Source organism: Pseudomonas sp. BR20, from assembly GCF_050780135.1.
Lineage (GTDB): Bacteria > Pseudomonadota > Gammaproteobacteria > Pseudomonadales > Pseudomonadaceae > Aquipseudomonas.
Genome location: NZ_CP172012.1, coordinates 4,705,783 through 4,817,131, shown reverse-complemented (window position 1 = coordinate 4,817,131; position 111,349 = coordinate 4,705,783). Strand labels below are relative to the sequence as shown.

111 protein-coding genes, 4 tRNA genes, 1 pseudogene and 1 riboswitch (1 of these 117 cut by a window edge) are annotated in these 111,349 nt (G+C 59.5%); of the genes and pseudogenes, 61 read left to right on the top strand and 55 right to left on the bottom strand.

The genetic code is table 11. From position 1 onward, the window contains the following. The 10 genes from ACHPFG_RS22105 to ACHPFG_RS22060 form a co-directional block, all read left to right on the top strand. On the top strand, positions 1-440 hold the 3' portion of the coding sequence (locus ACHPFG_RS22105) for an MBL fold metallo-hydrolase (RefSeq protein WP_431700432.1). 439 nt of this gene lie to the left of the window's left edge; 440 of the gene's 879 nt are visible here — the last part of the coding sequence; the start codon falls outside the window, past its left edge; its stop codon occupies positions 438-440. A 52-nt stretch (positions 441-492) separates the two neighbouring features. Next, positions 493-2,163 (top strand): TIGR01244 family sulfur transferase, encoded by a 1,671-nt coding sequence (locus ACHPFG_RS22100; RefSeq protein WP_431700431.1) that lies wholly within the window; start codon positions 493-495, stop codon positions 2,161-2,163. Positions 2,164-2,191: 28 nt separating this feature from the next. Beyond that, a complete protein-coding gene (locus ACHPFG_RS22095; RefSeq protein WP_431700430.1) occupies positions 2,192-2,995 on the top strand; it encodes a sulfite exporter TauE/SafE family protein in 804 nt (267 codons plus the stop codon). Positions 2,996-3,182: 187 nt separating this feature from the next. Continuing rightward, the gene (locus tag ACHPFG_RS22090) at positions 3,183-3,338 is read left to right on the top strand and encodes a hypothetical protein (protein ID WP_178116744.1); all 156 of its coding nucleotides are present in this window, start codon (positions 3,183-3,185) and stop codon (positions 3,336-3,338) included. After that, positions 3,323-3,424 carry a hypothetical protein gene (locus ACHPFG_RS22085; RefSeq protein ID WP_431700429.1) on the top strand — a complete coding sequence of 34 codons (102 nt, stop codon included), beginning with the start codon at positions 3,323-3,325 and terminating at the stop codon, positions 3,422-3,424. The genes ACHPFG_RS22090 and ACHPFG_RS22085 overlap by 16 nt, the downstream gene beginning before the upstream one ends. 13 nt (positions 3,425-3,437) lie before the next feature. Continuing rightward, positions 3,438-3,626, top strand: coding sequence for a YgaP family membrane protein (locus tag ACHPFG_RS22080; protein ID WP_145336439.1), 189 nt, complete (start codon positions 3,438-3,440; stop codon positions 3,624-3,626). A 486-nt stretch (positions 3,627-4,112) separates the two neighbouring features. Beyond that, entirely contained in the window at positions 4,113-5,216 is a 1,104-nt protein-coding gene (gene wecB / locus ACHPFG_RS22075) for a non-hydrolyzing UDP-N-acetylglucosamine 2-epimerase (RefSeq protein ID WP_431700428.1), read from the top strand. Beyond that, positions 5,213-6,319 (top strand): glycosyl transferase, encoded by a 1,107-nt coding sequence (locus ACHPFG_RS22070; RefSeq protein ID WP_431700427.1) that lies wholly within the window; start codon positions 5,213-5,215, stop codon positions 6,317-6,319. Before wecB ends, ACHPFG_RS22070 begins: the two co-directional genes overlap by 4 nt. Then, positions 6,297-7,208, top strand: coding sequence for a glycosyltransferase family 2 protein (locus tag ACHPFG_RS22065; RefSeq protein ID WP_431700426.1), 912 nt, complete (start codon positions 6,297-6,299; stop codon positions 7,206-7,208). Before ACHPFG_RS22070 ends, ACHPFG_RS22065 begins: the two co-directional genes overlap by 23 nt. After that, positions 7,201-8,070 carry an NAD-dependent epimerase/dehydratase family protein gene (locus tag ACHPFG_RS22060; RefSeq protein ID WP_431700425.1) on the top strand — a complete coding sequence of 290 codons (870 nt, stop codon included), beginning with the start codon at positions 7,201-7,203 and terminating at the stop codon, positions 8,068-8,070. Before ACHPFG_RS22065 ends, ACHPFG_RS22060 begins: the two co-directional genes overlap by 8 nt. Here the strand turns inward: ACHPFG_RS22060 and ACHPFG_RS22055 are convergent, their stop codons facing one another. The 7 genes and pseudogenes from ACHPFG_RS22055 to ACHPFG_RS22025 form a co-directional block, all read right to left on the bottom strand. Further along, positions 8,071-10,128 carry a glycosyltransferase gene (locus ACHPFG_RS22055; protein WP_431700424.1) on the bottom strand — a complete coding sequence of 686 codons (2,058 nt, stop codon included), beginning with the start codon at positions 10,126-10,128 and terminating at the stop codon, positions 8,071-8,073. 13 nt (positions 10,129-10,141) lie between these two features. Next, positions 10,142-11,119, bottom strand: a complete 978-nt coding sequence (locus ACHPFG_RS22050) for a class I SAM-dependent methyltransferase (RefSeq protein WP_431700423.1) — start codon at positions 11,117-11,119, stop codon at positions 10,142-10,144. Positions 11,120-11,138: 19 nt separating this feature from the next. Beyond that, complete coding sequence (locus tag ACHPFG_RS22045; protein ID WP_431700422.1) at positions 11,139-13,295, bottom strand: glycosyltransferase; 2,157 nt, start codon at positions 13,293-13,295, stop codon at positions 11,139-11,141. Positions 13,296-13,306: 11 nt separating this feature from the next. Next, positions 13,307-14,011: a 2OG-Fe(II) oxygenase family protein gene (locus ACHPFG_RS22040; RefSeq protein ID WP_431700421.1), complete on the bottom strand. Its 705-nt coding sequence runs from the start codon at positions 14,009-14,011 to the stop codon at positions 13,307-13,309. A 433-nt stretch (positions 14,012-14,444) separates the two neighbouring features. Further along, positions 14,445-15,326: pseudogene (locus tag ACHPFG_RS22035) on the bottom strand (polysaccharide pyruvyl transferase family protein); the annotation flags it as partial. Then, positions 15,323-16,591, bottom strand: a complete 1,269-nt coding sequence (locus tag ACHPFG_RS22030; protein WP_431700420.1) for an ABC transporter ATP-binding protein — start codon at positions 16,589-16,591, stop codon at positions 15,323-15,325. The gene ACHPFG_RS22030 and the pseudogene ACHPFG_RS22035, both read right to left, overlap by 4 nt. Further along, the gene (locus ACHPFG_RS22025; protein ID WP_431700419.1) at positions 16,581-17,396 is read right to left on the bottom strand and encodes an ABC transporter permease; all 816 of its coding nucleotides are present in this window, start codon (positions 17,394-17,396) and stop codon (positions 16,581-16,583) included. The genes ACHPFG_RS22030 and ACHPFG_RS22025 overlap by 11 nt, the downstream gene beginning before the upstream one ends. A gap of 259 nt (positions 17,397-17,655) precedes the next feature. Here ACHPFG_RS22025 and ACHPFG_RS22020 point away from each other — a divergent pair, with 259 nt between their 5' ends. After that, complete coding sequence (locus ACHPFG_RS22020) at positions 17,656-18,114, top strand: Hsp20 family protein (protein WP_053130927.1); 459 nt, start codon at positions 17,656-17,658, stop codon at positions 18,112-18,114. A 53-nt stretch (positions 18,115-18,167) separates the two neighbouring features. On the opposite strand, the gene ACHPFG_RS22015 is transcribed toward ACHPFG_RS22020, so the two are convergent. From ACHPFG_RS22015 to ACHPFG_RS22005, 3 genes are all read right to left on the bottom strand, one after another. Next, positions 18,168-19,445 carry a cation:dicarboxylate symporter family transporter gene (locus ACHPFG_RS22015; RefSeq protein ID WP_431700418.1) on the bottom strand — a complete coding sequence of 426 codons (1,278 nt, stop codon included), beginning with the start codon at positions 19,443-19,445 and terminating at the stop codon, positions 18,168-18,170. Between the two features lie 95 nt (positions 19,446-19,540). Further along, complete coding sequence (locus ACHPFG_RS22010; protein WP_431700417.1) at positions 19,541-20,749, bottom strand: pyridoxal phosphate-dependent aminotransferase; 1,209 nt, start codon at positions 20,747-20,749, stop codon at positions 19,541-19,543. A gap of 11 nt (positions 20,750-20,760) precedes the next feature. Further along, positions 20,761-21,423, bottom strand: coding sequence for an RraA family protein (locus ACHPFG_RS22005; protein ID WP_131699846.1), 663 nt, complete (start codon positions 21,421-21,423; stop codon positions 20,761-20,763). A 122-nt stretch (positions 21,424-21,545) separates the two neighbouring features. Here ACHPFG_RS22005 and ACHPFG_RS22000 point away from each other — a divergent pair, with 122 nt between their 5' ends. Continuing rightward, the gene (locus ACHPFG_RS22000; protein ID WP_431700416.1) at positions 21,546-22,442 is read left to right on the top strand and encodes a LysR family transcriptional regulator; all 897 of its coding nucleotides are present in this window, start codon (positions 21,546-21,548) and stop codon (positions 22,440-22,442) included. Between the two features lie 64 nt (positions 22,443-22,506). Next, positions 22,507-23,562 (top strand): NAD(P)-dependent oxidoreductase, encoded by a 1,056-nt coding sequence (locus ACHPFG_RS21995; protein ID WP_431700415.1) that lies wholly within the window; start codon positions 22,507-22,509, stop codon positions 23,560-23,562. Here ACHPFG_RS21995 and ACHPFG_RS21990 read toward each other — a convergent pair. Continuing rightward, entirely contained in the window at positions 23,559-24,233 is a 675-nt protein-coding gene (locus ACHPFG_RS21990) for a TetR/AcrR family transcriptional regulator (protein WP_431700414.1), read from the bottom strand. The two genes, ACHPFG_RS21995 and ACHPFG_RS21990, sit on opposite strands and share 4 nt — an antisense overlap. 122 nt (positions 24,234-24,355) lie before the next feature. Here ACHPFG_RS21990 and ACHPFG_RS21985 point away from each other — a divergent pair, with 122 nt between their 5' ends. From ACHPFG_RS21985 to ACHPFG_RS21970, 4 genes are all read left to right on the top strand, one after another. Continuing rightward, positions 24,356-25,567: an MFS transporter gene (locus ACHPFG_RS21985; protein ID WP_431700413.1), complete on the top strand. Its 1,212-nt coding sequence runs from the start codon at positions 24,356-24,358 to the stop codon at positions 25,565-25,567. Positions 25,568-25,628: 61 nt separating this feature from the next. Further along, positions 25,629-26,063 (top strand): hypothetical protein, encoded by a 435-nt coding sequence (locus ACHPFG_RS21980; protein WP_131699841.1) that lies wholly within the window; start codon positions 25,629-25,631, stop codon positions 26,061-26,063. Beyond that, on the top strand, positions 26,060-27,535 hold the full coding sequence (locus ACHPFG_RS21975; protein ID WP_431700412.1) for an RAD55 family ATPase: 1,476 nt from the start codon (positions 26,060-26,062) through the stop codon (positions 27,533-27,535). Before ACHPFG_RS21980 ends, ACHPFG_RS21975 begins: the two co-directional genes overlap by 4 nt. Before the next feature lie 8 nt (positions 27,536-27,543). Further along, on the top strand, positions 27,544-28,563 hold the full coding sequence (locus tag ACHPFG_RS21970; protein WP_431700411.1) for an ATP-binding protein: 1,020 nt from the start codon (positions 27,544-27,546) through the stop codon (positions 28,561-28,563). On the opposite strand, the gene ACHPFG_RS21965 is transcribed toward ACHPFG_RS21970, so the two are convergent. Beyond that, the gene (locus tag ACHPFG_RS21965) at positions 28,560-29,621 is read right to left on the bottom strand and encodes an SDR family oxidoreductase (RefSeq protein ID WP_431700410.1); all 1,062 of its coding nucleotides are present in this window, start codon (positions 29,619-29,621) and stop codon (positions 28,560-28,562) included. The two genes, ACHPFG_RS21970 and ACHPFG_RS21965, sit on opposite strands and share 4 nt — an antisense overlap. A 156-nt stretch (positions 29,622-29,777) precedes the next feature. Between ACHPFG_RS21965 and ACHPFG_RS21960 the strand changes: the two genes are divergently transcribed. Next, a complete protein-coding gene (locus ACHPFG_RS21960; protein WP_431700409.1) occupies positions 29,778-30,575 on the top strand; it encodes a DNA/RNA non-specific endonuclease in 798 nt (265 codons plus the stop codon). A 9-nt stretch (positions 30,576-30,584) separates the two neighbouring features. Here the strand turns inward: ACHPFG_RS21960 and ACHPFG_RS21955 are convergent, their stop codons facing one another. The 4 genes from ACHPFG_RS21955 to ACHPFG_RS21940 all read right to left on the bottom strand — a co-directional run bounded on the left by ACHPFG_RS21955 (position 30,585) and on the right by ACHPFG_RS21940 (position 33,275). Next, positions 30,585-30,764 carry a DUF1289 domain-containing protein gene (locus ACHPFG_RS21955; RefSeq protein WP_053130903.1) on the bottom strand — a complete coding sequence of 60 codons (180 nt, stop codon included), beginning with the start codon at positions 30,762-30,764 and terminating at the stop codon, positions 30,585-30,587. Between the two features lie 33 nt (positions 30,765-30,797). Then, the gene (dmeF, locus tag ACHPFG_RS21950; protein WP_431700408.1) at positions 30,798-31,709 is read right to left on the bottom strand and encodes a CDF family Co(II)/Ni(II) efflux transporter DmeF; all 912 of its coding nucleotides are present in this window, start codon (positions 31,707-31,709) and stop codon (positions 30,798-30,800) included. After that, positions 31,706-31,981: a metal/formaldehyde-sensitive transcriptional repressor gene (locus ACHPFG_RS21945; RefSeq protein ID WP_032885919.1), complete on the bottom strand. Its 276-nt coding sequence runs from the start codon at positions 31,979-31,981 to the stop codon at positions 31,706-31,708. Before ACHPFG_RS21945 ends, dmeF begins: the two co-directional genes overlap by 4 nt. Positions 31,982-32,057: 76 nt before the next feature. Next, positions 32,058-33,275, bottom strand: coding sequence for an MFS transporter (locus ACHPFG_RS21940; protein WP_431700407.1), 1,218 nt, complete (start codon positions 33,273-33,275; stop codon positions 32,058-32,060). 243 nt (positions 33,276-33,518) lie between these two features. Between ACHPFG_RS21940 and ACHPFG_RS21935 the strand changes: the two genes are divergently transcribed. After that, complete coding sequence (locus ACHPFG_RS21935; protein WP_431700406.1) at positions 33,519-34,730, top strand: YeeE/YedE family protein; 1,212 nt, start codon at positions 33,519-33,521, stop codon at positions 34,728-34,730. A 1-nt stretch (position 34,731) separates the two neighbouring features. On the opposite strand, the gene ACHPFG_RS21930 is transcribed toward ACHPFG_RS21935, so the two are convergent. From ACHPFG_RS21930 to ACHPFG_RS21910, 5 genes are all read right to left on the bottom strand, one after another. Then, complete coding sequence (locus tag ACHPFG_RS21930) at positions 34,732-34,893, bottom strand: DUF2986 domain-containing protein (protein WP_081744378.1); 162 nt, start codon at positions 34,891-34,893, stop codon at positions 34,732-34,734. Between the two features lie 80 nt (positions 34,894-34,973). After that, positions 34,974-36,200 (bottom strand): MFS transporter, encoded by a 1,227-nt coding sequence (locus ACHPFG_RS21925; RefSeq protein WP_431700405.1) that lies wholly within the window; start codon positions 36,198-36,200, stop codon positions 34,974-34,976. Between the two features lie 211 nt (positions 36,201-36,411). Next, a complete protein-coding gene (locus ACHPFG_RS21920) occupies positions 36,412-36,930 on the bottom strand; it encodes a DUF2569 domain-containing protein (RefSeq protein ID WP_431700404.1) in 519 nt (172 codons plus the stop codon). Between the two features lie 80 nt (positions 36,931-37,010). Continuing rightward, positions 37,011-38,051 carry an alpha/beta hydrolase family protein gene (locus ACHPFG_RS21915; RefSeq protein WP_431700403.1) on the bottom strand — a complete coding sequence of 347 codons (1,041 nt, stop codon included), beginning with the start codon at positions 38,049-38,051 and terminating at the stop codon, positions 37,011-37,013. Between the two features lie 94 nt (positions 38,052-38,145). Further along, on the bottom strand, positions 38,146-40,167 hold the full coding sequence (locus ACHPFG_RS21910; protein WP_431700402.1) for a methyl-accepting chemotaxis protein: 2,022 nt from the start codon (positions 40,165-40,167) through the stop codon (positions 38,146-38,148). A 625-nt stretch (positions 40,168-40,792) separates the two neighbouring features. On the opposite strand from ACHPFG_RS21910, the gene ACHPFG_RS21905 reads away from it, so the two are divergent. From ACHPFG_RS21905 to ACHPFG_RS21890, 4 genes are read left to right on the top strand one after another with little or no spacing between them, the layout of a single operon-like run. Next, positions 40,793-42,382: an SAVED domain-containing protein gene (locus tag ACHPFG_RS21905; protein WP_431700401.1), complete on the top strand. Its 1,590-nt coding sequence runs from the start codon at positions 40,793-40,795 to the stop codon at positions 42,380-42,382. A 22-nt stretch (positions 42,383-42,404) separates the two neighbouring features. Beyond that, positions 42,405-43,679, top strand: a complete 1,275-nt coding sequence (locus ACHPFG_RS21900; RefSeq protein WP_431700400.1) for a hypothetical protein — start codon at positions 42,405-42,407, stop codon at positions 43,677-43,679. A 14-nt stretch (positions 43,680-43,693) separates the two neighbouring features. Further along, positions 43,694-45,373, top strand: a complete 1,680-nt coding sequence (locus ACHPFG_RS21895; RefSeq protein ID WP_431700399.1) for a HesA/MoeB/ThiF family protein — start codon at positions 43,694-43,696, stop codon at positions 45,371-45,373. Next, a complete protein-coding gene (locus ACHPFG_RS21890; RefSeq protein WP_431700398.1) occupies positions 45,370-45,870 on the top strand; it encodes a Mov34/MPN/PAD-1 family protein in 501 nt (166 codons plus the stop codon). The genes ACHPFG_RS21895 and ACHPFG_RS21890 overlap by 4 nt, the downstream gene beginning before the upstream one ends. A gap of 71 nt (positions 45,871-45,941) precedes the next feature. On the opposite strand, the gene ACHPFG_RS21885 is transcribed toward ACHPFG_RS21890, so the two are convergent. Beyond that, on the bottom strand, positions 45,942-46,499 hold the full coding sequence (locus ACHPFG_RS21885) for a 3'-5' exonuclease (RefSeq protein ID WP_431700397.1): 558 nt from the start codon (positions 46,497-46,499) through the stop codon (positions 45,942-45,944). 1,061 nt (positions 46,500-47,560) lie between these two features. Between ACHPFG_RS21885 and ACHPFG_RS21880 the strand changes: the two genes are divergently transcribed. Next, entirely contained in the window at positions 47,561-47,896 is a 336-nt protein-coding gene (locus tag ACHPFG_RS21880) for a GrlR family regulatory protein (protein WP_431700396.1), read from the top strand. Positions 47,897-47,970: 74 nt separating this feature from the next. Here the strand turns inward: ACHPFG_RS21880 and ACHPFG_RS21875 are convergent, their stop codons facing one another. From ACHPFG_RS21875 to ACHPFG_RS21860, 4 genes are all read right to left on the bottom strand, one after another. Beyond that, entirely contained in the window at positions 47,971-49,161 is a 1,191-nt protein-coding gene (locus ACHPFG_RS21875; protein ID WP_431703509.1) for an ATP-binding protein, read from the bottom strand. Between the two features lie 883 nt (positions 49,162-50,044). Next, positions 50,045-50,524, bottom strand: coding sequence for a YbaK/prolyl-tRNA synthetase associated domain-containing protein (locus tag ACHPFG_RS21870; protein ID WP_027603983.1), 480 nt, complete (start codon positions 50,522-50,524; stop codon positions 50,045-50,047). Positions 50,525-50,540: 16 nt separating this feature from the next. Next, positions 50,541-51,299 (bottom strand): sulfite exporter TauE/SafE family protein, encoded by a 759-nt coding sequence (locus ACHPFG_RS21865; RefSeq protein ID WP_431700395.1) that lies wholly within the window; start codon positions 51,297-51,299, stop codon positions 50,541-50,543. Between the two features lie 4 nt (positions 51,300-51,303). After that, the gene (locus ACHPFG_RS21860) at positions 51,304-52,389 is read right to left on the bottom strand and encodes a TauD/TfdA family dioxygenase (RefSeq protein WP_131699808.1); all 1,086 of its coding nucleotides are present in this window, start codon (positions 52,387-52,389) and stop codon (positions 51,304-51,306) included. A 109-nt stretch (positions 52,390-52,498) separates the two neighbouring features. Between ACHPFG_RS21860 and ACHPFG_RS21855 the strand changes: the two genes are divergently transcribed. Continuing rightward, a complete protein-coding gene (locus ACHPFG_RS21855; RefSeq protein ID WP_431700394.1) occupies positions 52,499-53,431 on the top strand; it encodes a LysR substrate-binding domain-containing protein in 933 nt (310 codons plus the stop codon). Positions 53,432-53,721: 290 nt separating this feature from the next. Here the strand turns inward: ACHPFG_RS21855 and ACHPFG_RS21850 are convergent, their stop codons facing one another. Next, a complete protein-coding gene (locus ACHPFG_RS21850; RefSeq protein WP_431700393.1) occupies positions 53,722-55,377 on the bottom strand; it encodes a methyl-accepting chemotaxis protein in 1,656 nt (551 codons plus the stop codon). A gap of 301 nt (positions 55,378-55,678) precedes the next feature. Here ACHPFG_RS21850 and ACHPFG_RS21845 point away from each other — a divergent pair, with 301 nt between their 5' ends. Continuing rightward, positions 55,679-56,218 carry an AAA family ATPase gene (locus ACHPFG_RS21845; protein ID WP_431700392.1) on the top strand — a complete coding sequence of 180 codons (540 nt, stop codon included), beginning with the start codon at positions 55,679-55,681 and terminating at the stop codon, positions 56,216-56,218. 151 nt (positions 56,219-56,369) lie between these two features. Here ACHPFG_RS21845 and ACHPFG_RS21840 read toward each other — a convergent pair whose 3' ends face one another. After that, positions 56,370-56,714, bottom strand: a complete 345-nt coding sequence (locus ACHPFG_RS21840) for a DUF6124 family protein (RefSeq protein ID WP_431700391.1) — start codon at positions 56,712-56,714, stop codon at positions 56,370-56,372. A gap of 444 nt (positions 56,715-57,158) precedes the next feature. Continuing rightward, complete coding sequence (locus tag ACHPFG_RS21835) at positions 57,159-58,094, bottom strand: alpha/beta fold hydrolase (RefSeq protein WP_431700390.1); 936 nt, start codon at positions 58,092-58,094, stop codon at positions 57,159-57,161. A gap of 96 nt (positions 58,095-58,190) precedes the next feature. Between ACHPFG_RS21835 and ACHPFG_RS21830 the strand changes: the two genes are divergently transcribed. Beyond that, positions 58,191-58,772 (top strand): CGNR zinc finger domain-containing protein, encoded by a 582-nt coding sequence (locus ACHPFG_RS21830; protein WP_431700389.1) that lies wholly within the window; start codon positions 58,191-58,193, stop codon positions 58,770-58,772. A gap of 95 nt (positions 58,773-58,867) precedes the next feature. Then, complete coding sequence (gene msrA, locus ACHPFG_RS21825; RefSeq protein ID WP_431700388.1) at positions 58,868-59,374, top strand: peptide-methionine (S)-S-oxide reductase MsrA; 507 nt, start codon at positions 58,868-58,870, stop codon at positions 59,372-59,374. A 63-nt stretch (positions 59,375-59,437) separates the two neighbouring features. Here the strand turns inward: msrA and ACHPFG_RS21820 are convergent, their stop codons facing one another. After that, positions 59,438-59,941, bottom strand: a complete 504-nt coding sequence (locus ACHPFG_RS21820; RefSeq protein ID WP_431703508.1) for a septation protein IspZ — start codon at positions 59,939-59,941, stop codon at positions 59,438-59,440. Positions 59,942-60,036: 95 nt separating this feature from the next. After that, entirely contained in the window at positions 60,037-60,543 is a 507-nt protein-coding gene (locus ACHPFG_RS21815; protein WP_431700387.1) for a hypothetical protein, read from the bottom strand. A gap of 351 nt (positions 60,544-60,894) precedes the next feature. Between ACHPFG_RS21815 and ACHPFG_RS21810 the strand changes: the two genes are divergently transcribed. Next, positions 60,895-61,284, top strand: a complete 390-nt coding sequence (locus ACHPFG_RS21810) for an addiction module antidote protein (protein WP_431700386.1) — start codon at positions 60,895-60,897, stop codon at positions 61,282-61,284. Between the two features lie 125 nt (positions 61,285-61,409). On the opposite strand, the gene gudD is transcribed toward ACHPFG_RS21810, so the two are convergent. Together gudD and ACHPFG_RS21800 are read right to left on the bottom strand one after the other, a co-directional pair. Then, positions 61,410-62,735 carry a glucarate dehydratase gene (gene gudD, locus ACHPFG_RS21805; RefSeq protein ID WP_431700385.1) on the bottom strand — a complete coding sequence of 442 codons (1,326 nt, stop codon included), beginning with the start codon at positions 62,733-62,735 and terminating at the stop codon, positions 61,410-61,412. A 19-nt stretch (positions 62,736-62,754) separates the two neighbouring features. Beyond that, positions 62,755-64,116 (bottom strand): MFS transporter, encoded by a 1,362-nt coding sequence (locus ACHPFG_RS21800; RefSeq protein ID WP_431700384.1) that lies wholly within the window; start codon positions 64,114-64,116, stop codon positions 62,755-62,757. A gap of 425 nt (positions 64,117-64,541) precedes the next feature. Between ACHPFG_RS21800 and ACHPFG_RS21795 the strand changes: the two genes are divergently transcribed. The 5 genes from ACHPFG_RS21795 (at position 64,542) to ACHPFG_RS21775 (ending at position 69,573) form a co-directional block, all read left to right on the top strand. After that, entirely contained in the window at positions 64,542-65,252 is a 711-nt protein-coding gene (locus ACHPFG_RS21795; RefSeq protein WP_431700383.1) for a FadR/GntR family transcriptional regulator, read from the top strand. A gap of 13 nt (positions 65,253-65,265) precedes the next feature. After that, positions 65,266-65,961 carry a tRNA (adenine(22)-N(1))-methyltransferase gene (locus tag ACHPFG_RS21790; RefSeq protein WP_431700382.1) on the top strand — a complete coding sequence of 232 codons (696 nt, stop codon included), beginning with the start codon at positions 65,266-65,268 and terminating at the stop codon, positions 65,959-65,961. Positions 65,962-66,251: 290 nt separating this feature from the next. Beyond that, complete coding sequence (locus ACHPFG_RS21785) at positions 66,252-66,797, top strand: ATP phosphoribosyltransferase regulatory subunit (protein ID WP_431703507.1); 546 nt, start codon at positions 66,252-66,254, stop codon at positions 66,795-66,797. 90 nt (positions 66,798-66,887) lie between these two features. Next, positions 66,888-67,178: a DUF3144 domain-containing protein gene (locus tag ACHPFG_RS21780; protein WP_431700381.1), complete on the top strand. Its 291-nt coding sequence runs from the start codon at positions 66,888-66,890 to the stop codon at positions 67,176-67,178. A 337-nt stretch (positions 67,179-67,515) separates the two neighbouring features. Then, the gene (locus ACHPFG_RS21775; protein WP_431700380.1) at positions 67,516-69,573 is read left to right on the top strand and encodes a methyl-accepting chemotaxis protein; all 2,058 of its coding nucleotides are present in this window, start codon (positions 67,516-67,518) and stop codon (positions 69,571-69,573) included. 60 nt (positions 69,574-69,633) lie between these two features. Here the strand turns inward: ACHPFG_RS21775 and ACHPFG_RS21770 are convergent, their stop codons facing one another. Continuing rightward, positions 69,634-70,755, bottom strand: a complete 1,122-nt coding sequence (locus ACHPFG_RS21770; protein ID WP_431700379.1) for a lactonase family protein — start codon at positions 70,753-70,755, stop codon at positions 69,634-69,636. A 125-nt stretch (positions 70,756-70,880) separates the two neighbouring features. Here ACHPFG_RS21770 and ACHPFG_RS21765 point away from each other — a divergent pair, with 125 nt between their 5' ends. The 3 genes from ACHPFG_RS21765 (at position 70,881) to ACHPFG_RS21755 (ending at position 74,306) form a co-directional block, all read left to right on the top strand. Further along, positions 70,881-71,783, top strand: coding sequence for a hypothetical protein (locus tag ACHPFG_RS21765; protein ID WP_431700378.1), 903 nt, complete (start codon positions 70,881-70,883; stop codon positions 71,781-71,783). A gap of 121 nt (positions 71,784-71,904) precedes the next feature. Beyond that, positions 71,905-72,411, top strand: a complete 507-nt coding sequence (locus ACHPFG_RS21760; RefSeq protein ID WP_431700377.1) for an REP-associated tyrosine transposase — start codon at positions 71,905-71,907, stop codon at positions 72,409-72,411. A gap of 152 nt (positions 72,412-72,563) precedes the next feature. Then, on the top strand, positions 72,564-74,306 hold the full coding sequence (locus ACHPFG_RS21755; protein WP_431700376.1) for an OPT family oligopeptide transporter: 1,743 nt from the start codon (positions 72,564-72,566) through the stop codon (positions 74,304-74,306). 71 nt (positions 74,307-74,377) lie between these two features. On the opposite strand, the gene ACHPFG_RS21750 is transcribed toward ACHPFG_RS21755, so the two are convergent. From ACHPFG_RS21750 to ACHPFG_RS21720, 7 genes are all read right to left on the bottom strand, one after another. Further along, positions 74,378-75,004 carry a glutathione S-transferase family protein gene (locus ACHPFG_RS21750; RefSeq protein ID WP_431700375.1) on the bottom strand — a complete coding sequence of 209 codons (627 nt, stop codon included), beginning with the start codon at positions 75,002-75,004 and terminating at the stop codon, positions 74,378-74,380. A gap of 99 nt (positions 75,005-75,103) precedes the next feature. Beyond that, positions 75,104-76,360, bottom strand: a complete 1,257-nt coding sequence (locus ACHPFG_RS21745) for a hypothetical protein (RefSeq protein WP_431700374.1) — start codon at positions 76,358-76,360, stop codon at positions 75,104-75,106. 293 nt (positions 76,361-76,653) lie between these two features. Then, complete coding sequence (locus ACHPFG_RS21740) at positions 76,654-77,034, bottom strand: cupin domain-containing protein (RefSeq protein WP_431700373.1); 381 nt, start codon at positions 77,032-77,034, stop codon at positions 76,654-76,656. Positions 77,035-77,206: 172 nt separating this feature from the next. Then, complete coding sequence (locus tag ACHPFG_RS21735; RefSeq protein ID WP_431700372.1) at positions 77,207-77,626, bottom strand: DUF6691 family protein; 420 nt, start codon at positions 77,624-77,626, stop codon at positions 77,207-77,209. 2 nt (positions 77,627-77,628) lie between these two features. Beyond that, the gene (locus ACHPFG_RS21730; protein ID WP_131699772.1) at positions 77,629-78,060 is read right to left on the bottom strand and encodes a YeeE/YedE family protein; all 432 of its coding nucleotides are present in this window, start codon (positions 78,058-78,060) and stop codon (positions 77,629-77,631) included. 79 nt (positions 78,061-78,139) lie between these two features. Continuing rightward, the gene (locus ACHPFG_RS21725) at positions 78,140-78,505 is read right to left on the bottom strand and encodes a hypothetical protein (protein WP_431700371.1); all 366 of its coding nucleotides are present in this window, start codon (positions 78,503-78,505) and stop codon (positions 78,140-78,142) included. A 47-nt stretch (positions 78,506-78,552) separates the two neighbouring features. Then, positions 78,553-78,852 carry a hypothetical protein gene (locus ACHPFG_RS21720; RefSeq protein ID WP_339542720.1) on the bottom strand — a complete coding sequence of 100 codons (300 nt, stop codon included), beginning with the start codon at positions 78,850-78,852 and terminating at the stop codon, positions 78,553-78,555. A 177-nt stretch (positions 78,853-79,029) separates the two neighbouring features. On the opposite strand from ACHPFG_RS21720, the gene ACHPFG_RS21715 reads away from it, so the two are divergent. After that, on the top strand, positions 79,030-79,512 hold the full coding sequence (locus ACHPFG_RS21715; RefSeq protein WP_431700370.1) for a GNAT family N-acetyltransferase: 483 nt from the start codon (positions 79,030-79,032) through the stop codon (positions 79,510-79,512). A gap of 192 nt (positions 79,513-79,704) precedes the next feature. Here ACHPFG_RS21715 and ACHPFG_RS21710 read toward each other — a convergent pair whose 3' ends face one another. After that, positions 79,705-80,874: a tetratricopeptide repeat protein gene (locus ACHPFG_RS21710; RefSeq protein WP_431700369.1), complete on the bottom strand. Its 1,170-nt coding sequence runs from the start codon at positions 80,872-80,874 to the stop codon at positions 79,705-79,707. 446 nt (positions 80,875-81,320) lie between these two features. Between ACHPFG_RS21710 and ACHPFG_RS21705 the strand changes: the two genes are divergently transcribed. After that, on the top strand, positions 81,321-83,213 hold the full coding sequence (locus ACHPFG_RS21705; RefSeq protein WP_237683164.1) for an S-type pyocin domain-containing protein: 1,893 nt from the start codon (positions 81,321-81,323) through the stop codon (positions 83,211-83,213). Between the two features lie 2 nt (positions 83,214-83,215). Continuing rightward, a complete protein-coding gene (locus ACHPFG_RS21700; RefSeq protein WP_167656380.1) occupies positions 83,216-83,473 on the top strand; it encodes a bacteriocin immunity protein in 258 nt (85 codons plus the stop codon). Between the two features lie 584 nt (positions 83,474-84,057). On the opposite strand, the gene ACHPFG_RS21695 is transcribed toward ACHPFG_RS21700, so the two are convergent. Then, positions 84,058-84,384 carry a low molecular weight protein tyrosine phosphatase family protein gene (locus ACHPFG_RS21695; RefSeq protein ID WP_167656379.1) on the bottom strand — a complete coding sequence of 109 codons (327 nt, stop codon included), beginning with the start codon at positions 84,382-84,384 and terminating at the stop codon, positions 84,058-84,060. Positions 84,385-84,973: 589 nt separating this feature from the next. Between ACHPFG_RS21695 and ACHPFG_RS21690 the strand changes: the two genes are divergently transcribed. Continuing rightward, on the top strand, positions 84,974-85,594 hold the full coding sequence (locus ACHPFG_RS21690; protein ID WP_431700368.1) for a hypothetical protein: 621 nt from the start codon (positions 84,974-84,976) through the stop codon (positions 85,592-85,594). 210 nt (positions 85,595-85,804) lie between these two features. On the opposite strand, the gene ACHPFG_RS21685 is transcribed toward ACHPFG_RS21690, so the two are convergent. Then, a complete protein-coding gene (locus ACHPFG_RS21685) occupies positions 85,805-86,887 on the bottom strand; it encodes a type I restriction endonuclease (protein ID WP_034069245.1) in 1,083 nt (360 codons plus the stop codon). Positions 86,888-87,156: 269 nt separating this feature from the next. After that, positions 87,157-87,426 carry a hypothetical protein gene (locus tag ACHPFG_RS21680; RefSeq protein ID WP_167656377.1) on the bottom strand — a complete coding sequence of 90 codons (270 nt, stop codon included), beginning with the start codon at positions 87,424-87,426 and terminating at the stop codon, positions 87,157-87,159. Between the two features lie 387 nt (positions 87,427-87,813). On the opposite strand from ACHPFG_RS21680, the gene ACHPFG_RS21675 reads away from it, so the two are divergent. Both ACHPFG_RS21675 and ACHPFG_RS21670 read left to right on the top strand, forming a co-directional pair. Then, on the top strand, positions 87,814-88,206 hold the full coding sequence (locus ACHPFG_RS21675) for a VOC family protein (protein WP_131699761.1): 393 nt from the start codon (positions 87,814-87,816) through the stop codon (positions 88,204-88,206). Between the two features lie 187 nt (positions 88,207-88,393). Then, positions 88,394-88,627 (top strand): hypothetical protein, encoded by a 234-nt coding sequence (locus tag ACHPFG_RS21670; protein ID WP_131699760.1) that lies wholly within the window; start codon positions 88,394-88,396, stop codon positions 88,625-88,627. A 3-nt stretch (positions 88,628-88,630) separates the two neighbouring features. Here ACHPFG_RS21670 and ACHPFG_RS21665 read toward each other — a convergent pair whose 3' ends face one another. Together ACHPFG_RS21665 and chrA are read right to left on the bottom strand one after the other, a co-directional pair. Further along, positions 88,631-88,870 (bottom strand): DUF6124 family protein, encoded by a 240-nt coding sequence (locus tag ACHPFG_RS21665; protein WP_431700367.1) that lies wholly within the window; start codon positions 88,868-88,870, stop codon positions 88,631-88,633. 312 nt (positions 88,871-89,182) lie between these two features. After that, positions 89,183-90,343, bottom strand: coding sequence for a chromate efflux transporter (gene chrA, locus ACHPFG_RS21660; RefSeq protein WP_431703506.1), 1,161 nt, complete (start codon positions 90,341-90,343; stop codon positions 89,183-89,185). Positions 90,344-90,526: 183 nt separating this feature from the next. On the opposite strand from chrA, the gene ACHPFG_RS21655 reads away from it, so the two are divergent. From ACHPFG_RS21655 to ACHPFG_RS21645, 3 genes are all read left to right on the top strand, one after another. Continuing rightward, the gene (locus tag ACHPFG_RS21655) at positions 90,527-91,096 is read left to right on the top strand and encodes a nucleotidyltransferase family protein (RefSeq protein WP_431700366.1); all 570 of its coding nucleotides are present in this window, start codon (positions 90,527-90,529) and stop codon (positions 91,094-91,096) included. A gap of 134 nt (positions 91,097-91,230) precedes the next feature. After that, a complete protein-coding gene (gene tspO / locus ACHPFG_RS21650; protein WP_131699756.1) occupies positions 91,231-91,671 on the top strand; it encodes a tryptophan-rich sensory protein TspO in 441 nt (146 codons plus the stop codon). Further along, the gene (locus tag ACHPFG_RS21645; protein WP_431700365.1) at positions 91,671-92,615 is read left to right on the top strand and encodes an alpha/beta hydrolase fold domain-containing protein; all 945 of its coding nucleotides are present in this window, start codon (positions 91,671-91,673) and stop codon (positions 92,613-92,615) included. The genes tspO and ACHPFG_RS21645 overlap by 1 nt, the downstream gene beginning before the upstream one ends. Here ACHPFG_RS21645 and ACHPFG_RS21640 read toward each other — a convergent pair. Beyond that, entirely contained in the window at positions 92,591-93,031 is a 441-nt protein-coding gene (locus ACHPFG_RS21640; RefSeq protein WP_431700364.1) for a DUF6678 family protein, read from the bottom strand. The genes ACHPFG_RS21645 and ACHPFG_RS21640 overlap by 25 nt on opposite strands. A 211-nt stretch (positions 93,032-93,242) precedes the next feature. Between ACHPFG_RS21640 and ACHPFG_RS21635 the strand changes: the two genes are divergently transcribed. Beyond that, positions 93,243-93,467: a hypothetical protein gene (locus ACHPFG_RS21635; protein WP_431700363.1), complete on the top strand. Its 225-nt coding sequence runs from the start codon at positions 93,243-93,245 to the stop codon at positions 93,465-93,467. Further along, positions 93,464-93,961, top strand: coding sequence for a GNAT family N-acetyltransferase (locus ACHPFG_RS21630; protein WP_431700362.1), 498 nt, complete (start codon positions 93,464-93,466; stop codon positions 93,959-93,961). Before ACHPFG_RS21635 ends, ACHPFG_RS21630 begins: the two co-directional genes overlap by 4 nt. 37 nt (positions 93,962-93,998) lie before the next feature. Here ACHPFG_RS21630 and ACHPFG_RS21625 read toward each other — a convergent pair whose 3' ends face one another. From ACHPFG_RS21625 to ACHPFG_RS21610, 4 genes are all read right to left on the bottom strand, one after another. Beyond that, positions 93,999-94,763, bottom strand: a complete 765-nt coding sequence (locus ACHPFG_RS21625) for an ABC transporter ATP-binding protein (protein ID WP_431700361.1) — start codon at positions 94,761-94,763, stop codon at positions 93,999-94,001. After that, entirely contained in the window at positions 94,760-95,764 is a 1,005-nt protein-coding gene (locus ACHPFG_RS21620; protein WP_431700360.1) for a FecCD family ABC transporter permease, read from the bottom strand. Before ACHPFG_RS21620 ends, ACHPFG_RS21625 begins: the two co-directional genes overlap by 4 nt. Further along, the gene (locus ACHPFG_RS21615; protein ID WP_431700359.1) at positions 95,761-96,771 is read right to left on the bottom strand and encodes an ABC transporter substrate-binding protein; all 1,011 of its coding nucleotides are present in this window, start codon (positions 96,769-96,771) and stop codon (positions 95,761-95,763) included. Before ACHPFG_RS21615 ends, ACHPFG_RS21620 begins: the two co-directional genes overlap by 4 nt. Before the next feature lie 116 nt (positions 96,772-96,887). Beyond that, a riboswitch (cobalamin riboswitch) is annotated at positions 96,888-97,081 on the bottom strand. Positions 97,082-97,117: 36 nt separating this feature from the next. After that, on the bottom strand, positions 97,118-98,047 hold the full coding sequence (locus tag ACHPFG_RS21610) for a DNA/RNA non-specific endonuclease (RefSeq protein WP_431700358.1): 930 nt from the start codon (positions 98,045-98,047) through the stop codon (positions 97,118-97,120). Between the two features lie 129 nt (positions 98,048-98,176). On the opposite strand from ACHPFG_RS21610, the gene ACHPFG_RS21605 reads away from it, so the two are divergent. Together ACHPFG_RS21605 and ACHPFG_RS21600 are read left to right on the top strand one after the other, a co-directional pair. Next, positions 98,177-99,238 (top strand): M4 family metallopeptidase, encoded by a 1,062-nt coding sequence (locus ACHPFG_RS21605; protein ID WP_431700357.1) that lies wholly within the window; start codon positions 98,177-98,179, stop codon positions 99,236-99,238. Between the two features lie 14 nt (positions 99,239-99,252). After that, complete coding sequence (locus ACHPFG_RS21600; protein WP_431700356.1) at positions 99,253-99,555, top strand: protealysin inhibitor emfourin; 303 nt, start codon at positions 99,253-99,255, stop codon at positions 99,553-99,555. Between the two features lie 20 nt (positions 99,556-99,575). Here the strand turns inward: ACHPFG_RS21600 and ACHPFG_RS21595 are convergent, their stop codons facing one another. Further along, positions 99,576-100,967 carry an aldehyde dehydrogenase family protein gene (locus tag ACHPFG_RS21595; RefSeq protein ID WP_431700355.1) on the bottom strand — a complete coding sequence of 464 codons (1,392 nt, stop codon included), beginning with the start codon at positions 100,965-100,967 and terminating at the stop codon, positions 99,576-99,578. Positions 100,968-101,070: 103 nt separating this feature from the next. Here ACHPFG_RS21595 and ptrR point away from each other — a divergent pair, with 103 nt between their 5' ends. Further along, on the top strand, positions 101,071-101,958 hold the full coding sequence (gene ptrR, locus ACHPFG_RS21590; RefSeq protein ID WP_431700354.1) for a putrescine utilization regulator PtrR: 888 nt from the start codon (positions 101,071-101,073) through the stop codon (positions 101,956-101,958). Positions 101,959-101,964: 6 nt separating this feature from the next. Here the strand turns inward: ptrR and ACHPFG_RS21585 are convergent, their stop codons facing one another. Next, positions 101,965-102,174: a hypothetical protein gene (locus ACHPFG_RS21585; RefSeq protein ID WP_074847327.1), complete on the bottom strand. Its 210-nt coding sequence runs from the start codon at positions 102,172-102,174 to the stop codon at positions 101,965-101,967. Positions 102,175-102,285: 111 nt separating this feature from the next. Continuing rightward, positions 102,286-103,482 (bottom strand): amino acid aminotransferase, encoded by a 1,197-nt coding sequence (locus ACHPFG_RS21580; RefSeq protein ID WP_431700353.1) that lies wholly within the window; start codon positions 103,480-103,482, stop codon positions 102,286-102,288. Between the two features lie 343 nt (positions 103,483-103,825). On the opposite strand from ACHPFG_RS21580, the gene uvrB reads away from it, so the two are divergent. The 10 genes from uvrB (at position 103,826) to ACHPFG_RS21530 (ending at position 111,225) form a co-directional block, all read left to right on the top strand. Continuing rightward, complete coding sequence (gene uvrB, locus ACHPFG_RS21575) at positions 103,826-105,841, top strand: excinuclease ABC subunit UvrB (protein ID WP_065925083.1); 2,016 nt, start codon at positions 103,826-103,828, stop codon at positions 105,839-105,841. A 185-nt stretch (positions 105,842-106,026) separates the two neighbouring features. After that, positions 106,027-107,508: a glutamate--tRNA ligase gene (gltX, locus tag ACHPFG_RS21570; RefSeq protein ID WP_046068947.1), complete on the top strand. Its 1,482-nt coding sequence runs from the start codon at positions 106,027-106,029 to the stop codon at positions 107,506-107,508. 147 nt (positions 107,509-107,655) lie between these two features. After that, a tRNA-Ala gene (locus tag ACHPFG_RS21565) sits at positions 107,656-107,731 on the top strand. Positions 107,732-107,809: 78 nt separating this feature from the next. Next, positions 107,810-107,885: transfer RNA gene (locus ACHPFG_RS21560), tRNA-Glu, on the top strand. Positions 107,886-107,935: 50 nt separating this feature from the next. Further along, a tRNA-Ala gene (locus ACHPFG_RS21555) sits at positions 107,936-108,011 on the top strand. 80 nt (positions 108,012-108,091) lie between these two features. After that, positions 108,092-108,167: transfer RNA gene (locus ACHPFG_RS21550), tRNA-Glu, on the top strand. A 180-nt stretch (positions 108,168-108,347) separates the two neighbouring features. After that, positions 108,348-108,887, top strand: coding sequence for a TetR/AcrR family transcriptional regulator (locus tag ACHPFG_RS21545; protein WP_431700352.1), 540 nt, complete (start codon positions 108,348-108,350; stop codon positions 108,885-108,887). A gap of 14 nt (positions 108,888-108,901) precedes the next feature. Next, complete coding sequence (locus ACHPFG_RS21540; RefSeq protein ID WP_431700351.1) at positions 108,902-109,735, top strand: alpha/beta hydrolase; 834 nt, start codon at positions 108,902-108,904, stop codon at positions 109,733-109,735. Positions 109,736-109,775: 40 nt separating this feature from the next. After that, positions 109,776-110,210 (top strand): acyl-CoA thioesterase, encoded by a 435-nt coding sequence (locus ACHPFG_RS21535; RefSeq protein WP_042571801.1) that lies wholly within the window; start codon positions 109,776-109,778, stop codon positions 110,208-110,210. A 55-nt stretch (positions 110,211-110,265) separates the two neighbouring features. Next, the gene (locus ACHPFG_RS21530; RefSeq protein WP_131699739.1) at positions 110,266-111,225 is read left to right on the top strand and encodes a tRNA dihydrouridine synthase; all 960 of its coding nucleotides are present in this window, start codon (positions 110,266-110,268) and stop codon (positions 111,223-111,225) included. Positions 111,226-111,349 lie beyond the last annotated feature (124 nt).

Sequence of the window (111,349 nt, the reverse complement as noted above, 5' to 3'; positions counted from 1 at the left end):
ATACCCCAGCCTGTATGACTTATGTGATAAGCGATGGGACCGAAACGGCTGCATTCGTCGGCGATACCTTGTTTATGCCGGACTACGGTACCGCACGCTGTGATTTTCCCGGTGGCGATGCGCGTACGTTGTTCCAGTCAATCAACAAGGTACTGAGTCTGCCGGCCAATACCTTGCTGTACATGTGCCACGACTACCAGCCAGAGGGCCGCGAGGTGCAGTTCGTCAGTACCGTTGCAGACCAACGCGCGCACAACGTTCATGTGCGTAACGGGATCAGTGAGGAAGAGTTTGTGGCGATGCGTACAAAGCGTGATGCATCGATGGACATGCCAACGCTGATCCTGCCATCGGTTCAGGTCAACATGCGAGCCGGGCACTTGCCTGAGCCTGAAGCGAACGGGACGCGCTACCTGAAAATCCCACTCAACGTCGCCTGACGTTGCCTCCCCTAAAAAACCTATAAGAAAAATACCCATAACGGAGACCTTTATGGACATTCGCTGCCTTGCGCCTGGACTGTCGGTATCAGAACAGATTTTTCCCAACCAATTAGATGAACTAAAAGAAGCCGGTTTTCGCGCCATAGTGTGTAACCGTCCCGATGGCGAAGGCGGCGATCAGCCCTTATTTGCCGAAATAAAACGTACGGCCCAAGCGATCGGTATTGAGGCGCACTACCTTCCCGCTGAATCAGGAAAAGTAACCGACGAGCAAGGTATTGCCTTCGGCCAGCTGCTTGAAACGCTTCCAAAACCGGTGTTGGCCTATTGCCGTTCCGGCATGCGCTCGACAACGATGTGGGCACTGTCACAAGCGGGCCAACACCCCCTGCCACACATCGTCGAGACAGCTAAAAAAGCCGGGTTTGATATGAAAGGCGTCATTCGCCGGATTGCGAATCAGGGGCGCACACCGGTCGAAGTGGCTGAGGCGCAGCATACCGTGGTCATCATCGGGGGCGGTGCGGCGGGTATCGCGACCGCATCCAGTTTACTGGCGCGAGATCCTCGACTCGACGTTGCCATAATCGACCCGGCAGATGTGCACTACTACCAGCCAGGCTGGACACTTGTCGGCAGTGGTATCTTCGATGCGCCCCAAACTGCCCACACGATGGGTACGACCATCCCCCGAGGAGTGCACTGGATCAAGTCGGCGGTCGCCGCTTTCGAACCCGAGAGAAATGCCGTCATTCTTGATGGATGCAGAGTCGTCAAATACGAGCAACTGATCGTGTGCCCTGGCCTGAAGCTCAATTGGCATGCAATCGAGGGTTTGTCAGACACCCTGGGCCGCAATGGCGTGACGTCAAACTACCTGTATCAACTTGCCCCTTATACGTGGGAGCTGGTGCAGCAACTTCGCGGTGGGCGAGCCATTTTCACGCAACCACCCATGCCGATCAAATGTGCCGGGGCGCCGCAAAAAGCAATGTACCTCTCTGCCGATCATTGGAAACGTACCGGTGTATTGGACAACGTCGAGATCGAGTTTTGCAGCGCCGGCGCGGTGTTGTTCGGAGTTCCCGACTATGTGCCCGCACTGATGGAATACATCACTGCTTATGGTATCGACCTGAATTTCGGCAACACGCTCACCAGCGTGGATGGTCCCGCGCGGACTGCAACATTCAACTGCGTTAGTCCGGATGGCAGCGCCCATCTTGTTACGCGCGACTTCGATCTCCTTCATGTTGTGCCACCGCAGATTGCGCCGGATTTTGTCCGAGTCAGCCCTCTTGTTGATGCGACCGGCTGGATCGATGTCGACCCTGCCACTCTGCGTCATAAAACCTGGGTAAATATTCACGCGCTGGGAGACGCCGCCAACTCCAGCAACGCCAAAACCGCAGCGGCTGCACGCAAGCAGGCTCCCGTTGTTGCCCATAATGTGTTGGCTGCAATGGGTAAAGCAAAAGGCAATGCCCATTACGACGGTTACGGCTCCTGCCCGCTGACGGTTGAACGCGGCAAGATCGTACTGGCGGAGTTCACCTATGGCGGCAAGGTCGCCCCCAGTTTCCCATCCTGGCTGATTGACGGTACCCGGCCATCGAGGCTGGCATGGCTGCTCAAGGAGCGAATTCTTCCACCGCTGTACTGGAAGGGAATGCTCAAGGGCCGTGAATGGATGGCCAAACCTGAGATGGCTGACGTATGAAACGAGACCTGAAAGCAAGGAGACTGAGATGATCATCGTCTTACTGCTCGGGCTTACTGTAGGCGTCATTCTGGCGCTGACCGGCGCTGGCGGAGGAATACTGGCGGTCCCATTGCTGGTGTTTGGGGCGGGGTTGAGCATGGCCGAGGCTGGGCCAATCGGTTTACTGGCTGTCGGTTCAGCCGCGACCCTGGGTGCCGTGATGGGACTCAAAAACGGTACCGTGCGTTATAAAGCCGCGCTCTTAGTTGCAGGCGCGGGGATCGTCTGTTCTCCCCTCGGCCTTTGGCTGGCGCAGCGCACGCCTAACCGTCCATTGACGATCATGTTCGCCTTCGTGCTGATGTACGTTGCGTTTCGGGTCTATCAACGATCGCTCGCGCCGTCCACGGAGTCCAAGCCCCCCGTCACCTCCAAACCACCACCTTGTCTATTGGACGTCGACCGAGGAAAGCTTAACTGGACTGGTCCGTGTGCATGGGCACTCGCCGTCTCTGGAGTTGTCGCCGGCGGGCTTTCTGGCTTGCTCGGCGTGGGCGGTGGCTTTGTGATGGTGCCGGCCCTCCAGCGCTACACCAATTTGACCGCTCAGTCAGTGCTTGCAACGTCTCTGGCCGTTATTGCGCTGGTTTCAATTTCCGGCGTTGCTGCAAGCTCGGCAGCTGGGCACTTACAGTGGGCTGTTGCCATTCCATTTTCCATTGGAGCATTAGCCGGCATGATCTGCGGGCGCTTGGTCGCTGCCAAACTGTCGGGGCCAAACTTACAAAAAGGGTTTGCCCTCGTATCTGCGGGGGTTGCAGTGGCGTTGCTGGTAAAAGCTATTCAGTAGATCAAGTGGGCGGGGCACTTGCCCGCCTGTTAAGGGCTGTCCTGAAAAGCTTTCAGCTAATCCATGACTGCCAGATCCGGCGGCAATGGTTCTTCTGATGGTATTTATCTCGGTCGCCGCACTGACCCATTTTCTGGGCCGCTACTGCGGAACTGGATTGAACCTACCGTCAAGAAGGCTAGGACTCATGAACGACAGCACTCGTGTGAATTTGCGTTTGGAGCAACAGCAAAACTATCGCTGCACGCTGCACTTCGAAGAAGGTGCGCCGACTCTGACCGTGGATGAGCCACCACCACTGGGGGAGGCTGTTGCCCCAGCCCCGCAGTGGCAACTCTGCTGACAGGACGCTGGCAAGCGATCGTATTCATGTTGGCCATGGTGGCCGGCATGTTCTTTACTGCGCTGGAGACCCAGCGCAGCCATTGATCGGGAGATCGTGATGAAAGCGAACATTGGAACCATTGACCGTAGCCTGCGCATTGTCGTCGGTCTGATTCTCATTGGCCTGAGTTTGTCCGGTGTGATCGGCGTGTGGGGTTGGATAGGTTTAGTGCCGTTGGCCACTGGTATTTTCCGTTTCTGCCCTGTCTATACATTGCTAGGCATCAAAACCTGTAACCGTTGCTGAGCGACAACCGTTGCACACTTGCGGGTGCCCGAAAGTGTTGATGCCGATGTCGAATTGACCTACGTGCCGACGCAAAAATGACCCACCTCCACTTCGGCACGAACCACAGCAAAATCAATGGTTCACGAGGAGTCAGACCGGGGCAGGATAATCTCAACAACTGGGTCCGTTCGACATCGGTGCCAACAGGTTGACGAAATGGCCTGGTTGGCTTTGGGATGTATCCCTGCAGAGATGCAGGTTTTTTTTATCGGGATTTGGGCCGTCCTTTAGCTCACTCGCCGTGCAGGTATCGCAGTCTGTGTCTATGCTGCGGTAGCGGTGTTGAGAGCCGGACCGAACCTATGTCGGTGCGGCACCCTCAATGGCCGGTAGTCCGGATTTGAACCATCACAGCATCAAAACAGCACAGCGGAATGTGCGTGAGTATGAGCCTTGAACGCCTGAGCGATTCAGCCACTTATCGGATAGGGAAATAGGCTTGATGTGTCGGTAAAAAAAATCTTTTGCGTGGTCGGGACACGTCCCGAAGCTATCAAAATGGCCCCGGTCATTCTGGCCCTGAAACAACAGCGTTGGGTCGATGTGCGTGTCGTCGCCACGGCACAACATCGCGATATGCTGGATCAGATTCTGGTGTTTTTCGGCATCGAGCCCGATATCGACCTGGACGTCATGCGGCCCAATCAAACCTTGGCCACCCTGACCGGCCAGCTATTGCTGAAGCTGGATGCTGTCCTGCTGGAAGAACGGCCCGATGCTGTTCTGGTGCAAGGCGATACCACCACGGTGATGGCCTGTGCCTTGGCCTGTTTCTACCGGCGCATACCGGTGGGGCATATTGAAGCGGGCCTGCGCACGTGGGATCTGCAGCATCCTTTCCCCGAGGAGGCCAACCGGGTCATTACCAGTAAATTAGCGCACTGGCACTTTGCGCCGACGCAAAGCGCCCGGCAAAATCTGCTGAAAGAGGGGGTAGCCGGCGCGGATATTTTCGTCACGGGCAACACGGTGATCGACGCACTGCTCACGACAGCGGCCAGTGAGGTGCAGACCGGTCTTGATCTTGATCCGAGCAAGCGCCTGGTGCTGGTAACGGCCCATCGTAGAGAGCATTTTGGCGCAGCGTTTCTCGACATCTGCCGAGCGCTGCGTACCCTTGCCGAGAACAACCCTGAGGTTCAGTTTCTCTACCCGGTGCATCCGAACCCGAACATCAGGGATATCGCCCAGGCGTGCCTGGCAGGCATGCCGAACTTCAACCTGTGTGCGCCGCTGGGTTACGCGGCGTTCATCGCCGCGATGAACGCTGCGTATTTCATCCTGACCGACTCTGGAGGCGTTCAGGAAGAGGCGCCGGCGCTGGGTAAGCCGGTGCTGGTCATGCGCGATGAAACCGAGCGTCCAGAGGCGGTGGAGCAGGGCAGCGTCAAGCTGGTTGGCGCCAACTACGAGCGCATCATCGAGCAGGCGCAGCGCCTGCTTGACGATGAATCGGCCTACCGTGGCATGGTGCGAGGTGTTTCGCCCTACGGCGATGGGCAGGCTGCCGGGCGTATCGTGAAGGTCCTGCGCGAGCACTTTTCTTGAAGCGCCTGGTATTTCTCTCGCCGTTGCCTTGGCAGAGCTTCGCCCAGCGGCCGCATAAGTTTGTCGATTGGGTGCACAGCCGCACCGGTGCGTCGGTGCTCTGGGTGGACCCTTATCCCACGCGGCTGCCCGGGTGGGGCGACCTCAGGGCGGCTGTGCCATCCGCGCAAATGAATCCACCCAGCGGCACGCCGTCCTGGCTCACGTTGATCAAGCCTGGCGGTTTACCGATAGAACCTCTACCTGGCTCGGGCTGGGTGAACCGGTTTTGCTGGCGGCATGCATTGAGCCGGATTGATCAATTCACCCACGTCTCCCCAACCTTGCTCGTGGTGGGCAAGCCCTCGGTCCTGGCGCATCTATTGTTGCTGCGTCTTCGTCACTGCTCATCCTTGTATGACGCGATGGATGATTTTCCGGCGTTTTATACCGGCCTTTCGCGGTCAGCCCTGGCGCGCCGTGAGCGGCTGATCGCCCAGCGCGTGGACGTCATCTGGACGTCGAGTTCCACGCTCAACGCGCAGTGGCTGCGTTATCGACAAGAGGTGTGCCTGGTGCTGAACGGCCTGGACTTGTCGGCGATCTCTGCCGTAAAGCTGGCGCCGACGTCATCGAGTCGAAAGATTTTTGGCTACGTGGGCACCCTGGCCGCCTGGTTTGACTGGGCCTGGGTGGCCGCTTTGGCCGAAGCCAGGCCCAACGACGAAATTCGTTTGATGGGGCCGGTCTTCGGTGCCGCGCCTGCGCATTTGCCGAGCAACGTGGTGGTGTTGCCCGCCGGTAATCATGGCGCGGCGTTGGCCGCCATGGCCGAGTTCGACGTGGGGTTGATCCCGTTCAAAAAGACCCTGCTCACCGCGTCAGTCGATCCGATCAAGTACTACGAATATCGCGGCCTGGCATTGCCGGTGATCTCGACTGACTTCGGCGAGATGCACGGCCGTTCAGAACTGCCCGGTGTTTTTATCAGTCACTCGCACACCGATATTGCCGGGTTGGCCGAGGCCGCCTTGCAGTGTGAGCGTAGTGCGGATGAAGCCCGTGCATTTGCAGTGCAACACTCATGGGAAGCGCGTTTTGATGCCGCCACGCTTCATCCATAACTGCGACGTGATCGTCGTCAACTACAACGTCGGCAAGCTGCTCGGCGAATGCGTGGCGTCGGCCCTCAGGGAAGGCGCGTTGCGGGTGATTGTGGTGGACAACGCTTCGAGTGACGGCAGCCTGGCATACCTGGATGAGTTCCTGGCCGATCCGCGCCTGAGCATCATCCGGAATAACCGGAATATGGGCTTTGCCTCGGCCTGTAATACCGGTGTGGGACCGTCGAGTGCCGGTGCATTGTTGTTCCTTAACCCGGATTGTGTCCTGCTTCCGGGCTCATTGCAGAGCATGATGGAAGCGCTGTACGCCGATGCTGCAACGGGCATGGTGGGGGGCTTTCTATGCAACCCCGATGGGTCCGAACAGCCGGGTGGGCGTCGGGTATTTCCAACCCCCAGGAGAGCATTCGTCCGGGCTTTTGGCTTGTCGCGCCTGGAGGGGTTATTTCCCACGCTGTGCGCCGACTTCCTGTTGCATCGTGAGCCGCTGCCCACCGAGCCCGTCGCGGTGGAAGCCATTTCCGGAGCCTGCATGCTGGTCAAGCGCGAAGCGTTGAAGCCTGTGGGCCTATGGGACGAAGGTTATTTTCTGCATTGCGAGGATCTGGATTGGTGCATGCGCTTCAAGCTGAAACAGTGGCGCGTCGTATTTGTGCCACAGGCGCGCGTCATGCACTGGCGGGGCACCTGCAGCCGGAATCGTCCATTTTTTGTCGAATGGCATAAACATCGAGGGATGGTGCGGTTCTACGCAAAGTTCTTCAGGGCAAACTACCCCAAGGGGTTGTGGTGGTGGGTGATCCTGGGGGTGTGGCTGCGCTTCGGCTTGGTCTGCATCTACCATGGATTCAATTGGTTGCTGGGACGATCCGGGGGCGGGCATGCCTGAGGTCACGGTCGGTGTGCTCGGGGCCAGCAGCCTGGTAGGCCGCTGCCTGCTCGTGTTGCTTGCGCAGGAAAACTTCAAGCTCGTCGCATTTTCCCGGCAGCCACAGCGCGGTACCGACAGCGATGCGATCAGTTGGCAACAGCTGCCTGAGCCGGGTGTAAGCAAGTATGCCGAGCCCATTCCCTACTGGATTTGCGTGGCACCGATTTGGGCGCTGCCGCAGCATTTTGCGCTGCTCCAGGCCTGCGGAGCGCGCAAAGTCGTGGCCCTGTCTTCTACCAGTCGATTTAGCAAAAGCCACTCTGTCGACTCCGCAGAGCGGCGTCTCGCCAGCCTGTTGGGCGATGCCGAGGCGCGTGTTGAGCAGTGGGCGCAGGACCACGGGGTGCATTGGGGCATCCTGCGTCCGACCTTGATCTACGGCCAGGGGCGCGACAAAAATATCTCCGAAATCGCGCGCTTTATTCGGCGCTTCGGCTTTTTTCCGTTGTTGGGTGGCGCGATGGGACTGCGTCAACCCGTGCATGCCGAGGATGTGGCGAGCGCCTGCATGCGTGCGCTGCAGGCGCCCAAGGTGCGCCGTCATGCCTACAACCTCAGCGGCGCAGAAACGTTGCCCTATCGGGAGATGGTCGCCCGCGTGTTCACGGCTCAGAACCGCCGCCCGCGTTTACTCACGGTGCCGCTCTGGGGGTTTCGGATAACCCTGTTGCTGTTGCGAGTGCTGCCGCGCTACCGCCATTGGTCGGCGGCGATGGCGCAGCGCATGAACCAGGACCTGGTGTTCGAGCATACCGACGCTGCCCGGGATCTTGGCTTCGCGCCCAGGGGATTTTTATTGTCGCAAGACGATTTGCATTAGTTACTCATGTTCATGGGGCACCCACGGGCCCCACTTGGCTTCATAGATCGCCTTGTTGCGCTCGAACAGCGCTTGGCGTTCGCCCCGGTTCATGAGCGCGAACGATGCCGACAGTTGGTGATGGATAAACACATCGCGGGCGCAGGCGTTCACCAGGCCGGCATGTTCGACACGCCGGCAATAGTCGTCATCCTCGAAGAACCCTCGGCCATAGACTTCGTCGAGCGGGCCGATTCGCGTGTAGGTACTGCGCGGCATCATCACGCAGAAGAACGCCAGGGTCGGCAGCCGGACCACCTCGCCAAGGTGGCGGCAGGTAAAGCGCCGCGCCGCTTGCGGCATGTCTGCGAGGTCGGCGTAGTGGATGTCGATCCTGGCCTGGTTACCGATGTTATTGGTCACCGGGCCAATCAGGCCAAGCTCGGGATTGCGTTGTAAATGCCGTCGCAAGGTACTCGCCCAGCCGCTGGTGACCTGGGTGTCGTTATTGAGCAGCACCAGATACTCACCGCTGGCGATCGCCAGGCCCTGGTTATTCGCGGCGGCGAAACCCCGGTTGTCGGTGTTGAGTACGATCGTCTGGCCGCTGCTGGCCGCCCATTGTGTGAGAAATGCTGCAGTGCCGTCACTGGACGCGTTGTCCACCACGATGATTTCCAGTTCAGGTCCCTCGCGGTCGTGCTCGAGGCTGTCCAGGCATGCACGCGTCAGCGCCAGGTTGTTGTAGGTCACTACGATGACGCTGATGCGTGCGGTGTGGTCCCGGCATTCGGCCAGGGTGATGAGCGCATCGGCGCGGTGTGCCCAGGTTTGTCGGGCGGCGAACGTCTGTCGCTGGGCAATCTGTTCGGCCGTCGATGGCAGCAGTGCCCGCGTGATTGCGGCAATGAACGCCGGGCCGTCGCGGCCAACCTGCACCTGCGAGCCGAATTGCTGCATCTCCGGCAAGTCGACCGAGACCACCGGTTTTCCTGCACTCAGGTATTCGTAGACCTTGACCGGGTTGGTGGCGAGCGTCAGTGCCTTGATATGAAACGGCACAATGCACACATCGAAGCCATGCAGGTAATAGGGCAGGGTGGCATAGGGCACTTCGCCGATGAATTCAACGTTCGCGTAGCCACGCAATCGCGCCCGCGCGCCCACCGTATCGGCGCCGATCAGCAGCACTACATGCTGTGGAAACGCCTCGGCGATGCGGGCCACGAGCGCGTGGTCGAACCAGTGTGCAATCGCACCGTAGTAGCCAATCACCGCGCGTTGCAGGCGATCCAGGTAGACCGCGGCTGGTGGGTTGGAGAATTGGGTGAAGTCTGCGGCATTGCGAAGGATGGCGCGGGTTTCATTGGCCTGGGCCGGCCATTGCTCGGCCAGCCAGTCGGAGGTGAACAGCCTGACGTCAGCGTTGCGCACCAGCCGTTGCTCCAGTTGCAGTATGCCGGGGGCGTTGTTGCCAAAGCCTTGATGATGGTCCATGCAGTCGTAGATCAACCGGCTGTTGGGTAATTCACCGGAGATGTCGCACCAGAAAGGGTGCTGCACCAGTGAAATGACCCGCGCGGACCCGGCCCAGAGGAGTACCTCGCCAATACTGCGGCACAGCTGCCGAACCTGTGCGGCGTCAGGCGCTGCGGCGTAGATCAGCGGAGCATCACGGGCGAACAGCTTGACTTGGAACAACCGCTGCGTCTGGTCCAGCGACTCGAGTTCAAAGCCGGCTTGGGGCGCATGTATCAATGATGCCGACACGTAGAAGACCCGCCGCCCAGTGGCGCCCAGCGCCTGGGCCAGTTGTTGCGGGCGCTGGTGGCGCAAGTTCCAATCGATGGCCCCCCAGATAATGTAATCCGCCAGCCCGGCCTGTTGTGGCTGAGGCGCCAGTGTCGGGCTGACGAAGGTTTTCACAGGTCGCAGGGCGCAGCGCAGTGTGCGCACAACGGGCAGCAATGCGCGTCGGTAAATGACCGCCAGGAGTTTTTTCACGCTGTCCGGCAACGGGAGCCGGTGATACGCCGCGCGCCAGCGCTGCCGGCGAGATGGGCGCCGCTCGATCAGCATGGGCGGGGCGACCTCATCCGGACGTTCTCGGCGACGCGGCGACCACCACAAAGTCGCTTTTCAGGGTGCCTGACTCGATCAGCCCGTCTTCGATGTCGAACAGCATCTGCAGCACCCTGAGGGAGTGCGGATTGTCCGGGGTGAAGTTGCCGGCGATACCGTGCAGTAGAAACTGCAGTAACGAGCCCCCGCAGAGGTTCAGTGCACGCACATCAAAGTGCTCCTGCACCACCTGCAGAATGTCTGCCGAGCGCACGGCCTCCGACGGGTCGACTTTCACCACCTCGGCGGGGTCGGGCAGTGGCACGACCTGTTGAACCTGGCCGTATGAACCCTTCACGAATGAGCGGCGCAAATGCTCGGGAATCAAGCCGAACGCATGGCTGATGGCCGCGCGTTGCTGGGCATCAAAGGCAAAGTGATTGGCCCCGACATACTCATTGAAAAACAGCCAGCCGCCGGGCTTCAGGCTATGGCGAACCCGCTGGCAGACCACCTCCAGTTCGCGGATATGATGGAGCGAGCCATTGAACCAGACCGCGTCGTAGTGATCGCCCGGCAGGTCAGTCCGTTCGATATCACACAGGGAGTATTGGATCGTCGACGCGCCCATCGCCAGCGCTTCGGCTCTGGCTACTTCGAGTGCGGCAGGCGCTATATCCACCGCGTCACAGTGCTCGAAGGCCTTGAGCGTGTAGAGTTCGCGCTCCAGAGTGCCGGTGCCGCAGCCGATGCTCAGCATCCGTGTGCCTGGCGCCGGGCTGCCGAGAAACTCCTTCAGGCAGTACTGCACCCAGCCCGGATGGCCGCTGCCCGCCGTTGCCTTATGCTGATGGCGGCGTTGTACGGTCGGTACCGCCAGCCAATAGACATCCGCAGAAAAGGCGTCGGAGCCGGCCATGTTTTCTGACCAGTGATCCGCCGTGACTTGCTTGTCGGCGCTGATCCCTTCGCGCTTACCGTTGAGCTTGTTCATGATTCGCTTGAACACGGTGTCTTCCTTTGGTTGGTCAAGGGTTACCCGATTTTCGCTGCGGTTCAGGGCGCGTCCATGCGCCCCATTTGCTTTCAAAGTACGCCTGGTTCTTGTCCCACAGCGCTTGATATTCGCCGCTGGCGATCAGCTTCTTGAAGGACGCCTGCCCGTAATGGTGGATGAAGGCATCCTCGGCGCACACGGTCCTCAGGCCGGCCGCCTGGATGCGCCGGCTATAGTCATCGTCTTCGAACATGCCGATGCCGAACGCTTCATCCAGCCAACCAATGCGTTCCAGCACCTCGCGGCGCATGACCACGCAGAACATGGCGAGCATGCTGATATCGAAGGTGCGGCCGCGATGCCGCGCAACGTGCTGATCGGCGAAGGCCTCCATGTGCTCAAGGCCGACGTAGTCGACGACCACCTTCGCTTCGTTGCCTACCGAGTTGGTCATCGGGCCGACCAGGCCGATCTGTGGGTCTTGCAGGTGGCGCAGCAACGGGTCGATCCAGCCCTTGGGCACCACGGTATCGTTGTTGAGCAGCACCAGGTATTCCCCGCTCGCCAGGCGCAGCCCCTGGTTATTCGCGGCGGCGAAGCCCAGGTTGCGGTCATTGAGCACCAGGGTGACGTTCGCTTGGGTGCGGCCCAGGTAACGCAGGTAGTTGCGCGTGTCGTCCGAGGACGCATTGTCGACAATGATCAGCTCGTAATCGGGGTACGTGGTGTTGCGCAGCAGGCTCTGGATACAGCCCTGGGTCAGTTCGACGTTGTTGTAGGTGACGATCACGATCGACACTTTTGGGTGCAAGGCCGTCAGCGCGCTGAGGTTGGTGTCGAAGCGGTGGCGCCAGTCATTGGCGCTGGCGAGTGCCACGCGCCGGGTAGCGGCCTGGGTATCGGTTTCGTTCAGGGCGCGTTCGATCTGCTCGATGAAGGCCTGCGGTTCGCTGGCGAAATACACGAAATCCGCGTAGATCTGCATTTCTTCCAGTGGCACCGACACCACGGGTTTGCCGGCGCTGATGAATTCGTAGAACTTCACCGGATCGACCGCGTGGGTCACGTTATACAGGCGGAACGGGATCAGGCAGACATTGAAGTGGTAGAGATACAGTGGCATCTGTGCATAGGGCTTCCTGCCGAGTAAATGCACGTTGGGCAGGCGGTCCAGCCCGGCCAGGTCCTTGACGAAAATGTCGCCGATCAGCACAAAGTTCCAGTCCGGCCGCAGCCGGGCGATGCTCGCGACCAGCGGCAGGTCGACCCATTCGGCCAGGGCACCGTAGAAGCCGATCAGGGGCCGCTCGATCTCCGCCATCAGGGCATTGGGCACACAATTGCGTTCGAAGAACTCGACATCCACGCCATTGCGCAGCAACAGGCAGTTGCGGCTCATCGGGGCCCATTTTTCCTGCAACAGCGCGGCGGTGACCGTCACCAGGTCGGCGTCTCGGACCAGGGTGTGTTCGTCCTCCAGCAACGTCTCGCCGATACCGGGAAAGCCCACCCAGTCGTCCATGCAGTCGTACTGGATTTTCCAGCCGTGGGCGCCGCGCAACCGATGCGCGAGCGGGGCCCAGAACGCCAGGTGCACCACGCTGACCGCGGTTTTTATGCGCAAATCCTTGGCCAGCGCATCGATCGCGTTGGCGTAGGCGTGCAGGTGTTTTTCCGGCATGCGCTGGTTGTAGCAGTCCACGAACTCGTCGCGTTGCAACGTCACCTCGAATACCCCGGGCGCCACTTCCAGGGTGTTGTAGGCCTGGCCAGGCTCGGCGCTTCGGGAGGGGACGATGTAGAACACGCGGTAGCCGTGACGGGCGAACTGGCTCATCAACTGCTGCGGGCGCTGGTAGCGTGCGGCCCAGTCGATATTGGCGAAGCAGAGGATGTCGAAGCGCGCCCCTGGTGACGATAAATCAGCCGATGGCGACAGCGGGTTTTTCGACGCAGTGGGCAACGGCAGAAGGTGCCCATGCAGGAACTCGAAGGTGTCGGCTTCGATGTGTCGTGACCGATACCTGAACCAATGCAGTAGGACTCGCAAGGGCTTGGTGATCCGCCACGAGCGGGTATTTTTCAACATGTCGATGTAGGCCAGCGCCGCATCTCGTTCCCTGATGGCCGCATCGCGTTCCACGTGAGCGCTTTCGCGCTCAAGGGTGGCCAGATTGTCCTTATCCATGGTGCGGTCCTTTACGAAAACGTGGTGTTGTGCTGTTCGCCGTAAGCGTGCAGGGGGGTTGGGTCGTTGGCCGGCCACATCGAGCTGGTAGACCCTGTGCGGTAAAACGTCACCGTCACGCTGCGCCTGGAAGAGCGGCAACCCTCGACCACTCGTGAAACGGCATGCCAGGAGTTTTCGGCGCGCACGAGAATCGCCGAGTTGCCGACCTCGGGCGTCACTTGCGCGACGATATCGGTCGGTGTGGCAGAGCCGAGGATCTGCAGGCAGCCGCCGTCGGCGGGGTCCCAGGTCTGATTGAAGTACAAAATGTGCGTGACCAGTTTGTCGTCCAGATCCGGGTGCGGCCCGAGGTTGGCCCCGGGGCCGTAGTGGAACAGGTTGGCCTCCATGGGCGCCTCGGTCACGTCCACCCCGGTCAGCGCGGAGATGGCCTGGCGGTACTGCGGCGAACAGAGGCTGTGGGCCAGTGCCAGCCATTGCGGACTCAACGCCTGTGGGTTAACCACCTGGTGGCTGCCCATGGCGATCAACTGCCGCGCCTCGTACTCGTAGTCCTTGGCCCCGCCGTAGCCGGAGACCGTCTTGAAGTGGTCGTGCGGGTAGGTTTCGGCCAGCGCCCTGGCATTTTCGGCGGTGTAAAGCGCACCGATTTGCGCCCAGGAAAAAGGTGCGGTTTGCAGGCGGTGGGCCGTCAGTTTGCTCAGGTCAATCATGTCGAAGGGCTCCCAGCCATTTCTTCAGGGTACGGCGAAGATGGCGCAACGGCGCCGTCAGCTTGAACGAGTTGGAGCGATACAGCGTTTCCAATGCCTGTTGATGTTGCTCGCGTTCGCGTTGCCGGTCCTCGGCCTGGCTTTGGAGCTGTGAGTGCAGGTCTTCGAGAACGCCCGGCAAGGCTTGCCAGTAGCGGTTGAGCGCGGGCTGCGTGGGCCTGCGACCTTCGCGGATCAACTCGGCCGCGCGGTCCCAGTGCGCGTCGATCTGCACCATCGCGTGGGCGGTCACCTGGGACACCGGCTGCTTGCCCAGCTGTGCGCGAAACCACTGCGGATCAATCGGCTGGTCCCGGCGTAATTGGAATATGCGCCCGTGGCTGGGCAGCGCGGTGTATTTGCCGGTGCCCAGGTCCGCCGAGCAGAAGATCGGCACACCAAAGGCCAGTGCACTGATCGCCAAGTGGTAGCTGTGTCCGATCACCCCTTCGGCATGGGCGAGCAGCTCCGCCAGCAACAGGGGCTCGGGCCAGAAGGGCAGGCACCGCGAGCGCGCAAGGCCGTCGCCCAGCACGGTTTCATGATCACCGAGCACCGGCCCTATGGGCAGCAGCAGCAGTTGCAAGTCCTCGAACTGCCCGGCATGGGTTCGCCACAGCTGCAGGAAGCTGTCCAACCCCCACATTGCATGCATCACCAGATAGGGGCGGGTCAAGCCGGCGCTGGTGCACAGCTCCAGGAACCGGGTAGAAGGCGATTGAGGATCGAGCAGGCGTGGAAGACCAAAGGCTGTGTCGGGGAGCACCTCGACCTCGGCCGTCGGCGACAGCTGGGCCAGGACCGCTTGGGACAGCGCATCGCGTACCCTGATATGTGGGCTGTGTTCGAGGGTCAGTTTCACCAACGGTGCGGCCCATGGTGGGATGTCGTTGCAATGCATGCCCGGTGCATTCCAGATCAACGGGACGCCGTGTTGCAACGCGATCAGTGCGGGCGTCAGCCAGTAACCGGTGGGGTGGTGAATGGCGGCATCCGGGGGGTAATAACCGCTGGCGACCAGCTTGTCGAAACGCACGATGAAGCCACCGCCGATCAACACCCCATCCAACTGCCCGGCGATGTCCGGCAAGCGGGTCAGCGATGTGACCTCGTACGGCCATTCGGGCGGCGTTTTACTGTGATAGGAAAACCGGTACAGCGTTATCGCGCCCAGGCGCCGGGTCAATTCCGCCTCGGCGAGGATGGGAAACAGCAAGTCGCCATAATTGGCGACATCGAATGTCCCGAAGATCCCGACCTGCCACTCTCGGCTCATGGCAGCGCCCTCGTTTCATTCGTGTGAGGGGCAGGAGCGGCTTCTATCCCCAGATCGACGAACCCAAGGAATTCCTTGGTGCCCGGCAAGGTATCGAATGCCAGCAGCGCGACCTGCTTCTCGATCAGCTGCGCGGTTTCTTCGAGGTGCCCGTTCATCAGTTTCAGCGTGATGTGGTACTTGCCCGCCGCGAGGTTGGCGGGGAAGCGGACGTTGAGCGTCGCCTTGCGCCAGCCGTCTTGCGCTGCCTCCGGGTGCAGCGGCAGGTTGGCCCCGCCGATCACCAGCAGCCGCGCCTCCTGGATCGTCACGCTGAGGGTCGGCAGCTCGATGCTGTCGCGAACCCGGGTTTCGATACGCAGTTGGATGGTCTCGCCATACACAAAACTCGAATACAGGCTGTCCGTGTTGGTAAAGCAGGCCGCAACGATATGGCCCTCATCGGTGCCAAAGGCGATGCCAGCCTGTTGGGCAAGAAACGCCTTGGGGGCGACCGCCACCGTGCCGCCACTGGCCCAGCGGCGCTGCTCGTCACGCATCTCCAGCAGGTAGAGTTCGGCCATTTCTTCGGGAGAGCCACTGGCGCGCACCTGGCCCTCACGCAGGTAAATCACCCGATTGCAAAAGCGTTTGACCATGCCCATGTCATGGGACACAAACAGCAGCGTCGTGCCTTGCTGCGTGAGGGCTTCCAGCCGATTGAGGCATTTGAACTGAAAGGACGCGTCACCCACTGCCAGGGCTTCATCGACGATCAGGATGTCGGGCTCCACGCACACCGCCACCGCGAAGGCCAGCCGCACCAGCATGCCGCTTGAATAGGTCTTGGTGGGTTGGTCGATGAAGTCGCCGATATTGGCAAAGTCGGTGATCTGGGCAAACCGGGCGTCGATTTCCGCGCGACTGAGCCCCAATACGGCACCGTTCATATACACGTTTTCACGCCCGGTGAAATCGTGATTGAAGCCCGAGCCCAGCTCCAGCAACGCCGCCACGCGGCCATGGCTCTGAATGTTGCCGGAGGTGGCACTGAGCGTGCCGCAGATCAGTTGCAACAGCGTCGATTTGCCGCTGCCGTTGCGGCCGATGATCCCTACCGTTTCACCTTTGCGCAGTTCCAGCGACACGTCCCGCAGTGCCCAGAACTCGCGATAGAACTGCTTTTTGCCGCGAGACAACATCTGCCACAGGCGATCCCTGGGCGTGTCGTAGATGTGATAGCTCTTACTCAGGAGGGCCGTTTGTACGGCGATGTCAGAGCACATCGGCAAATCCTTTGCGGGTTTTCTGGAACCAGGCGAACCCCAGCCAGGCCACGCCACCGGCCACGAGCAGGCCGCAGGCCCAGGTGAAAAGGTCCGGCACCACGCCCCAGAACAGCACGTCACGGGCCTGTTCGACCACCAGGGTGAGGGGGTTGAGGTGGAGGATGCCCTGGTAGGCCGGCGGAAATGCGCTGGTCGGGTAAAAAATCGCCGAGACAAACATCAGTGCCGTGGTCAGCACGCCGACTATCTGGCCGACATCACGTAGGTAAACCCCCAGCGATGCCAATAGCCAGCTGATTCCCAGGGTGAACAGCACCAGTGGCAGTAACACCAAGGGCAGCAACACGCAGGTCAGGGGCGGCAAGCCGAAAAACACCAGGTGGAAGACCAGCCAGATCACCAGGCTGGCCAGGGTATGGAACAACACGGCGCCCAACACCACCCACGGCAGGATCTCCAGGGGGAACATGACTTTCTTGACGTAGTTGGCATTGGCGATGATCAGGCCCGGCGCACGTCCCACGCATTCGGCGAACACGTTGAACACCAGCAGGCCGGCAAACACCAGCAGCGCAAACTCGGTGCGCGAACCGTCGCCCGCAGGCCAGCGCAGCTTGAACATCACGCTGAACACGAAGGTGTAGACCAGCAACATGAATAGCGGGTTAAGGAACGACCACAACAGCCCCATGATGGAGCCTCGATAACGTCCAATCACCTCCCGCTGGACCATGGAAAATAACAGCTCTCTGTGTCGCCACGGGCTGGAAAACATACCAGCCCGCGCGTTTGTTTCACTCATGCAGCGATTCCCAATGCCAGTGCGGTGCGCCCATGAGTCTAGTCAGCAATTGCCGTTTAGCTATGTGGTGTTGAGTGATTGTTCGAATGAGGGGCCTTGGGCCCTGTCGCGCCAGCCTGTCTACCAGTGATCAGCGCACCGGATAAATTTTTTTGTGACGACGCTTGAAATTTTCAGCCCTGAACCTACTTAGGTTTTACGCGATGCCGAATACGGGTCGCGTCTCAAATCACTTGGAGAAAACTCAGGAGATTTTGCAATGGCTACTACTCTTTCGTTGGCCCCACTGTTCCGTCATTCCGTCGGCTTTGACCGTTTCAACGACCTCTTTGAATCGGCGCTTCGCAGCGAGGCCGGTACCACCTACCCACCCCACAACGTCGAAAAGCACGGTGAAGATCACTACCGGATCGTCATCGCGGCGGCAGGCCTGGTGGAGGATGACCTGGAGATCCAGGTGGAAAAAGGCGTGTTGACCGTCGCCGGTGGCAAGCGCGAACACAACGAGGGCATCACCTACCTGCACCAAGGCATCGCCCAGCGCGCGTTCCGTTTGTCGTTCCGCCTGGTCGACCACATTGAAGTGCAGGGCGCGCAACTCGCCAACGGGTTGCTGAGCATCGACCTGCTCAGGGTGGTTCCGGAGGAAGCCAAGCCTAAGCGCATTGCGATTGGCGGTGCTGCCAAGGCTGAGGTGAAATCCATCAGCGAGCAGTAAGGCTGGAATGAATAAAGGCGCTCTCCGGAGCGCCTTTATTCGTAGCGTTCACATTACAGCGAGGGAACGTTTCTCCCACCCGACTCATGCCCAGCCCGCACCTCACGCCCCTCCCACTTGGCAATCACCAACGGCGCCAACGCATTGCCCAGCACATTCAGTGCGGTGGTCGGCATCTCCATCAAGCGGTACACCCCGGCGATAAACGCGATGCCTTCCAACGGCAGACCGGCGCTGGCGAGGGTGGCCGAGAGAATCACGAACATGAACCCCGGTACCCCGGCCGCCCCCTTGGAGGTGAGTACCATGGTCACCACCAGCAAGGCCTGATCGCCCAGGCTCAAGTCGATGCCGTACAACTGCGCGACGAACAGGGTGCCGATGCCGAGGAACAGTGAGGCGCCGTCGAGGTTGAACGAGTAACCCACCGGCACCACAAAGCTCACCAGCGAAGGGGGTACGCCGTAGGTCTCGAGTTTTTTCATCAGTTGCGGCATCACCGCCGCCGAGCTGGCCGTGGAGAAGGCCAGTACCAGTTCATCCTTGATATGGCGCATCAGCGCGAACAGGTTGATCCCGCACACGCGCGCCACCAGGTTGAGCACCACCAGCACAAAGAACGCGATGGCCACATAGCTGACCATGATCAGCTTGGCCAGCGGCAGCAACGAGCTGAAGCCGAAGTTGGCCACGGTCACGGCGATCATGCCGAACACGCCGATGGGCGAGTAGGCCATGATCATCGAAGTGACCTTGAACATCGCGTCGCTGACGCCACGCAACAGCGCGATGACCGGGTCTTTGCGCTCGGCGGGCAAGCGCGCCACGCCCAGGCCGAACATCACCGCAAAAAACAGCACCGACAACAGGCTGCCCTGGGCCATGGCGTTGACCACGTTGTCGGGGATGATGCCGACGATGATCTGCCCCAGGCTATGACCGGCGCCGGTACTGGTGGGCAGGGTGATATTCGCCGCGTGCAGGCTGGATAGTTCAGTGCCGGCGCCGGGCTTGAGCAGGTTGCCCATGACCAGGCCGATGATGATCGCCAGGGTGGTGATGCAGAAAAAATAGCTCAGGGATTTGACCCCGATACGGCCCAGGGATTTGCCGTCACCGTGCCCGGCAATGCCCACCACCATGCAGGAAAACACGATGGGCACTACGATCATTTTCATCAGCTTGATAAAGATGTCGCCCGCCGGTTGCAGGACATTGTCCACCAGCCACGGCCGGGATTCGGGAAAGCGGTGCAGCAGGGCACCAATGGCGATACCGGCGAGCAAGCCGATCATGATTTGCCAGACCAGCGCGATACGGGGCGTGTGCATGGGAGTGCCTCATTTGAGATCAATGATTTTTAAGTTGTTGTTCTAGGCAGTCAAAAGGCGGCCGTCCGCTGGTCGCCGGGTGTTACGGGGGGCCGTCAGCGCAGGTCGTGGCATGCGTCTTTGAGGCGACGGCACCCTTCTTCGATCACGTCCAGGGAGCTTGCGAAGGACAGGCGCACATACGGCGACATGCCGTAGGCCGCGCCGCTGACGGTGGCCAGGCCGTAGTCGCGCAGCAGGTAGTCCACCAGTTGGGTGTCGCTGTCGAGGCGATCACCTTGGGGGGTGAGCTTGCCCATCAGGCCGCTGACGTTGGCGAACACATAGAACGCGCCATCGGGCGGGATGATGCTCAGGCCGGGAATACCCGCCAGTCGCTCCAGCATCAGTGCGCGGCGCTGCCGGTATTCCCCGCGCATCGCGGCGATAGGCGCCTGGTCACCGGCAAACGCAGCCACGGCGGCGGCCTGGCTCAACGAGCTGGGGCAGGTGGTGGTCTGTGACAGCAACTTGGCGATGGCCGCGATCAACCACGCCGGCCCGGCACCAAAGCCCAGGCGCCAACCGGTCATCGCATAGCCCTTGGACGCGCCGTTGACGATCAGCGTGCGCGGCTTGAGGTCGGGCGCCAGGCGTGTCAACGGCACATGCCGGGCGTCGCCGTAGACGAAGTGTTCGTAGATCTCATCGGCCATGACCAGCACATGGGGATGGCGGCGCAGCACCTGCGCCAGGGCCAAGAGTTCGGCTTCGCTGTACACCGCGCCGCTGGGGTTGTTCGGGCTGTTGAGGATCACCCATTTGGTGCGTGGGGTGATCGCTTCTTCGAGCGCGGCGGGCGACAGCTTGAAACCCAGGCTTTCATCGCCCGGAATGATCACCGGTGTGGCATCGTTAAGCCGCGCGATGTCCGGGTACGAGACCCAATACGGCGTGTGCACGATGACTTCATCGCCGCGATTCAAGGTGGCGGCCAACGCGTGATAAATGATGTGCTTGCCACCGCAACCGGCGACGACTTCATCCAGGCCATACACCAGATCATTGTCGCGCTGCAGTTTCAGGCAGATGGCCTGGCGCAGCGCGAGGGTGCCGGTGGTGGCGGTGTAATGGGTATCACCGCTGTGCATCGCCAGGCTGGCGGCCTCAAGAATATGCGCCGGGGTGTCGAAGTCCGGCTCGCCCACGGTGAAGTTGACGATGTCGCGGCCCTGGGCGCGCAACTCGGTGACCAAGGCGTTGGCGGCGATGCTGGGGGAGGGCGCGATGCCCAGGACACGGTCCGACAAAAATGCAGTGCTCATCTCTGACTCCTTCACACCAGGCCGGCATTGTTGAGGGCCTTGTCGATCCAGCTCTGGCGCACCGCACCGCTGGCGATCTCTGCCTTGACCGCTTCTTCATGCTCGGCATGTTGCGCGGCGCGGCGCAGCACTTCGGTGGCGTCGGCCTGGGAGAACGCGACCAGGCCGTCTTCATCACCCACCAGCAGGTCGCCGGGGTTGATCACCATGCCGCCGATGGACACCGGCACGTTCACTTCGCCGGGGCCGGTTTTGTACGGGCCGGTGTGCACCACGGCGCGGGCGTAGCAAGGGGTGTCCTCAAAGCTGGCGACATCGCGAATCGCGCCGTCGATCACAAACCCCACGCAACCACGCTGTTGGGCGTAGAGCTTGACCAGCTCACCGATCACCGCGTTATTGGTGTCGCCCTGGCCGTCCACCACCAGTACATGGCCGGGTTGCAGCATGCTCATGGCCTTGTAGATCAGCAGGTTGTCGCCGGGGCGGGTCTTGACCGTGATCGCCGTGCCCACCAGCTTGCCGCTGCGGTTGTAGCGCGTCAGGCCACGGGCGCCGATATGACGGCCGAGGTTGTCGCTGATATGCGGCGTGACCACCTGAGCAAACGCCTCGACCAGTTCGGCGGGGGCCATGGGCGCGTTGGGAAGGATGCGTGAACCGGGCAAGGACATGGCAAATCTCCAGAATTGTTAGATAGCGATGGGCTATGGCCGGATCTTAGGAGTGATGATCGAAGAGTTTTAGCGATATTTTATGATGTGATAGCATCGCTTTTTCTCATGAGTTGGCCACCATGATCACCTTCAAGCAAATCGATGCGCTGTACTGGATTGCCGAACTCGGCAGCTTTGAAGCGGCGGCGAACAAGCTGAACATGTCTCAGTCGGCCATTTCCAAGCGCATCCAGGAGTTGGAAGACACCTTCGACGTCGAGATTTTCGATCGCAGCAAGCGCAACGCCCGGCTGACGGAGAAGGGCGGTGAGCTGCTCGACTACGCCCGCGACCTGCTCAACAGCCGCGACCAACTGCTCGAACGGGTCAGCGCCCGCGAAGTGCTGGTGCGCCGTTTTCGCCTCGGCGTCACCGAACTCACCGCATTGACCTGGCTGCCGGCGCTGGTGGAAGCGTTGCGTCAGGCCTACCCCAAGGTGCAGATCGAACCGTCAGTGGAACTGAGCAGCGAACTGTTTCGCAAGCTGGAAAGCGACCAGCTCGACCTGGTGATTGTGCCGGACGTGTACAGCGACCCGCGCTTCCACAGCACTGCGTTGCAAAGTGTGGAAAACGCCTGGATCTGCGCACCGGGCCTGATCCCCAACCCCGACCCCGTAAGCCTGGAAGTGCTGGCCGATTACACCGTCCTGACCCAGGGTTCGCAGTCGGGCACCGGCTTGATCTACGAGCGTTGGCTGGCCGCGCACAACGTGCAGATGCCGCGCACGCTCACCAGCCATAACCTGCTGGTGCAGGTGGGGTTGGCGCTGTCGGGGATCGGCGTGAGCTATCTGCCCAAGGCGTGTTTGTCCCATCTGATCGAGCACGGCGCATTACGCGCGCTGGTCACGCAGCCGGAGTTGCCGAGTATCCAGTACGTGGCATTGCACCGGGTGGACCGCCAGTTCGGCTTGAACCAGGACGTGGCGCGGCTGGCACAGGCCTGCTGTGATTTTTCGCGGTTGTTGTTTTAGAGCAAGTGTGGCGCGATGCTAGTGTATCGGTGCGGTTGAACACCCTTTAAAGAGGCTCACAGGTATGGCATTCACCACCCTGATACTGGATGCTCCCGGCCCGCCGTTGCTATTCGAGGAAGTCGACCGATTCCTTGAGTTGGGCCTGGTCGTCACCCTGAATCTCTACTATTTCACCGATAAACACAGTATCCGCGAGCACTATGGCGAGCGCATCCGGTACACCGAGATCAATTGCCACGACAGGCAAGCTTTTATCGACGCCGTGACTCAGGCCGGGGGGTATAGCGTGTTCAAGACGCGCCTGAATATTCCCATTGAGAGCGAACTGATCCGCGCCGCCGCATCATCGGCCCTGCCAACGCCGCTGCGCGCTATCGCCCAAGCAGGTACAGGCGTTAACCATATCGACCGGCAAGAGGCTGAGCGGTGTGGCGTGAGCGTACTCAACACGCCGGGCTCCAACGCGGCGGCGGTCGCTGAATACGTCGTCGCCCAGGCGTTGTTTTTATCCAGGGACCTGGACCACTACAACGCCGAAACGCACCGCGGCCGCTGGTCCAAGGGCACCTTGGCGCCAGGCCTCGAATTCGGCGAACTCACGCTGGGTGTGGTGGGCACCGGCAGTATTGCCCAAGCCGTCGCACGCATAGCGGGATCGCTCGGTATCAAGGTCATCGCCAGCGGTTCAGAGCGTTTTACGCAGCAGGTCGCGCACAGCCTTGGGCTTGAGCGACGGCAAACCCTCGAGCAATTGCTGGGGGAGGCCGACGTGGTTTCTATTCACGTACCGCTGACACCGCTCACCCAAGGCCTGTTCGGCCTTGCCCAGTTCAGGCAGATGCGCCAAGGCTCGATTCTGATCAATACCGCTCGCGGCGGCATCGTCGACGAAGCCCAGTTGGCAAGCTTCATGACCGCGTTTCCCGGGCATATAAAAGCGGTTGCCATCGATACCTTTGTCCACGAAAAAGACCGTTTTGACTCGCCACTGGCAGGCATCGGCAATGCCCAACTGACACCGCATATCGCAGGCAACACGACGACGGCGATCCGTAAGGCTTCACGGCAGATTGTCGACAAGATCCACGCGCTCAGCCTGGCTGCGGACGCAGGTTAACCCGCAGGATTCGAGCAGGCCCCTTTGATAAGAGCAAGCTCCCTTGCCACAGGCGGCGTGGTGGACGCAGCTATGTCCCAAGTCATCATGAGCTGGTTGATCGCGGCGTCGAGGGTGGCATGGGGCACGTTGTCCCGCGCCAATATCGACACCCCCTGCAAAAAACTGTCAAACACACTCGCCATCACGGCGGGCTGGGTCTGCTGCGGCAACTGGCCCAACCGAACCGCGCGCTCCACGCACGCCACAATTCCCGCCCGCGTGCGCAGGCGCGACTGGGTCAACCCGTCGGCCACCCGCGCATTTTCCGGGCTGGGCGCACTCATCACGCCCAGCGCGACCATGCAGCCCTTGGGGTGCCCGTCTTCACACTGCATGCGCGACGATTGGCGCAGCGCGGTTTCGACGGCCTGGCGCGGGGGCAGGGTTTCGTCCCACAGGCATTCGGTGACCTGGGCGTAGGTCGCCAGGTAGCGCTTTACGCACTCGTCGAACAACGCCTCCTTGGAACCGAACGCCGCGTAGAAACTCGGCGCGGAGATCCCGCCACCCAAACCCGCCTTGAGCTGGGCCAGGGAGGTGGCGTCGTAGCCATGCTGCCAGAACAGGTGCATGGCCTGTTCCACGGCGTGTTCGCGGTCGAAGGTGCGGGGGCGGCCCATTTGTGCCATGTCAGGTCTCCAGTGGGAAAACGAGATAAATACTAGTCGATACATAAGTCGTTGACAACGCGCACCGGTCGCCCGCAACATCTATATCGATCAGTATCTAAGTCTTGCCCAAGGAGTTTACCGTGACCCCCTCACTCACTTTATCGGCCGCATCCGAGCGCCTGCCCATCGGCGCGTTGCTCGCCCTGGCGATGACCGGCTTCATCTGCATCGTCACCGAAACCCTGCCCGCCGGCCTGTTGCCGTTGATCAGCGACGGCCTGAGGATTTCCCCGTCGATGGCCGGGCAGATGGTCACTGCCTACGCAGTGGGCTCAGTGCTGGCGGTGATTCCCATGACCATCGCCACTCGCGGCTGGCGCCGGCGCAATGTGCTGCTGCTGACCATCGTCGGTTTCCTGCTGTTCAACTCCATCACCGCGTTGTCGTCCCACTATGGCGTGACGCTGGTGGCGCGCTTCTTTGCCGGGGTGGCGGCGGGGTTGGCCTGGAGCCTGCTGGCCGGTTACGCGCGGCGCATGGTTGCGCCCCATCAACAGGGCAAGGCACTGGCGCTGGCGATGGTCGGCACGCCGATTGCGCTGTCGTTGGGGGTGCCGTTGGGCACCTGGCTCGGTGGGCTGGTGGGCTGGCGCACCACGTTCGGCCTGATGTCCGCCGTGAGCCTGGTGCTGATCGCCTGGGTGCTGGTGAAAGTCCCTGACTACGCGCCGCAGCCCGCCCATCAACGCCTGTCGCTGCACAAGGTGCTGACCACGCCGGGCGTGCGCCCCGTGCTGGCGGTGGTGATCAGTTGGATGCTGGCCCACAACATTCTGTACACCTACATTGCCCCGTTCGTGGCGCCGGCCGGCTTGGCCGAGCGCGTGGACCTGGTGTTGCTGGTCTTCGGGATCGCTGCGTTGGCGGGGATTTGGCTCACGGCCAGACTGGTCGAACCGTTATTGCGCAACACCGTGCTGGTGAGCCTGGCGACGTTTGCGGCGGTAAGCGTGCTATTCGGCGTGCTGGGGAATGTGCCACTGGTGATCTACCTCGGCGTGGGGGTCTGGGGCCTGAGCTTCGGCGGCGCCGCGACCTTGCTGCAAACCGCCCTGGCGGATGCGGCGGGGGACGGCGCGGATGTGGCGCTGTCGCTGAACGTGGTGGCATGGAACAGCGCGATAGCCGGCAGCGGCGTCGCAGGCGGCGTGTTGCTGGACCGCTGGGGCGTGGCGGCGTTTCCCTGGGCAATGCTGGGGTTGATCGCGGTGGCGCTGGTGATTGCCTGGGCGGCGCGTGGCCATGGTTTCCGACCAGGTCGGCGCACGACGCAGGCGGCAGTGGGCCATTAAAACGTCGGGCTGGCACGATAGGGTGTACGATCAGTGTCAACTCATCGGATATAAGCCCGTCATGTCCACGCTAAGCGAAGAGAGCCGCCAGATCGTAGCTTCTCTGGCGCACCGTGTTGGCCCTACCGCTGACCCTGCAAGCATCGCTGAGGCGATTGTTTCGATCCTGCAGGATATCGACGCAGTACTCACGCCCATTATCGGGCAGCAAGGGGCTGTGGCGCTGCTGCGTCGCAGCCTGCGCTTGAGCGTCCAGACCCATTCGCGCCTGTCCGCCACCTACGACCGCGTGCAGGCGGCGCCGGACCTGAGCGATCTCAAAGCCCTATTGATCGAGCAGACTGAAGCCGATGCGCTGTTCTTCGGTGAAGTACTGTTGACCACTTTCTACACGTTGCTGACCACGCTGATCGGGCCTTCGCTGACCGCCCGTTTGCTGCGCGACGTGTGGGAGCCCTCCTTGAGCGACACCCCTTCCCAGGAACAATCGCCATGAGCACCAAAGTAACTATCAACCGCCTGGCCACCGGCGTGCCAGGACTGGACGAGGTGCTGGGCGGAGGATTGCCGGAGTTTTCGTTCAACCTGATCGCGGGCCCGCCTGGCTGCGGCAAGACCACGCTGGCGCATCAAATGATGTTTGCCCTTGCGACGCCGGAGCGGCCGGCACTGTTTTTCACCGTACTGGGCGAGCCGCCGCTGAAGATGCTGCGTTATCAGCAGCAGTTCGATTTTTTCGACAGCGAGGCGATCAACCGGTCGATCCGCTATATCAACCTGGCCGACGACACACTGGCCGGCAACCTGGACGAAGTGCTGCGGCGCATTGTCAGCGAGGTGGAGGCGCATTCGCCGTCGCTGGTGTTTGTCGACTCCTTCCGCTCGGTGGTGCTGGCCAGCCAGACGCAGCACAACCCCAACAACAACTTGCCGCAGTTCGTCCAGCAACTGGGCATGTTGATGACGACGTGGCAGGCGACGACCTTCTTGATCGGTGAGTACTTCACCGAAACCGACACCAACCCTATCTTCACCGTGGCAGATGGCTTGATCTGGCTGCGCCAGAGCGTCGAGCGTAATTCGATGGTGCGCAAGATGGAAATCATGAAGATGCGCGGCCAGCCGACATTGCCGGGGCTGCACACCTTTCGGATCGCCAGCTCGGGCATCAAGGTGTTCGCGCCTGCCGCGTTCAATCCGGTCGAGGCGCCGATGGCGCGGCCTATCCAACGCCTGAAAATGGGCGTGCCACGCCTCGACGAAATGCTCGGTGGCGGGCTGCCCAGGGGCTATTCGCTGCTGGTGGCCGGGCCCTCGGGGTCGGGCAAAAGCATCCTGGCGGCGACCTTCCTCGCCGAAGGCGCGCGCCAGGGTGAAACCGGCGTGATCGCGGTGTTCGAGCAGCGCCCCCACCACTCCCAGAACGCCACCCTGGCCAACCTGATTCAAAGTGGGCAAGTCGGCCTGGTCGACAGCCGCGCACCTGACTTGTCCATTGATGAAATCGTCCAACTGCTGCTCAGCGAGATTCGCCGCTTGAACGCCACGCGCGTGGTCATCGATTCGCTGTCGGGCTTCGAGCTGGCCCTGGCGCCGACCTTTCGCGAGGACTTCCGAGAGTCGCTTTCGCGCATGGTCACGGCGTTGACCGGTGCCGGGGTCAGCGTATTGATGACCTCGGAGCTTGAAGACCGCTACACCGACCTGCGTTTCAGCCCCTACGGCACCGCGTTCCTTACCGATGCGATCATTGTGCAGCGCTATATCGAAGTGCGCAGCCGGCTGCTGAGGATCATGGCCGTGGTCAAGGTGCGTGCCAGCGCGCACTCCGATGAACTGCGCCAATACCACATCAATGACGATGGCCTGCAGATCGGTGAAAGGCTTGCGGACCAGGAAGGGTTGCTCGGCGGGCGGCCAACCGCATTGCATTCGCACGCGCAGGGCGCGGGAGACGAAAATGGTTGAGCTGAGCCATGAGTAAAGGCGAAGGACAGGACGAGCGTGAAGTGGCCAGTGCCGCTCATGAACTCTTCCTGCTCGGCCAGAAAACGGTTGAGGCCCGCGCGGTACTGGCGGCATTGCAGCAACAACTGAGTGACGCCAGCAGCCGCCTGGTGGACTCCCAGCACGTCGAGCAACTGATCGAGGCCAACCAGCAGTTGGTGCTGGCGATACTGCTGGCGCAATCGGACGCCGTCGCGGGACCTCCTCAGGAGGAGCAGCACCTCTACCAGGAACTGCGTGAGGCCAACGCGCAACTGGTGATCGCGGCGCTCAGCGCCCAGGACCTGCAGGCAACAGCCGAGCGAGCGTTGGGCCAGCAGAAAAACATTCTCGCCATGGTCGCCCATGAGCTGCGCAACCCGCTGACGCCGATCAGCCTGATCGCCGAGCGTATGGTCAGGTTGCCGAGCGACCAGTTGCCGCGCATGCGTGAGCTGATCGAGGGGCAGGTCCAGCATATTTCCCAACTGGTCGATGACCTGCTGGATGTGTCCCGCGCCAGCACCGGCAAGTTGCGTATCAACCGCCGTCAGGTGGATATGCTGCGCATCCTCAACGCCGCGATCGACGCCTGCAGCCCTGTGATGGTCAAGCGTCAGCAGCAATTGGATGTCGAGCTTCCCGACGCCAGTTTGAGCATCAACGGCGACCCTGGGCGGCTCGCGCAGATTCTGCATAACCTGCTGGCCAACGCGGCCAAGTACACGCCCATCGGCGGACGCATCAAGGTGTTCTGTACCGCGCAGGCCGGGGTGCTGAGGATAAGCATCAGCGACAACGGCATCGGCGTCACTGCCCAGGCCCTGCCGTTTATTTTCGACCCTTATGTGCAGGATGTTCACGCCGTCGGTTTCAACGGCGCCGGCCTGGGCATCGGCTTGACGGTGGTGCGTGAACTGGTCGAGGCACACGGCGGCAGCGTGACGGGCATGAGCGAGGGGCATGGCAAGGGCAGCGAATTTGTGGTGACGCTGCCCCTGATGGATTAAGGGATCAAACGCGCTGCGCGCAGTTGGTCGAACACCTCGAAGAACGCCTGATCGCTGGCCTGGTAAGCGGTAAAGCCCATCTTCCGGCTCTTGGACATGTCCGTGACCACCTCGATGGGCCGGCCCAGGTCGGCGTCGGTGTGCCACGGCGACACCAGCCGATCCATCTCGGCCTCCTTCAGTCCATGCTTCGCAGCGATCTGGCGCCAGGCAACCTGGTCATTGGCCATTTGCGTCTCAAGCGGCGAGGGCGAGTCGGGGAAGTCGGCCGCTGTCAGGCCGAAGTAATCGGCAATCCGGCCCCACATCCACTTCCAGCGGAACACATCGCCATTGGTGACGTTGAAGGCCTGGTTGGCGGCAGCGGGCGTGGTGGCCGCCCATAACTGTTGCTGGGCCAACTGCCGCGCATCGGTCATGTCCGTGAGGCTGTCCCATTGCACGCGGGAGCCTGGGAATACAAACGCGCGACCTGTGTGTTTGCAGACACTGGCGTAGACGGCGAGGGTGGTCGCCATGTTCATCGCATTGCCCACCGCCACGCCGGTGACGGTGTGCGGGCGATGCACGCTCCAGGTGAAGCCGTCCTTTTTTGCGGCGGCGAACACTTCGTCTTCCTGGGCGTAGTAGAAGTTTTCCACGTCCAGGCGGCCTTGCTCTTCGCGGAACGGGGTGTGCGGCAGGCTGCCCTTGCCATAGTTTTCGAACGGCCCGAGGTAGTGCTTCAAGCCGGTGACCAGCGCCACATGCTGCACGCTCCCGGCGGGGCGCACGGCGTCCAGCACGTTGCGCACCATGGCGGCGTTGACGCGGATGTTCTCGGCTTCGGTGGCCTGGCGCGACCAGGTGGTGATGAACACATGGGTGGGTTTCAAATCGGCCAGGGCCTGTTGCAGCGATGCCGGGTCCTGCAAGTCGGCGGCGACCGGAATCACGCCTGGCACCTGCGAGGGCTGACGGGACAGGGCTGCAACGTGCCACTGGTGTTCGAGCAGTAACTGGGTGATGGCGCTGCCAACGATGCCGCTGGCGCCCACGACTAATGCGGTCTGGGTCATAGGTTTCTCCCGAGGATGTAGGGTTCTGAGCCCCTGGGTGTAGGAGAGGTTCAACCTTATCCGTGAGTCTCGCGGCACCAAACACACGAATCAGGGTCCATAAGCCCCGCACGAACATTCGCGCTCATCCGTTACCCTCACCATAAGATTTAAAGCATGTACCTACGCACCATCGCAGTCGGGCTGTCGGCCCTTGTTTTGTTTTCCAGCGCTGTAGACGCCCGCAGTCTGGCCAACCCTTACACCCCCACCGAGCAACGTGCCTCATTCGATGGCTGCGCCGATCTCTTCCCTGGCGCTGCCCCGATCAAGACGGCCACCGTCCCGGCGTCGATGAAGCCGCTGGCGCTGTGTTCCGAGACGTTTGCGGTGCTCTACTCACAAACCAGCAAGACCCCACTGGTGGTGGTCGAACGCCTGAACACCGCGCAGTTGAAAAATGCCAAAGGCGAGGAGCGCACCAACCAGTTCTACGCCGACCCACGCATTTCCAAAAGCGGCCGCGCGGAGCTGAGCGACTACCGCAGCCAGCACCCGGCCATGGACCGTGGCCACCAGGCCCCGGCCGCCGACGCACCCAACGCGCGGGCCATGGCCCAGTCCTTTGCGCTGTCGAACATGGTGCCCCAAGACCCCACCAACAACCGCAAGATCTGGAGCAAGGTCGAGGCCGATGTACGCAAGTTCGCGGTGCGCGCGGGCGGTGACGTGTATGTGTTCACCGGGCCGCTGTTCGACCCAGGCTACAGCACCATCGGCGACAACAAGGTCTGGGTGCCGACGCGCCTGTTCAAGCTGGTGTACGACGCCTCCAGCCAGCGCGCCTGGGCCTACGTGCTGCCCAACGCCGAAACGCGCATCCAGAAGCCGATGGACTACGACACCTTCGTGAAAAGCACCGGGCTCAAATTGCTGGGCAACCTTCCTGTATCGGGGTCGGTGGGACGCTCCTGATCAAGCGGTTTACTTGGCTTTTTTCAACGCTTTCAAGCGTTGGGTCGCGCGTTGCACGGCGGCCATTTTCTCGGGGCGTTTCATGCGTTTCCACTTGCGGATCTCGTCCTTGCTGCGCCCACAGCTGACGCACAGGTCGCCGCTGAGCTGGCAGGTGGAGACGCAGGGGTTTTCGATGTCTTTAGCCAAGAGGTCACCTGGAGATGGGGTAAAGGGGCGCACTCACGCAGAACGAAACTCAACGGTAAGGTGGCTCACTTCATGCACCGGCTTGAGGCGCTCGCGAATGCTCTCGGCATCCGTGGTCGCCTGGCCGATCACGCTCACAATCGCTGCGTGGGCGTCGGGGCCCACGCGCCACACGTGCAGGTCGGTAATCCTGGCGTCGCCGGGGTGTTCGACCAACTCGCGGATCTCGGCAGCGACGTGCTCATCGGTCTGATCCAGCAGCACGCCGGCGGTCGCGCCCATCAGGCTCCAGGCCCAACGCGCAATCACGATGGCGCCGACGATACCCATCACCGGGTCGAGCCACACCCAGCCCAGGTAACGGCCGGCCAGCAGCGCAGCGATGGCCAGCACGGAGGTGAGCGCATCGGCGAGCACATGCACATAGGCGGATTTCAGGTTGTTGTCGTTGCCGTGGTGGTGATGTTCGTCGTCGTGGTCATGCCCGTGGCTATGGCCGTGCCCCAGCAATAGCGCACTGACGATATTCACCACCAGGCCCACGATGGCAATCAGGGTAGCGGTACCGAACTGCACCTCGGTGGGTGCCAGTAGGCGGATCACCGACTCGACGCCAATGCCCAGGGCCACCAGCGCCAGGATCAGCGCCGAGGCGAAGCCACCCAGGTCGCCCACTTTGCCGGTGCCGAAGCTGTAGCGCGGGCTGCGCGCGTGGCGTTTGGCATAGGCATAGGCTGCGGCGGCAATGCCCAAGGCGCCGGCATGGGTCGCCATATGAAAACCATCAGCCAGCAGGGCCATGGAGCCGGTGAGGTAGCCGGCGGCAATTTCCGCCACCATCATCACCACTGTCAGCATCACCACCCACAGGGTGCGCCTAGCGTTCTCTTCGTGGGCAGCACCGAGGAACACATGCTCGTGGGCGTGGTTTGTCATGAGCGTCATTTGGCGTAACGCCGGATGGCTTCGAGCAGTTCTTCGACACCTTTGTTGCGTTCTTCCTCGCTGAGGGAAGGATCCGCCACGTGCGCCCTGGCGTGCTCTTCGATGATCTCTTCCATCAAGCCGTTGATGGCGCCGCGCGTAGCGGCCACCAAGTGCAGGGTCTTGGCGCAGTCAGCGTCCGACTCCAGGGCTTTCTCCACCGCCTGAATCTGCCCGGCGATGCGTTTAACCCGTTTTATCAGGCTGTCTTTGTTGGCTGCGATATGGCTCACGATATACCCCCCCTACCTATAGTGGGGCGGATGGTGTCATACCCCTCCCCCCTATACAAGGGCGTCGAAGCGAGGGTTACTTGGGCCGATCCAACCGATGCCGCAGGGTGTAGATCGCCACACCCACTGCCAGGATGCCCGACAACGCGCCGACACCCAGTGCCCAGCGCGGGCCCAGGTTGTCAGCGATCCAGCCGACGATAGGCGCACCGATCGGTGTGCCACCCAGGGCCACGCCGACGCGCAGGGCGATCACCCGGCCGCGCATGGCGGGTTCGGTGGTGAGTTGCATCAGGCTGTTGGTGGTGTTGCTGAAGGTCATGGCACCGACGCCGATGATTACCAGCGCGACGGCGAATAACCAGTAGTTCGGCGCCAGGGTTGCCAGCGTGCAGCCAATCCCGAAGATCGCCGCGCCGTTGAGCAACGACTTGAACTGCGGCCGCTCGCGTCCGGCGGCCAGCAGGGCGCCGGCAATGGTGCCGATGGCCAGCGTCGAGGAAAGCAGGCCAAAGGCGCGCGCATCGGTATGGAACGCAGTCACCGCCATGGTCGAGATAAAAATCGGGAAGTTCATGCCGAAGGTGCCGATCAGAAACAACATCAGCAGGATCGCCTTCAAGTCCGGCCGTGCCCACACATAGCGCAGGCCCTCGGTCAGGCTGCCCTTGGTATGCAGCGCCCGCACCTTGGCGTGCTGTCCCGACACCCGCAGGAAGAACAGCGAAACCAGCACCGCAAAGAAACTGCTGCCATTGAGCAGGAATGCCCAGCCGGTGCCCACCGAGGCGATGGTCAGGCCCGCCACGGCCGGGCCGATCATGCGCGCCATATTGAACGAGGTGGAATTGAGTGCGATGGCGTTGGACAAATCCTTCTCGGCCACCAGTTCCGCGACGAAAACCTGCCGCACCGGCGCATCGAACGCCGACGCGCAGCCGGACAAAAACGCGAACACATACACGTGCCACAGTTCGACAAACCCAGTGACGGTGAACACCCCCAGCGTCAGTGCCAGCAGACCCATGAGCGCCTGGGTGACCATCAGCAATTTGCGCTGGTCGTAGTGGTCGGCGGCAAAGCCGGTCCATGGCAGCAACAGCAGCTGCGGCCCGAACTGCAACGACATCACGATGCCAACCGCCGCAGCGTTGTGCGGGGTCAACTGGGTCAGCACGAGCCAGTCCTGCGCGGTGCGCTGCATCCAGGTGCCGACATTAGAGACCAACGCCCCGGCGGCCCAGATGCGGTAGTTGGGGCTGCGCAGGGAGCGGAAGGTGCCGAGGAAACTCATAGCGGTATTCGTGACTCCTCAAACAGGACGAGGTGATTTGAACAGGCGCTGCCGGCGCAGTACTCAGCCACAGTGACCGCCAATGTGGGCGTTGTCGAACCCTGGCGAGGCTGCGATGACGGCGGCAGTGCCAACCTCTATGTTGCCTGACACATCGCTATCGCAGCCTCACTTAAGCCCGACAACTCCCACAGGCTATACTCGCCCGTTCGCAATCCCCCTTCAAACAAACCGAGATACCCCATGAGCACCTCTCTCCCTTTCACCCCCGCGCGCAAGCCTGTCGCGCCGTTGGTGGCCTTTATCATCCTGGTGCTGGGCGCCCTGTTCCTGCAAAGCAGCGTCGGTTCGCGCCAGGTGCTGTTGCTGGTGGTCGGCGCTGCACTGGGCTTGACCCTTTACCACGCCGCCTTCGGCTTTACCTCCGCCTGGCGCGTGCTCATCAATGATCGCCGGGGCGCTGGCTTGCGGGCGCAGATGGTAATGCTCGCGCTGGCGGTGCTGCTGTTTTTCCCGGCGCTGGGGGCGGGCACGTTGTTCGGGCAACCGGTGGTCGGGCTGGTGGCGCCGGCCGGGGTGTCGGTGGTGTTCGGCGCGTTTATTTTCGGCATCGGCATGCAGTTGGGTGGCGGGTGTGCCTCGGGCACGCTGTTCACGGTGGGCGGCGGTAATGCGCGCATGCTGGTGACCTTGTTGTTCTTTATCTGCGGTTCGCTGATCGCCACCCACCATGTGGACTGGTGGTTCGCGTTGCCGTCGTTCCCGGCGGTGTCCATCGTCAAGAGCTTCGGCGTGGTGCCGGCGTTGCTCGCCAGCCTGGCCATGTTTGCGCTCATCGCGGCCGTTACCGTGCGCCTGGAAAAGCGCCGCCACGGCCAGCTTGAGGAAGGTGTCACCAGCGAACACCAAGGCCTGCGCCGCTTCCTGCGCGGGCCATGGCCCTTGGTGTGGGGCGCGATTGGCCTCGCGCTGCTCAACTACGCCACCCTGGCACTCGCCGGGCGGCCGTGGGGGATTACCTCGGCGTTCGCGCTGTGGGGCGCCAAGGTGGCAAGCGGGTTGGGTGTGGACGTGGCCAGCTGGGCGTTCTGGCAAATGCCGGGCAACGCCAAGGCCCTGGCTGCGCCGGTGTGGGAAGACATCACCAGCGTCATGGACATCGGCATCGTCCTCGGTGCGCTGTTGGCCGCCGGCCTGGCCGGGCGTTTTGCCCCCAGCCTGAAGATCCCGGCGCGTTCGCTGGTGGCGGCGGTGATCGGCGGCCTGCTGCTCGGCTACGGCTCGCGCCTGGCCTACGGCTGCAACATCGGCGCGTACTTCAGCGGCATCGCCTCGGGCAGCCTGCATGGCTGGGTGTGGCTGGTGGCGGCGTTTATCGGCAACGGCGTGGGCGTGCGCCTGCGGCCGTTTTTCTTTGCCGGTGAGCGCCGGCCCGAAGCGCTGAGCGGTTGCTGAGTTAATCCTCAGGGGAAATGTCTGGCGCCTGAGCGGCCTCAGCCGCCAGCTTTTCCCGTTCTGCCTTGCTGATGTACTTATCCTTGGATTTCGGTGCCAATTTGGCGCTGGCCTTTTTGGCTTTGGCCTTGAACAGCTGTTGCAGTTTTTTCTGGCGATTCATGTGTTGTACCCGGGTTGGACAGGCCGGGATGATACCAGCTTAAAAACGGCGACAGCTCCCCCCGTAGCAGGCGCACAGGCCTAGCCAGCTTGGGCCGCCAGGCTATTACTGATGTTGCGCCCCAGCACCAGCACGGTGACAAAACCACAGCCCACCAGCGCCGTGGCCAGGCTCAACAGCACCGCGCTGCCCAACTGGTCGACGATCTGCCCGCCGAAGAACGAACCCAAGGCAATGATCACCTGGAACAAGGCGACGAACAGCGGCATGCCGCGTTCGACATCCTTGGGCGCCACCACAAACATCCAGATACTGGCACAGGCCGGGAAGGCGCCGAAGGCGAAGCCCCACAGCCCGATCAGCATCGCTGCGCCGGTCATCCCCGTGGCGAAGTGAGGGAACAGCGCGGTGCTGGTGCCGATCATCAGCGCCACCAGCAACAGGGTGTGACGCACGCTGCGGTTGGCGGCAAAACCGGCAAAGATATTACCGAACACCCCGGCCACGCCGAAGAGCAGCAGCAGCGAGCCAATCGTCGGCCCATCGAAGCCGGAACTGTATTTGAAGAACGGCGCGACATAGGTGTAGGCCGCAAAGTGCGCCAGGCCGATCAACAGCACCGCGATCAACCCGACCCGCGCCTGTGGGTTGATAAACAACGCCGGCAGGTCACTGATGCGAATGGCCTTCTCCGGCGTTAGACGAGGCAGCAGGAACACCTGCGCCAGCAGCACCGGCACACCGAGCAGTGCGGTGACCAGGAACGTCATGCGCCAGCCCATCAGGCCGCTGAGCCAGGTGCCGACCGGCACGCCGAGCACGGTGGCCAGGGTCACGCCCATCATGATGATCGAGGTGGCCTTCGCGACGTCCACACCCTTGGGCGCCAGGCGCCCACTGAGGGCAATCGCCGTGGCCCAGAACCCGCCGATGCTAATGCCCAGCAATACGCGGCCGAAGAGCAGCAGGTTGAAGTCACTGGCAAAGGCCACGACCGAGTTGGCTATGATCATGATCAGCGTCAGGCCGATCAGCAGGTAACGGCGGTCCATGGCACCAATGCTCACCGACAGGAACGGCGCGGCGAGGGCAGCCATGATGCCCGGCAGCGTTACCATCAGCCCGGCGTGGCCGGCACTGATACCGAGGTCGGCGGCGACGTCGTTGAGTACGCCCACCGGCAGGAACTCACTGGTCACCAGGGCGAAGGCGCCCACCGCGACCGAGAGAATCGCAAGCCACTGCTGTTTCACGCTTTGTTGATTATGTTCAGGACGGCCGCTGGGGGCCTGGAGGGCGCTTGGCATGATGCTGGATTCCAAGGGGGATGTCGCCTGAGGCCAGGCGAAGGGGAAGAACTGGGAGGCGATTATAGGAATCGGGCTTGGCCACCCCATAGGCGAGCGGTTCGATAGTAATCATCAGTGCTATCGATGTGACGGGGTTGGGCTGCGTATTTCAGCGGCATCGCTTCGGTCAGCCTGCCGGTCATCCGGCAGGCGCTCGATGCTTCCCGCGTCAAAGGCTGACGGGGTCAGGCGTTTCTGCCTCAACCGGTCGGTGTTGTACAAACGTTGCCTTGACCCTTTTAGAGAGCAGTATGTAGGGGACCCAGATAGAGGTGGACACCAATCCGCGGACGGTTTCCTTGGTCGTGTTGTAGTCGAATATGGGTTCATCCACCAGAACAAGCGAGCTGAACCATGCATCAAGTGGAACGTAAATAGCCGAGGCGATGAGCGTGACGATATAAACCTTGGGGAATAAATAGTGTTCGGAGAAGAACAGGTAAACCAAATAACCAAAGGCCGCGATAAAGACGGCACTAATGAGTGTTTCTGAAATAAGGATCGCGCCCCATAGGGCGTTAGTCATCGTCGTGCCGGATGAGGTGAGGATGCTGAACGAGCCATCTGCGAATATCGGGTAATACACCGCGATAAGGGCATAGCCCAGACGCGCCAAGGCTATAAACAGGCCCAAGCCAACCACGATCAACCAACCGCCCAGTCCCTTCAGTTGTTGACTTTCCTGCATGTTCGCTCCGCCGTTCAATAGAGTTAAAACAATAAATAGTCAGCCGTGTCGCGCCACGGGCTCTAAGGTCGATGGCGGCTTCACTGTCGAAACGATCGGTGTAAAAACTCACTGATCAGCCCCACCACCTGCTGCTGAATCACCGCCCTCGGCCGAGCCCCCTCGCCATCGCGGCAAATCATGCCGTCGCCTGGCGAACTCTCCTCAATCAGCGCCATGCCCCCCGGCTTGCAGATCGACATAAAGCTGAAGTGCGTGGCATCGGCGATCTCCACGTACTTCGTCGTTGCTTCAGGCAGCCGCTTGACCATGTCGGCGGACTCCAGCTGCGGGTCCATATCCTCCGACGGCACGCCCCCCGCAATCACCAGCGCCGGTACCGGCAATGCAGCCAGGCTGGCGTCGGTGAAGCCGCGCGACAGGCCCAGGTCCAAGGACACAATGGCGGTGACGCGTTTGTCGCTTAAATCGGCGGCCAACCGGGCCTTGCCGGCTGGCGTGCCGGCGGGGTTCATCTCCTGGTAACCCATGCAACCGCCAAGCTTGGGGTGGGCGCTGCAGTCGCGGCTGAACAGATCGGGGTCGAAGCGCGCCCCGGCGATTTCCAGCACGGTCCAGCCGCCAAGGGAATGGCCCACGGCGGCAATCTGGCCATTCGCGACCGCGCCAAATGGCTTCGGCTGGGCCAACACCGCGTCAATCGCGCGGCTCAGGTCGGCCGGACGTTGCCATAACTGCGCGGCGGTTTGTGGGTTGCGGTCTTTGGTGGTGGTGCCGGGGTGGTTGACCGCCGCGACGATGTAGCCCTGATGCGCCAACGCACTGGCCAGCCACACCTGCTTGCCCCAGTTACCGCCATAACCGTGGGAGAGCACCACCAGCGGATGCTCACCGGCAGCCGGTGGCGCGTCGGGCACGGCGAGGGCACCGATGAACACCGCGCTGTCGGCGATCAGCGTGGGTTTGGCGGTGGTGGTAGCGGGGTACCAGACGACCAGTTCGAGTGGTCGGTTGTTTTGCGCATCGGGCAGGGTGACGGTCTTGAAACCGACCGGGTTTTCGGCGGCGACGGCGGGAGCCGTCAGGCACAGCAATAGCAGGGAGGCGAGGGCGTTTTTCACTGTTGTTATCGTCCTTGATATGAGCGACGCATCATGCACTGAATCCCCCGTTCAGTGCCATGAGCCCCGCGCTATTTTTACCTGCCGTTAACGCCTACCCATGGGTCAACCCCGTCAACGTATCCGCAATGGTCTTGGTCCGTTGCGCCGTACCCTCCGTCGCACGGCTCGACGCCTCCAGCACATCCAACATCTCCCGCAGCGCGCCCACCCCGGTGGACTGGTCTTCAATCTGCTGGGCCACCCGCTGGATCTCACTCGACAACAAGTCGATATCCACACCAATTTCCGCCGCATTCTTGCGTGTGATTTCCGCGAGCTTGCGCACCTCGTCGGCCACTACCGCAAAGCCCCGGCCCAGGTCGCCTGCGCGCGCGGCTTCAATCGCGGCGTTGAGCGCCAGCAAATTGGTCTGCCCGGCGATCTGCTGGATCACCTGCACAATCGACTGGATACGCAAACTCGACCCCGCCAGCGTGCGCGCGCCCTCCACCGCGACATCCGCCTGGCTCGACAGCCCCTCCACCGTGGCCCCGGCCTGGGCAGACACCGTGTTCTGCTGGCCAATCGTGCCCACCAGTTCGTCCATCGAAGCGTGCAACTCACCGGAGTAATGCTTGAGCTGCGACGCGATGTCCTCATGCTGACGCTGGGCATGGGCCAACACCAGGCCCAAGTCGGCCAGGCCTTCGAAGACTGGCAGGATATTGCGGTCCAGGCCTCGGGTATTCAGGGTATTGCTGAAGTCATTGTTCTTGTACGCGGTAATCTGCTTGACCACCACATGGTTCAACCCTGCCAACTTCTTCACCTGGCGCCGTAGGAAAAATGCCTTGAACTCGCCGTAATGGGCGATGAAATTGTCCACGTATTCGTCACTGAAACTCGCGTCCTTGGCCACCCGGAAGAAGAAAATCGCCGTCAGCGTCTGGTTCAGGTTCAAGCCCAAAATCTCCCCGAAGGTCGAAAACCCCGCCAACGGCACATCCCCAAAAATGCCGGCCATGCTGCCCAGCTCGGCGCTGTTGTTCAGCCGGCGCAAGATGCAGTCATTCAAAATCCCCGCCACCGGCTGGCCACCCTTGCCGCGCAGGAACTGCTCATAGTCTAGGCGCGTCGCCTCACGCAACGGCGTACGCCGCACCATCACCAACTCCTCGCCCGGCGCCACGTCGCAAAACAACTGCACGATCTGCTGTTCGAAGTCGATACGCGCGATGGACCGCACAAACAACTCACTGCCCACCCGAATCGCAAACGAATAGTCCGCCAGCTTCGACTCCAATGCCTGCGGCGCACAACTGAACGCATCACACAGCGCCTGCACCATGCTCTTGATATTGCCGCTGCTGTCGATCACCTGGTCAATCGTGCGGTCCTCCACCGACGCGGTCAGCACACTGAAGGTCAAATCCGCCGGTTTAAAGTTCTGGCTCTTGAACACCCCAAATCGCACATGGGCCGCCGTCTTCAAGAACACGATCTGCGCATGGTTCTGATAACTGCGCTGGCCGTCATGAATCAGCGTCTTCTGGAAGTCCGACTTACCCCCGGCCGATCCCCCTACAAACAAACACGGAAACCGCCCCGACTCATACAGCGCCTCCATAAAAAACGACTCCGACGCCGACAACCCATCGAACACCACATACGCCAACGTATCGCGATGATCGATCGACGTACGCACCTGCACCCGCTTGATATTGGCCACCAACTTGGCAATCCGCTCCTGCATTCCCAACCGCTTGCCGCCACCGCGAATGTCCTCACACTCCAACGGCACCATCACCACCTCGGCCGAGGCGATCAGACTGTCGTCGAACAACTGCAACACGACCCGGTCCCAGCGCTCGCCAGTGGCGCAATACAGCGAACCGGGCGCGTTGCAGAGTTCGCCGGAGGTGGTGCATAGGCTGATGGTGGACTGGGGGAAACGGCGTTTGAGCTTGGCCGCGATGGCGTCGATGTCCAGATGCGGCGAGATAAAGCCGGTGATCAGGGTGGGGGTGATACGCAGGGCAGTGAGTGAGGCGTCCAGGTCGTTGGCAGTGCTGGTGAGCGTGGCGGTGCCTTGACGATCGGCCCGGGCTTTTTTTAGAAGGGAGAGTGGGTTCATGTGGTGGACTCGATCGAGTGGTGATGCAGGGGGTAGGCATACGGTTAGTAGGGTTATCGGCAGGTTGGGTGAGGACTGGAGGGGGAGGGTGGGGGATGCGACGGATGGACGCGGGTGTAGGGAGTTTTCCTATTACTGATAGGGGCTGCTTTCGGCCGATTGTGTTGAAAAAGTCGGCTTTCCCGAAACACTCGAATATTTAGGGATGAAAACACCTCAGTTGCACGCTGCTCTGCGAAATCCGAGTCCTGAGCCTTCTGCCAGAAATTCAGATTTCAATCTCAGGTGCGTACTTTTCTGGCGCGGAATTCGAAGCCGACTTTTTCAACAGAATCGACCAAAAGCAGGCGCTCAGAGCAGGAGCGTCAAATCAGCCCCTATTCTTCCCTTGTGGGTGAAGGGCGCCCGCCTGAACGGGGCATCATGTAAGTGAATGAGTCTTCGCCCCTTTTCTTGATTAGATCTGTTCCTGGGACATTTAGTTGACGCAGGTCACCGCACATAGGGAAAGCAGTGTGTAATTCTCCTGATGGCAAAAAAATATCAATTTGCCATTGAATATGCTTTTTTTGACCTTAACTAGAAAGTGGCCCGATTCAAAATCGATCAAAGACAAGAGCGAGAGATGACCCAACCTGCTGACGTGCTTCTGAGCGAAGCAGCTACTCCTGAGAATTTCGACGATGAGAATCTGGCGGCCTGGCTTGAAGGTCGTTTGAGCCAAAAGCATCGCGTGGCATTTATTCATGCCGGATATCTCTGCAAGGTGTTCGACCTTGATGCCCCCTGCCAAGTTCTCTATCCCGCTGATCCTGGGAAGGCCGCTACAGCTTCCCTGAAAAAGCTTGTTGGCAAGAAATTACTCCTCAGCCTTGAGCTTCCGTTTGAAGAGCTCATTGATGTTCAATTCGCTTGCGACGATTGGACCTATTGCTCTGTACTGGATAAAGCGTCGGTAAATGTGCTTGTTGCCACGCGAGATGGTTTGCTCGGGAAAACCAGTGGAAGGGGAGCAGAAATTTCAGAGAAAACGGCGCAGAAAGTATGGGCTGATGCCGGTGCCAGGTGCATGTTTCATGGTTGCAGCAAAGATTTGTCAGAGGTTCCTCTGTGGACGAAAGCAGCTCGGGTGGGATATTTGGCCCATATCGTCGCCTCGGATCCCGCAGGACCTCGGGGTAACCAGGCTGACTCTCACCGTCTTGCTGACAGCCCAGACAACATCATGCTGATGTGCGATGAACATCATCGTTTAATTGATTCTTTCGCCCCTCAGTACTACACCGCAGACGTGCTCAATGATATGCGTCAGCTTCATCGGGACACGGTTCGAAATTATCTCGATTCGTTGGCATTTCCCTATACGAAAGCGGTGACCCTGCACGCCAATCTGGCAAATGTACCGACCTACTTCCATGACTCTGAATTGATTGAGGCAATCGTTGCTACAAGACGGGCGATGTCGCCAGGGGTCATCCATTACGTTCGCCGGAAATCTCAGCGCGATGACCGTCATATCCCAGAATTCTGGCATCAGTATCTGAGAGAGCATGAGAACCAGATCAGGCAGCTAGTTTCAGGTTTTGACTCGAGTAGCAGCTCTAATACTGAAAACTTGGCTGTATTCCCGCTCCACCATATCCCGACTCTGGTTTTAGCTGGGCGCGTGATGGGCGAAGCTCAGGCTATTCAGATATTTCAGTACGACCGATCCCGAAGAAGTTGGACGTGGAACCCACAGGCTAAGTCTCATCCTCAGGGGACGTTTAGCGTAAGTTCGCTTCCGGCGGCCCATGCTCCAGAGGTGCTTATTACGCTAGAGCTTACGGCCCGTGTAGATGAGGACGCGCTTCCAACCAAGATGAAAGAGAGTTTGGATTCTGGTCGTTTGCCTTGGATTCGCGTCATATCGTCCAAGACGGGCTTCGATTGCATTGGGCATCCGGATGATCTGGATCAGTTCATGCAGGTTGCTCGCAGGGCGATCGTTCACGTTCAGGATGTGATGAGGGTGCAAAAGGTGCATTTGATTGTTGTGAGCCCCGCGAGCGTGGCCTTTCGTTTTGGGCAAATGCTGCAGGCGGGTCACCATCCTGCTTACGTCGTCTATGACCGGTCCGGTCGGGACTACGACTTTACTCCCGCATTGTCGATTACTGGCCACCATGTCTCCGCCACTGATGGGCAGCAGACTTTCACTATTCCTCTTCGATAGCTGCCTAAACGAGCCCGAGACTATGAGCACTACCAAAAGCGCAGAGCTGGTGAACTATGCCGAGCGGACACGCCCCGCTCGGTTAACAAATTCTTTTGAGGCGTTCGTTGGCCTAAGAAAGGGATTCGCGACAGATTCGCGAGATGAGCTGTTGAAATACAGCCACTGGGCCAAAGCTCTCAATGAGGCCAATTTGCACATCACTGTGCGTGAGGATGAAATTGGTGCTGCTTCAGATGCCTACCAGAAGGTAGCTGAGCATTTGGCCGCCAATCTCTCTTGGCCTCCCGAAGCAATATTGATTCGGACGCAAGGTTCCGTAAGTACTAAGACCTTGATTCGTTCGCCTAATGGTGGTGAGAAGTTCGATATTGACGCGGTGTGCCAAGTGGATATCTCTCGAGTCGAAGCTACGAATCCGATGGGTTTCTTCGAGTCCATTGGTCGAGCTTTGGTGGAGTTGGAGGCGCAAGCTAAAAGGCGTTGCTGGAATCTGCCCTTTCCTAATGAGCGCTTTTACCTCGAATTTACTCCCTCCGTACCTCTGAACACGATACCGACCCAGACGCTGCAAGCTATGGCTCCGCGATACAGCGCTTCGCGATACGCGAAAACCGCACTTGCGGTCGTAGATACCCCTACCAAAGACTGGAAAACCTCGAACCCGGCGGGGATAAGTCAATGGGTAGACGACACGGCGAAGAGGCCTCTCATTCTGGAGATTGCGATGGAGGCGTATGCGGCTGATCGAGCAAGAGCCAGCGTTTCTCCTGTGCCTGACCAGACGGTAGAGATCACCGATACCCTCCGAGTAGCCATTCGCCTGTTTAAGCGCCATCGGGATATGTGTGCGAAGCGTCAGATCATTGATTCGAGCACGAAACCAATTTCCGTCATTATCGTGACGCTACTCACTACTTGCTATGAGGGGTTTGCTGACTTAGGTCGATCCTTTGAGCACCCAGTAGAGTTGCTGGCCGCGCTCGCGGACCTCCTGCCTCACTTGGTCTTGAAGCTTGACGGTAAGTACCGAATTGATAACCCGACAGTTGAAGGGGAAAACTTCGCGGAGAAGTGGAACGATGATGATGGCGAGCGCTACAGATCGTTCAAGACTTGGTGCGACACGCTTTCGGCAGACCTTAAAACGATTCTTGCGTTGACCGATCAGCAGGCTGTTGCGAAGCAGGTGCGTGAGGTTTTCGGAATCCCCGCCCCGTCAGGTGGTGGCAGCGGTCTCCCTAGCATTCAGCCTCCAGCGCCTAGAGCAACACCCGCAACCAGCGGTTTGGCATAATCTTTGGGGAACTGATGGGATTAGATCTTACCTTTTTGCGTGAGCAATTCCCGGCTTTACAGCCCGTCGCAGTAAGTCGGGAGGCTGGCGCTACTGCATACCAACTGTCATTGCCCTCTCTTCCACAGGAGAGAGCGTTCAAGTGGGTAGAGTTGCGCCTGCCTAGGGGGTTTCCCGAGCATGGCAGAGCATTTATCCAGCTATCTCCCGATGCAATTCTGCATGTACCGCATCTTGATGGGGCGGGAGTGCTCTGCATTGGGGGAGAGCCTGGGCCTGGTCTGGGTTACTCCGCAGAGGAGAGGATTTTACTGCTCTTACACTCCTACTTGGAGCAGTTCCTAAGACCATGGCTGAATGGTGATCTGGATGAAGATTTTGGGGCTGAAGCGCTCAACTATTGGGCGATAGAGGTAGCACGCGCGCGTTCGAACACCGACCCAGTAAGCGCGGTGTGGACCGTTGACTCTCCTCCTACGAAGGCAATGGTTAGAAATGGGCTGCTATTAACCCCAAGGCGGGTCATTATCGCAGCCGATGAGCAGTTGGGAATTACCAATCGCGTGGTGCAATCCATGGGACCTTCAGCTACGCAGCGTATTGGGGTTCTGGTAGCGGATATTCCTATTTCAAGCACTTTGACTCCTTCGACTTGGCCCCGCTCTATGTCTGACTTAGAGCGCATCCTTAAAGGGAGGCTTTTCCCAGCAGACTACTCGAAGCTTCAACAGTGCCGAGGCCGTCGAGAAAGAGGTATGCACTGTGTAGCTCTTTTGAGGAACGCTGAGATCGCCTTTGCCTACCTGCTTCCTGGGGGGCCGCCAACGGTTTTGAACGTGCACCGAGGCAAGAAAACAGTTCCTTCTCCACGTAAACCACTTCCGCTAATGACATCTCGTTTTGACCCAGAATGGACAGTAGGACGAGGTCAGCATCCAGAGGTTAGTTGGCGTCAGGCCAAACACGTTGTGGTTTTTGGTGCCGGAGCTCTAGGGAGCCCTACCATTGACCATCTTGCTAAGGCAGGGGTTGGACGGATATCCGTGGTGGATGCAGACACCATGTCTTCCGCGAACATTGGCCGGCACCTACTTGGCGCTGAGTCAGTCGGCCAAAACAAAGTGGACGCTCTCGCGCAACGGATCAACTTGGGATACCCCGCGACAGAAGTGCTTCCATGCGCGATGACTACTGCCGAATGGTTAAGGCAGAACACTCTGGCAGATGTGGATGCCGTCTTAGATCTCACCGGTGAGCCTGATGTACGAGTACAGATAGAGCGGGCGCGATTGAATCATCCGTGCCCACTATTGATTGGCTGGATGGAACCTTACGTGGCTGCCGCCCATGTATGCGTATTACCAGCGAGTCAGCAATGGTTCCAAGGGGCTCAGGATCCGATGTTGGAGCTCCAAGCAGTGCTATGGCCGAACGAAGTGATTCAACAGGAGCCTGGGTGCAGTAGCCGCTTCCAAAGCTACACAGCTATGGCCGCTGCTCACGCGGTGGCGTTGGTTGGTGAGTGTGCGCTGGATATGATCGACAACACTGAAGCGAGGGTTAATTCGAGGGTGATGAGCTGGGTGCGTGGTCAGCATTTTTTGGACAGGCACTGGCCTGGGCTTACACATCGGGAGTGGGCCAAATCCGCTAGCGAGCACGATGGTCTTACAATGATTCGGCAGTTTCCATGAGTAGGATTTTTTTCTACCCAGACAATACCCGTTATGTTCTATTCACCGATCAAGCTTTACTGCATATGTATGCCCATGCTCAAAGGAGGTTATGGCAAAAAGAAGCTGGGGGAGAGATATTCAGTTTAGAGCCCAATGCCAGTGGTCTAGTGATCCATACGGCTAGAGGGCCAAATCCAGGTGACTATCGGCGGAGATGCGCTTGGAGTCCGGATACAAGGGCTTCCGATCGGGATAGGCAGAGCGAATATACGCAGAACCGGCATGCAGTCGGTTTATGGCATACGCACCCAGAGTCCCTGCCTTCACCCTCCGGCCGAGACCACAAAACTACCTGTGAATACCTCGAATCGTATGGAGGGGATAGATCTCACTATCTCATGGTGATCATTGGTAATCAGGGTCGTATCCCTGTGATGGCCGTATGGGTTGCCTCGCACAAGTCTATGAATAAATGGGCACAGTTAAGCGAAATATCGAGCTCTGAGATAGGGTAAGTATCAAGCTGATGAACCCAAGGTAACAGCCACGTACTCACGGTGCTCGAGGCAGTGGTAAGCGATGATAGTTAGCTCTGCGGCTGCAAATTGATCGCTCGAATCAGGCGAAATAGCTCGGCTTGGTATTGCGCGTCATGCAAAGCTTGATGATCACCCTTGAGCGTAGGGTGAAGTCGAACAGCCATCGAGCTGGAGCGAGTATCCCTCCAGGTCGATCCTGTGGCCCCCATGTATAAAGCCTTGATGTCCAGCGCGCTGAAACCAAAGGGATTTGATCCAAGGTAGCGGTGAAAGTAATAATTTATGAAGGACCAGTCAAACGGAGCGTTGAGCCCTACGAATACGGGAAGACTACCCGTTCGGGTGACTCTCTCGATCCAACTTTTGAATTGCTTCATCGCAACTTCAGGAGGCACTCCTTCAGCGGCGAGTCGTTCTAGAGATAGCCCAGTAACCTCCAGTGCTTCAGGATCGGCGTTCATGGATATGGGCTTGATTTCACATGTAAATCCCTGGTCAGGATCGTCAACTACACACGCACCAATTGTAAGCATGCTGTACTCGCCAGGAATCGGGCCCGACGTTTCAACATCGACTGAGAGATAGACTTCGTTTATCAGAGACATGATACGTGATGCCTTTAATCACTGGGGGAAACTACACTAGAGCATATTTGCTAGTACTTTTGCCACAGATCTCCCTCTAGACCTGTAATGGCGGCAAGCTCATGAAGTTCGCTGATGCCATCCAATAGGACCTCTGTCCGACCTGGCTGATCTCAGCCTGCGCCACCGCTTTTTCCCACCATGAAATACATTGTTCCTTAAGGTTTTCAGCATTTTTACCACTTGGCATAGCTCACTCCGGCAGTTTCCAGTGCCTACCGGTCTCCTTGCGAGTTTTTTCCTCATATCGACGATCTGGCGCTCAGGACCTAACTCCAGAAGCCTCTTACCCGATTTGGTAGGGGTGTATACCGCTGTATAAACCTCTACAAATTTCTCCCAAGTCGGTTCGGCTATATCACCTTCAGTCTCGCTCTTCAGAAAACCAGACTCTTTAAGCGCAGCCTCAAAGCGAGCAAACCAAAAGAAGAACTCAAAATCCTTATGTGTTAGCGTCCCCAAAGCAGTCTCGTACACGTTCCTATCCAAGCTCCTAAGAGTCGCCTGACGGACACAAATATTATGCTTTTCCAAATACAGGCATTGCTAGAATCTTTGTGAGCAATAGAGTCTTTCCTCCTACTAACCACGCGGTCAGTAGGCAATGAGTAGTTTTCGCTCATTGAGGAGGAACTCAGTTCCTCCAGAAGAGATAGATACAGCGGGTTTGAACGTCTGCTTCTGGCCGTTTTTTTGCTCGTCGCGAAACGGTAGAAAACGACCGATTGTGTTGAAAAAGTCGGTTTGCCCGAAACGCTCGAATACTGATGGGTGAAAACACCTCTTTTGCACGTTGCTACGTGAAATCCGAGTCCGGAACCTTTTGCGCAAAACACAGATTTCAATCTCAGGCACGTACTTTACTGCCGGGGAAACCGAAGCCGACTTTTTCAACAGAATCGACCCAAAGCGGGCAGTCAGGGCGGCTACTAAATCGGGGTGATTCACATGCTTGCAAAACGCCGGCCGCTACTCGCCAACCTGGACTATGCTCAAAGATCATAAATTGGAGGGGCTTCATCATGACAAATGGAATTTTTCACGTTGATTTCCGCGCAAACAACGGTGACTACGGTGACGGTTTGGTGGTTGTAAAGGATGGCGCGGTAAATGGCGGGGACCCTCACTACCTGTATCAAGGACGAGTTCCGACTAAATCAGGTTCGTTCGAATCTCAGTTTACCGTAGGAAAATGGCGCGATGGAAATACAAATGTGGTGGGGGTTGATAACTACACTCTCGACGCAAAGGGCCATGTCGACTATGAAAGTGGGATTCTTGAACTCCAGGGCAGCGTAGTCGGAGCACCTCACCTAACTATCCAGTTGAAAGGGAGAAAAATTCGAGACGTAGTATAAAACAAGAGATTTATAAATTACGGCTGCCGTTATCGATGAACGGCAGCCTCTTAAATTCAGAGCTGTATTTACCATCACCTTGTAAATTTTCTCTTTGTAACTTTCGAACTGGTACTGTCTTTGCGCAGCATAACCTTGATACACATAAGGTATCTAGGATCTCGAATGCTGTATGAGCCAGATCGGTCATTTTTTGATATAAGCGGGCTTCCCCCGGATGCGAGTTCTGAAAGAATGTTACCAATCCCCATATTGTTAGCAACTGTGGTTGGGAATTCCGCCCTGACGACTCTATCGATATCATTTAAATCAAATTGGTGTCCACTCGCCTGGGCGATGCAATAAATGACTTGGTTTCTTCTGGCGACAGTCGTATCTCGGCTATTGAGATGCCCTTCAATCACGGAATAGCATTGACGCAACCCGGTAACCAACCAATCCTCGTCGGCAATATCAAGAAGCTCTGAAGAATAACGCCATTGATTATCTTCGATGGCGTGTGCAAGGGCCTCACAATACTCATGTACTCGTTGCGCAATCCCGAGAGTGATAGACCAGATATGATTTGAGACCTCTACGAACTCTGGACCCGTCATAGAGATTTCAAGCTGTGCGAACCCTTTTCGCAGTATCTGTTGAACCTGCCCAGAATCCAGTCCGTCAACTTTCCTTATCTCAGATATACGGTTAGCAACAGATTCTGAATTTTTTGTCTCACGAAAATACTGGAGCACACCATTAGGCACTCCCACTATAAGGAAATTGATATTGCATTCGGCGTACCGACTATCATCCAATAGAATGATGAGATCCGCCAGCTCTGACATTAGTTCGTTGTTGTTGAATATCGACTCTAAGTTGTCCAGGACAATTATTTTTTTCTGTGCTCGGCCACTTGCGCCGCTGTCTGCAAAAAGCTTGAATGCTCGAAGCAATGGTTCTTCTTGAGTTACATCATACATGCCCGTATGTTTCAATCCACCCTTTGCGATATATGCACTTAACTCAGCCATTTTTTCTTCGTTGAATTTCATCTTGATCGCAGTGCCTGGCTCAATTATACAGCCACATATCTCTGCGGTGAGTGACTTCAAGCGTGATGCGTTAGCGCAGTTAACCGCTATATATGGAAAATTGCTCTCAGTCAAAGCTCTCTTGAATAGCCACGTCTTGCCATTACCACTTTCCCCAAATAGCAAGGTGTGAGTGTGCCGCGAGAACGAACGAGCTAGATCCTTTTCCAGCCTAGGTCGAGGCACGTACATTTCGGGGTTGAGTTCTCTGCTACGAGGGGTAAACACCTCACTAATCGCTTTCCTGCTCATCAAACTTCCTATATTGGCAGTGTAGTGGCATTTTGAAGTCTACCTGATCGTGGCTTGAAACAGCATAAAACTAGGATGGTACGAGCAGTCGTTTTTTGCCGGTAGCAGACCAAGGTGAGCGTCCGCTATTGGCCGAGGTTGTGTAAAAACGTTTTCGAGCGCGACAGGTAGTCAAAACCGGACTGGAAATCGCGCATCTGCTCGAAATCCAAATTTTCTGACGCGCCGATAAAATGTCAGATTTAACGTAGACGCACGCACGTCAATTTTGACGAAGCGTTTTTACACACTCTGGGCCGATTTCTGCCGTTCGTGACAGGCAGCAATCGGCCGATTCTGTTGAAAAAGTCGGCCTTGGTTTCCACGGCAAAAAAATACGCATCTGAGATTGAAATATTGACTTTCGGCTGAGGCTTCCGGGCTCACATTTTACGTAGGGGCGTGCAAAAACGGCGTTTTCCCGGTCAAATTTCGGGCAGTTTGAGCGGAGCGACTTTTTCAACACTATCGGCCAAAAGCTTCAAGCTCGCCCCTTTCACACGGACAGGCGCCTTTCGGTCAATGGTGTTGAAAAAGTCGGTCATCCAAAACTGCCTGATCATTGACCGGTGAAAACGCCTTTTTTCACGCTGCTACGTGAAATCTGCGTTTGGAAACCTCTACTGAAAGTAAAGATTTCAATCTCGGACGCATACTTTTCTGCTGCGGAAACCATGGCCGACTTTTTCAACACAATCGGCCAAAAGCGGACTCTCGAGGTCTATCGCTTTCTACCCGTAGTAACCGGTCAGCCCGGTAGACATTATCTAGTGAAAACGTCTGCTCAGGCCTGGCTGATATCCAGCAATCGAGGCATGGCAATCGCCAGATAATCCTGCGTATCGAGCACCATCGACGCATCCAGCCGCCCCGCGTTGAAGGCTATTTCGGCGTAGCCTGTGGTCAAGGCTGGATCGACGATCAATTGAATCCGCTCATCGAAAACAAAAGGAGGGATGGCACCGATCCGGCACCCGGTCAGTTCCATGGCGGTTTCGGCCTTCACCAGCTCGGCTTTTTTCCCGCCCAGGGCCGCTCCGACTTTCTTCATGTCCAGCTTCTGGTCGCCCGGCAGTATCACCAGTGCATAGGGTCCGGCCTGACCCTTGAGGGCGCAAAGCATGGCCTTCGCGCCTTGGCCGGGCTCGGTGCCACGGATTTCGGCAACGCGCGCAGACTGGCCCTCGGCGTCGTGCATCAACACCCGGTAGGAGGCTGAGCGGGCATCGAGTAGGGCCACGAGGCGATCGAACATGGGATGCATGTAGTTTTCCTCTGGTTTACAGGAACAGGTCGTAGGACAGTTTGCTGATCAGAATCACCAGTAACACCAGGAATAGAGCCCGGACAAAGGGCACGCCTTTATGAACCGCCAGCCAGGTGCCCGTGAGCGCGCCCAGGATGTTGAATGCCGCCATGGGGATTGCGACCAGGTAGAGCACGTTACCCGTGGGAATGAAGAATATCAGTGCCGCTACGTTGGTCGCGATGTTCACTAGCTTGGCCGATGCCGAGGCATGAAGAAAGTCGAAGGCGAAGCAGCGGATAAACAGGAAGATCAGGAAGCTGCCAGTGCCGGGACCGAACAGACCATCGTAGAAACCGATGGCGCCGCCGATGACGATCGCCAGCAGTTTTTCCTTGGTGCCGATGCGCATGGGTTTGTGCAGGGCGCCGAAATCTTTTTTCCAGAAGGTGTAGATCGCCATCAGTACAATCAACACCAGCACCGCCGGCCGGATCATCGACTGGGGTACGAACGACACCGTGGCGGCTCCGAAGAAGGCCATGACAAAGGCCGCGCAGGCGGCGGGGATCACAAGACCCCAGTCGATCACCACCTTGCGCACGAAGGACCGGGCCGCGAATGCGGTGCCGCAGGCGGCCGCGACCTTATTGGTACCCAGCAGCGCCGCCGGTTGAGCGGTGGGTAGCACGTTGAACAGCGCGGGAATCTGGATCAGTCCGCCGCCGCCCACCGCCGCATCGATCAGGCCGGCGGCGAAGGCGAACACGCAAAGGATGACAATGTCGACCATGAAATCAGGCTCTGACTATGTAGGGTTGATGAGGGTCCAGCGGTAACACGCGTGCCGGATCATTGACCCCGAACACACGCAACATCCAGCGATCACGGCCGTCGTAGCGGGGTGTAAAACCATCCCGGGCATGCAGGGTTTGCTGGTTCTTGAAGATCAGCATGTCCCCTGGTTGCAGCATTACGGGGTGCACGACATCGGGATGATTGGCGGCGGCGGCGAACAGTTGGAGGGCAAACTGCGCATTGGCGCAGGTCGCTTCGACACTCGCTTTGTTGTAGCGGCAATAAAGGCCATCGGTTGCGCTTCTGTACAGCAAGGGGACATTTTCCAGCACATTCCCCTGTTTGCCGAAGGAGGCCGGTCGGCGAACGGTGAAGTTCGGTCGTGACAATTCTTCTTCGACGTAGGCCGGCAGGATGGCCAGCACCTCGTCAATGGCGACGATGCGCGTCGGCACGTCGAGCTCGCAGCGCAGGCCGGTCAGGGACAGGTACTCCGGACAGGCCGACAACTGCGAGACCGGTTCGCAGGTCAAAGGCAGGTGAGGGTTGTCGACATGCATGTCCAAATCCGCGCGCGAGCCATAGGAGCTCTTTTCGGTCTCTCGCTTGTGCTTGGGCGATACGTGACGGAACACTGTGTCGTTGCTTTCACCCTCGTACGCCAGCGGACGGGTTTGCAGAGTTTGCAGCACGGACAAAATAGCCCCGGCCAGAATCGACAAGTTCTCGATACCCGGCTCCAGGTCATAGGGCGTGGCGGGCAGTTGCGGGTCCAGCGGCAGCCCCCTGACGATCATCGCCACTTCACGGGCCTGTGGAAAATTGCGTAGCTGCTGGATTTTCTCGGTGCACAGGACACTTTCCAGCAAACGCCCCAGGATCGGCATGTGGCGGATACCCGAGGCGCTATCGGTCACGTCCAGCGATGCCAGACCAGCCTGAAGTGTGCGTTGTTCTTCGAGCGACAGATGAATTTGCGGTATCTCCCGTCGGGTCGAAGTCACTGATTTTTTTTCCAGCCATTCATGCATTACTTCATCAGCACAAGCTGCGGCTTTCCCGATTACTTCATCCAGCTTCGACACGTCCTTGCGCTCCTGTTTGCCCCATCCTTCTGGGTTGAGCGGGAAGGTTAACGGAAGAGCCTTTTTTGTGTTGCAATGCCGCGTTGTGAAAAATGCAATGAGGTGGAGAGTGGCATTGAATATGTTGGGGGAACTTGAAGCCTTCGCGACCGTGGCTCGCAAGCGCAGCTTCGTCGCCGCGGCACGGACGCTGGGACGCTCCCCCAGCGCACTGACCCGCGCCGTTCAAGCCCTGGAGGAAAGTGTGGGGCTTAAGTTGTTCAATCGCTCGTCCAATGCCGTGAGCTTGACCGAAGCGGGTGAATGCTTATTGCCCCACGCGTACAAAATGCTCGACCTGCAACGTGAGGTGGATGAAGACCTGGCCGGTCTCAGCGGCCTGGCCTCCGGCTGGATCCGTTTTTCCGCCCCCGAGCTTCTCGGACACGGGGTATTGCCCCGGTTGATCGCGCAATACTGCGAGCGCTATCCAGACGTTAACATCGACGTGATTTTCACCGATGAGATCATCGACCCGGCCAAGAGCAAGCTGGACTTCTCGATTCGCGGCGCGTTTCCACAATCCAGCGACTTGATCGGCTTTGCGCTCTGGAGTTACTCACGTTACCTGTATGCCAGCCCCGGCTACCTGGAGCGCAACGGCATGCCCGACTCCATCGAGGCACTGGAGGCGCATTCGCTGATCCTGCATACGGCGCCGCGGATTCTCAAGGAATGGAATTTTCGCAGTGAGGAGCAGGCCATCAGCTTTCGGGTTCATCCAAAATTTCGTTTCAGCTCCGGTCTGGCGGTATTCCAGGCAGCCTTGGCGGGCGTCGGGATCGCCCGCTTGGCGGATTGGATGGCGGAGCCAGAAGTGGAAGCGGGGCGCTTGCTCCGCGTTTGTCCTGAGTACAAGCTCACCTCCAGCAGCGGTGAGAGCCCACAGATGCACGCGGTGTACCCGGCCGGAAATTTACCGCTGCGGGTGAAGGCATTGATGGAGATGATCCGTGGCTTAGGTGAAAGCCTCGAATGTAAACGCGGCTCGGCACTCATATGAGGTCGTGGGCCAAGCGTTGCGCACTGACCGCTCCTGCCATAATTTGGCGATCAAGCAACTGCAGGTTGAGCCGGGCGGCTATTGCAAAGCACGCCAGCGCTTGCCGGTTGAAATGGTCTCCAGCTTGGTTCGACGCAGCAGCCATCTGATCAGCGCGCACTGCGCTGATACGCAACTGTGGATGGGCAGACCGGTTCGCCTGGCCGATGGCACGACGATACCTGCGTCCTGCGCCTAACCGGGGGCCATTTCTCGCAGCAACGCGGCTCGCGATGAAACGGCAACAGACCCTAGAGCTGAAAGCGCGAGATGTTCTCTCGCAATGTCACGCTGGTGCGTGCCAATCCTTCGCTTTCCTGCTGAGCGCTGCGGAAGGCTGCAGCGGATTGCTCGGCGCTTTCGCTGACGGTCACGATGCCCCGGCTGATCTGCTCGGCAACGGTACTCTGCTGCTCGGCGGCAGCGGCGATTTGGTGGTTCATGCCGTTGATCCGCTCGATCATGGTGACGATCGTGCTCACCGCGTCACCGGCCTCGGAAACGCCGGACACCGACTGCGCGCTGGAGCGCTTGCAGCGTTGCATATGCTGCGAGGTCTCATCGGCAATTTTCTGCAGACTGGCGATCAGCCCCTCAATCTCTGAGGTGGCCTTCTGGGTACGCTGTGCCAGGCTGCGCACCTCGTCGGCTACCACCGCGAAGCCGCGTCCGGCCTCGCCAGCACGGGCAGCTTCGATGGCTGCATTGAGGGCCAGCAGGTTGGTCTGGTCGGCCACCGACTTGATCACCTCAAGCACGCCGCCGATATTGCCGGTTTCATTCTTCAGCCGGCCCATGGCCATGTTGGACTGTTCGATTGTCTCTGCCAACTCGCCGATCATGTTGACGGCTTCTTTGGCCTTCTGCTGGCTGTACAGGGCCGCGCTATCGGCCTCGCTGGCGGCACTGGCGGCGGATTCGGCATTGCGCGCGACGTCCTGCACGGTGGCGGCCATTTGGTGAACGGCGGTGACGATCTGCTCGACCTCGCACTGTGCCATGGCCACGCTTTCGGCGTTTCTCAGGCTCGACTGGCTAAGCTCCTGGCTGGATTGGGCCACGGTCTGTGAGGACAGGTTTACGCCCTTGGTCATGTCCCGCAAGTTCTCCTGCATGCTCAGCAGGGCGGCCATTATGCTGGCTTGTGGTGGCTCTATCGTGCGCTCGCTGGCGCGCAAATCGCCCTGGGCAACCCGTTGGGCGAGCTGGTTGAGTTCACTCGGTTCGGCACCCAGCGCGCGCAGCAGGTTGCGGCTGATGACGTAGCCCAGTCCCGCTGCGAGTAAGACGGCCAGCGCAGTAATGGCGAGCAGCAGGTTGCGTTGTGACAGATAGTTTGCGTCATTTTCGCTGACCTGCCGGTCTGCCTTCTGGTTGGTGTAGCGCAGGTATTCGCCAATTGCCTGGGTCAGCTCGGCCAGTAAGGGGGTGCACTGCTCGCTGACCATGCGCAGGGCCTCGTCGTTTTCACCCTTGAACAGGTGTTCGGCAATGGTGTGCGCTACCGGTTTGTAGCGGCTCTCGACCTGCTCGATGGTTGAGAACAGTTCACGTGCTTTGGGCGACACGTCACCATGGCTATCAATTGCCTGGCGTAGCGCGGCGAGGCTGCTGGCCACCATTTGTTCGTTGACGGCAATCGCGCCCCGCTGCTGTCCTCTCTCGGTGACATTGCTGTTCAAGGCGATGTTACGCAGGGCAATCGCGCGCTGGGCGGCGGCGTCGTTCAGTGTGTTGGCCAGGCGGGTGCGTGCATCAACGCCATTAATGTAGAGGGAAAAATCCTTATTGCTGTTAGCCAGGGCGTACAGCGAGATAGCGGCAATCAGCAACATAAACGCGAGCAGGCTGGCATAGCCGGCATAGAGACTGGTCCGTGTCGAGAGCCGGGGAGTGTGCGATGGCATATGATGTACCTGCGTAATGGGAGGAGCAATCAGAGGCACCTGCAAGGGTATGTATTCGCCCTTGGTCCGCATCCTGCGCAGGTATTCTTTTGTTCGACGGCGACGGGTAGCGGCGTGATTTCTTGGTCAGTTGAAACTTGTACAAGTATTTATGTTTGTACAAGTCTTGTACAACTATATTGGAGTGATGTCGTCATGACATCATGCAATCCCGATGAACGGTCAGTAACGTCCGGTTTCTGGTATTAACGTAAAATCGCCACCCCAAAAAATTCAGCTTGAAGAGCGAGAAGGTGCTTCGATGCAACGGGTGATGATTGTTGGTCAACCAGGGTCTGGCAAAAGCACTTTGGCGCGTAAGCTTGGTCAGCGCACGGGCTTGCCGGTCGTTCATATCGACACTATCCACTGGCAGCCAGGTTGGAGAGAACGAAGCCGGGACGAGAAGACGCAGCTTTGTCTCGAGGTCGAGGCCCGTGATTGCTGGATATTCGAAGGTGGTCATTCAGCCACTTGGGACAACCGGATGGCCCGTGCAGATGTCTTGATATGGATTGATCGTTCGGCGACGCTTCGATTCTTGCGCGTACTGCGCAGAACGCTGCTCCAACGCGGTCAGTCGCGGCCTGACTTGCCGCATAACTGCCCCGAACTGCTGGCGAACCTGCCGGAGTTTTTTAGATTCATGTGGCGGACGAAAAAATCAGCGCGCGCAAAAATGCAGCAACTCGTCGCAACTGCGCCATCGGCTTGCCGCGTGGTTTATCTGCGGTCTAATCGGGATACTAGGATTTTTCTCGCGAGCATTGGACATTCGACTGGCCAGACTCCGCGGTATTGATCGACGGCTGACGGCTTCTCTACGGAAACTGCCGATCACGAACTCGCGTTGAGACGGGTTAGGGGATGGGTCTATTTATTCCGAAAGAAAATCGCCGAGTCTTCGTAAAGCGAGTCACAAAGACTCAGCGATCTATCGAGTGGGTGGAAGATTAGCTGCCCGCTCCAGCCGCCTCCCGCTCCATCAACTTATCCACCAACAAAACCCCCAACTCACTCAGTTGGTGAATCGCCAACGCCACATCCCGCTGCTTCCCCGTCAGCTCATCCGACAGGTCAAGCAACAACGCAGTAACCGAAGAAAAAGTCTCATAGCTATTGGCAATCAGCACTTCAGTGCTGGCATCGTCAGCAACGCTGAACAGCGTAGTCGTGGGTGGGGGAGGCGGCCCTGGCGGTTCGGCGCCCGCGTTGAGGTAGTGATCAATCGCACGGTGCGCCGCCTGATTCAGTTTCAGGTCGGGACCGTTCGGAGGGTTAGGCGTGACTTTGTACATAACGGAATTTCCCTGTCAGGGCCGACACCGTTTCGCTACTAAACAAAAGGGTGGCAGCTGTACGCAGGTTAGTAGACCGGGGAATTCCGCAAAGCCGGCGCACCCGAAGGTGCCCTGCGCACAGCCGCCATCAAGCACAGACGGGAAGTCTGGTGGATGAAGCTTGTGCACTAAGCGAAATTCGACCAAGGGCTACTAAACCCGATCACTGAGTTGTCAGCGACCGCGCCACCTTAGAGACGCCCACTCAAGCGCACAAGCCGGCGGATTCTGACGCAACTGTAGGCAACGGAGCAAGGCGCTGCAGCTCGCTGTAGGACATGTCCACAATGTAGGCGCGAGCTTGCTTGCGAAGAATCTTGGAGCGCCGCGTGAAACCAGAGTCGCTGCGTTATCGTTGACGTTTTTCGCGAGCAAGCTCGCTCCTACACAGGGTTGCGCTGATTACTGGAGGTTCTTGTCCAGGAACGCCCGTATAACCGGAATGATCTCCTTGCCATGGGTTTCCAGCGCAAAGTGCCCGGTGTCATAAAAACGAACATCCGCCTTGGGAATATCGCGCTTCCACGCCTCGGCGCCGGCCGGCAGGAAGAACGGGTCGTTCTTGCCCCACACCGCGAGCAGCGGTGGCTGGTACTGGCGGAAGTACGACTGGAAGGCCGGGTACATCGCTACGTTCGAGGCGTAGTCCAGCACCAGGTCGAGCTGGATGTCGGCATTGCCTGGGCGGGATATTTGCAGCCCTTCCAGCGTGTAGCCATCGGGTGAAACCGAGCTTTTGTCGGCCACGCCTTCCAGGTACTGCCACTTGATCGAGGCAGGGGTTGGGAAGTCGTGCAGGGCGTCACGGTTTTGTTGGGTCGGGGCGTGCCAGTAGCGTTGGATGGGGGCCCAGCCGTCGCCCAAGCCTTCTTCGTAGGCGTTGCCGTTTTGGGAAATGATCGCGGTCACTCGCTCCGGATGGGCGACGGCCATGCGCCAGCCTACGGGGGCGCCGTAGTCGTGGACCATCAGTGCGTATTTATCGAGTTTGAGCTGTTCGGTGAACTGTTCGATGGTCTTCGCCAGTTGGCTGAAGGTGTAGGCGTATTCGCCGCGCGGCGGGGCTTCGGTGAAGCCAAATGCCGGCAGGTCCGGCGCGATGACGTGGTAGCGGTCGGCAAGCTCGGGCATGAGTTCGCGGAACATGAAGGATGAGCCGGCGAAGCCGTGCAGCAGCAACACGGTCGGCGCGCTGGGGTCGCCCGCCTCGCGGTAGAACACCTTTACGTCACCGACCTGCTCGTAGCGGTAACGCACTGTGTTGTCTGCATGGGCCGCGCCGCTGATCAGCAAGGAGGCGGTGAGCCCGGCAGCGGCAATGGCGTTGGACGTGGTCATGGTGTGGTTTCCTGTGTAACCGTTAAAGTTTGTGTTTGAAGGTTATGCCTGGATTTGGTAACCTGTCAAACATATTTTATTGGTTACAGGCTGCCCATGAGTCCGAACAGCACTGCTTCAGGCGCACTTTTTCTGGCTGACAACCTTGCCCTCGATTTCATCAACTCCGAGTACGGGGTGGGTGATCAGCGCCATGACTGCTTCGTCGATGATCACTGCGTTATGAGCTGGCTGACCCAAGCGGGGCTGTTGCCCGAGCAGGTTGACCCGAAGGCGCCGAGTGGGCTGCTGGCCCTCGCTCGCACGCTTCGCGCGAGTTCAAGGGCGGTGGTGAATGCAGCCATGACAGGCGTTCCCGTCGATCTTGCGGTGATCAACCAGGTGCTTGAAGCGGGTCGCCCGGTGAGCAGGCTGGAATGGGCGCAGGAGAAGAAGGCATTTCGGCTTGCCACGCATCCTCGGGACAGCAGCCCGGCCAGCCTGCTTGAGCCGGTGGCCGAGTCGCTGGTGGGCTTGGTCACGAACGATAAGTTTGAATTCGTCCGGCAGTGCGAGGCCCACGACTGCGTGCTGCTGTTCCATGACCTGAGCAAATCACACCGCCGCCGCTGGTGCAGCATGGCGACCTGCGGCAACCGGATGAAGGTGGCGGCGTTTCGTTCCAGGAATAAACCTTGAGTCGATAGGGGGGGCAGTTTTTCTTTGATTGAACTTGGTATTGCCCAGCATTGCCCCATAACTACCCCTGTCTCCATTAACCGCAAGGACAGATCATGACCAACCCAACCGAAACCGCTATCCTCGCCGGCGGCTGCTTCTGGGGCATGCAAGACCTGTTGCGACGCTATCCCGGCGTGCTGCACACGCGGGTCGGCTACACCGGTGGCGATGTGCCGAATGCTACCTACCGCAACCATGGCAACCATGCTGAAGCGATTGAGATCGTGTTTGACCCGGCGGTGATTTCCTACCGGCAGATCCTTGAGTTCTTTTTCCAGATCCATGACCCCAGCACGCCGAATCGGCAGGGCAATGATCTTGGGCCGAGCTATCGTTCGGCGATTTACTACCTGAGCGAACAGCAAAGGGATATTGCCGAAGATACTGCGGCTGACGTGGATGCCTCCAAGCTGTGGCCTGGGCCTGTGGTCACGGAAATTGAGCCCGCCAGGGAGTTTTGGGAGGCGGAGCCGGAGCATCAGGATTATCTGGAGCGGATACCGAACGGGTATACCTGCCACTTCGTCCGGCCGAATTGGAAGTTGCCCAAGCGGGCGTGAGCGTGAGTAGCGCCGGGGAGGGAAGGTCAACGGCGGCAAGCCAGGTCCGCCTATAGCCCCAGGTTATGGCCATTTAGGCACAGCGCTGGTTGCTGCTGCGTCTTCTGCTTGTGCAGCGATCATGTCATTCGCACTGGAGGGCGCCTGGGCCCAGCCAAGGAGGAAGAGGCCAACGGTAAACAGCAGTGGGCCGCCGTAGACCCTGTAGTTCACCCACACCTCAAATGGCGCAAAAAACGCAAACAGGGCATGGAGGATTGCCAGGGCGGTCAGTAGCAGTGACAACTGAAGCACATAGGTTCGCCATTGCGCCGCTGAGCGCTTCAGCCGATTGCCGAACACGGCTCGCGGCACATTGACGCCACTTGCGACTTCCAAAACCACTAGCAGCAGCGCGAGTAAGGCGAGTGTGGCTGGCGGCCCGAACAGCAGGAAATCCCGGCTTGTGAGCAATGTACTGCCAACCGTGAACCCCAGCGTCAGGCTGAGTAGCGCGGAGTAGATGAAATACACCACATGCGTACGCCATAGAAGGCTGAAGGCCAGGGAACATCGCTGTTTTATCATCACTGCCTACGTCCTTGTCGTCAGAAAATTCGCCATTCTAATGCGTTAGGCAAATGCCATGGCCTTTCAGGTATGAATGGCCACGTCCGGTTGACTCAAATCCCTTCCTGCTCCATCAGCCTGGCCGACAGCGCTTTCAGCTTCAAATAGGGACCTGTGAAGCGCGTGCCCCCATCCAGTGGGGTGAGCGTGATCCGCTCTGAATCGCACCGATGAAATGGGGTGAACATGCGTTTTTTCGGGTAGTAAACGCCTTCCTGCGTCTTGGAATACTTCAAGGCGAGCATCGCGTTTTGCAGTGCAGTGGGGCTGATATGCCTGGCAATGCTCGACTCGGAAAGTGCTGCGTCGTGGTACATCCTGTACACCGCCCCTATGCATCCACCCAGGGTGCCGCCATAGAGGACGTTGCTCTTGAATGTGTCGGTTATGCCGACGCTTTGTGCAACAAACAGCATAAGAGCCGTCGTTACAAAACAGAGGAGGGTGCTTTCCAGCAGTGCCAATGCCTTGTAAGGGTCTACGGCCAGTTGGTCTTTGAACTTAAGTCGTGTGATGGCCGTGTCGGCGCGTTTTGGCGCGTGGGTGTCAAGCGGTTTCAAGCGTTACCCCTCCTGGGTTGAGTTTTCCTGATCGAGAACGGCTCGCATTTTACGCAAAGTGAAGCGGCTGTGTGGGACGTTTTCTTTGGGCTTCATCTCTATCCTTTGCCGCCTCAGCTTGCCCCCGATGGCGGAGTGTCAGCCACCGTGATAGCGGGCGAATGCGCAGGTGCTGAGGCATGGTGAAGGTTAGACACAGGCGCTAATAGTATCGATCGGCTGCTTATGCGAGCGGTGGACTAGGATTTTTCTTGCGGAGTGTTCCGGACTCAAAACTCACTGGCATCGACAAGGAGTAGCCAGTAGGCTACAAATAATTCTGTGACCAAGATGCCCTGAGAGGTAGATGAAATGAGCGAATCGAAATTCAAACCAGAGGACATGCCGATCCTCGATCTTGATACCTCCGGTACCAGCATCTATGAAGCGTCGCGTTTCCTCGATAGCCCGGAAACCATCTGCGCTTATCTGGCGCAGAGCATGAAATCTCAAGACCCGCAGGTGCTCATGAAAGCGCTTGCCGAGGTCGCCAAGGCCCAGGGCGTGAACAAGGTGGCGGAGTCTGCGGGGGTTAATCGCGAGAGCCTATATAAGACGCTGAAAGGCGGTTCTAAAACGCGCTATGAGACGATTCAGAAGTTGATGCTGGCGTTAGGCGTGGAACTGACTGTGCAGCCGATTGCGGCGGTGGCAGTCAAGAAAACTGCAAGTGCAAGGCGGGCTGGGGCCGGTAAGTCCTGACGCGCGGTTTAGCGAGCGACCACAACCCTTGAAAAATACCGAGGCCCCCTGTGGGAGGGGGCTTGCCCCCTCCCACATTGGATTGATTGTGTTCTGGAGACCGAGCCGCCCCAGAACCCAGCGCTTCAGCGCACCAGGCAAGGCTGCTTGTTGTTAAAACTCCAGCCCGGAATCAGGAACTGCATCGCCACGCTGTCATCCCGTGCGCCGAGGCCCATGCCTTTGTACAGTTCGTGGGCCTTGGCCACGGCGTCCATGTCGATGTCCACGCCCAGGCCCGGTTTGGCGGGTACCTTCACATAACCGCCTTCGATTTTCAGTGGTTCGCGGGTCAGGCGCTGGCCGTCCTGCCAGATCCAGTGGGTATCGATGGCGGTGATGTCGCCTGGGGCGGCGGCGGCCACTTGGGTGAACATCGCCAGGGAAATATCGAAGTGGTTGTTGGAGTGCGAGCCCCAGGTCAGGCCCCACTCATGGCACATCTGCGCCACGCGCACCGAGCCTTGCATCGTCCAGAAGTGCGGGTCGGCCAGGGGGATGTCCACCGATTGCAGTTGGATCGCGTGGCCCATTTCGCGCCAGTCGGTGGCGATCATATTGGTGGCGGTTTTCAGGCCCGTGGCGCGGCGGAATTCGGCCATGACTTCGCGCCCCGAGTAACCGTTTTCGGCGCCGCACGGGTCTTCGGCGTAGGCGAGCACGTGGTGCTGATCGCGGCACAGGCGGATGGCTTCTTTCAATGACCAGGCGCCGTTGGGGTCGAGGGTGATGCGCGCATCGGGGAAGCGTTCGGCCAGGGCGGTGACGGCTTCGATCTCTGCGTCGCCGCTCAATACGCCGCCCTTGAGCTTGAAGTCGTTGAAGCCGTATTTGGCTTTGGCGGCTTCGGCCAGGCGCACCACGGCCTCGCTGGTCAGGGCTGTTTCATGGCGCAGGCGAAACCACTCGTCCTCGTTGTCGGCTTCGTTGCGGTAGGCCAGGTCGGTGGCGCTGCGGTCGCCGACGTAGAACAGGTAGCCGAGCATTTTCACCGCATCACGCTGCTGGCCTTCGCCGAGCAGGGCGGCCACCGGCACTTCGAGGAACTGGCCCAGCAGGTCGAGCAGGGCGGCTTCCATGGCGGTGACGGCATGGATGGTGATGCGCAGGTCAAAGGTCTGCAGGCCGCGGCCAGCCGAATCCCGCGAGGCGAAGGTGCTGCGCATCTGGTTGAGGATGCGCTGGTACTGGCCGATGGGTTGGCCGATCACCAGGCTGCGGGCGTCTTCCAGGGTTTCGCGGATGCGTTCGCCACCGGGCACTTCACCGACGCCGGTGTTGCCGCTGCTGTCCTTGAGAATCACGATGTTGCGGGTAAAAAATGGCCCGTGGGCGCCGCTCAGGTTGAGCAGCATGCTGTCGTGGCCGGCGACGGGGATGACCTGGAAATGGGTGACGACGGGAGTATTCATGGCAAGTTCCTGGATAGGCTCAAAGAGGTTTGCTGACGGCGGCGCTCGTTGGCGTCACGCTTGGCGAAGTCAAAGCGGCGGAGGGGGCGGTCTTGGCAAAAAACACCAGGATCGCGGCGAGCACCGACGTGCCGGCCAAACCGTAGAGCCCACCCTGGATCGAACCGGTGGTCTGCTCCAGAAAGCCAAAGGTGGTCGGCGCGACGAAGCCACCCAGGTTGCCGATGGAGTTGATCAAGGCAATCACGGCAGCGGCGATACGCACGTCCAGGTAGCCCTGTGGGATCGGCCAGAACAGCGAGGACGCCGACTTGAACCCAATGGCCGCAAAACAGATTGCCACGAACGCGAAGATCGGCCCGCCGGTGGTGGACATGAACATGCCCGCCGCCGCAATCAACAGCGCCGCCGCGACCCAGGCCTGCTGGAACTTGAATTTGCCCGACAGCGTCGCGAAGGCATACATGGCGATGATCGAGATCAGCCACGGGATCGAGTTGAAGAAGCCGACCTGCACATCGCTCAGGTCGCCCATCTTCTTGATGATGCTCGGCAGCCAGAACGTCGCCGCGTAGATCGTCAGTTGAATGCAGAAGTACAGGGCGCAGAACAGCAGGATCTGGCGGTCCTTGAGCAGCTTGCCGATGGTTGGCTTGACGCTGGTCAGGGCTTCACGCTCGCGCTGTTCCTGGTCGATGGCGTTGACCAGAGCGTCCTGTTCTTCGCGGGTCATCCACTTGGCGTCGTGGGGCTTGGAATCGAGCCAGAACCACACGAAGAAACCGATCACCACCGAGGCCAGGCCTTCGATGGCGAACATCCATTGCCAGCCGTGAAAGCCAAACCCTTCGATCTGCAGCAGTGCGCCTGACAGCGGGCCGGAGATCAGCGAGGCCACCGCCGAGCCACTGAGGAAAATCGCGATGGCTTTGCCGCGCTCAACCCCCGGCAGCCAGCGGGTGAAGTAGTAGATCACCCCAGGGAAGAAGCCGGCTTCGGCCACGCCCAGTAGAAAGCGCAGGATGTAGAAGTGGGTTTCGTTCTGGATGAACGCCATCAGCGTGGCGACGATGCCCCAGGTGAACATGATGCGGGTCAGCCAGATGCGCGCGCCGACCTTTTGCAGCAGCATGTTCGAGGGCACTTCAAAGAGCGCGTAGCCAATGAAGAACAGCCCGGCGCCAAACCCATAGGCGGCAGCGCCGATGCCCAGGTCGTGTTCCATGTGCGTGCGCACAAAGCCGATATTGACCCGGTCGATGTAGTTGAGGATGAACATGATCACGAACAGTGGGAGCACATGGCCCTTCACTTTTCTCACGGCTTGCGCGAGGACCGAATCACTGTCTGGTGTGGCAGATGCATGGCTTGAATTGTTCACAATTCAAAACTCCCCCTGATTATTTTTATGCGGGTTTGCGTGTCTTGTTGATAGACATCATACAAGTTGGTTTCTGGGGTTCGCAATGCGGTGATGATGTTTTTGTGTTTATAAGAGCCGGTATTTAGTGCTTTTTTGGTTATTTTGCGGGTTGGGGTGGGGTTTTAAAGAAGGTTGAGAGGGCTTTTGAAAGGGTGGCGCTGGCGGCCATTAATGTTGGTTGTCATACAAGTAGAGCACTTTTTTCACTCGCACCCCAACCGTAGGCGCGAGCTTGCTCGCGAAAAACGTCAACGATAATGCGGGCATCCTGGATAAACGCGGCGCCCTCAGGTTCCTCGCGAGCAAGCTCGCTCCTACAGTGGGGTTACGCCGTGGGGCGGGATGTTAAGCTCCCTCCTGCCCAACCCCGTGGATTCGTAACTATGCCCATTGAAAACGGCCCCCCCGTCCGTAGACGCTCCAACAACCTGGCCCAAGGCGTGCTTGACGCCCTGACCCAGCGCATCCTGCTGGGGCAGTTGAAGCCGGGTGAAAAGCTGCCGTCCGAATCCACCATCGTGCTTGAGCATGGGGTGAGCCGTACCGTGGTGCGCGAGGCGCTGTCCAAGCTGCAAGCCTCGGGGCTGGTGGAGACGCGCCATGGCATCGGCACCTTCGTGCTGGCGCAACAGGCCCAGCAAGGTTTGCGCCTGCATGTGGACACCGTCGCCAGCGTGCGCAACATGCTTGAGCTGCGCCTGGGCCTGGAAGTGCAGGCAGTGGCACTGGCCGCCGTGCGCAGGACCAACGAGCAGCTTGCCCACATGCGCGCCGCGCTGGACGACTACCAGGCCTCGCTGGCCAACAACGACAGCTGCGTGGAAGAGGACAAGCGTTTCCACCAGTTGATCGCCGAAGCCACCGGCAATACCTTCTTCACCGAGATCATGCTGCACCTGGGCAATGCGATGATTCCGCGTACCCAAGTGAAAGGCGCCGAACGTGGCGGGGCGGACTTCGCCAAGCTCGGGCAATTGGCGAACCTGGAGCATGAGGCGATCTTCAACGCGATCAGGCGCCAGGACCCGGACGCGGCGCGGGCGGCGATGGTGTTGCATCTGACCAACAGCCGGGATCGATTTTCCGGCGAATAAAAAGGAGCACAGGTTGAACGAACACACCTTGTCCATGCGCCTGGAGCGCGTGGCGGCGCATGTGCCGATGGGCGCGCGGCTGGCCGATATCGGCTCGGACCACGCCTACCTGCCGGTGGCCTTGATGCGCCGTGGCGTGATCGAGGCGGCGGTGGCGGGCGAGGTGGCGAGCACGCCGTTCCAGGCGGCTGAGCGCACCGTGCGGGAGAACGGCCTGGAGCAGCACGTCACGGTGCGCCTGGCCGATGGTCTGGCGGCGATAAAGCCGGCAGACGCGATCACCGCGATCAGCGTCTGCGGCATGGGCGGCGAAACGATCCGCGACATCCTCGAAGGCGGCAAGGCCCACCTCAGCGGTCACGAACGCCTGATCCTGCAACCCAATGGCGGCGAACAACCGTTGCGTCACTGGTTGATGGAAAACGGTTACACCCTCCTCCATGAAGAGCTGCTGCGGGAAAACCGTTTCTACTACGAAATCATCGTCGCCGAACGCACCACGCCGGTGATCTACAGCGCCGAACAACTGTACTTCGGCCCCCTGCAGATGCAGGCGCGCAGCCCGGTGTTCCTGGCCAAGTGGCAGCGCATGCTGCGTCAGAAGCAGAAGACCCTGGCCAGTTTCGAGCGCGCGCGTCAGGCCGTGCCGGAGGATAAGGCGCAAGAGATTGCACAGCAGGCCCGGTGGATTACTGAGCTGTTGAATTGAGCTTGCTTGTAACTATTCCTACATGTGTGCAAGGATTGCCCATGACCAAATTTTCGAAAAGCAACCGCCATCACTCTCACGGACCTTTCCCAAGGTGTCGTGGTTGCTTGCGCTCACTGATTGACCAGACGCTCTGATCACTCAATGAACCCAAACCAAGGCGCCTGTGGCGCCTTTTTTATTGCCTGTGAAAATGGAGATTCAAGACATGACAATGCTGCGCGGAACCCGAATCGTGACAGGGAAAGAAGCCGCAACGATGCGTGAGATAGAGGGGCGATTCCGGAGCTATCTTCATCGAAGCGGGAGCTGAAGAAGCTATCGTGCCCGCTTTGTGGGGCCAGGACACGTTTATTGAAAAAGCCGGCGGCAGTGAAATCATCGGGCAGATGTGGGCTTTCGATGACAAGGCGGGTCGCCAATGTTGCCTGATCCCAGAGGCCACCGCGCTGTTCCAGGAGCGCAATGCAGCCTTGCTCGGCGGGCGGGATGAGGCCATGTTTTTCTACGCGGCACGGTGTTATCGGTATGAGCGGCCGCAAGCCGGTCGCTATCGTGAATTTACCCAGCTGGGGTTGGAGATTCTCAGTCCTGAGCCCGCGCTGGCGCTACAGCGCAGCCAAGCCCTTTGCTCCGGGTTTCTGGACACGCTGGGGCTCGACTATGAGTTGAGTCTGGCGGTAAAGCGTGGGCTGAGTTACTACCTTGAAGGCAATGGCTTCGAAGTACGCTGCCCCGCACTGGGTGCGCAGCAGCAAGTGGTAGGTGGCGGTGCTTACCGAGAGGGCGCCGGGTTCGGCATCGGGCTTGAGCGGCTGGTGCTGGCATTGATGTGATGTTCAAGGCGCCTCCGCAGGGAGGCGCCTCCTCTCCAGCCGCAGGATATGCTCCAATGGTCGTCTCATTCGCTCGCCCAGGAACCCGCAATGGCCGACGTCACCGACCAAACCTTCTACGACCGCGCAGACGCGCATATCGAGCTGTCGAACGAGCAGCTCAAGACCTTCGAGAACCTCGGCCAGGTGAGTGCCTCGATGATGTTCGGCACCACGCGGTTCAATGCCTGGGCGTGTGCGCGCAACTTCAAGTCCGGCGAGCAGATGGCCGAGGAGCGCGAGGCGATGCTCACGTATTTCTGTGATCAGTACCGGATGATGCTTGAGGACAACCTGGACGATCACATCAATAATTTCAGCCAGTACATGCAGGCCAAATAGGTCGCTGTCGGTATTTCTCCCCAGGGCGTGTCCTGCCCTTCAAGTTCTCCCCGTACGCGGCCGATAGGATGCTTGTGATTGAGGGTGTTTTGGAACGTACCTCGGTCAGTCGTCTCCGGCGGTGACAGCAGCCTTGTCGCTACTGAGTGCTTTTGCCCCATTTTCGCGCACGCGAGGTGGGGCGTTCGTGCAGCGAACGCCCTGTTTCGGGGCTGGGTGTGGGCGGCCCGTATCTTGCTAGAGCCTTACCAATCAATGACATGGCATTTTGCTTTCATTTATTTCAAGGCTTCGCCCAGCGGTGCGCCGGGTGGGTTGTTTTCGGGAGTGGTCGGACATGCACAGTTTTTTATCCCCTGGTATCCGCCTGCTCGGACGTTTCGGCTTCGCGCGCAAGTTCCAGGTTCTGTTTTTCCTGTTCATGCTCCCCTTGGCCGGAAGCCTGTGGATGATCGGCCAGGACTATCGCGACAAATTAAGCGTGATTTCCACCGAGCAGTCCGGTCTTCGTCAACTGTTGGCCCTGGATGCGCTGGACGGCCAATTGAGCGCCCAACGTAACCTGGCTGCGCGCTGGAAAGCGGCGGACATCCTGCATGCCCCAACGCCAGCGGCGAAAGCGGCGATGGATAAGGTCGACGCCAATTTCCCGCTGATCCTGCAAAGCCTGCAAGCCCTCGGTGATGCCCTGAAAACCCAGAGCGCCGGCGCTGACGTCCTGGCCCGCTTCGAGGCGTTGCAGGCCACGGTCAGGGGCATGGACTCGGCGTCCCTGCGCACCGTTGGCTGGTGGCCGGATGGCTACGACCGCTTCACCGCGGCGCTGACGGCGATGCAGGCCCTGCGCGAACAGATTACCCTCGACGCCGGCCTGATCCTCGATCCCTGGTTGGAAACCTACATGCTCATGCAGATGGGCACCCAGCAAACGCCCGACCTGATCGAGCGCATCGGGCGGATGGCCAGTGTCGGGCAGTCCTCGATTTCTTCGGGGCAGTTCACCTTGCAGAGCCGTTTGCAGATGCGCGACCTGCGCAGCCGCATCGGCGATGCGCGGGATCAACTGGTCAAGGCTGCGGCTTCGCTCAAGGCCAAGCAGTACGCCGGCATGGAGCCGTGGACAGCGCAATACGATACCAGCCTGCAGTTGTTGGATAACGAACTCAAAGTGCTCGACGACGGCGTGTTCGGCGGCAGCATCAAGCTGGATACCGCCGGTTTCGAACGCAGTATCGATGCCATGCTCGAGTCGCTCGGCGCGCTGCGCATTCGGTCGCTGACGTCGATGGATGCGCGCCTGGACTACTACCACGGGCACGCGAACACGCAATTCATACCGATGGCGGCGACGTTCAGCCTGTTGGCCCTGGCGGCGCTGTACCTGTTCATGTGCCTGCAAGCGTCCATCCGTCGCAGCGCCAGTGGCATCACCACGTTGGCCGAGTCCCTGCGCGACGGCAACCTGTGCGTGGAGGTGGCGGTAGAAGGGCGCGACGAACTGGCGGCGATCAGTACCGCGTTGAACGTCGCGGTGGTGCAATTGCGCACCAGCCTGCTCGGCGTCAATCACGAAACCCAGCAGCTTGGCTCGGCGGTGCTCACCCTTAATTCGCAATCGGGCAGCACCCTCAGCGAAGTCGAGGACCAGCAGCACCAGATCAGCCAGATCGCCGCCGCCGCCACGCAGTTGGCTGCCACGTCCATGGGCGTCGCGCGCAGCTGCGAACAGGCCTCGGGCAGTGCCCAGCACACCCGGCGCATCGCCGAAGACAGCAGCCGCGACAGCCAGCGCACCACCGCTAGCATCCAGCAGCTCAACCAGCGCCTGACCGATACCTCGGACGCCTTGCAGCAGGTCAGCCAGCAAGGCCAGCAGATTCAATCGGTGGTGGACACCATTCGCGGCATCGCCGAGCAGACCAACCTGCTGGCGCTCAACGCAGCTATCGAAGCCGCCCGCGCAGGCGAGCAGGGCCGTGGCTTTGCGGTGGTCGCCGATGAAGTGCGCAGCCTGTCGCAACGCACCCAGGCGTCGACGGCGCAGATCGCCGGCACCGTCGACAGCCTGCGCGCCACGGTGAGCCAGGCGGTGACGCTGATGGGCGCCGCGTGCGAGCAGGCGTTGACCGATGCCGAGTCCGTCACCGGCCTGGGCACGCGCCTGGGCGAGATTGCCGGCGCGGTGCAGAACGTCACCGACACCCTGGCGCAAATCGCCACGGCGGTGGAGGAGCAGGCGGCGACGGCGGATGAAGTGAGCGGCAATATCCAGCAAGTCGACCAGGCCGCCGGGCGCCTGCTCGACGGCGCGCGCGCAGTAAATCGTGCAGCGGACACCTTGAGCAAAGGCAGCCAGGCGTTGAGTGATAACACCGCACGGTTTCGCCTGAGCTGAGGTCTGTAAACCCTCAAGATCCAACTCTGTGGGGGGCTTGCCCCCTCCCACATGTTCAGGTCAGTTGGCCGAGGTATGCAGCACCTCAATCCACAGCGCACCCTTGCCCGACGCCGCTTCCCCCACACGCTTCAACGCACCGGTCGCACTGACCGCATAGGTGCCGACCTTGTCGCTTTTCTCACCGGTCACCAGCAGCCAATGCCCGTTGGGGGAGAATGCGATGTTGCGCGGTTGCTTCTCTTCGACCGGGTAGTTGTCGACAAAGCGCAGGCCGCCGGTGGCGGTATCCACCGCAAACGCCGACACCGAACTGCTGGTGCGCTCGCTCATCAGCAGCAGCTTGCCGTCCGGCGACAGGCGCAGGTCGGCCGCCCAGATGCGTGGCGTCGGGTCGTCCTTCAGGTCATTGTTGCGTGCGTCTCGCACTTCGCCGTGGGCCAACTTCAACCGCTCGGGAATGCCGTTGGCCACGCCGATCTGCGTCAGCGCGCCGGAGCTGTCATCAATGGAAAACGCGGTAACGGTGCCGCTCATTTCACCGACCACATACAGGTACTTGCCGTTGGCCGAAAACGCCAGGTGCCGAGGCCCGGTATTGGCCGGCACGCTCACGTAGCCGCTGCCGATCGGGGTGAGTGCGCCGGTGGCGGCGTCGAAGCGGTACTGCAGCACATGGTCCGTGCCCAGGTTGCCGGCGTAGGCAAAGCGATTGCTTGGGTCGGTGCGCAGCGAGTGGGCATGCAGGCCGGTCTTGTAGGTGCGGATGGGTTCTGGCTTGTCGATGGGCTGGACGCTGAGGGTGTCGGCACCGTAGGACGCCGCGAGCAAATAGCGCCCGGCGCGGTCGGTGGCCAGGTACGCCATGCTTTCGGCCAGCGGCGCCTTGGACTGCGGCGTCAGGCGGCCGGTTGTCGGGTCGATGCTGAAGCCCTGGACCTGAAACGGCTTGACCCGCAGGGCCGCGAACAAGGTCTTGCCGTCGGGACTGAGGGCCATGGGGTTGACTTGGTCGCCGGCCGTCACTTGCTCGACCAGGCTCAGGGCACCGTTACTTTCGTCGAGGCGGTACTGGGAAATCAGCCCATCACCGGGGCTGGAGATATACGCAAACGTGGCGGCGTGGGCGTGGGCACTGAGGCCGCAGACAACGGCGGCGGCCAGGAGCAGGGGTTTGTTCACGGGTGATCCTTATTGTTATGGTTGTGATCAGTCATCGTATGACTGTATGCGAGTCTCGGCAATGGTTGTTTTGTCGGCGTGCTGGGCGCTGTATCTCTGCCCGCGCCAAGGGCATGATGCGCGGCATGAATAACGATCCCATGGCACTTTACTGGCGCTTCAAGGCCCCCGATCCCGGCATCGGCCCGCGCGAACAGGCACCCATGCTCGCCCAGGAGCAGGCCTGGGCACGGGAGCATGCAGCCGGGCATCACTTCAGTTGGATCGAAGTGCTGCTGCCGCCGCTGTGCTTTGGTGTGTTTCTGCCCAGCCTGGTGTTTATGCTGGGCGTGTGGCTGTACCGGGCCGCGTTCGCGCCTGGGCTGGACGTGGATCGAGTCATCGGCGACACGTTTGCCTGGCAGGTATTGGCGGCGGTGGTCTTTACGGCGGCCTGGGTGTTGCGCAACTACCTGCGCGATACCCGCGATCCCATCAAGCGCTACTGGCAGGCCATGCCGGATAAGGGGGTGGTCGAGCTGGAGCGCCACACGCTGGTGTCGGGCACCAGCCTGTGGGCCTCGGACTACGATCCCGACTGCAACGCCCTGATGCAATGGAAAAACGGCCAGCTCGAACGCACCCAGAGCAGCGGGGTGTCGCAGTGGATCGTCGCCATGACCACCGCAGGCCACTGGCTGGTATTCAAGGACGAATACCCCGGCGACTTCACTTACAGCCGGGTCGGCCGCATGCCGACACCGGACAAACAGTTGCAAGCCTGCCAGGACCTGGCCTTTACCTTCGCCCCCGGCACCCACCTGATGCTGGGCCGACGTTTCGACGGCGAACCGCTGCGCTTGCTGGACACAGGGTATTGGCTGGCGGCCGATCAGCTCAAGCGCCTTACCGCAATCGCCCATCACTGGGCGTTTTTCCCGCCGGATCGCTATGGCGTGGTCAATCCCCGGAACGCGCCGTGGGTGCAGCAACTGTTGGACAAGGCGCAAGCCGATAGCGGGTTGTCAGGGGGACCGGGTTTTCTGTAATGGGATGACATTTTTTGACGGGGCGCACGCGTAGTGGTGAGCGGGCTTTTTGTGGTGAGCGGGGCAAGCCCGCTCACCACAAAAGCCAGATCACTCCAGGCTGGATACATTCAGTCACCCGATGACACTGGCTCGCCAGCTAACGCGCGCTAGTGTTAATGCTCTTCAGGACGGCCCTCAGGAGCAACGGAACGCGCCCCACACCCCAATCCATCGCCTGCGTCACGGTCGTTACTCTGAACACGGACGCAGTTACCTCATTACCATTGTCGTGCATCACCGTCAGCGCCTATTCACCGACCTTTATCTGGGCCGTCTGTTGGTTGCCGAATTCCGGCAGGTTCATGAGCTGAGATGGGTCGATTCTCTGGCCTGGGTCATCATGCCTGACCACATTCACTGGTTGTTTGAGCTGAAGCAGAAGACGTTGCCCGACGTGGTGCGGCGTATGAAGTCGCGTAGCACGCTGACCATCAACCGGCGTCGTCAAAGCAAGGAGCGTGTCTGGCAACCCGGTTATCACGATAGGGCTGTCCGTGCGGAGGATGATATTCGCAAGATGGCTCGCTACATCATTGCTAACCCCTTGCGGGCCGGGTTGGTGGAACAGGTAGGGGATTATTCGTGATGGGATGCTGCATGGCTCTGATTGGGTGATTGATGGCTTAGTGGTTGAAGCCCACTCACCACAAAAAGGCGCCCGCTTGCCGCATAGGAACCTTCAGGTCTTAAGGGGCTCACTTGTTAAGTCGCCCTGTTCCCTTGCCGAAAGGAATCCCCATGCATGCCATCTCATCAACCGTGCCCCTTCACACCCCCGTCGAACGCGAACTGAGCCTGCGCGCGGTCATCACCGGCACCGTGCTTGGTATCCTGCTGACCCCTTCGAATGTGTACGCCGGGTTGAAGATCGGTTGGTCGTTCAACATGTCGATCATTGCCCTGCTGGTGGGGTATGCGATCTGGCAGGGCCTGGCGAGGCGGTCGTCCGAGCAACTGCCGTGGACGTTGCACGAGAGCAATATCAACCAGACCGTCGCCTCGGCCGCCGCGTCGATTATTTCCGGTGGGTTGGTGGCGCCGATCCCGGCCTATACCCTGCTGACCGGCAACCAACTGGACGCATGGCCGATGATCGCCTGGGTGTTCTCGGTGAGTTTCCTGGGCATCTGGATCGCCTGGTACCTGCGACCTTCGTTGCTCAATGACAAGGCGCTGAAATTTCCCGAAGGCATGGCCACCCTGGAAACCCTGCTGCATATCTACAACCATGGGCGCGAAGCCGCGACACGCTTGAAGGTGCTGCTCAGTGCGGCGTTGCTGTCCGGGCTGGTGAAGTGGGTGGACACCTTTGTGTGGGCCTTCCCGCGTTGGTCGCCGAGTGCCCAACTGGAACGCCTGACCTTCACCGCCGACCCCTCGCTGTTGCTGCTGGGCTTTGGCGGCATTATCGGCATTCGTGTCGGCCTGACCCTGTTGCTCGGCGCCTTGCTTGCCTGGGGCGGTCTCGGCCCGTGGCTGCTGGCCCAAGGCCTGGTCACTTTGCCGCCCGGCAGCAGCGGCCCGCAATTCGCCGCGTTGGTGGAATGGTTGCTGTGGCCGGGGGTGAGCCTGATGGTGTGCTCAACCTTGGCGTCGTTAACCATTCGGTTGTGGGCGTTGTACACCTCTACAAAGTCCGCCGGCGGGCAAGCCTGGAGCGTCCCCAAGCCTGGGCCGGCCGCCGGTTTCGCCCTGTCGATCGTATTGGTGGTGAGCCTGCAGGCACTGTTGTTCGGCATCAACCTGTGGATGGCCTTGTTGACCATTCCCCTGGCGATCTGCCTGGCCGCCGTCGCCGCCCGCGTGGTGGGCGCCACCGGTATCCCGCCGATTGGCGCCATCGGCCAGTTGTCCCAGCTGAGCTTCGGCATCGTCGCGCCGGGGCAAGTGCCGATCAACTTGATGAGCGCCAACACTGCTGGCGGCTCGGCCGGGCAGTGCACCGACTTGATGAACGACTTCAAGGTCGGCAAGGCGATTGGCGCCACGCCGCATAAGCAAGTGATTGCGCAGATCCTGGGGATTTTCATTGGCAGCATCGTCGGGGTGTTCGCGTACCTGGCGCTGATTCCTGATCCGCAATCGATGCTGCTCACAGAAGAATGGCCGGCGCCGGCGGTCGCGACCTGGAAAGCCGTGGCACAAACCCTTACCCATGGGCTGGATTCATTGTCGGCGAGCATTCGCTGGGCGATTGCTATCGCAGGTTTAGCCGGGGTGCTGCTGGGGGTACTCGACAGCCTGTTGCCTGCCCATCGCGCCCGCTACTTGCCCAGTGCCGCCGCCTTGGGGTTGGCGTTTGTGCTGCCAGCTTCGGTGTCGCTGATGATGGCGCTGGGTGCGGTGCTCACCTGGCTGGTGAGCTGCCGCTGGCCGAGCATCACCGAGCGGTTTGCGATTACCGCTGCGGCGGGGTTGATTGCCGGGGAGAGCATCACCGGCGTGGGGGCGTCGCTGTGGCAGATGATGGGGAACGGGTAAGCTGTCCCCCAAGGCTGGCATCTCCCCCACAACAGCCCGGTTCTTGGTGGTTTAAGCGTTCGCCGCAAGACTCACTTGGCAAACGCATACTCTCCACCCTGTTCCAGCGCCTGGCGATAAGCCGGGCGTGCCTGGAAACGCTGCACCCACGCGGCCAGGTGCGGGTACGCCGGCAGCTTGCCCTGGGCCTTGGCGATTTCGCCGATAAAGCTCATCTGGATGTCCGCGCCGCTCAATTCATCGCCCAGCAGATACGGCGTGTGTGCCAGCGCTTCGTTGAGATAACCGAGGTAATTGGCCACTTCCGACTCGATACGCGGATGCAACGGCGCACCGGCATCACCCAGGCGTCCCACATAGAGATTGAGCATCAGCGGCAGCATGGCCGAGCCTTCGGCGAAGTGCAGCCATTGTACGTACTGGTCGTAGGCGGCCGTGGCCGGGTCCGGTTGCAGGCCACCGTCGCCATGGCGGCGGATCAGGTAGTCGACGATGGCGCCGGACTCGATCACCACGTTGGCGCCGTCTTCGATCACCGGGGACTTGCCCAGCGCATTGATCGCCTTGAGCTCCGGTGGCGCGAGGTTGGTCTTCGGGTCGCGCTGGTAGCGCTTGATCTCGTACGGCAGGCCAAGCTCTTCCAGCAGCCACAGAATGCGCTGCGAACGTGAGTTGTTGAGGTGATGGACAATGATCATGAGAACTCCGCGGGGCATGGGGTGTGTAGGAACAGACTGCTGCGACAACGTAGAGTGCCCTGAATCAGCGGGATGTTTGCTTGGCAAACGCCCCTTCGATCAACGCACCACCTCGAACGCCGTGTATTCATACGCCGAGCGCATTTTGCTCGACGTCGTCTCCAACGTCAGGGCAATGCCGAGGTCTTCGATAAACGCACGCGAGGTCTTGTAATCGCCTTGCTCGCACTCAAGCTTGATGGCGTCGCCGGTCAACGAGGCAAACACCTGTCGGGCCGGGAAGCGCTGGCCGACCTTGCAGCTCACGGAGGTCTCGAGCGGGGTATCGGTGGGTTTGCCGGGCACGTTCGCCATATGCAGGTTAGCGCTCAGCGTCTGGCCTGGCGTCCAACTGCTCGGAATATTCAGTTCGGCTTCGCGGGTCAGCAGCACCTGACCGTTGCCCACGCCATTCATCTTCGACTTCAACTGAATCAGGTCCGCCTGCACCAGGCGCTCGACATGGAAGGTGTCGCTGTAGATCTCGTTCTTATTCAGCAAGCCACCCACCGCCGTGAAGGTCACCGAGGTGGGCGTGTCGTTGCTGCCATCGCTTTTTTTCGACAGGTACGTGTAGCTCAACGTCTTGAACTTCGGCTGCAGCAGGGCCGAGTCGAGGTGCTGGAGCACGCTGGCGGGTACGGCGACGTCGTTGATGCTCGGTTCTACGACGGTGCGTGGGTAGTCAGCCGGTTCGATGTCCGGACGTAACCAGGCCAGCAGCGCCGCATCGACACCGCCCTGCAACGAACAACTGATGCGCGATTGCGTGCCGTCGGTGCCTTCCGGCTCTACCAGCAGCACGCGCTCGACTTCGCGGGTGCCCGGCGCGACGCCGGGCCGTGGCTTGATGGCCTGCCAACGGTCGCCGACCTTGAGCTCGCTGCGAATGTAGGCGCCATCGCCTTTTTGCAGGCGAGCAGGTTGGTCGAGCAGCGGGGCAAGGCGTTGGGCAACCTCGTCGATATTGCCTTGCACAACAAAGCCCCAGTAATAGTAATGCCCCAGGTTGCCGAGGTCGCTGGCCTCGTCGGCGTACGACAACAGCTTCAAACCGGCGATGGGCGGCGTGCTGATCGGCACCGCGTTGGCCTTGCGGTCCGCGCGGTTGACTACCGCGATCCACGCGAAGTCTTTGTCCTGCTTGAGCGGTGCGTAGGCCTGCCAGGCGTCGCGGTGGCTGTTCAGGCTGCTGAAGAACGTCGCGTCGCAGCGGGTGAAGGCCTTGAGCGTGTCGGTCAGCGCAGCGTCGTCGGCGTGGGTGATGGACGGCAGCAGCGCAGAGGCGAGGAGGAGGGCGGCGGTGGGCAACTTCATCGAGCGGGATGTCCGTATCGGGGGCGGGAACTGGGCATTATCCAGAAATTACCCGCCAAAGGCTCGGCTCAATGACCGAGAGTATCTACACATCCTTGACGGCTGCCAGCGATCTCTGTGGCGAGCGGGCTTGTCCCGCGTTGGGCTGCGAAGCGGCCCCAAACCAGACGCTGAGTTTTAACAGGAGAATGCCAGCGCCTTTATGGGGGCTGCTTCGCGGCCCAGCGCGGGGCCAGCCCGCTCACTACAAGAGCCTCACGCTGTAAGGCTATGGGTTCACCCGCGCCACTTTTTCAGATCCACAGATCATTCGTGGCCGTACGTTCACCGCCTTCATGGCCGGTATTCAAGATGCCCCGAGGCTCAATCATCATCAGCTTCGCCTCACCCTCGGCGGCGGTCCGATGTTCAACGCCACGCGGGACCACATACAGCTCGCCCGCCGCCACATACACCGGACCTTCCGGCAGATCGATACGCAGCGTCCCTTCCAACACCAGGAACGCTTCGTCGGTTTCCGGGTGTGAGTGCCAGATGAACTCCCCTTCGATGCGCACCACCTTGAACTGGTAGTCGTTCATTTCGGCGACGACCCTGGGGCTCCACTGCTCGTTGATGAGCGACGCCTTTTGCGCAAGGTTTACCGCTTGTGCCGGGTGCTGTGATGTAGCCATGACCCATCCTCTGGTAGGTAAGAGGGCCAGACTATCGAGGCAACGAGGCGCCTGGCTTGTACGATCCTGCACGTCGGCCGTCTAAAGCTCGGCCCATTGCCGTCGATGACCTGAACCCGCCAATCAAGGATCGACCTACTGTGTGGGGTAAAAATAAAGCCGTGCAGGTGGTTCAGTACCGCCTGCGCGATTCAATCCCTGTAAAAATCAGCATGCCCACGACCATCGCCAGGGTGAACACCAGCACCTGCCATTGCCCCGTCAACAGCAATGCCACTGCCGGTCCGGGACATAGCCCCGCAATCGCCCACCCCGTGCCGAACACCAGGCTGCCCAGCACGAGGCGGCGGTCGATGGTGCGTTGCGTCGGCATCTGGATCGGTGCGCCCAGCAGCGAGACCTGACGATGCCTCACGACGTAAAAGGGCACGCTGCTCACCATCAGGGCGCCGAGCATGACCAAGGCCAATGAAGGGTCCCACTCGCCGGCGAGGTCGAGGAACGCGAGCACCTTCGCCGGGTTGGTCATGCCGCTGAGGTGCAGCCCCAGGCCGAAGATCAGACCGGCGATCAATGCAGTGAATTTGCGCATGCTCAGGCTCCCAGCAGGTGGCGGATGAAATAGACACCGGCGAACCCGCTGCCCATGAAACAACCGACCGCGACCAACGAACGCAGCGACCACCGCGAAAGCCCGCAGATGCCATGCCCACTGGTACAACCGGCGCCATACCGCGTTCCAATCCCCACCAGCAGCCCTGCCAGCACCAGCGCGTAGCCACCGGCCTGGAACGATGACTCAGGCAGCTCGGCAAACAACGACCAGATCCAGGGCGAGACCAGCAGCCCGATCACAAACAGCAGTTTCTCCCCCCGCCCCTCGCCGCGCCTGGAGAGCAGGCTGCCAAGCAGGCCGCTGATACCGGCGATGCGGCCGTTGAGCAGGATGAACAGGCCTGCGGACAAGCCGATCAGGGCGCCGCCGAGCAGGGCGGTCCATGGGGTGAAGTGGGTGGAGAGGGTCATGGTGGGGCCTGGGTGTGTGAGGACTACATGCATCGATACCACAGTTTTATCCCCAACCCCAACGGGTGAAGACGCGCACTCACACCTTGGCCGTATGCACCTTGGCCAGGCGCAGGCGCCAATCGCCGGCATGGCGCAGGTGGCATTCTTCTTCGGAGTCGAAGTGGACGCAGCGTTCCATGGGCGCGCCGTGCACGTCGGTGTCGTTGAGTGCGGCAGCAGTCAGCTCACGCATGCGTGTGTCTGCCCCTGTCGAGAGGGCGTGCTCCTTGTTGGCGCGGCTGTCGAACACCCAGATCACCCGCAGGCTCTGGGGAAAGGCGCTGTAGTCGACGGTGTGGGTCAGCCAGTCGAAGCCGGGGATTTCAGTTTTGGCGATTTCGCAGGCGTCGGTGAGGGTGGCGATGAGGCGACGTTCAATAAGCGGGCGCTTAGCATTACGCATGCTGTCGATTCCATTCGTAAGGTGAGCGATTTGAACATCCACGGGGCTTATTCTTTGCTGTCTTCGCAGACGGCTTTCAGGCCCAGGATAGTGGTGGGGGTCTGGCCGATGTGAGTGGTTGTGCTCACGACCATATTGGCGCCGGTGTCACCGACCAAGTGGTAGGGCCTGCCGTTGCAGACCTTCGCGGCTTTTTGATTGATATTTTCCAGCAGGCCTTCCCGGGAGTTAAAGATGCTGCCATGGCTGGTGATCATATATTCGCCGGGAGCCACTTCGTTGGCGCCGGTGAAGGTGCAGCCAGTCAGGGTTGCGGTGATGCATCCGAGCAAGAGAAGTTTTTTCAAGTCCGTGATCTCAAGTAAGCGGGTAATGGCCGGCGAATATTACAGCAAGGTCTTGCGCATCGATGCGTCAAACGCATGCTTCTGTGGAAATTGAAAAAGGTTCAAACTGCCGATCTGTTTGTTTGAACCGTTTGTGGCCCTGCGTCACGCTTGATACGCGATGTTTGGAGCGCAAATATGCTTGCCGCACTCAATCAAAATCCCCCGGTTGTCCTGGTCCCCACTCAACAAAGCGATTTGGACGATCTTGTCGCCATTCGAATTGAAGCCATGCGTGAAAGCCTGGAGCGTGTCGGGCGATTCGACCCAGTACGCGCTCGCGAGCGGTTTGCCAGCGGTTTTGATGCCCGCTACACACGTTATATCGAGGTCTGTGGAGAGAGGGTTGGTTTTGTAGCGGTTCAGCGTCACTCCAATGAATTTCTGCTCGACCACTTATATGTAAGACCTGGCGCGCAAGGATTGGGGATCGGCGCTGCCGTGCTCATTCAGATTTTCAAAGAGGCGGATAACGCTGCACTCCCTATTAAAGTGGGTGCTCTTAAAGAAAGCGCGTCGAATCGCTTTTATACCCGCCATGGCTTCCAATTTGTCGAAAGCAGTGAATTCGACAATTATTATGTTCGCCGGCACATTGCGGTGGCGGGGCCGGCGGGCTAGTTGGCTGGACCCGCGCGTGGAGAAGCCAGGCTCACGCCAGCCTTCAAACAGAGGCCCCCGTTTGCTGCGCGACAGCGCTACGTCGAAGCAGTAGTGGGACCTCCCTCGGCACAAGGGGGAGCGTTTGCCTTGGTCAGTTCGCTGCTGCTGTCGCATGCAGCGGTTGGAAGGCTTGGTTTGGTGTTGGTCTGCTTACTGCACGCTCGTTATATCTGCCAACAGTTGTTCGAGCCCTTCAGGCGTTGAATAGAGGTTTTCCAGCGCCGCGACCTCGGCCAGTTGGCCTGGCGAAAGGGCCTTTTCTTCGTGCTCAAGCTGGGCGCGCATGTCTTCTTCATTTTTCGGCAGCTTGCGCCTCAATGCTACGCGCAAAAGCCCGCACGCCTTAAGCTTGTTACGTTCGAAACCTCGGCCGGTGTCCATCTGCACAGCGAGGAGGGCGGTTGCAAACGCGTGTCCTTGCGCCGCAGCCTTGAGCAACCATCGGTTCGCTGTCGGGTAGTCGACCGGTATTTCATCACCCTTGCTGTAGAGGTAGCCGAGAATGAACTGCGCATCGGCCCGGCCTTGCTCGGCAGCACGGGTATACCACTGCACTGCGGCGGGTACATCCTTGGGTGTGCCGCGACCACTGAGCATCGCGACGCCCATCATTTCGTAAGCCTTGGCATTGCCGCTGTCGGCTGCCTGAGCAAGTAGCTTGACCGATCGCTCAAGATCGACCGGCGCGCCTCTGCCTAGTGTGTAAAGCGTTGCCAACTGTATGAGTGACTCGGCATCTCCTTGAGCACTGCCCTTGCTTGCCCATGCGAACGCCTGCTGATCGCTCGCCTCAACGCCATCACCTCGGTAGTAAAGCCTGGCGAGGTCTCCTTGCGCTTTGGCATGCCCTTGTTCGGCGGCTTTTTGAAACCACATGGCTGCCTGGGCGAAACTCCTGGGTTGATCCTGGCCTGCAACATTGGAAATACCCAGGAAATACTGGGCATCCGGGTTTCCATGCTCGGCCGACCGAGTGATCCACTCCAGGCCCTTGGAATGATTCACCGCTACGCCGCGCCCGTAGTAGGTGAAAATACCGGTTTTATACTCCGCGACGGGTTCGCCGTTTTCAGCAGCGCGCAAATACCACTCTGCCGCCTTGACCGGGTTTTTATCGACCACCAGGCCTTCGTCGTAGAACGCACCCATCAGCAGCGTGACGCTGTGCGGACTGCGCCATACAGTGATAGCGAACGTGATTAAAAGATAGGCCAGATAGCCCAGGAGCAACGCAACCAAAGGAACGACAAACCGGCGCAATTTCGAATCCATTCGTGAGGTGTGGGTGAGCAGTGTAGCGATGCTCACGCGCCGGTACATAGATGCGTTTCTACAACAGGTTTAACCGCGTTCGGCGCTGCGAACCAGCGGCGCATGTGCAGGCCCATGTAGGCGTTGATGGCGATGGTACATCGCGCCCAGCAGGGCAAATTGCGCCGTGATGGGTTGGTCGGGGAGCATGAATTACGGAAGGCATGCAGTGAGGGTCTGGATCGCTTTCGGGTTACTTGAACCTGTTTTGATTACTCGCTTACCGGAGGGCAGCTTTCGAGCGAGCTAGCCGGTAGCTGTGGGTAGCAAACGACCTTAAGCTGAGCTTCGCGAAGGTAGAGATCGGCCAGAAGTGGATGCTTGCGAAATATGGGTTCGAATGCCCAGAGCCCCCCTGACGGCACTCCAAATTTTCTGCTTCAAACCTCAGGGATTTCATTAGGCGAAATCACATTGCCATTCCAGCCAATTCTAAAGATGCATAAAATGCATTTATGCAAAAAAATGCATTGATGCATAATATGGATGAGTATACAGTATCTCTGCTCGCCGACGTCATGCTTCGCGATAACCTCAGGCGGGCGAGGTACACGAAGCAGCGAAGGCTGGAAGCCTTCAAAAATAGGAATACTGTCGATGAATGGACCAGACGACTTAACCAAAAGGAAATGGTAATGACAATAGAGCTCGGAGAATCCAGAGTGACAGCCCCGGCCTTGATAGGGGCGTTTAACTTCAATCTTAGAAGCGATAATCAGCCACTGAACTTCTTCCCTCCCGCTACTCGCATGGACCTCCAAAGGCGAGATGTAATAAATGCGTTCACAAGCAAGTTTCAAAAAGAAATTGATGCCGCGCATACTGAAAACATGCAGAAAATCGACAGTAAAATCAAAAAGGATGTAGAGAGTGAGGGAGGTTCTAATGAGTCAATGGATGCAACAACTCCAGAATCAACTGTAACAAAAGAACATGTGATTCATGTAAAGCTATACTACAACTCTAAAGCAGAAGAAAAAAACCAAGCAGACAAAGCAGCGTCGCTGAAAGTCGGCCCGGACCTTAAAGCTTACTACTCTGTTTCTGATGTGTTTCCGGATAATAAATACCAAGATGCAGCAGTCCGAAAGCAACGGCTTATTGATTGGGCTTTAGGCTATGAGGCCCTTCGGCTCGCTCAGGTCTATGCAGAAACAGCCAGGCGTTTGAAAGCGGCAGCAGATGCATTGGCTATTATTCAGGCCGAACAAGCACGCCTAACCGCCGCAAATGAAGCTGTTCGGAACGCCAATACGTTCCGTGCACCGGGCTCTGCATCTGCTGCCGGCTCGCTGTTTATGACTTCCGCCGGAACCGTGACGGTCGTTGAAGCCGCAGCGCTCACTCTACAAGCGGCTATTCGTGCAGCTATTAGCGCTTTGGGCGGAGTTGTTGCGAGTGTTGGGGCAGGCCTTGTTGTTGGGGTTTCAGCGCTCTTTTACTCGTCAAAGCTGGCGAATGGCGAACTGTCGGAGCGTTATGCTTTCAGTACCCCAGTATCGGACCTGATTCCTGACTTTGAGCAAGATCTGAATAGCGTTGCTGCCACAGGTGGCACCGTTGATTTGGCTTACCGCATTAGCTCAAAAACTGCTGCCGATGGGCGGTCAGAGGTCTTTGTAGTCAAGACTGATGGCGTGACGGTTCCGTCAAAGGTCAGGGTGGTGGCGGCTCGTTATGATGCGGCACAGAAAGTCTATAGCGCTACGACAGCGGATGTACCTCCACGGACTCTAACCTGGACGCCTATTGTCAACCCAGGGAATAATTCAACGACTTCGCCTACTGAACAGCCTGTGCCAACAGTTTACACTGGCGCTACGGTGACTCCGGTGGAAGGCCGTATTGACGCTTTTCCTGCAGTTACAGAAGCGAGTTTTGATGATTTTATTACGGTCTTTCCGGCGGATTCAGGTCTGCCACCGATCTATACGATGTTCCGGGATCGGCGAGAGGGTGCAGGTGTTGTAACAGGTGTTGGTCAGCCTGTGTCGGGGAACTGGTTGGGTGCTGCATCGCAAGGTGAGGGGGCTCCCATTCCATCACAGATTGCTGATCAGCTTCGCGGGAAGGAATTCAAGAATTTCAGGGAGTTCCGAGAGGCCTTCTGGAAAGCTGTTGCTAATGACCCAGTACTTGTTAGAAATTTTAATAATCTTAACATAGCTGGTATGCAAGATGGTCTATCCCCATTTCCGCCTAAGACAGAGCAGGTAGGTGGTAGAGAGAAATATGAGATTCATCACGTCATTGGTGTTGGCCAAAAAGGAGCTGTTTATGATATCGATAACCTCCGCATTACGACTCCCAGACTTCATATCAGCATTCACTCGGCAAAAGGGCTTTGAAAATGGCTATTAAAACAATTCCAGAATATTCGGAAAGTGAGTTTTTGAGCTTGATCAATTCTTTAGTTGATCATAGTCTAAAAACTGAAAAAGATAGGGATGCGGTAATTCAGGCTATTGTTGGTGCTGCAGAGCATCCGGACGGTACAGATATTATTTTCTATCCTCCTGAAGGAGCCGAGGATACGCCAGTGGGTATTCTTAAAAGGATTAAAGAGTGGCGAGCTGCTAATGGCAAGCCAGGTTTCAAAACCGCTTAATTAAATCAACCATAGCCCGATCACCGATCTTTATTCGGTGATCGGGCTTTCCGTTTTTTGAAGGTGCAGCATATTTTATTGCAAATCCGGTTGCGACAAAATGTATTACCGAAAAACCGGGGAGGAGTTTCCCTCCCGAACATCGCAGCGTCACTCCCCCACTTTCTGTGTCCTAAGTACGCACGAACAGCAAGTCGGTTGGATCAAATATCCACGGTCATTAGAATAGCCCTCCCAACGAGGCGGCCTCCCCGTTCATGATCATCAACTCACCACTCACCACTCACCACTCACCACTCACCTCGGCCTTACCTTGCCGCTGGTTAGAGGTTGTGCATTGAGTATCGACAGTTTCAAAATGAAAGCCCTCTAACACCTGCCTGAATCGCCCTTAGTTCCATAGACGCCTTCAAGCTTCAAGGAAGGGCTGCTAACCCTGTATAGCTGTGCGCTATTGGCAGTAAGTGGCCCGTCACAAATGACGGCTAATGGGTGTGAACTTGATCTTAAATGCAATAGAAGGTCTAGATCGGCCCGCCGGCTTATCCGCGACCATTCCTGCGACAGTCGTTCCCGCATGAAGCCTATGTGGTGAGGTAGGACGTCACAATGTCTTCAAGCATGCCCACCAGTTCAGGATCCATGTAGCGGTAATCATCTGGAATATCGAGAGAGTGGAGCCGTTTGTGTTCAAGAAGGCGGGCGTATTCAGCCTGAAGACGATTAAGGTGTTTGTGTTCCATGACAAAGATCACATCAGCCCAGCGAATATCCGCTGGGCTGATAGTTTTACGTGCATTTGGACTGGTTCCTGCTGAACGGGCATTAAAGCCGGGACGACGGCGCCAGATCGCTTCCGCAGTAGGGCTACGCCATTGATTACGGCTACAGACGAACAGGAGGTTAGTCACTCTTGATCCAGTAGTTGGCGGGTTGTGCGGATGGGATAGCTCATCCCGAGTTGGTGTGCTCTGTACAGTTTGGCTGCGCGGGTGTACATCAGTTTCCAAAGTTTTTATGGCTTGAACTCCAGCGGACGAACCGTATTGTCGCCTCTGCATTTAAGGGCCTGCATACGTCTCCAGGCGCGGGTTCTTTTCATCGTTATATCCTCGTGAGTACCGGGTTCAGCAGCCGCAGTAATACGAGTTGGAAATATAGTAAACGTGAATCGATGCAGGGGCTAGATAGGTTGAGCGCTTGATACTAGCAGCAGCTAATGACTGTAGGCGGTCTCAGCGCCAAACAGCCAACTTCTGCCGGTGCCGAAAGGCTGCTCTGGGTCGGTTTCTTCCATCCACGACCGGCTGAAAGCGGCCGATTGTGTTGAAAAAATCAGTTTTTCCAGGCTACCTGCATGCTGACTGTAAGCGTCCAGTCAAGTCATCTACCGATCCAGCTATCAGCACGAGGATGACTGCTTGCCGCCCATGCCGTAAGGTTCGCTACCAAAATCGCCACAGCCTTCCAGTGGTGGTAATACAGCAAGGAGAGCGAACAATGAACACCTTCAAATCATCAGTTCAAAGCGTAGCTGCGGCCATAGGCCTCATCGCAGCAGTGACAGTCGGTGGATGCGTGATGATCCCTTACGACACGCCGGAATCAAAAGCCCAAATCCAGCGCGATCTGAAAATTGCACCATCGGATATTCAAGCCGTGTCGGAAACGAACTGGTGCTTGTTCCCATATGGAAGCGAAGGCAGCTGCAGAGTTACTCAAGGCCTGGGAGTGTTGACCAGCAAAGGCCTGATCCTTAGCCTCTACAACAACCAAACCTACACTGAAACCGCACGCATCCTCCCAGAACAAGTGCAGTGCGTGAAGACAGTTGGTGGTCGCACTGGAGTCGAACCGTTCGTTGTATTCACCAAAGACCGCGCGATCATGCTCGCCGTCATTACGCCGGGCGGGCAAATGAATGTGCCTGTGAAAGTCAGTTTCTTTGATTATCTGACGAAGCCAGGGCAGCACGTCTTCACTGGGACGGATGGCGGATATGTGCGCAAGTCGGGTCGACAGCAAACCGTAGGCGGAATGGTGTCAGGCACTGCCGTCCCGTGGCATACAACACTCGACGTAACCGAGGTTTTTAACCCTTGCCCGCAGGTTACAGATTAACGAGGAGTGTTGCGCTCCCTCGCAAGCGGTGCGCGCATGCCGAAGCCCGTAGGTGTGAAGGATGAATGCCCGAAGGGCCGAGACGCCCCGGCGGCTCGGCTCGAGACCGCTTTTGGCCGACAGCTGGTGGTCACCAATGGCAGCTATTGGTCGAAGATTAGCGTAATCCCAGTCCCTGGGCCTGTAGGCAAAGGACTGGGAAGTCCTTGCTCAGGCTTCTTGGTAAAAAGATATCGTCTCTTTCAGCGAGGCTGAAAACTCATAGATCTCGTCGAGTGAGTTGATAGGGTGGCGCGTTTCAACTTTGTCCTTGTCGAAAATCCCAAGATATTTTTGGCTACGATTGAAGTGAAGTCTCGCGATAGGTTTGCGGTTGTTGTCGTCTAGAAGGATGCCGAAGTAGCTCTGGGTGTCTCTGCTGGCTATGCGCTTTGCATCTATGACGGTCCGGACAATCGCTTTGATAATATGAAAACCTTCCAGCTCCTCCATCGTAGTCAGAATACGATCTTCAGGCTCTTCTTGGGCTTCAGCCTGATTTTCAGCGACGACCGATTCAGCGAGCGTGGGAAATGTGGCTTTGCTCATTGCTGACTTCAACCTATCGTTGATTTGGTCACTGAGAAACTGGGCTGCGGCTTTCCTTGTGAGCAGAGTAAACTGATCTCGAACTTTTTGGGTGATGACTCCTTCGTAGACTCGCGATGCGAAGAAGCGAACGAAATCATCATCAGGCTGGGTGAACTGCTTAGCCATTTCCTTTTTTATGTTGCCCACGTACTTCAGTTCGCCTGCGGCATTGATGATCGAATCAACGTCGAAAGCGGACTTCGTAAGCTTTTGAAGTTCAGGGATGACGTGCTCATCAATGTTAAGCAAGTCGATCTCTAGAAACGGCTTTTCATCCATTTTGTTTGGTGCATCAAGATCAGTGTAGAACCGATAAAACCTGCCATTTGTAAGGATGGAAATTCGTGCAGTGGTGACATGAAAGTATCGGAAGAGTTGGCTCGCATGGTTGATATTGAGCGGCTCGCCGACTTTTTTAGTTTCGATCAATATCTGGATTTGACCATCTTTCAAAATCGCGTAATCAATCTTTTCCCCTTTCTTCGTGCCCACATCGCACACGTATTCGGGAACCACTTCGGAGGGGTCGAACACATCATAGCCCAACACGGTATGAATGAATGGCATGACGAAAGCAGTTTTCGTTGCTTCCTCCGTTTGTATCGTCGACGCTAACTGATTAACCTTCGCTGACATTGCATTTAAGCGTTCTACAAAATCCATTTCCCTGCTCCGTTGCACGTTCACCCGATCGGGGTCGTAGAGGCGCAACGCTACTATGCCTAAATCCACTTCTGCTACTGGCATTCCATCCACGCTGGATGCTTGGACAGGGTGATGACATTTGGGCAACTGCTATGGCGCTCGGAAACGCCTCTGATTCCCTAACATATTCGAACGACTCCTTTTGGCCGTTCTCTGCCAGTCGCGTGAGACAGAATGCGACCCAATATAGATAGTCCGTGTCGAACGCAACAAACCGTCGGGATGAATTACTCCCCGGATTGCAAGCGCTCGATAGCTTCGAGAAGCTGGCCGTCGAAGTACTCGGTTTCATCTCGTTCCTGGTCTTTCATGCGGCGCTTCGCCTCGATGAGCAGGTGTTTGGTCGCGATGTTCTGATTCAAAAAAGTAGCGACCATAAGATCATTCAAACTCTCTAGAGGTGTGTCCCATGCCTCCCTGCAACGCTGAATTAGTCCTGTAGAGGCATCCCCACTCCATGGACCTAAAATATCCGAGACTGCCAGGGTGGAGATCATGAGCCTGCCTTTGAGAGAAATTGAAGGGCTGGTAATTTCGCACGCTCGGGAGATTGATGAATAGCGAAATCGAATGCCCACTTCTGGCCGATTGTGTTGAAAAAGTCGGTTTGCCCGAAGCGCTCGAATACTGATGGGTGAAAACACCTCTTTTGCACGTTGCTACGTGAAATCTGAATCGGCCTGGGTTTTCTAGCCAGTCTCCAAGCTCGATGTGTAACGCTTTTCAAACTCTACCGATGACAGCAGCTCAAGCAATAAGTGAGAAGAATAGGCGTGTAAAACACAGCTTCCACAACCGACGGGGTCTGTTTCAGGCTCGGAGTTGAAAACAACCTGAAAATTCTTGGTATGGTGCGAGAAGGCTGTCTCTACTTAGGACAAAAAATGATTTCGCATGTATTCATCGGAGTGAATGACTTCAGTCGAGCGCTTGTGTTTTACCAAGGGCTCATGCAGATCCTCGGACTTGATCTCAAGTTCACTGAACTTGAACGCCCATGGGCTGGTTGGAAACACCCGGAGACTGAACGCCCTCTTTTCGTGGTGGGCAAACCGTTCGGCGGCGAATCTGCGACGCCAGGACATGGGCAAATGATTGCTCTGCTGGCACCTAATCGACAGACCGTAGACAACGCCCATGCCTTGGCGTTGGCATTGGGTGGAACATGCGAAGGCGCTCCCGGCCTGCGACCCGAATACCACCCGAATTTTTATGGCGCGTACTTTCGAGACCCTGAAGGAAACAAGCTTTGCGTCTGTTGCCACGATCCGGAGTAGGTCACGTGTAGGATCTGCAAAAAGGGATGGATTTATTTGCAACTTTGTGGCGACGCAGGGTTACCCACTAATGCAGACGGAAAGTGAATTAGGGATGAAATCGGCCCTTTTGCGTCCGTACCGGTCTACCATACCTCCCCGGGAGCGGTTCTATGCGCTGCCGTTCCTCTGTTTTTAAGGCATCCCAATGACCATCGACCAAATCTCCCTCCCCAAAGGCGTGGGCCCTCACGCCGCCAAGCTCCTCGACGCCATCACCGGCGCCGCCACCCATGAAGAACTCAACCGTGCTGGCGGCAAGGCTGAAGGTTTTGTGCTCGGTCTGGAATCCACCAAAGCCATCAAGAGCCAAATCGCCGAGTCGTTGTATGTGGCCTATGACGACGCGGCGAGTAATCGTTCCAGTGAATTGAAGGGCTAGGCATTAACCGGAGCAGGGCGCTTCGCGGTCGAGCAATTTGGCAGTGAGGAGTACGCCCAGCTCGCTCAGTTGGTGGATAGCGAGGGCGATGTCGCGGTGTTTGCCGGACAGGTCTTCGGACAAGTCGAGCAGCAGCGTGCTGACTGAGGCGAAGGTTTCGTAGCTGTTGGTGATGAGGGTTTCGTTGCTGGCGTCGGGTGAGACGCTGAAGAGAGCGGTTGAATCAGGTTTGACTTGAGACATAACGATATCCAGATGTGGGCCGTCACCTCGTCGCTACTAAACAAAAAGGTGGCAGCTGTACGCAGGTTAGTAGACCGGTGGATATCAAAGCCGGCGCGCCCGGAGGCGCCCTACGCACAGCCACCATCAAGCACAGACGCAATGTCTGACTGATGACGCTCATGCACTTTTTGATACCCAGCTCAGGCTACTAAACCCGATCACCGAGAGATTCGGCGACCGAGCCACCTTAGAGACGGCCACCTCAGCGCACAAGCCGGCGGATTCTGACGCAAGCGTAGGCAAGGGAGCAAGGCACGGTGGCTGCGCGGCTCACACCGTAAGACTTAATAACCATCCCGCCGCGCCGCTTCCTACAACCACCAGCCACGGTGGCAGTTTCCACACCATCAGCGCCACCAGGCCAATCAGTGCCAGGGCGACGTCCTGGGCGGTGAAGATGGCGCTGGTCCACACCGGTTGGTACAGCGCCGCCAGCAACAGGCCGACCACCGCTGCATTCACGCCCGTCAGGGCGGCTTGGGTGCGCGGGCTGCGGCGCAGGCCTTCCCAGAAAGGCAGTGCGCCCATCACCAATAAAAACGATGGCACGAAGATCGCCAGCAGGCAGAGCAGGCCGCCGAGCCAGCCGCTTGGGGCTTGGGCCATCGAGGCACCGAGGAAGGCGGCGAAGGTGAACAACGGGCCGGGCATGGCTTGAGCGGCGCCGTAACCGGCGAGGAACACGTCGTTGCTCACCCATTGGCGGGGCACGACTTCGGCTTGCAGCAAGGGCAGCACCACGTGGCCGCCGCCGAATACCAGTGAGCCGGTGCGGTAGAAGGCGTCGGTCACGGTCAGGGTTGGATTGGGCATCAACTGGGCGAAGATCGGCAGGCCCGCGAGCAATAGCACAAACAGCGACAGCCACATCGTCCCGACGCGACGGCTGATGGTCACGGGCAGGGCGTCGTGCGCTGCAGGCGATGTGGGTTTGAATAGCAGCAGACCGGCTACGCCCGCGACGAGGATCACGCCGACCTGGCCCCACGCCGACGTTTGCAGCAGGGCCATGCAGGCGGCGAGGAGCATCACGGCCACGCGCGGGGCGTCGGTGCACAGGTTGCGCGCCATGCCCCACACGGCCTGGGCGACCACGGCGACGGCCACGACTTTAAGGCCATGCAGCGCGCCGGACGGGATGGCGGTGCTGTGCCGGGCGATGCCCAGCGCCAACAAAATCAGCACCACGGCGGACGGCAAGGTGAACCCGAGCCACGCCGCCAACGCGCCGCCATAGCCCGCGCGTGACAGGCCGAGCGCGATGCCCACCTGGCTACTGGCCGGGCCGGGCAGAAATTGGCACAGCGCGACCAAATCCGCGTAACTGCGTTCGCTCAGCCAGCGCCGCCGTGTCACGAATTCCTCGCGGAAATAACCCAGGTGCGCAATCGGACCGCCAAAGGAGGTAAGGCCCAGGCGCAGGAAAATCATGAACACCGACCAGGGATTTTCGCGGCGATCAGCGGGGGAGTGGGCCAAGGTGGTCGGTCTCGATGAGGGCAGGGCATCGAGGCACCTTAGCGAATTTTGATGACGTGAAGAAGAGGCGCCAGCGGCAGCGCTCAATGTTGTACCGTTGCTCCCCAGGACCGTACCGATGACGAAGGAGCCAGCATGACATTGACGGTCGAAACCCTGCTCGAACTGGCCATGGCCAACCCCATTAACGCCGAAATCACTGCGCGCCTGCCTGACCTTGGGGTGGACCAGTGCATGCTCACGGCGGGCTGCCTGTTCCAGGCGGTATGGAACCATCAGGCGAATCTGCCTGCCGATCAGGGCGTGAAGGACTACGACGTTTTTTACTTCGATACCGACGTGTCCTACGAGGCGGAGGACGCGGTGATTCGTGCGGCGGACGAGCTGTTCAAAGACCTGGGCGTCAATGTCGAGGTCAAGAACCAGGCACGGGTGCACCTTTGGTACGGTCAGCGCTTTGGGCGGCCTTATCCGCAGTTGCGTTCGGCCCGCGACGGGGTCGATCGTTATCTGGTGGCCGGTACGTGCATCGGCTTGGAGATTGCCACGGGCGAGGTGTATGCGCCGTATGGGTTGGACGATGTGGAGCTGGGAATTTTGCGGATTAATCCACTCCATCCGGAGCAGGCGTTGTTTGAGCAGAAGGCGCGCAGTTATCAGGCCCGGTGGCCTTGGCTGAGGATTGTAGGGGGTGGGGACGCCTGAATGCTTTGGCTGGGGGCGCTGCGTTATCGTTGGTGATTTTCGCGAGCAAGCTCGCTCCTACCGTTGATTTACGCTGAACTTTTACGTGGGTGCTGCACGTCCAAGATTCAAACCATTTCCGCCAAGGACAGACGATGACTTTCTTTATCTTCCTGCTAGCCTGCGCCGCAGCTGCCAGTACCGGCATTATTTTCAAGCCCGGCGCCTGGTACGAATCCCTGGTTAAACCCAGCTTCACTCCGCCCAATTGGCTGTTTCCGGTCGCGTGGACGATCATTTACCTGCTGCTGGCCTGGGCCGGTTATCGCTTGAGCCTGATCCCCGGCAGCCAAATGGTGCTGGCGCTGTGGGCCGCGCAAATTGCGCTGAATACCTTGTGGACACCGGTGTTTTTCGGCGCGCATCGCGTGCTCGCCGGGATGGTGATCATCGTGCTGCTGTGGATCACCGTCGCCGCCATGGTGGTATTGGCCGTGCGCCTGGACCTGATCACCGGCCTGATCCTGTTCCCGTACCTGGCGTGGCTGTGTGTGGCGGCCGCGTTGAATTTCTCGATCCTACGCAATAACCGCTGATGGCCCACCAACCTTGGCCCGCCAGCGAGGCGGAACTGGCCCAGATGCGCCGCTTCAATCAGAAGCTCGCCTGGCTGCCGCGCTTCAAGATCCGCAACCGCATCACGCCGCGGTTGATCCAGGCGCTGCTGCGCGTCAGTCAAACGCTCAAGCGCGCCGCACCGGCTGAAAGCAGGGTTGTCGACAACGTCCCCGTGCGCATCCTGCGGCCAGGCGGCAAGCCCAAGGGCGTAGTGCTGGATATCCACGGCGGCGGCTGGGTGATCGGCAATGCGCAGATGGACGACGACCTCAACCTGGGCATGGTGCGCGCATGCGATGTGGTGGTGGTGTCGGTGGATTATCGGTTGGCGGTCGACACGCCGGTCGAGGGGCTGATGGCGGATTGTTTGGCCGCTGCGCGTTGGTTGCTCAGTGCCGATGAGTTTGCCGGCCTGCCGGTTATCGTCGTCGGCGAATCGGCCGGTGGGCATCTGGCGGCGGCGACGTTGCTGGCCCTCAAGCAATGGCCTGAACTGCTCAAACGTATAAGCGGCGCGGTGTTGTACTACGGCGTTTATGATCTGGCCGGTACACCGAGTGTACGCGCTGCCGGGCCGGAGACGTTGCTTTTGGATGGGCCGGGGATGGTGGAGGCGTTGCGCATGCTCACGCCGGGGCTGAGTGATGATGAGCGCCGGCAGCCGCCGCTGTCGCCGTTGTATGGTGACTTTGAAGGGCTGCCCCCGGCGTTGATGTTTGTGGGGGAGTTGGACCCGCTCAAGGATGACACACTGTTGATTGCAGAGCGGTGGCCCAGGGCGGAAGTACACCTGTTGCCGGAGTCGGCCCATGGGTTTATTCATTTTCCGGTGGCGATGGGGGGACGCGTGCTTGCCTATAGCCGAGAGTGGATTACTCGGCTCATCGATGTTTCATCTTATGCAGGCGGAAAGTCTTCGTAGGATTTTGGAAGGTAGCCCCAAATTCTCAGAACGTCGGCTCGCACTTCAAACTCGAATCCAATCTGCGCGACGACCTTCGATATTTCTTCGGTATGGTCAATGTATGTTTGTGGGAGTAGCACTCCCAAAGAGGGCGCTGCTTGCCACAAGCCGATGTCGAACCATTCGACGTAAGCAAATGGGAACGGCAAGTGGTAAAACCACTCCACGTCCCATTCCGAAATATGGCCGGTGATGGATTTGGAACGATAGGACGGCTGCCAACCGCTACGCTGGCGGAAGTGGGTGATCAGCTCGTTCCACTTGGTATTGTTCGCTGCACTTGCCAGGTTTCTTGCCGCTACGGTGGCCTGGATGATCTTCCGGCTTTTATCATTCTGTCGGGCGCCGGGCCCTGGTAGTTCACTCATATTCATCCCTGTCGACTCATTCGTTTGATTGACACGTCACTGCGCGGCCCCAGCCATTTGATGGCGATCCAGGATATTGATTTTTCTTTTTTGTGCCGCTCGGAATTGTCTGGAAGGGTTACCTGATTATCTTCGTTATAAGCGGATAGGGAACTTAAAAACCGATCACCTAGTCAGGTTGATCCGATGCTCCTCTCCCATATAGAAGGACTCCACCATGCGCACATACACCCTGAACTACCTGTTCAACGATCAACCCCGTAGCCATGTGTTCGAACTCAAACATCCTGAATTGCCCTTGCATGAGGCGGCGTTGCACTTGCTGCAGTTGCATTTCGGCGATGCGGAGAATGGCTTGATTGTGCCTCCTGCGAATGCGACCCCAGAGGAGATTCTGGAGCAGGCGAAGTTGGTGGGGATTACGCAGATTGAGGCTGTATGAACCAAAGGCCTGGCATTCAGGCAGTCACCGCAGCCGACATCCCTGAAACGCTGATCTTCGTCCTGCATGCTCGCGCCGAGCTTTTCCCGAAGCTCAGCGCATCCGGGATGCCGCCGGACTTGGCGCAGTTTGAAGCGACTTATGTACACGGTGATGGCCAATTCCTTATCGCCCGTGCCGAAGGGCAGATCGTCGGCGCTATCGGCTACTTGCCTTACGACAGCCGTTTCCCCCGGTTGAATTTCCATGACCGCAAGACGATTGAAGTGGTGCGTCTGTTCGTCTTGCCAGCGTTCCGCCGCTTTGGTTTGGCGGGTGAGCTATATCGCACGCTGGAGGGCATGGCGCAGGCGAAAGGGGTCGAGGTGGTCTACCTGCATACCCATCCGTTTCTACCGGGGGCGATTGATTTCTGGATTCGCCAGGGGTTTGAGGTGGTGGATGTGGAAGCCGACCCGGTGTGGCAGACGACACACATGCACAGGCCTCTGTAGATCCAATGTGGGAGGGGGGGGAGTGGGCATGTCCTGTTCAGTTAGACCGCAACCGCAGTATCTGCGCCCCATCAAACGGGTCCGTCAGGTAATGCGCCTGCACCCCGAATGTCTCCTGCAAGCGCTCCGGCGTCAGCACGTCCAGTGGCGTGCCCAGCGCTACCAGGCGCCCACGATCCAGCACGGCCAGGCGATCACAGGTCAGCGCTTGATTCAGATCATGCAGGGCGATGAGGGTGGTCACCGGCAATCCTTGCACGCCTTTCAAAATCGCCAGTTGATGCTGGATGTCCAGGTGATTGGTCGGCTCATCCAGTAACAGGATCTGCGGCCGTTGCGCCAGGGCGCGGGCGATGTGTACGCGTTGGCGCTCGCCGCCGGAGAGGCTGCGCCAGGCGCGGTGGCTCAGGTGGGTGGCGTCCACATCATGCAGGGCCTGGCGCACGATGGCGTCGTCTTCGCCGGACCACGGGCTCAGCGCCGACAGCCACGGTGTGCGGCCCAGCGCGACGGCGTCGAACACGCGGATGGCGTCGTCGGTGTCGGCCTGTTGTTCCACCACCGCCAGCTGTTGTGCAATGGCACGGCGGGACAGGTCGCCCAGGCGTTGGCCGCCCAGGCGCACGTCGCCGCTGGCCGGGGTGCGCAAGCCGGCGAGCAGTTTGAGCAGGGTGGATTTGCCGGAGCCGTTCGGCCCGACGATCCCCAGGGTTTCACCCAACTGAACCTCCAGGTGGATATCGCGCAGCAACTCCGCCTCACGCACCTTGAAGCCCAGGCCGGTGCAACTCAGTACGCTCATCGCGCATTCCTCCGGCCAATCAGGATCAGTGCAAACACCGGCGCGCCGACCAGTGCCGTCACCACGCCGACCGGAATCACCTGGCCCTTGATCAAGGTGCGCGACAGTACATCGGCCGCAATCAGGAACAGTGCCCCGCCCAGCGCACTGGCGGGCAGCAGGCGCGAATGCCCGGTGCCGAGCAGCAGGCGCACCGCGTGGGGGATCACCAGGCCGACAAAGCCGATGGAGCCCACAATCGACACCATCACCGCCGTCACCAGCGCCGCGCACCCCACCAGCACAAACTGCACGCGGCGCACGGGGATGCCCAGGGACGCCGCCGAATCGCTGCCGAAGGTAAACGCATCCAACGCACGACGATGCCACAGGCACACCGCCAGGCCGGTGACCGCCACCGGCACCGCCAGCCACACCGACGGCCAGCGCACGCCGCTGAGGTTGCCCAGCAGCCAGAACATGATGCCGCGGGCCTGTTCGGAACTGGCCGACTTGGTGATCAGGAACGCGGTGAGCGCATTGAACAGCTGCGACCCGGCGATGCCCGCGAGGATGATCTGCCCGGTGCCGCTGGATGAGCCACTGGCCCGTGCGAGCAGGATCACCAGCGCAAACGCCGCCATCGCGCCGACAAAGGCGCCGGCCGAGAGTGAAACCAGCCCGCCGCCCACGCCCATCAACGCCACCAACACCGCGCCCGTCGAAGCCCCGGCGCTGATGCCCAGCAGGTACGGATCGGCCAATGGGTTGCGCAGCAACGACTGCAAAATCACCCCACAGGTCGCCAGCCCGGCCCCGCAGGCGGCGGCAACCAGGGCACGGGTGAGGCGGTAGTTCCACACCACGCCTTCATCGATCGGGTCCAGCACGTAACCGGCCGCCCACAGCTTGTTGGCGAGCACCTGAAGCACCACCTGGGGCGAGATGGCGGTTTCGCCGATGGCCACGCCGGCGAGCACGGCGATCAGCAATAGCGCCAGGGCGAGTAAGGTCCGGATCATTTCGGCAGGTCGTAGCCGTCGATGGCCGTGGCCAGTTGTTCCAGGCCATCGAACGTGCGGATGCTGGCCTGCAGCGCCAGGGCGTCGAGGATGATGATGCGGTTGTTTTTCACCGCGTCCATGTTGCGCGTGACCGGGTCGCTGCGCAGGAAGGCGAGTTTCTTTTCATGGTCGTCGGCGGGGTAGCGGCGGCGGTCCATGCGGGCGATCACCAGGAAGGTCGGGTTGGCCTTGGCGAGGGTTTCCCAGCCGACGGCGGGCCACTCTTCATCGGACTGCACCACATTGTGCAGGCCGAGGGTTTCGAGCATAAATTCGGGAATGCCCTTGTGGCCGGCCACGTACGGGTCGCTGGCCATTTCGGCGCTGGAAAACCACACCAGCGCGCTCGCCTGCTTGAGGCCTTTGCTCTGCACGGTGGCCACGGATTTGGCCAGGCGCGCCTTGAGCGCGTCGTTCAGGTGTTGGCCGCGATCCTGTACGTCGAAAATCTGCGCCAGCTGGCTGATGCTCTTGTAGATCGTCTCGATACGGAACGGCTCCAGTCGCGTGCCGTCGGCGCCCACCAGGTTGTCCTTGCCTTCGCAGTCGGAGGGCAGCAGGTAGGTGGGGATCTTCAGTTCGTGAAACTGCTCGCGGGTACCGACCACGCCTTGCGGGCCCACCACCCATTCCAGCTCGGCGGCCACCAGTTGCGGGCGCTTGGCGATCACCGCTTCAAAGCTGGGCTCGTTGTTGGCCAGGCGCTCGATGCTGTCGTTCTGTGCCTTGAACTGCGGCAACACGCTGTTGAACCACAGCGAGGTGCCGACCACGCGGTCAGCCACACCGAGGGCATAGAGCATTTCGGTGGCGGCCTGGCCGATGGTCACGCTGCGCGCGGGCGCCTGCGGGAAGGTGAGGGTGCTGCCGCAGTTTTCCAGGGTCAGCGGGTATTGAGTTGGCGCGGCTTGGGCCAGGGCGCAGAAACCCAGGGCACTGATCAGGGCGGTAACGCGTGGCAGCATGAGGCAATCTCCGTGTGAACCGTACGTGGGAACAGGGGAGGTACGGTTCGGAAATACGCCCTCGAACACTGCCGGTCGGGCAGGTAAGGATGTCCTTCCCGGACACCCCGCCGGTTAGTGATTTTGCTGGGCCGGCAGGTCTCCTGACTGATGCGTCGTCGCCACGCTCCGGCCTTCCCGGACGTGGTCCAGTGGCAGTGGGGAGCAGGCTCGGCATCTACAGTTGCGGGGGCAGTTCCGATTGACGCGGCATACCGCGCTTCGGATTCCCTATTAGTCCCGTTTGGGAACCGGCGCGGTATGGTAGTTGATTAGGGCGAGGCGATACAGCCCGAGGGGCGCCCAGTCAGACACGAATATCCTCAGGGCCCTGGATCAGCGCTTCGATTCGCGTGCCTGTGGCGCGCTCTTCGTTGCTGAAGCCGTCGTAGTCCGCCAGGTTGGCGAAGCGGATGCCGGTCAATTGTTCGATCTGGATCACGCTCCGCTGGTAGGTCCTGACCTGGCCGAACATCAGGTCGAGCTGACCCAGTTCGCGGCTTTGGTCGATCATATAGGCACTGGCAGAGGGTTTGCCGTCATCGCTGAGGTAGGCCACCACTTTCCAGAACGCCTTGGGGATTTTGATACCTCGGTAGACGCGGTCATCGTCGGCGAACACCGGGCCGCTGAACACCGTTGCCCGGGCTTTCCAACGTTGCGTGTTATTGAGGATGTAGTCTTCCAGTTCCAGCCAGGTCTTCTGGTTGAACCCGCTCATCTGCGGCGAGCAGTTGGTGAAGTGGAAGGTGTCGAGGTTGGCCGTTTTCGCCTCGTCGCCCCAGTTGGGGTCCTGGCGCCGTACCAGGTGGCCGCGATCCAGGCCATTGTTGGTGTAGAGCGCTTCGCCTACCTGCGCGCTGATCGGCAGGCGACCATCGTAGGCCCAGGTGTCGTTGCTGCGGATTATCTCCACATGCTGCCCGCCGTCGATATTAACCCCCACGTAAAGCGCCAGTCGTCGGGAACGGGACATCGTCACCGAGAAATGCGTGTAGTCCAGCCGCAGCGGTTGTACGTCATCCGCCAATGCTTCATCGGCGGTGGGCCAGGGCACCACGAAGCTGCTGAGAAAATCCTCCGCGTAGCCGCGTCGGTCCTGTAGATCCTTGGCGGCGGTGACACGGGGCGTTGCCGCCCGGGCTTCCATCAGCGCGGGCTTGACCGCGATCAACGGGCGCAGATCGGCGAGTCGTGGGCGGTGCGAAAGGTCGATTTTGGCTTTGCGGGCTGGCATGGGTAAGTCCTCCTTGGATAAACACGACTGCAACATGGATTGATGACAATTGATGACACGGGTTAACCCTGGGGGGCTATCCTCAAACGGTTACCGGAGCTACACCATATGCCAACAGGGAGCCAGCCAATGTGTGATCGCCACCACCGCAACCCGATTTTCTGCCTGATTCCGCCGTATATGCTCGACCAGATCGCGCGTCACGGTGATAAGGCCCAGCGCGACATCGCGCTGCGCACCCGCGCCAAGGACAGCACGTTCCGTTCGCTGCGCATGGTCGCAGTGCCCGCCAAGGGGCCGGCCCACATGGCCCTGGTGATGGGCGCCGGCAAACGGCGCTCGATCTACAGCGCCGAAGGCACCGACAGCCTGCCGGGCAAGCTGATCCGCGGTGAAGGCCAGCCCGCCAGTGGCGACGCCGCCGTGGACGAAGCCTATGACGGCTTGGGCGCCACGTTCGATTTTTTCGAAGAGGTGTTCGACCGCAACTCCATCGACGACGCCGGCATGGCGCTGGATGCCACCGTGCACTTTGGCCAGAACTATAACAATGCGTTCTGGAACTCGACCCAGATGGTGTTTGGTGATGGCGATGACCAGTTATTCAATCGCTTCACGGTGGCCCTCGATGTGATTGGCCATGAATTGGCCCATGGCGTCACCGAGGACGAAGCCAAGCTGATGTATTTCAATCAGTCCGGTGCCTTGAACGAGTCGCTGTCGGACGTGTTCGGCTCACTGATCAAACAGTATGCGTTGAAGCAAACGGCCCAGGACGCCGACTGGTTGATCGGCAAAGGGCTGTTCACCAAGAAGATCAAAGGCACCGCTCTGCGTTCGATGAAGGCCCCGGGTACGGCGTTCGATGACAAGCTGCTGGGCAAGGACCCCCAGCCAGGGCATATGGACGACTTTGTCCAGATCTACGAGGACAATGGCGGGGTGCATATCAATTCCGGCATTCCCAACCATGCGTTCTATCAAGTGGCGACGAAGATAGGCGGGTTTGCCTGGGAGCGCGCTGGGCGCATCTGGTATGACGCGCTGCGCGATGCGCGGTTGCGGCCGAACTCGGGTTTTTTGCGTTTCGCGCGTATAACCTACGATATCGCCGGCCGTCTCTACGGCGCGAACAAGGAGGAGCACAAGGCGGTCAAGGAGGGCTGGAAAGCGGTTGGCATTAACGTCTGACGTGAGGAACAGCCATGCAAATTTCGATCAAGGAAAACGGTGGGCCGGCGTTTTTTCCGGGTTTGGCCAAACCGCGAACCGTGCAATTGGACACGCTGCCCGAACCGGACCAGCAAGAGTTGCGGCAACTGATCGAGAAATCGGATTTCTTCCAGTTGCCGCAAAGCACGGCGCCGGAACCTGGCAACCCAGGCCAGGTGCATTACACCCTGACCGTCACGGAGGGAGCGCGCGAGCACACAGTCTGCGTGCTGGCGCCGGTGAAGTCCCAGGCGCTGGATGGGCTGGTGCAGTGTGTGCGCCGGCATATTCGCTAGGGCTGTTGCGCAGCCCTGGATTATTTGCGGTTCAGCCATACCGTCTGTGCATTGCAGAACTCACGCACGCCGAAGTGCGACAGTTCGCGGCCGAACCCGCTCTTCTTCACACCACCAAACGCCACCCGAGGGTCGGACACGCTGAACGCATTGACGAAGATCCCGCCGGTGTCCAGTTGGTTGGCGATGTCGTGGGCCTTGGCCTGGTCGGTGGTGAAGATGCTGGCGGTGAGGCCGAACTCGCTGTCATTGGCCAGGGCCACGGCGTGGTCGGCGTCGAGGGCGGTGATGATCGAGGCCACGGGGCCAAACAGTTCCTGTTTGAATGAGGTCATCTGGTCGGTGACGTCGGCCAGTACGGTCGGCGCATAGTAGTTGGCGGCGCCGGCGACTTTGTGGCCACCCAGCAGCAGGGTGGCGCCTTCTTCCAGGGTGGCCTGGACCTGGCCGTGCAGCTCGTCGCGGAGGTCGAAGCGCGCCATTGGGCCGACGTAGGTACTGGCCGAGGTCGGGTCGCCCATCACCAGCGCGCGGCTGGCTTCGACGAACTTGGCGGTGAAGGCGTCCACCACACCGGCTTCGATGATCAGGCGCTTGGCAGCGGCGCAGACTTGGCCGCTGTTCTGAAAACGACCGATCACTGCGGCCTGCACGGCGGCGTCGAGGTCGGCGTCGTTGAGCACGATGAACGGGTCGGAGCCGCCCAGTTCCAGCACGCACTTCTTCAGCGCGGCGCCGGCCTGGGAGCCGATGGCCATGCCGGCGCGTACGCTGCCGGTGAGGGTGACGGCGGCGATGCGCGGGTCGGCGATGGCCTTGGATACGCCGTCCTGGGTCACGTTGATGACTTCGAACAGACCTTCAGGGAAACCGGCTTTCTGCAACGCCGCTTTCATCAGGTACGCGCTGCCCATCACGTTCGGTGCATGTTTGAGCACGTAGGTATTGCCGGCGAGCAGGGTCGGCACGGCGCCGCGCAGCACCTGCCATACAGGGAAGTTCCACGGCATCACGGCGAGGATCGGGCCGAGCGGGCGGTATTCGATCTGGGCGCTGCCGTTGTCCACCAGGGTGGGTTCCGGGGCCAGCATGGCCGGGCCCTGGGCGGCGTACCACTCGCTGAGCTGGGCGCATTTTTCGATCTCGGCACGGGCCTGGGTAATGGGTTTGCCCATTTCCAGGGTGATCATCTGCGCCATCTCTTCGGCTTGGTCGCGCAGGGCGCCGGCCAGGGCCTGCAGCAATTCGGCGCGCTGGCTGACCGGCTGGCGGCGCCAGGTGCGGAAGGCTGCGGTGGCACGGTCGAGGGCGGCATCCAGCTGCGCGGCGGTTTCGTAGGGGTAGCTTCCGACGGTTTCGCCGGTGGCGGGGTTGATCGACAGGGCGTGGGTCTGGGGAGAAATAGCGTTCATGGCACCGTCCGGCTGAAGGAGTGGAATGGGGTCAGCCTACGGGGATGCATGTTTTCTTGAAACTGAATAATATTAAGCAATACATTCACGATTGGAGAATGATTTGGATCTGGTGCAGCTGGAAATCTTCAAGGCCGTTGCCGAGCAAGGCAGCATCAGCGCCGCCGCGCAGTTGATTCATCGGGTGCCGTCGAACCTGACCACGCGCATCAAGCAACTGGAGCAGGATTTGGGCGTGGAGTTATTTATCCGCGAGAAGAGTCGCCTGCGCCTGTCGCCCGCCGGGTGGAATTTTCTCGGCTATGCGCGGCGTATTCTCGACCTGGTGCAGGAGGCCCGCGCGACGGTGGCGGGGGAGGAGCCCCAGGGCGCGTTTGCCCTCGGTTCCCTGGAAAGCACGGCGGCGGTGCGTATCCCGGCGCTGCTCGCGGCATACAACCAGAAGCACACCAAGGTCGAACTGGACCTGAGCACCGGGCCATCGGGCACGATGATCGAGGGCGTGCTGTCGGGGCGGCTGGCGGCGGCGTTTGTCGATGGGCCGGTATTGCATGCCACCCTGGAAGGCGTGGCGGTGTTCGAGGAGGAGATGGTGGTGATTGCGCCGCTGCACCACGCGCCGATCACGCGAGGGCAGGATGTGAACGGGGAGAGCATCTACACCTTTCGCTCCAACTGTTCCTACCGGCACCATTTCGAGCGCTGGTTCGCACAGGACGGCGCGGTGCCGGGGAGGATCTTCGAGATGGAGTCCTACCACGGCATGCTCGCCTGCGTCAGCGCCGGGGCCGGCCTGGCGCTGATGCCACGCAGCATGCTGGAAAGCATGCCGGGGTTTACCACGGTGAGCGTGTGGCCGCTGACGGACAGTTTTCGCACCCTGCATACCTGGCTGATCTGGCGCCGTGGCACGGTGTCGCAGAGTTTGAACAGCTTCGTCAAGCTACTGGAGGAGCGCGCTCTTCAAAACTCCGCGCCTCCCACATGTTGATCGCTATCAGCCGCCGAACTGGAAGGTGCCCATGGCCAATTTGGCCATGATCGCGGTCGCGCCCAACTGCACCAGCCACAACGCCAGGCCGCCCAGGAACACACCCAACGCCACTTGCAGCACCAGGCTTTTCTGGCGCTTGGCTTGTGGCGCGCGCGGGGTGAAGTGCTCCTGGTCGTCGGGGTCGGCGTGCAGGTTCAGGTCGTCGTTTTTCATAGGGCTCTCATAACAAAAGGGCAATCGCTGCTCAGTCTAGGGGAGCAGGGGCTTTTCCGACAGGCATTAAAAAGGGAAGCCACGGCTTCCCTTCGTATAACGCCGTCAGGCTTATAGAACCTGAACAATCGCCTTTGTTACCGCAGCAATGTTCGACTGGTTCAACGCCGCCACACAGATACGCCCGGTATCCAGCGCGTAGATACCAAACTCGCTGCGCAGGCGGGTGACTTGCTCAACGGTCAGGCCGGAGTAAGAGAACATCCCGCGCTGGCGACCGACGAAGCTGAAGTCGTGGCCAGGAGCAGCCTTGGCCAGTTCGGCAACCATCTGCTCACGCATGCCACGGATGCGCAGGCGCATCTCGGCCAGCTCGGCTTCCCACTGGGCGCGCAGCTCAGGGCTGTTCAGCACTGCGGCTACAATCGCTGCGCCATGGGTTGGCGGGTTGGAGTAGTTGGTGCGGATCACGCGCTTGACCTGGGACAGGATGCGCGCACTTTCTTCCTTGGAGTCGCCGACGATGGACAGTGCGCCCACACGCTCGCCGTACAGGGAGAACGACTTGGAGAACGAGCTGGAGACAAAGAAGGTCAGGCCCGATTCGGCGAACAGGCGCACGGCCGCGGCGTCTTCGTGGATACCGTCGCCAAAGCCCTGGTAGGCCATGTCGAGGAACGGCACCAGGTTCCTGGCCTTGACCACGTCCAGTACTTGTTGCCAGTCGGCCGGGCTCAGGTCGACGCCGGTCGGGTTATGGCAGCAGGCGTGCAGCACCACGATGGACTGGGGCGGCAGGGCGTTGAGGTCTTCGAGCAGGCCGGCGCGGTTCACGTCGTGGGTGGCGGCGTCGTAGTAGCGGTAGTTCTGCACCGGGAAGCCTGCGGTTTCGAACAGGGCGCGGTGGTTTTCCCAGCTTGGGTCGCTGATGGCGACGACGGCGTCGGGCAGCAGATGCTTGAGGAAGTCAGCACCGATCTTCAGGGCGCCGGTGCCGCCAACGGCCTGCACGGTCACGACACGGCCAGCTGCGAGCAGGGGCGACTCGGTGCCGAACAGCAGGGTTTGCACGGCCTTGTCGTAGGCCGCGATGCCGTCGATCGGCAAGTAGCCACGGGCGGCGTGTTGCGCCACGCGAATGGCTTCCGCTTCGGCAACGGCACGCAAGAGTGGAATCTTCCCCTCCTCGTTGCAATAAACGCCCACGCCAAGGTTGACCTTGGTGGTTCGTGTGTCGGCGTTGAATGCTTCGTTGAGGCCCAGGATTGGATCGCGTGGTGCCATTTCGACAGCGGAGAACAGGCTCATTTTTGCGGCAGCTCTATGGGGGAAGGGAGGGACGTGTCGCGCTCCAGCCGAATGCACTAGAGCGGTGCACAAACGGGGAGCTAGTATAGAGGCCATCACGGCTGAGGGCGACAACCGAAACGGCTTTTCGGCCAAGTTTTTCGGTTTATTTGCCGACCGTTAGTCTTATTGCAACATTGGTCAATGACGGCAGGCGGGACGATTGCCTTGAAACCCGTCACATTCGCCACCACTTCTACAGCTATCATGGTTTTTTCCTACGGCCTGCTCTGAAACTTCGCGGGTTGTGGTCTTTTTCGTCCCCGACCGGTTTACAGTCTGGGGTGACTTCAAGAGGTACGTTATGTCGGATTTCCAACTAGTCACCCGCTTTGAACCTGCCGGCGACCAGCCCGAGGCTATTCGCCAGATGGTGGAGGGCATCGAGGCCGGGCTGGCGCACCAGACGCTGCTCGGGGTGACTGGTTCGGGCAAGACGTTCAGCATCGCCAACGTGATTGCGCAGATCAACCGCCCCACGCTGGTGCTGGCCCCGAACAAGACCCTGGCCGCGCAGTTGTACGGCGAGTTCAAGGCGTTCTTCCCGAATAACGCGGTGGAGTACTTCGTTTCCTACTACGACTACTATCAGCCCGAGGCCTACGTGCCGTCCTCCGATACCTTTATCGAGAAGGATGCGTCGATCAACGACCACATCGAGCAGATGCGACTGTCGGCGACCAAGGCGTTGCTGGAGCGCAAAGACGCGATCATCGTCACCACGGTGTCGTGCATCTACGGCCTGGGCAGTCCGGAAACCTATTTGAAGATGGTGCTGCACGTCGACCGTGGCGACAAACTCGACCAGCGCGAGCTGCTGCGGCGCCTGACGAGCCTGCAGTACACGCGCAACGACATGGATTTTGCCCGCGCCACCTTCCGCGTGCGTGGCGATGTGATCGACATCTACCCGGCCGAATCCGACCTGGAAGCGATCCGCATCGAGTTGTTTGACGATGAAGTCGAGAGCCTGTCGGCTTTCGACCCGTTGACCGGCGAAGTGATCCGCAAGCTGCCGCGCTTCACCTTCTATCCGAAAAGCCACTATGTGACCCCGCGCGAAACCCTGATGGGCGCCATCGAGGGCATCAAGGTCGAGCTGGCCGAGCGCCTGGAGTACCTGCGCGCCAACAACAAGCTGGTGGAGGCCCAGCGCCTGGAGCAGCGCACGCGCTTTGATCTGGAGATGATCCTCGAGCTGGGCTACTGCAACGGCATCGAAAACTACTCGCGCTACCTCTCGGGCCGTGAGTCCGGCGCGCCGCCGCCGACCCTCTACGACTACCTGCCCGACGACGCACTGCTGGTGATCGACGAATCCCACGTCAGCGTGCCGCAAGTGGGCGCCATGTATAAGGGCGACCGCTCGCGTAAGGAAACCCTGGTGGAGTACGGCTTCCGTCTGCCTTCGGCGCTGGACAACCGGCCGATGCGCTTCGACGAGTGGGAAGCCATCAGCCCGCAGACCATCTTTGTGTCGGCCACGCCGGGCAACTACGAGGCCGAGCATGCCGGCCGTGTGATCGAGCAACTGGTGCGGCCGACCGGTCTGGTCGACCCGGAAATCGAAATTCGCCCGGCGCTGACCCAGGTTGATGACCTGTTGTCGGAGATCCATAAGCGTGTGGCCCTGGAGGAGCGGGTGCTGGTCACCACGCTGACCAAGCGCATGTCCGAAGACTTGACCGATTACCTCGCCGACCACGGTGTGCGGGTGCGCTACCTGCACTCGGACATCGACACTGTGGAGCGCGTGGAAATCATCCGTGACCTGCGCCTGGGCACCTTTGATGTGCTGGTGGGCATCAACCTGCTGCGCGAAGGCCTGGACATGCCGGAAGTGTCGCTGGTAGCGATCCTCGATGCGGACAAGGAGGGTTTCCTGCGCTCCGAACGCTCGCTGATCCAGACCATCGGCCGCGCAGCCCGGAACCTCAATGGCCGGGCGATTCTCTACGCGGATCGCATCACCGGCTCCATGGAACGGGCGATTGGCGAGACGCAACGCCGTCGCGACAAGCAAATTGCCTTCAACCTGGAAAACGGCATTACCCCTAAAGGCGTGTTCAAGGACGTTGCCGACATCATGGAAGGCGCCACCGTGCCGGGCTCGCGCAGCAAGAAGCGCAAGGGCATGGCCAAGGCTGCCGAGGAAAGCGCCAAGTACGAGAACGAACTGCGCTCGCCGAGTGAGATCACCAAGCGTATTCGCCAGTTGGAAGAGAAGATGTACCAGCTGGCGCGGGATCTGGAGTTTGAGGCTGCGGCGCAGACCCGCGATGAAATTGGCAAGTTGCGTGAGCGCCTGCTGGCGGTTTGATTGGCGGTGACTTGACCGGCCTCATCGGGGGCAAGCCCCCTCCCACACTTTGATTGGCGAACACCGTCAAATGTGGGAGGGCGCTTGCCCCCGATGGTTGCGCCTCGGTTTTCCAGAAATCACCCAGGCTGTTACCATTCGCCCCTTGTTTCAATTTCAGTTACATCGCCCATTCGAGACCTGCCATGACCACCGTCCGCACGCGCATCGCGCCATCGCCTACTGGGGATCCCCACGTCGGCACTGCCTACATCGCCTTGTTCAACTACTGCTTTGCCAAGCAGCACGGCGGTGAATTCATCCTGCGGATCGAAGACACCGATCAACTGCGCTCCACCCGCGAGTCGGAACAGCAGATTTTCGATGCCTTGCGCTGGTTGGGCATCACCTGGGCTGAAGGCCCGGACGTCGGCGGCCCGCACGGCCCGTATCGCCAGAGCGAGCGCAGCGACATCTACAAGCAGTACACCCAGCAACTGGTCGACATGGGCCATGCGTTCCCATGCTTCTGCACCGCTGAAGAACTCGACCAGATGCGCGCCGAGCAACAGGCCCGTGGCGAAACCCCGCGCTACGATGGTCGCGCGTTGCTGCTGTCGAAAGAGGAAGTGGCTGCCCGCCTGGCCGCCGGTGAGCCTCACGTTATCCGCATGAAGGTGCCGAGCGAAGGCGTGTGCGTGGTGCCGGACATGCTGCGCGGTGATGTCGAGATCCCGTGGGACCGCATGGACATGCAGGTGTTGATGAAGACCGATGGCCTGCCGACGTACTTCCTGGCCAACGTGGTCGACGACCACCTGATGGGCATCACCCACGTATTGCGCGGTGAAGAATGGCTGCCGTCGGCGCCGAAGCTGATCCTGCTTTACGAGTACTTCGGTTGGGAACAGCCGCAGCTGTGCTACATGCCGCTGCTGCGTAACCCGGACAAGAGCAAGCTGTCCAAGCGCAAGAACCCCACATCGGTGACGTTCTACGAGCGCATGGGCTTCATGCCGGAAGCGATGCTCAACTACCTGGGCCGCATGGGCTGGTCGATGCCGGACGAGCGCGAGAAGTTCTCGCTGCAGGAAATGGTCGACAACTTCGACCTGTCCCGCGTATCGCTGGGCGGGCCGATCTTCGATATCGAGAAACTGTCGTGGCTCAATGGCCAGTGGCTGCGTGATCTGCCGGTGGAAGAATTCGCCAGCCGCGTGCAGCAATGGGCGCTGAACCCTGAATACATGATGAAGATCGCGCCGTTGGTGCAGGGCAGGGTGGAGACGTTCAGCCAGGTCGCACCGTTGGCCAGCTTCTTCTTTGCCGGTGGCGTGAACCCGGATGCCAAGTTGTTCGAATCCAAGAAGCTCTCGGCTGACCAGGTTCGCCAACTGATGCAGTTGATCCTGTGGAAGCTGGAAAGCCTGCGCCAGTGGGAGAAGGATGCGATCACCGCGACGATCCAGGCGGTAGTTGAATCCCTGGAGCTGAAATTGCGCGATGCCATGCCGCTGATGTTTGCTGCGATCACCGGGCAGGCCAGTTCGGTCTCTGTGCTGGATGCGATGGAAATTCTCGGCCCGGACCTGACCCGTTTCCGCCTGCGCCAAGCCCTTGATTTGCTTGGTGGTGTATCGAAGAAAGAAAACAAAGAGTGGGAAAAGCTGTTGGGCGCTATCGCTTAAACAGTCCGTTGCAGCGACGAAACCCAGGTTTTCCGGGGTTTCGTCGGTAAGTGATTGTTATCCCGGCAAAAAACTTTGGAAAATGTTGAAAATAAATTTGACACGTTTCCAAACCGCCATTAAGATTCGCCCCGTCCTCACCGATGAGGGGCTATAGCTCAGCTGGGAGAGCGCTTGCATGGCATGCAAGAGGTCAACGGTTCGATCCCGTTTAGCTCCACCAATTTACAGGTTCAAGGTCTGGCCACACCGTCCTTGAATCGATCAGCTCTCAGCGCTGATCAGGTGTACAGAAGGTTTTGTCCCCTTCGTCTAGTGGCCTAGGACACCGCCCTTTCACGGCGGTAACAGGGGTTCGAGTCCCCTAGGGGACGCCAGTTTCAACAAGCAGTTCGAAAGGTCTGCTGCGCCGCGAGGCGAAAAATCCGGGGCTATAGCTCAGCTGGGAGAGCGCTTGCATGGCATGCAAGAGGTCAACGGTTCGATCCCGTTTAGCTCCACCAATTTACAGGTTCAAGGTCCGGCCACACAGTCCTTGAATCAGATCAGTTCTCAGCACTGATCAGGTGTATAGAAGGTTTGTGTCCCCTTCGTCTAGTGGCCTAGGACACCGCCCTTTCACGGCGGTAACAGGGGTTCGAGTCCCCTAGGGGACGCCACGATTACCCGCTTTGCGGGATTTTTAAGGGTCATTCAATTATTGAATGGCCCTTTTGTTTGTCTGGCGTTTGGCCAATTTTCTCTCCATTCCCTTTTTTGTGCTGACCAGTGGTCATGTCTGTCGCTTGCTAAATATTATTATGGTAATAATATTTAACCTAGGAAAGTCGGAGGCAACGATGAGCGATAAAAAAGCGCAAACCCGCGAACGTATTCTGCAAGCCGCCAGCGCCGCGTTGACGCAGCGTGGTCCAGCCGAGCCTAGCGTGGGTGAAGTCATGGGCGCGGCGGGGCTGACCGTCGGTGGTTTTTACGCGCACTTTGAAAGCAAGGACGCCTTGATGCTGGAGGCCTTCACCCAGCTGTTGGCGCGCCGTCGTGCCTCTATCGACGATATGGACGCACAACTGACGGGAGAAGAGCGCAGAGGCCTGGTGGCGGCATTTTATCTGTCGCGCAAGCATCGCGATTCAACGGTTCAAGCATGCCCGATCCCAGCTACCGTGGGCGAGATGGCGCGGCTGCCGGACGCCTTTCGCGAAGTGCTGAACGAGCATGTGGAACTGATGGTTGCCCAGCTCGCCGCCAGTCCTGAAGACACCGACAAAGCCTTGGCTGATATGGCGTTGATGATCGGTGGACTGGCCTTGGCGCGTGCCCTGGGGCCGGGCGAGCTGTCGGACCGAGTGTTACGCGCGGCCAAGTCGGCTGTGCGCTAAAAGAGGGTGCGAGGATGGGCGCGTTAACCTGGCTTCGTCGCTTCAACGGCACCGTGGGACACCTGGCACCGCAAACCGTGGCCAATAAGATGCGGCGTGCCTTCATGACGCCACGCGACCTGCCGCCGCGTGACTGGGAACTGCCGCTGCTGGCGCAATCGGAACGCATCACCTTGCGTTTCGGCCTGTCCGCCCTGCGCTGGGGTCAAGGCCCTGCGGTGTTGTTGATGCACGGCTGGGAAGGTCGTCCAACCCAGTTCGCCAGCTTGATCACCGCGTTGATAGACAACGGATACTCCGTGATTGCCCTGGACGGCCCCGCCCATGGTCGTTCGCCGGGACGGGAGGCTCACGTGCTGCTGTTCGCCCGGGCCATGCTGGAGGCGGCTGCCGAACTGCCGCCGCTGCACGCTGTGATCGGCCATTCCATGGGCGGTGCCAGTGCGATGCTGGCAGTGCAGTTGGGGCTGCGTACCGAGGCGTTGGTGAGCATCGCCGCCCCGTCACGCTTCCTGGATGTGCTGCGCGGCTTTACCCATATGGTCGGTTTACCGGCGCGTGCACGCTCGGCATTTATCCAGGGGGTGGAGTTGACGTTCGGAATGCCGCTCAAACACCTGGATGTGGCCCATTACCAGATGAATATCCCTGGCCTGATCGTGCACGCCGAAGACGATACCTTCGTTCCGGTCAAGGCGTCTCAAGCCATCCACGAAGCCTGGTTCGACAGCCGCCTGCTGCGCCTGGAGCAGGGCGGGCACCAGAAAGTGCTGGCCGATCCCCGGGTGATCGAGGGCGTGCTGGCGCTGTTGGCGGGGCGCCGTCTACAGGACCGGCAAACCGCCTGATACACTGCCCCCCGCCGACATTAATCGACTGGAGCAAGGCATGGGCTGGGATTTGGCAACGCCGTTTATCATCGATCTGCAGGTCGCGCCTGAAGACATCGACGGCCTGGGGCACGCCAATAACGCGGTGTACGTGTCCTGGCTGGAGCGCTGCGCCTGGCGCCACTCCCAGCGCCTGGGGCTGGACCTCACCGAGTACCGCCGCCTGGACCGTGCCATGGCGGTGGTGCGCCATGAAATCGATTACCTGGCGGCAGGCTACGAAGGCGACGAGCTGCAGTTGGCCACGTGGATCGTCGATTGGGATCAGCGCCTGAAGATGACCCGCCGTTTCCAACTGGTACGCCCGCGTGATGGTGCGACCTTGCTGCGGGCGCACACCACCTTTGTCTGCATCGAATTGTCCACCGGCAAGCCCAAGCGCATGCCGGCCGAGTTTCTCGACGGTTATGGCCCCGCCCTGACAGGGGGTTAACGGTTGCGGCGGGAAACCCAGTAAACTGCGCCACGATTTTTGTTGAGTGTTTTCCATGCAAATTGCTTTGGCGCCCATGGAGGGGTTGGTCGACAACATCCTGCGGGACGTGTTGACCCGCGTGGGCGGTATCGACTGGTGCGTGACCGAGTTCATCCGCGTCAACGACCGCCTGCTCACCCCGGCGTATTTCCACAAGCTCGCCCCGGAACTGCTGCACGGCGCCCATACCGCAGCCGGTGTGCCGTTGCGCGTGCAATTGCTCGGTTCCGACCCGGTGTGCCTGGCGGAAAACGCCGCGTTGGCCTGCGAGCTGGGCTCCGAAGTCATCGACCTGAACTTCGGCTGCCCGGCCAAGACCGTCAATAAATCCCGTGGCGGTGCGGTGCTGCTCAAGGAGCCGGAGCTGCTCAACCGGATCGTCGAACACGTGCGTCGTGCCGTGCCTGCCCATATCCCGGTCACCGCCAAGATGCGCCTGGGCTTCGACAGCCCGGATGGCGCGCTGGTGTGTGCCACGGCACTGGCCGAAGGTGGTGCGGCGCATATCGTGGTGCATGCGCGTACCAAGACCGATGGCTACAAACCGCCAGCCCACTGGGAGTGGATTCCGCGTGTACAGGATGTGGTCAAGGTGCCGGTGTTCGCCAACGGCGATATCTGGAGCGTAGAAGACTGGCGGCGCTGTCGGGAGATCAGTGGTGTCGAAGACATCATGCTCGGTCGCGGCTTGGTGGCGCGCCCAGACCTTGCCCGGCAAATCGCCGCCGCACGTGCAGGTGGAGAGGTGGTGGAAATGACCTGGGCTCAACTGCAGCCTATGCTTCAGGGCTTCTGGACCCAGTGCGTGGCGCAGTTGACTGATCGTCAGGCGCCTGGTCGCTTGAAGCAGTGGCTGGCGATGCTAACGCGCAATTACCCGGAAGCGGTGGAACTGTTTACCGCTCTGCGCCGGGAAACCGAATTGGACCACGTCAGTCGTTTATTAGGGATGAGTCCTTTGGGCGCGGCCTGACACTGGAAACTGTCTGCCTGTATTTCAAGCGAATGCTCCTTATCGAAAGATACGGAGCATTTTGCATTTTAAGGTATTTAAACGTTACTGCTGAATCACTCTGTAAGTTCCTGTCATTTTTTTC

Excerpts from the sequence above, each read along its gene's own strand:
- ACHPFG_RS21960 (WP_431700409.1), top strand. The coding sequence starts at position 29,778 with ATGTACCTACGCACCATCGCAGTCGGGCTGTCGGCCCTTGTTTTGTTT.
- ACHPFG_RS22100 (WP_431700431.1), top strand. The coding sequence starts at position 493 with ATGGACATTCGCTGCCTTGCGCCTGGACTGTCGGTATCAGAACAGATT.
- msrA (WP_431700388.1), top strand. The coding sequence starts at position 58,868 with ATGACCAACCCAACCGAAACCGCTATCCTCGCCGGCGGCTGCTTCTGG.
- ACHPFG_RS22080 (WP_145336439.1), top strand. The coding sequence starts at position 3,438 with ATGAAAGCGAACATTGGAACCATTGACCGTAGCCTGCGCATTGTCGTC.
- ACHPFG_RS21980 (WP_131699841.1), top strand. The coding sequence starts at position 25,629 with ATGTCCACGCTAAGCGAAGAGAGCCGCCAGATCGTAGCTTCTCTGGCG.
- ACHPFG_RS21975 (WP_431700412.1), top strand. The coding sequence starts at position 26,060 with ATGAGCACCAAAGTAACTATCAACCGCCTGGCCACCGGCGTGCCAGGA.
- ACHPFG_RS21750 (WP_431700375.1), bottom strand. The coding sequence starts at position 75,004 with ATGATCATTGTCCATCACCTCAACAACTCACGTTCGCAGCGCATTCTG.
- ACHPFG_RS22065 (WP_431700426.1), top strand. The coding sequence starts at position 6,297 with ATGCCGCCACGCTTCATCCATAACTGCGACGTGATCGTCGTCAACTAC.
- ACHPFG_RS21880 (WP_431700396.1), top strand. The coding sequence starts at position 47,561 with ATGACAAATGGAATTTTTCACGTTGATTTCCGCGCAAACAACGGTGAC.
- ACHPFG_RS21625 (WP_431700361.1), bottom strand. The coding sequence starts at position 94,763 with ATGAGCGTACTGAGTTGCACCGGCCTGGGCTTCAAGGTGCGTGAGGCG.
- ACHPFG_RS22010 (WP_431700417.1), bottom strand. The coding sequence starts at position 20,749 with ATGAGCACTGCATTTTTGTCGGACCGTGTCCTGGGCATCGCGCCCTCC.
- ACHPFG_RS21765 (WP_431700378.1), top strand. The coding sequence starts at position 70,881 with ATGAATAACGATCCCATGGCACTTTACTGGCGCTTCAAGGCCCCCGAT.
- ACHPFG_RS21595 (WP_431700355.1), bottom strand. The coding sequence starts at position 100,967 with ATGAACGCTATTTCTCCCCAGACCCACGCCCTGTCGATCAACCCCGCC.
- gltX (WP_046068947.1), top strand. The coding sequence starts at position 106,027 with ATGACCACCGTCCGCACGCGCATCGCGCCATCGCCTACTGGGGATCCC.
- ACHPFG_RS21940 (WP_431700407.1), bottom strand. The coding sequence starts at position 33,275 with ATGAGTTTCCTCGGCACCTTCCGCTCCCTGCGCAGCCCCAACTACCGC.
- ACHPFG_RS21810 (WP_431700386.1), top strand. The coding sequence starts at position 60,895 with ATGAGCGAATCGAAATTCAAACCAGAGGACATGCCGATCCTCGATCTT.
- ACHPFG_RS21530 (WP_131699739.1), top strand. The coding sequence starts at position 110,266 with ATGCAAATTGCTTTGGCGCCCATGGAGGGGTTGGTCGACAACATCCTG.
- tspO (WP_131699756.1), top strand. The coding sequence starts at position 91,231 with ATGACTTTCTTTATCTTCCTGCTAGCCTGCGCCGCAGCTGCCAGTACC.
- ACHPFG_RS21710 (WP_431700369.1), bottom strand. The coding sequence starts at position 80,874 with ATGTACCGGCGCGTGAGCATCGCTACACTGCTCACCCACACCTCACGA.
- ACHPFG_RS21740 (WP_431700373.1), bottom strand. The coding sequence starts at position 77,034 with ATGGCTACATCACAGCACCCGGCACAAGCGGTAAACCTTGCGCAAAAG.
- ACHPFG_RS21830 (WP_431700389.1), top strand. The coding sequence starts at position 58,191 with ATGAGTCCGAACAGCACTGCTTCAGGCGCACTTTTTCTGGCTGACAAC.
- ACHPFG_RS21540 (WP_431700351.1), top strand. The coding sequence starts at position 108,902 with ATGGGCGCGTTAACCTGGCTTCGTCGCTTCAACGGCACCGTGGGACAC.
- ACHPFG_RS21745 (WP_431700374.1), bottom strand. The coding sequence starts at position 76,360 with ATGAAGTTGCCCACCGCCGCCCTCCTCCTCGCCTCTGCGCTGCTGCCG.
- ACHPFG_RS21620 (WP_431700360.1), bottom strand. The coding sequence starts at position 95,764 with ATGATCCGGACCTTACTCGCCCTGGCGCTATTGCTGATCGCCGTGCTC.
- ACHPFG_RS21775 (WP_431700380.1), top strand. The coding sequence starts at position 67,516 with ATGCACAGTTTTTTATCCCCTGGTATCCGCCTGCTCGGACGTTTCGGC.
- ACHPFG_RS21845 (WP_431700392.1), top strand. The coding sequence starts at position 55,679 with ATGCAACGGGTGATGATTGTTGGTCAACCAGGGTCTGGCAAAAGCACT.
- ACHPFG_RS21900 (WP_431700400.1), top strand. The coding sequence starts at position 42,405 with ATGAGCACTACCAAAAGCGCAGAGCTGGTGAACTATGCCGAGCGGACA.
- ACHPFG_RS22095 (WP_431700430.1), top strand. The coding sequence starts at position 2,192 with ATGATCATCGTCTTACTGCTCGGGCTTACTGTAGGCGTCATTCTGGCG.
- ACHPFG_RS22015 (WP_431700418.1), bottom strand. The coding sequence starts at position 19,445 with ATGCACACGCCCCGTATCGCGCTGGTCTGGCAAATCATGATCGGCTTG.
- ACHPFG_RS21865 (WP_431700395.1), bottom strand. The coding sequence starts at position 51,299 with ATGGTCGACATTGTCATCCTTTGCGTGTTCGCCTTCGCCGCCGGCCTG.
- ACHPFG_RS21905 (WP_431700401.1), top strand. The coding sequence starts at position 40,793 with ATGACCCAACCTGCTGACGTGCTTCTGAGCGAAGCAGCTACTCCTGAG.
- ACHPFG_RS21995 (WP_431700415.1), top strand. The coding sequence starts at position 22,507 with ATGGCATTCACCACCCTGATACTGGATGCTCCCGGCCCGCCGTTGCTA.
- ACHPFG_RS21715 (WP_431700370.1), top strand. The coding sequence starts at position 79,030 with ATGCTTGCCGCACTCAATCAAAATCCCCCGGTTGTCCTGGTCCCCACT.
- ACHPFG_RS21925 (WP_431700405.1), bottom strand. The coding sequence starts at position 36,200 with ATGCCAAGCGCCCTCCAGGCCCCCAGCGGCCGTCCTGAACATAATCAA.
- ACHPFG_RS21640 (WP_431700364.1), bottom strand. The coding sequence starts at position 93,031 with ATGAATATGAGTGAACTACCAGGGCCCGGCGCCCGACAGAATGATAAA.
- ACHPFG_RS22060 (WP_431700425.1), top strand. The coding sequence starts at position 7,201 with ATGCCTGAGGTCACGGTCGGTGTGCTCGGGGCCAGCAGCCTGGTAGGC.
- ACHPFG_RS21670 (WP_131699760.1), top strand. The coding sequence starts at position 88,394 with ATGACCATCGACCAAATCTCCCTCCCCAAAGGCGTGGGCCCTCACGCC.
- ACHPFG_RS21730 (WP_131699772.1), bottom strand. The coding sequence starts at position 78,060 with ATGACCCTCTCCACCCACTTCACCCCATGGACCGCCCTGCTCGGCGGC.
- ACHPFG_RS21700 (WP_167656380.1), top strand. The coding sequence starts at position 83,216 with ATGGCTATTAAAACAATTCCAGAATATTCGGAAAGTGAGTTTTTGAGC.
- ACHPFG_RS21755 (WP_431700376.1), top strand. The coding sequence starts at position 72,564 with ATGCATGCCATCTCATCAACCGTGCCCCTTCACACCCCCGTCGAACGC.
- ACHPFG_RS21705 (WP_237683164.1), top strand. The coding sequence starts at position 81,321 with ATGCAAAAAAATGCATTGATGCATAATATGGATGAGTATACAGTATCT.
- ACHPFG_RS21725 (WP_431700371.1), bottom strand. The coding sequence starts at position 78,505 with ATGCGTAATGCTAAGCGCCCGCTTATTGAACGTCGCCTCATCGCCACC.
- ACHPFG_RS21895 (WP_431700399.1), top strand. The coding sequence starts at position 43,694 with ATGGGATTAGATCTTACCTTTTTGCGTGAGCAATTCCCGGCTTTACAG.
- ACHPFG_RS21780 (WP_431700381.1), top strand. The coding sequence starts at position 66,888 with ATGGCCGACGTCACCGACCAAACCTTCTACGACCGCGCAGACGCGCAT.
- gudD (WP_431700385.1), bottom strand. The coding sequence starts at position 62,735 with ATGAATACTCCCGTCGTCACCCATTTCCAGGTCATCCCCGTCGCCGGC.
- ACHPFG_RS21890 (WP_431700398.1), top strand. The coding sequence starts at position 45,370 with ATGAGTAGGATTTTTTTCTACCCAGACAATACCCGTTATGTTCTATTC.
- uvrB (WP_065925083.1), top strand. The coding sequence starts at position 103,826 with ATGTCGGATTTCCAACTAGTCACCCGCTTTGAACCTGCCGGCGACCAG.
- dmeF (WP_431700408.1), bottom strand. The coding sequence starts at position 31,709 with ATGACGCTCATGACAAACCACGCCCACGAGCATGTGTTCCTCGGTGCT.
- ACHPFG_RS21665 (WP_431700367.1), bottom strand. The coding sequence starts at position 88,870 with ATGTCTCAAGTCAAACCTGATTCAACCGCTCTCTTCAGCGTCTCACCC.
- ACHPFG_RS21875 (WP_431703509.1), bottom strand. The coding sequence starts at position 49,161 with ATGTACGTGCCTCGACCTAGGCTGGAAAAGGATCTAGCTCGTTCGTTC.
- ACHPFG_RS21690 (WP_431700368.1), top strand. The coding sequence starts at position 84,974 with ATGAACACCTTCAAATCATCAGTTCAAAGCGTAGCTGCGGCCATAGGC.
- ACHPFG_RS22040 (WP_431700421.1), bottom strand. The coding sequence starts at position 14,011 with ATGATTGACCTGAGCAAACTGACGGCCCACCGCCTGCAAACCGCACCT.
- ACHPFG_RS21535 (WP_042571801.1), top strand. The coding sequence starts at position 109,776 with ATGGGCTGGGATTTGGCAACGCCGTTTATCATCGATCTGCAGGTCGCG.
- ACHPFG_RS21580 (WP_431700353.1), bottom strand. The coding sequence starts at position 103,482 with ATGAGCCTGTTCTCCGCTGTCGAAATGGCACCACGCGATCCAATCCTG.
- ACHPFG_RS21680 (WP_167656377.1), bottom strand. The coding sequence starts at position 87,426 with ATGATCTCCACCCTGGCAGTCTCGGATATTTTAGGTCCATGGAGTGGG.
- ACHPFG_RS21795 (WP_431700383.1), top strand. The coding sequence starts at position 64,542 with ATGCCCATTGAAAACGGCCCCCCCGTCCGTAGACGCTCCAACAACCTG.
- ACHPFG_RS22090 (WP_178116744.1), top strand. The coding sequence starts at position 3,183 with ATGAACGACAGCACTCGTGTGAATTTGCGTTTGGAGCAACAGCAAAAC.
- ACHPFG_RS21970 (WP_431700411.1), top strand. The coding sequence starts at position 27,544 with ATGAGTAAAGGCGAAGGACAGGACGAGCGTGAAGTGGCCAGTGCCGCT.
- ACHPFG_RS21885 (WP_431700397.1), bottom strand. The coding sequence starts at position 46,499 with ATGTCTCTGATAAACGAAGTCTATCTCTCAGTCGATGTTGAAACGTCG.
- ACHPFG_RS21840 (WP_431700391.1), bottom strand. The coding sequence starts at position 56,714 with ATGTACAAAGTCACGCCTAACCCTCCGAACGGTCCCGACCTGAAACTG.
- ACHPFG_RS21655 (WP_431700366.1), top strand. The coding sequence starts at position 90,527 with ATGACATTGACGGTCGAAACCCTGCTCGAACTGGCCATGGCCAACCCC.
- ACHPFG_RS22045 (WP_431700422.1), bottom strand. The coding sequence starts at position 13,295 with ATGGATAAGGACAATCTGGCCACCCTTGAGCGCGAAAGCGCTCACGTG.
- ACHPFG_RS22000 (WP_431700416.1), top strand. The coding sequence starts at position 21,546 with ATGATCACCTTCAAGCAAATCGATGCGCTGTACTGGATTGCCGAACTC.
- ACHPFG_RS21600 (WP_431700356.1), top strand. The coding sequence starts at position 99,253 with ATGCAAATTTCGATCAAGGAAAACGGTGGGCCGGCGTTTTTTCCGGGT.
- ACHPFG_RS21585 (WP_074847327.1), bottom strand. The coding sequence starts at position 102,174 with ATGAAAAACGACGACCTGAACCTGCACGCCGACCCCGACGACCAGGAG.
- ACHPFG_RS21735 (WP_431700372.1), bottom strand. The coding sequence starts at position 77,626 with ATGCGCAAATTCACTGCATTGATCGCCGGTCTGATCTTCGGCCTGGGG.
- ACHPFG_RS21935 (WP_431700406.1), top strand. The coding sequence starts at position 33,519 with ATGAGCACCTCTCTCCCTTTCACCCCCGCGCGCAAGCCTGTCGCGCCG.
- ACHPFG_RS22055 (WP_431700424.1), bottom strand. The coding sequence starts at position 10,128 with ATGCTGATCGAGCGGCGCCCATCTCGCCGGCAGCGCTGGCGCGCGGCG.
- ACHPFG_RS21850 (WP_431700393.1), bottom strand. The coding sequence starts at position 55,377 with ATGCCATCGCACACTCCCCGGCTCTCGACACGGACCAGTCTCTATGCC.
- ACHPFG_RS21910 (WP_431700402.1), bottom strand. The coding sequence starts at position 40,167 with ATGAACCCACTCTCCCTTCTAAAAAAAGCCCGGGCCGATCGTCAAGGC.
- ACHPFG_RS21870 (WP_027603983.1), bottom strand. The coding sequence starts at position 50,524 with ATGCATCCCATGTTCGATCGCCTCGTGGCCCTACTCGATGCCCGCTCA.
- ACHPFG_RS21615 (WP_431700359.1), bottom strand. The coding sequence starts at position 96,771 with ATGCTGCCACGCGTTACCGCCCTGATCAGTGCCCTGGGTTTCTGCGCC.
- ACHPFG_RS21645 (WP_431700365.1), top strand. The coding sequence starts at position 91,671 with ATGGCCCACCAACCTTGGCCCGCCAGCGAGGCGGAACTGGCCCAGATG.
- ACHPFG_RS21930 (WP_081744378.1), bottom strand. The coding sequence starts at position 34,893 with ATGAATCGCCAGAAAAAACTGCAACAGCTGTTCAAGGCCAAAGCCAAA.
- ACHPFG_RS21635 (WP_431700363.1), top strand. The coding sequence starts at position 93,243 with ATGCGCACATACACCCTGAACTACCTGTTCAACGATCAACCCCGTAGC.
- ACHPFG_RS21920 (WP_431700404.1), bottom strand. The coding sequence starts at position 36,930 with ATGCAGGAAAGTCAACAACTGAAGGGACTGGGCGGTTGGTTGATCGTG.
- ACHPFG_RS21605 (WP_431700357.1), top strand. The coding sequence starts at position 98,177 with ATGTGTGATCGCCACCACCGCAACCCGATTTTCTGCCTGATTCCGCCG.
- ACHPFG_RS21965 (WP_431700410.1), bottom strand. The coding sequence starts at position 29,621 with ATGACCCAGACCGCATTAGTCGTGGGCGCCAGCGGCATCGTTGGCAGC.
- ACHPFG_RS22020 (WP_053130927.1), top strand. The coding sequence starts at position 17,656 with ATGGCTACTACTCTTTCGTTGGCCCCACTGTTCCGTCATTCCGTCGGC.
- ACHPFG_RS21675 (WP_131699761.1), top strand. The coding sequence starts at position 87,814 with ATGATTTCGCATGTATTCATCGGAGTGAATGACTTCAGTCGAGCGCTT.
- ACHPFG_RS22025 (WP_431700419.1), bottom strand. The coding sequence starts at position 17,396 with ATGAGTGAAACAAACGCGCGGGCTGGTATGTTTTCCAGCCCGTGGCGA.
- ACHPFG_RS21610 (WP_431700358.1), bottom strand. The coding sequence starts at position 98,047 with ATGCCAGCCCGCAAAGCCAAAATCGACCTTTCGCACCGCCCACGACTC.
- ACHPFG_RS21685 (WP_034069245.1), bottom strand. The coding sequence starts at position 86,887 with ATGGATTTTGTAGAACGCTTAAATGCAATGTCAGCGAAGGTTAATCAG.
- ACHPFG_RS21545 (WP_431700352.1), top strand. The coding sequence starts at position 108,348 with ATGAGCGATAAAAAAGCGCAAACCCGCGAACGTATTCTGCAAGCCGCC.
- ACHPFG_RS21630 (WP_431700362.1), top strand. The coding sequence starts at position 93,464 with ATGAACCAAAGGCCTGGCATTCAGGCAGTCACCGCAGCCGACATCCCT.
- ACHPFG_RS21820 (WP_431703508.1), bottom strand. The coding sequence starts at position 59,941 with ATGATAAAACAGCGATGTTCCCTGGCCTTCAGCCTTCTATGGCGTACG.
- ACHPFG_RS22030 (WP_431700420.1), bottom strand. The coding sequence starts at position 16,591 with ATGTGCTCTGACATCGCCGTACAAACGGCCCTCCTGAGTAAGAGCTAT.
- chrA (WP_431703506.1), bottom strand. The coding sequence starts at position 90,343 with ATGATTTTCCTGCGCCTGGGCCTTACCTCCTTTGGCGGTCCGATTGCG.
- ACHPFG_RS21835 (WP_431700390.1), bottom strand. The coding sequence starts at position 58,094 with ATGACCACGTCCAACGCCATTGCCGCTGCCGGGCTCACCGCCTCCTTG.
- ACHPFG_RS21760 (WP_431700377.1), top strand. The coding sequence starts at position 71,905 with ATGACACTGGCTCGCCAGCTAACGCGCGCTAGTGTTAATGCTCTTCAG.
- ACHPFG_RS21990 (WP_431700414.1), bottom strand. The coding sequence starts at position 24,233 with ATGGCACAAATGGGCCGCCCCCGCACCTTCGACCGCGAACACGCCGTG.
- ACHPFG_RS22005 (WP_131699846.1), bottom strand. The coding sequence starts at position 21,423 with ATGTCCTTGCCCGGTTCACGCATCCTTCCCAACGCGCCCATGGCCCCC.